Raw genomic sequence first — 114,139 nt, 5'->3', positions numbered from 1 at the left:
TCTATTAATTTAGTAGAACCAGACGTATTAGCATTTGGAACAATTAATGTTGTAGATGTTTTATGTTACAAAGGAGCAACTGGAAGTATTTCAGTTGAAGCTAAAGGCGGAACAGCACCTTATACATATAGTTGGAAACATGGAGCAACAGGTTCAAGTATAAGTTCATTAACAGGAGGAGATTACACAGTAACGATTCGCGATAAGAATTTATGTGAGATAAGTAAATTAATAAAAGTAACAACTCCAGCTACTGGATTATCAATAAGTACAGAAGAGGAGAAAGATGTAACTGGATTTGGATTATCAAATGGATCAATAAAAATAACAGCGAATGGAGGAACTCCAGGTTATAGTTACCAATGGAAAGATTCAACAGGAAAAGTATTAGGAAGTACTACAAATGAGTTATTAAATATAAGTGGTGGAACGTATACGTTGCTTGTATCAGATAAAGGAAATTGTACGTCAACTAGCACTCATATAATCAAGGAACCATTATTATTAGAGGCAAAAGTAGAGGAAGTATCTATTTTATGTAATGGAGGAACAGGCCAGTTACGCTCAAAAGTAACTGGAGGAGTTTTACCATATGCTTATAAATGGACAGATTCAACAGGAAAGGTAATTTCAACTTCAACGTTTATAGAAGAGGTATCTGGAGTTTATAATTTAGAAGTTACGGATAAGAATAATAACAAATCCAAAGTATCTTCTATTAATTTAAGTGAACCATTAAAGCTTGAATTTTCAAAATTAGAAGTTGTTGATATTAATTGTTACGGAGGTTCTACAGGAAGTATTTTAGTTGAAGCCAAAGGAGGAACAGCACCTTATACATATAGTTGGAAACATTCAACAGATACTAATAAATTAATAAGTGGATTAAAACAAGGTGTTTACTCAGTTACGATTACTGATAAAAATGGTTGTTCTATAACTAATGATTCAATAAAAGTTAATGAACCTGAATTGTATGAAATTTCAGAAACCAATTTATTTAGACCAACATCAGATTTAATTAATGACGGAAGGATTAGTATTAAAATAGTTGGTGGAGTTAGCCCGTATAATTATTTATGGAAAAATGAAAAAGGTGATATTATAAAAGATGCTAATTCAAGTTTAAAAGACGATGAGATCAATTTACTAGGTGAAGGTACATATACTATTCGAGTTACAGACTCTAAAGGATGTATTGTTGAAGAAACATATAATTTAGCTAATCCAGGTGAATTATTAGTATCTGTTGAACAGTTGCAAGAGATAACTTGTTATAATGGTAAAAGTGCAATTTTAGATGTTATAACTATCGGAGGAGCTGGAGGTAATAAATATACTTGGTACAATGCATCAGATGATTCAATTGTTGGCAATAAAAAACAATTAACAAACATCGTAGCTGGTACCTATTATGTAATTGTAGATAATGCAGCAGGAATTAAAGAAAAAAGTCCTCTTTATGAAGTTAAAGAGCCTACAAAGATTGAGTTAGACTTTTTAAGTGAAAACGTGTCATGTAATAAAGCTGACAATGGAAGTTTTACATTTAATGTTAAAGGAGGTAATAATATATATAAATATAGATATGCTTTTGAAGGAACAGGGTATTCAAGTTGGATAATAGTAAATTCAAATACTGCTGAAGTTAAAAATTTAAAGCCAGGAAATCATAAAATCCAATTGAAGGATGGTAATAATTGTTTTGCTTTAAATTCTGAAGGAAAAGATGAATTTGTTATTAAAATTACTGAGCCTTTACAATTAGAGATAACTGAGTTGTCATTAGCAAATCCAACAGGTTTTGGATTATCGAATGGTCATATTGAAACTTCAATAAAAGGAGGAACAGCGCCTTATACGTATTCTTGGGAAGCTAGTAATGGAGTAAGTTTATCATCTAGTTTACGTATAGAAAACTTACAAAAAGGTACATATACATTAAAGGTTAAAGATTCAAAAGGATGTAAAACAGAAAAGACTTTTGAATTAACAGAGCCGGTAAAACTAGAAGTTAGTATAAACCGTAACTCAATAATAAGTTGTAATGGATCTTCAAATGGAGAAATCGAAGCAGTAGTAAAAGGAGGAGTTAAAAATTATACTTATAAATGGCATAAAGAAGGAAATACTTCAGTTCTAGGAACTAAATCAGTTTTAAGTAATTTATCAGCAGGTATTTATTATGTTATTATAATAGATGCTAATAATAATACTGTTACAAGTTCAAAGTATGAATTAACAGAACCATTGGTATTGGTACTAAAATTGACTTCAGATTATACTAGTTGTGGAACAGGAAATGATTGGGAAATTAAAAGTACAGTAACAGGAGGAACTGCACCATATACTTATTTGTGGAATACTGGTGATAATACATCAGATTTAACGAATTTTAAAGCAGGAGTATATACGTTAACAGTAGTAGATGTAAATGGATGTAAAATAACAAAAGAAGTAGAGTTAGTAGCTCCATTGAATTTAGAGATAACAGAATTATCATTAGCAAATCCAACAGGTTTTGGATTATCGAATGGTCATATTGAAACTTCAATAAAAGGAGGAACAGCGCCTTATACGTATTCTTGGGAAGCTAGTAATGGAGTAAGCTTATCATCTAGTTTACGTATAGAAAACTTAAAGAAAGGTACGTATACATTAAAGGTTAAAGACTCAAAAGGATGTAGTACAGAAAAGACTTATAAATTAATAGAGCCAGAAAAACTAGAAGTAAGTTTAAAACGTAACTCAATAATAAGCTGTAATGGATCTTCAAATGGAGAAATCGAAGCAGTAGTAAAAGGAGGAGTTAAAGGTTATACTTATAAATGGCATAAAGAAGGAAGTCCTTCTGTTGTAGGAACGAAAGCTGTTTTAGGTAATTTATCAGGAGGTATTTATTATGTTATTATAATTGATGCTAATAACAATACTGTTACTAGTTCTAAGTATGAATTAACAGAACCATCAATATTAACTCTAGGGTTAGCTTCAGGTTATGTTAGCTGTGGAACAGGTAATGATTGGGAAGTTAAAAGTACAGTAACAGGAGGAACCGCACCATATATTTATTTGTGGAATACAGGTGATAATTCATCTAATTTAACGAACGTTAAAGCAGGATCATATACGTTAACAGTAGTAGATGTAAATGGATGTAAAATAACAAAAGAGGTAGAGTTAGTCGCTCCATTGAGCTTAGAGATAATCGAGTTATCATTAGCAAACCCAACAGGTTTTGGATTATCAAATGGTCATATTGAAACTTCAATAAAAGGAGGAACCGCACCGTATACGTATTCGTGGATAACTAGTTCTGGCGTAAGTTTACCATCTAATTTACGAATAGAAAACTTACAGAAAGGTAGGTATACATTAAAGGTTAAAGATTCAAAAGGGTGTAGTACAGAAAAGACTTTTAAATTAACAGAACCAGAAAAACTAGAAGTTAGTATAAAACGTAATTCAGTTATAAGTTGCAATGGTTCTTCAAATGGAGAATTACAGGCTATTGTAAATGGAGGGGTTCAAGGTTATACTTATGAATGGTATAAAGAAGTGACTCCTTTATTACAAGGAACAACTTCAACTTTAAGTAATTTATCAGGAGGTACTTATTATGTTATTATAACAGACGCTAATAACAATACTGTTACAAGTTCGAAATACGAGTTAATTGAACCGTCAATTTTAATACTAGCCTTAAATGCTGACTATGTAAATTGTGGAACAGGTAATGATTGGGAAATTAAAACTACAGTATTGGGAGGAACTGCACCATATACTTATTTGTGGAATGCAGGTGATAATTCATCAAATTTAACGAATGTTAAAGCAGGATCATATGCGTTAACAGTAGTAGATGTAAATGGATGTAAAATTACAAAAGAGGTAGAGTTAATAGCTCCATTGAGCTTAAAGATAACTGAATTATCATTAGCAAATCCAACAGGTTTTGGATTATCAAATGGTCATATTGAAACTTCAATAAAAGGAGGAACAGCGCCTTATACGTATACTTGGGTAGCTAGTAATGGAATAAGCTTACCATCTAATTTACATTTAGAAAACTTACAGAAAGGTACGTATGAATTAAAGGTTAAAGATTCAAAGGGATGTAGTACAGAAAAGACTTTTGAATTATCTGAGCCTGAAAAACTAGAAGTTAGTATAAAACGTAATTCAATAATAAGCTGTAATGGATCTTCAAATGGAGAAATAGAGGCAGTAGTAAATGGAGGAGTCAAAAATTATACTTATCAATGGTATAAAGATGGAAATGCTACTGTAATAGGAACAACTTCTACTTTAAGTAATTTATCGGGAGGTACTTATTATGTTATTATAACAGATGCGAATAATAATATAGTTACTAGTTCGAAGTATGAATTAAAAGAACCATCAATACTTGAATTAAAATTAACTTCTGATTATGTAAACTGTGGAATAGGAAATGATTGGGAAGTTAAAAGTACAATAAGTGGAGGAACCGCACCCTACACTTATTTATGGAGTACTGGTGATAATACATCAAATTTAAAAGATATAAAAACTGGATCATATAAATTAACAGTAGTTGATCTTAATGGATGTAAAGTTTCAAATAATATAACTATAGTTTTACCTGAACCTTTAAAATTAGATGATTACAGTTTAATTAACCCAACTTGTTATCAAGGTAATGATGGGGAAATTAAACTTGAAGTAGCTGGAGGAGCTATGCCTTATAGTTATAAATGGAGTAATGGAAGTGTTTCTAATACATTAAATAACTTAATTGAAGGAACCTACAGTGTTATAATAACCGATAATAAGGGATGTAGTATTACTGAATCTTTTAAAATAACAAGTCCAGAGAAAATTAAATTAGATTTAGGAAAGGATGTTACTTTATGTAAAGGACAAAAAATTATTTTAGATGGAAGTATTAAAGATGGTGTAAATTATTCATGGACTTCAAGTAATGGGTTTACAAGTACAGATTCAATGGTTGAAGTAAATGAATCGGGAACCTATAAAGTAATTTCAACAGATAAGAAAGGTTGTTCAGTAACTGATGAAATAATTGTAAAAACTACAAGTACAGAAATTTCAGCTAACTTTATTGTTTCTACACAGGTTTTTGTTAATGAAAGCTTTATTGCTGTTAATGTAAGCTCTCCTGAGCCTGAAGAGTCTGTTTGGATTGTACCTAACGAAGGACAAATTATAAACGAATCAGGTAGTTATGTAGAAGTTCTTTTTGATAAGGTTGGTGAGTACGAAATAACACTTGTAACAAGGATAGGAGAATGTGAAGAATATATTACAAAAACTATTTATGTTATAGAAAACGATACGGATAAAGATGTAAAAGATAGTACAGGAAGTCAACCTATGATAAAAGACTTTGTAGTTTATCCTAATCCATCAAATGGAAAGTTTAAGTTAGATGTAAAACTTAAAAAAGAAAATAAAGTTAATGTAAGGATTTTCGGTATGTATAAGAATAATCTAATCAGTGCTAAAAAGCTTGATGGTAAGTCTGAATATACAATTGATTATGATTTAACTTTAGTAACTGGAATATATGTAGTTTTAATAGAATCTGATAAAGAAAGGTTAGTAAAGAAAATAATAATTAAATAATAACCTAGTTATATTTTATTCATAATTAAAAACCCCTTTTGAGATTTTTCAAAAGGGGTTTTTAATTAGATTTATTTTTTTACTTAAACAGACTATTTCTTTTCTAGTAAAGCCATATAGAAACCATCAAAACCAGAAAGATGAGCCAATACTTTATTATCCTTAACAAAAGAAAATTCTGCTCCTGCTTCAGAAGCTAAAAAAGTGTTAACCTGTTCTTGGTTTTCAGAAGGTAGTATAGAACATGTTGCATAAACAAGTTTACCTCCAGGTTTTACCATTTTAGAGTATTGCTGTAATACTTCTTGTTGTGTTTTTCTTATTTTAGTTAAAAACTCAGGTTGTAATTTCCACTTACTATCAGGGTTTCTTCTTATCACACCAAGTCCAGAGCATGGAGCATCAATTAATACTCTATCTGCTTTATTGTGTAATTTTTTTATAACCTTAGTAGAATCAATAACTTTAGTATCAATATTATGAACACCATTTCTTCGAGAACGAACTTTTAATTTTTTTAGTTTACTCTCATAAATATCCATAGCTATAATTTGCCCTTTATTTTCCATTAAAGAAGCTAAATGAAGTGTTTTACCACCTGCACCAGCACAAGTATCAACTACTTTCATACCTGGCTTAACATCTAAATAAGCAGCTACAAGTTGTGAAGAAGCATCTTGTACTTCAAAATAACCTTTTTTGAAAGCTTCAGTTTTAAAAACATTAGCACGTTCTACTAACTTTAAAGCATCATCATGTCCTTTTATAAATTCAGTGTCAATATCTTCTGAAGCTAATTCTTTTTGTAATTTTTCTTTAGAAATGTTTAATGTATTAGTACGTAAAATAACTTGGGCTTGTTTATTTAAAGCAGCAATCTCTTTCGTCCAAAGTTCTTCACCTAATTCTTGTACACAAACTTCATCAATCCAATCAGGAATAGCTTCTCTAAATTTTCTAATTTTTGAAAGCTCATCAAATTTACCTTTAATTCTTCTATTTGGTGTAGGTTCTATTTGATTCCAATCAGGTAATTTAATTCCTTTTAATACACACCAAACTGCAAAAATTCTCCATAATTCAGGTCGTGAAAAAGGAGTTTTAACATTTGCAATTTCAGCATATAATCGTTTCCATCGTACAATTTCATAAATGGTTTCAGCAACGAATTTTCTATCACGAGCCCCCCAACGCTTATCTCTTTTCAAAGCTTTTTCAACAGCTTTATCGGCATAAACCTCTTCATTAAAAATGTCACGTAAGCTATCAATAACCGTGTACACTAAGTTTCTATGTAATCTCATTTGATGAATTTAAGACTGCAAAGATAGTTGAATTTACTGGTTTTTTGTATTTTCGTTAAGAGTAAAAAAAGCTAAAGAATCGATGCATGAAGTTATTTAATTTAATACTATTATTTTTTTTTAGTGTTGTTTTTCAAATGGTTGCTCAAGAGGTATATATTACACCGACTAAAGAGTTTGAACCCAATCAAAAAGTATATTTATTTGGGAATGATGTTAAGTTACGTGAAGAACCCAATACTAGCTCTAAAGTAATTTCATTATTAAAAATAAGTACAGAGGTATTTGTTATAGAAAAGACTAATAAAATAAAATTATATAATGGAATTGATTGGCCTTGGTATAAGATAAAAACCAGTAATGGAGAAGAAGGTTTTTTATTAGGAGGATTGATATCAAAAGACATTAAAAAAATAAAAAATTCTATATATTTAATTTCTTTAAAAAAGATAAACGATGACTATTTTGTACTTACAAGAGTTGTTAATGGAAATGAAGATTATATAGAAAATAGCACAAGAATAGCTACAACTACTTTTTCAATAAGTGTATCAGATAATAAAGGAGTAGAATCAATAAAAAACATGATTTATATTGATTATTTAGCAGAAGCTTGTGGTGTTGATGGAGGAGGTTATTATTTATTTAATACAGGAAGTTCCTTAATAAAAGCCATTGAATTGTCTTCAGTAGCAGATGGTGGTTTATATTGGTTAAAGGAAGATGTTGTTTTTCCTTCTGATTTTGGTGGTAAAAAAGATAAAATTATTTTAAAAAGTGAACGTGGAGAAATGATAGATGAAGTTACAGAACATAAAAAAATAACAATAGAAACTAAACAATTTGTTTGGCAAGGAAAAGAATTAATTATTGATACTAATAAAAAATAGTCGTTATTAAATTCTATGAATTTAAATCATCCTACTACATATATAAAAGGAGTTAGTGTTGCAAGAGCAGAATTATTATATTCTGAATTAGGGATAAAAACGTGTAGAGATTTACTGCATTTATTTCCATTTCGTTATGTAGATAAAACTCAGTTTTATACAATTAATCAACTACAACAAAATTCTTCTGAAGTACAAATTGTAGGTAAAATAACAGGTATTAAAAATGTAAAACAAAAAAGAGGAAGTAGGTTAGTAGCTACATTTACTGATGCTACAGGTTCTATGGAGTTAGTTTGGTTTAAAGGAGCGAAATGGATTAAAGATAATTTAAAAGTAAATGTACCTTATGTTATTTATGGTAAGCTAAATTGGTATAATAGAACTGCTAGCATGCCACACCCGGAAATGGAAACAGTTCAAGTGTATAAAAGCAAATTACAAATGGCTATGCAGCCAGTGTATCCTTCAACTGAAAAATTAACTAATAAAGGGATAAGTAATAAGGTAATTGGAAATATGATCCAATACCTATTTAAGCAAGTATTTGGATCAATTGAAGAAACATTACCTACTTATTTATTAAATGAGCACCAACTAATAGCAAAACGAGAAGCTTTATTAAATATCCACTTTCCTAAAAATCAAGAGCTATTAACTAAAGCTCAATTTAGGTTAAAGTTTGAAGAACTATTTTTTATTCAATTACAATTATTACAAAAAAAATTGATTAGAAAATCAAAAATAAAAGGATTTGTTTTTGAAAAAGTTGGAGAGAATTTTACGAATTTCTATAATAATAATTTACCTTTTGATTTAACAAATGCACAAAAAAAAGTATTAAAAGAAATACGAAAAGATTTAGGTTCAGGTGCACACATGAATAGGTTACTTCAAGGTGATGTAGGGTCAGGAAAAACTATTGTAGCTTTATTAACAATGTTGTTAGCTATTGATAATGGTTTTCAAGCTACTATAATGGCCCCTACTGAAATTTTAGCTATACAGCATTATAATGGTATTGTTGAGCTTTTAGAGAATACAACAATAAAAGTTGATTTATTAACAGGTTCTTCAAAAGTTAAAAAAAGAAGAGAGATTCATGCAGGATTAGAAGATGGAAGTTTACATATTTTAATAGGAACCCATGCTATATTAGAAGATAAAGTACAGTTTAAAAATTTAGGAATAGCTATTATAGATGAGCAACATCGTTTCGGAGTTGCTCAGCGTTCTAAGCTATGGAATAAAGGAAGAAAAGAAGAAAATGAAGAAATAGTACCTCCTCACATTTTAGTAATGACAGCAACTCCAATACCTCGAACCTTGGCAATGTCTGTATATGGTGATTTAGATATTTCAGTTATTGATGAGTTACCTCCTGGGCGTAAAGAAATAAAAACAATACATAGGTATGATAGCAATCGTTTAGGAGTTTTTAAGTTTTTAAAAGATGAGATTACTAAAGGAAGGCAGGTATATGTAGTTTATCCGTTAATTCAAGAATCTGAAGCTATGGATTATAAAGATTTAATGGATGGATATGAGAGTATTTCACGAGAGTTCCCTTCACCTAAATATCAAATTAGTATTGTTCACGGACAAATGAAGCCTGCTGATAAAGATTATGAAATGAATCGTTTTGTAAATGGTGAAACACAAATTATGGTAGCTACTACTGTAATTGAAGTAGGTGTTAACGTACCTAATGCATCAGTTATGGTAATTGAGAGCGCTGAACGATTTGGATTAAGTCAGTTACATCAATTAAGAGGAAGAGTAGGTAGGGGAGCTGATCAAAGCTATTGTATATTATTGTCTAGTTATAAGTTATCTTCTGACGGGAAAACACGTTTAAAAACAATGGTAGATACTACTGATGGGTTTAAAATAGCAGAAGTAGATTTAAAACTTCGAGGTCCTGGAAATATAATGGGAACTCAACAAAGTGGTGTGTTAAACCTTAAAATAGCAGACGTGATAAAAGATTCTCCTATACTATATAAAGCTCGTCAAACAGCTATTAATTTATTACAAGAAGACCCAGCTTTGTCTCAACCTAAGAATTCTGGTTTATTAAAAATTTACACACAATTACAAAAGAAAACAGGTATTTGGAGTAATATTAGTTAGCTATTATATGAACATAAAACAATAAACTAATTAAAAGAGTCAGTTTACTAATAAAAAGTTATAGTTTACTCATAGCTGTTTTTTTACGATAATTAATACAAATACTTTTAGTGTAAATAAAATGAAGCACTATGAGTAAACAATTATTATACGTATTTTTATTACTAACTTCAGTAATACTTCAAGCACAGGAAATTCCAAAAATTAAAATAGGAAAAAAGCATATTTCTGTAAAAAAACTACATGTAAGAACTATCATTACAGGAGATATTGCAACAACTACTTTTGATATGCATTTTTACAATCCTAATAATAGAGTTTTAGAGGGAGAGTTTGTATTTCCTTTAGGCGAAAATCAATCAGTTACTAGTTTTTCCCTTGAAATAAATGACAAACTAAGAAAGGCAGTAATTGTTGAAAAAGAAAAAGCAAGAGTAGCATTTGAAACTACAGTCAGAACTAAAATAGATCCTGCACTATTAGAACAAACTAAAGGAAACAATTATAAAGCAAGAATTTACCCAATACCGGCTAAAGGATATAAAAGAGTAGTTGTTGAATTTCAGCAAAAACTTATAGTTAACTCTGGTTCTTATTATTATAAATTACCATTTAATTTTAAAAATAAATTAGAGGAGTTTTCATTATCAATAAAAGTTTTAAATCAAAAAAATAAACCAATTTTAAAAAAGGGGTTTAATAAAGAATTTGTTTTTGATTCAGATAAAAACACGTTCTTTTTAAAAATAAATAGAAATAAACAAAGGGTATCAAAACCTGTATTAATAGAGATACCATTAAATCATAACAAAGAAAAAATACTTACTTATAAAAACTATTTATATTTTACTAAAAGTTTGAATATTGAAAAAGTAAGTAGGAAGTTAAAAAAGAAGATTACCATTTTATGGGATAAATCATTGTCTCAAAAAAATAAAAATGTAAAAAGAGAATTAGCATTGCTAAACTTGTATTTTAAAGAAGTAAAAAATTGTAAGGTAGATTTATTATTATTTAATACAGAAATCAGGGCTAAAGAAAGGTTTTCGGTAGTTAATGGAAATTGGAATAAGTTAAAAACGAAACTTGAAAATACAGTTTATGATGGAGCATCATCATTTAATTTTTTATCAAAGCATAAAAGTACTAGTGCTATAAACATGGTATTCACTGATGGTTTAAATACATTAAGTACTTTAAAATTCAATTTTAATAAAAATTCATATATCATAAACAGTAGTGAATCAGCTAATCATATTTTATTGAAAGATAAGGCAGAAAAAAGTGGAGGAGCTTATTTAAATTTATCTCAAACATCTATAAAACAAGCATTCAATAAGTTTTTAGAAAAAAAAATACAAATATTAGGAACTAACTTAGCAGGTGAAGAGATTGAATTTTATCCTAAAAAAGGAAGTGTTGTTGATAATCAATTTTTTATATCAGGCAAAGGAAACTTCATTAATAAAAAAATACAAATTTATTTAGGTAATGGATTTGATACTGTAAAAACAATATCATTTAAAATCAAAAAAAGGAAAAATAGAAATAAATTAGTGTCAAAAATATGGGCTCAAAATAAGATGAATGATTTAGTATTAGAGTCAGAAAAAAATAAAGAAGAAATTCTTAAACTAAGTAAGAAGTATGATATAATAAGTCCATTTACTTCTATGCTTATTTTAGATAGAGTAGAAGATTATGTGACTCATAATATAAAACCACCTAGTGAACTACAAGAAAAATATGAAGAATTATTAGCACAAAAAGTGAACAATAAAAAACAGCTATTAAATAATTTAAAAGGTGATTTATTTAGAGAGTATAATACACTTTTTAGATGGTATGATAAAGATTTTAAACCAATTAAAATAATTAAAACAGTAGCAATAAAAAAAAATAAGAATCCTATCATTACTCCTCGTACTTTTCAAATAATTAGTGATACGATTTTACAAAGAGGAGAGTTCTTTGCAAGAGGTGTTGTAAGAGATGAATCTGGGCTTTTACCGGGTGTTACTGTATTAGTTAAAGGAACAACTACGGGAACCGAAACTGATTTTGATGGGAAGTATTCCATAAAGGTTAGAACAGGAGATGAACTTGTTTTTAGCTTTGTAGGGATGAAAACTATTCAAAAAGTAATAGGAGTATCTAATAGAGTAAATATATTAATGGAGAATGATAATGTTTTAGATGAAGTTGTGGTAACTGCTTATGGAGCTAGACGAGAGGTAAAAGCATTAGGGGCTTCAGTAAGTGTTATTAGAGCAGAAAGTGTTGTTGATCAAGGTTTAGATGGAGTTACGCCAGGAGTTAATATAAATAAAAGTGGTAGAATAAATACTAGAGGTGTCAATTCTTTAAATATAGAAAATAAAGAGCCTTTGTATATAGTTGATGGTATACAAGTTATTAAAAAGCCTAGTATAAATGCAGATAATATTCACTCTTTATATAGTTTAACATCGGATCAAGGGATAAGTATTTATGGACAGAAAGGAAAAAATGGAATTCTAGTATATATTACAAAGAAGGGACATGAAGACGATTCAGATGATATTCTTGATTTTGAAGAATTAGTAAAAGAAAAAATTGAGTTAAAAGGATGGAATCCTAAAACGCCTTATTTAAAATTGTTAGATGAGTGCAAAAATATAGAAGAAGCATATACTAAATATTTAGAGTTAAGAGAAAATTATGGAAAATCTCCTTCTTTTTATATAGATGTTGCGGATTTTTTTAAAAAGAGTAAGAATTTGAAATTAGCTATTCAAGTTTTAACAAACGTAGCAGAAATTGATTTAGATAATTATGAGTTATTAAAAGCTTTAGCTTATAAATTTGAAGAATATAAGTTATATGAGTATGCAGCTTTTATTTATAAAGAAATTTTAAAGTTAAGACCAGAAGATATTCAATCGTATAGAGATTTAGCATTAGTATATGAATATGTTGGAGAGTATCAAAAATCTGTTGATTTATTATATAAAATAGTTAATGGAGAATTGTTAAGTAAGGATGAAAATAGACGCTTTTCAGGAATTGAAACGATAACTTTAAATGAGTTAAATAGAATGATTAACTTGTATAATGATAAATTAGTAACATCTCATTTAGATAAAAGAGTTTTAAAAAAAATAAATACAGACATAAGAGTATTAATTGATTGGAATCATAATGATACAGATATTGATTTATGGGTTATTGATCCAAATGGAGAAAAGTGCTATTATAAACATAAAAAAACGAAAATAGGAGGATTAATGTCAAATGATATGACTGATGGTTTTGGACCAGAACAATTCATATTAAAAAAAGGGCTAAAGGGGAAATATAAAATTAAAATTAAGTATTATTCAACTGGTCAAGAAAAAATATCTGGACCTACTTTTCTTAAAATAACAATGTATAAGTTTTATGGAAGTAAAAATGAAGTAAAAAAACAACGTTTAGTAAGGCTTACAAATGTTAAAGAAATTTTAGATTTAGGAGAAGTGATTTTTAACTAAATAAATTTAGAAAATATTAAAGAAGCTTTAATTTAATATAATAAACAAAAGCCTCTCAAATACACGAGAGGCTTAACCAAACAATTTAAGCATTTAAATATTTTCTGACCCCTTCATTTTTCAGAGAATATTATTTTGCAGCTATAAAACAATCAAATAATAAAATACCCTAATAAAAATTTGAAGTTTAATTTATTTTTTTGCGCGTTCAACTAATTCTAATTGGCTAATAGTGGCCTTAGTGGTAAAAATTCCATAATTAATAAAAACAGTATTTTTTTCAATTTTATCAATACTACCAACAGAATTTCCATCAATTAATCGAACTCTATCATTAATTTTAAAAACGTAAGCAGCTCTTTCTTTGGCAATTTTCTCTGCTTCTTTTTTCTTTTCTTCTCTAACTTTAACTACTTTTTGTAAAACTTCTTGCTCTACTTTTTTTATAATCTCTTTCTGTTCTTTTTCAATAATTTTCTCTTGGTTTTTTTCAGTCTTTGTTTTTTTCTTAGGTGGATTTTTTTTAGTGTATTTAGTTTTTTCAGCCATTACCCACTTAAAAAAATTTGTAGAAAGCTCTTTTTTATTATTTGTTTGAAAATATTTATTAAAAAGCTCATTAACAGAACGACCTAAAGATAACATACGTTGATTATTATCATATAGCTCTTGAAAACCTTCTAATTTTTTACGAACTTTTTGGTCTTTTTCTTTTAAATTTTCAAGATGTTCTAACTCTTTAGTTTTTTGTTTTTCAAGGTTATCTGAGGTCTTTTGAAGCCTATTTCTTTCTTTTTGAAGTTTAGAAATTGTTTTGTCTAAACGAACTTTTTCAGTTTCAACACGTTTTTTAGCTCTATTTATTAAACTATAAGGAATACCATTTTTTTGAGCTACTTCAAAGGTAAAAGAACTTCCAGCTTGACCTATAAATAATTTATAAAGAGGCTCTAAAGTACGTTCATCAAATTGCATGTTAGCATTGGTTACATTATCTAATTCATTAGCTAATACTTTTAGGTTTGCATAATGTGTTGTTATAATACCATATGCTTTTTTCTCATAAAATTCCTCTAAAAATATTTCAGCTAAAGCACCACCTAACTCTGGGTCAGATCCAGTACCAAATTCGTCAATCAAAAACAATGTGTTTTCATTACATTTTCGTAAGAAATAGCGCATGTTTTTTAATCGATAGCTATAAGTACTTAGTTGGTTTTCTATAGATTGATTATCTCCTATGTCGGTTAATATTGTACTGAAAATACAAGTTTCACTCCGCTCATGAACAGGAATTAATAATCCACTTTGAAGCATTAATTGTAATAATCCAATGGTTTTAAGAGTAATACTTTTTCCTCCTGCATTTGGTCCAGAAATAACAATTATTTGTTGCTTCTCATTTAATTCAATTGTTTGAGGAATAGTCTCTATTTCTTTCTCTTTATTTTTTCTCCATAAAATAGGATGATAGGCATTCTTAAAAAATACCTTTTTAGTTTTTCCTATTTTAGGTAAAATGGCATTAATTTCTTTAGCATATTTTGCTTTTGCACCAATAACATCTATGTGTGTTAAAAATGAAATATATTGCTCTAATAGAGGTGTGTAAGGTCTAATTTCTTCAGCTAGAGCGCGTAAAATTTTTACAACCTCTTGTTTCTCTTCGTATATTAAATTTTGTAGTTCTCTACTATATGCTAAAGTTGCTTGCGGAGCTATATATACAATACTACCTGATTTTGAAGCTCCTAATAAACTTCCTTTAACTTTTCGCCTATACATAGCTAAAACAGCTAAAACACGTTGGTTATCTACTATTGTTTCTTTAATATCATCTAAATAACCACTTGCGATATTTTTACTTAATGCTCGTGAGAAACTTTCTGATATTTTACTTCTAACATTATTTATATCTTTTCGAATTTGTTTTAATGCAGGTGAGGCATTATCAGCTACTTCGCCATAAGAAGTAATTATTTTTGTAATAGCATCAGAAACAAAAGTTGTGTATTCAACAGTATCACTTAACTGAGCTAATTTAGGATAGTAGTCGGTGAATTTTTTTAAAAACTTTTTTAATTCATTTACAGTTTCTGTAGTAGTTGCTAATTTTAAAAAAAACTCAGTTTCTAAAAAACTATTTTCAATAGCTAATCGTTTAATATGTTCGGTAATATTTTCAAAACTATGATTAGGTATTCGGTTCTCGTTTTCAAATGAACTTACATACTCATTTACCATGTTTAACTCAAAAAAAAGTTTTTTTACATGAGAAAATGGTTTTGATATTAAAACGTTTTCTTTTCCTAAATCAGAAATACAAAACTCACTCACTTGTTCTAGAACAGAATTGAATTCTAAATCTTGTAGTGTTTTGTCAGTTATTGCGGTTTTCAATGTTTATTTTTGATTAAATTTAATTACAAAAATCCAAAAAATAGATAATTCAGATTTTTAGGTGAACAAAAATAAGAAACAATGGAAGTAAAAATAGCTGATAGTTGGAAAAATGTTTTGAAAGAAGAGTTTGATAAAGAATATTTTAAGAAGTTAATTTCATTTGTAAAAAATGAATACAATACTTTTACCTGCTACCCTGAAAATTCAACTATTTTAAAAGCTTTTGAAGCATGTTCTTTTGAAGATGTTAAAGTGGTAATTTTAGGGCAAGATCCTTATCATGGAGAAGGCCAAGCGAATGGTTTGTGTTTTTCAGTTCATGAAAATATAAAACATCCACCATCATTAATTAATATTTTTAAAGAAATTGAATCAGATATAAACATCCCATATCCAGAATCTGGTGATTTGTCAAGATGGGCAAAACAAGGAGTGCTTTTATTGAATGCAACATTAACCGTAAGAGAAGGAGAAGCGGGAAGTCATCAAAAACAAGGTTGGGAGCTTTTTACCGACGCGGTTATTTCTGCAATATCTGAACATAGAGAGGATGTGGTTTTTTTATTATGGGGAGGTTATGCAAAAAAGAAAGGAGCAAAAATAGATGTTTCCAAGCATTGTGTATTAACCTCAGGGCACCCATCACCTTTAAGTGCCAACAGAGGTTATTGGTTTGGAAATAAACATTTTTCCAAGACAAACATATTTTTAGAAAATAAAAATATGTTAACTATACAATGGTAGGAAGTATAGATTGATTGTAAAAAGGTAAGGTTATTGCATCTAAAATATCCTCAGTAATATCTGGGTAACTTACTTCAATAATTTTTGCTGATTTTACCCATTTTGCAATTTTTGAATATTGATTTTTATTAAATTTTTTAAGTACCGTAACACCTATTTCTTGTAAACTTAGAGCGTTGCATTGCTGTTCATATTGATTTTTCATAGGTATTACCAAAAGTTTTTTTCTTAAATATAAAGCTTCTGCTGGTGTTTCAAAACCAGCTCCACATAATACTCCTGCAGAAGATGCTATACTTTTTATAAAGTCATTACCATTAATAGGTTTAATTGCTATATTGTTTTTGTATTTATGGGTATCAGTATGTTTAGAGAATACTTCCCATTTAACATTTTTAAATTCAGATAAAACTTTAATTATTTTCTTGTCACTATATGCGGGTAAGTATACAGTATAATGTCCTTTATTTGTACTATTTCTATATCTAATATCTTTTCTAATGATAGGAGAGAAGGTGGCAGAAGAATATGGTTTAAAATGAAACCCGAATTTTACGTTAGCTGGAGCATAATATTTTAAAATTAAACGCTCAAACTTATAAGTTCCGTATTTTGGGGCTTTGTCATCTAAAACAGCGTTTTGGTGACTTAAAGAAATAATAGGAACATTTTTTAATTTTGCAGCCCATGCAGTTATAGGTTCAAAGTCGTTTATTATAAGATCATAATTTTGAACAGGAATTGATTGTATTTCATTATATAGCTTTTTAAGCTTTATTTTTTGTAGTGTTTTCCAAACATCTATTCCTCCTTTTTTTCCAAAAATGAAACTTAACCCATATAATTTATATTTTATATCAAAAGGGAATTTTAATTCACATTGATACCCACTTATTAAAACATCAACAGTTGCTTTTCGTTGTAAAAATGGAATAATTTCAATAGCTCTGCTTGCATGACCGTTTCCTGTTCCTTGTATTGCGTATAATATTCTCATATGGTATTTATTTTACGTTTTTATTAAGGTTAAATTCAATTAAAAGCTCTTCAAAGAGTTTTGTATTATCATTTTCAGTTTCAATTAACTCAAGGTCTTTTATTTTATAATTAAGATGAATACTTTTGGCTGTTTCATCTTTTTCATATTCATATAAATTCCATTTTTTATCATGGTATTCTAAAGCAGTTAAATTTTCTATCCAATCACCAGAATTTAAGTATAATGTTTTACCATTATTATTCTCAATCTCTTTTATTTCTGGTTGATGGATATGTCCACAAACTACATAGTCATAGCTTTCTTCAATAGCAATATCAGAGGCAATAGTTTCAAAATTATTAATAAACTTTACAGCACTTTTTACACTATTTTTAATTTTTTTGGAAAAAGAAAGTTTTCCGTAACCAAGTTTTTCACTAATCCAGTTCACAGCAGTGTTTATCATTATTAGTGTATCGTATCCAATTCCTCCTAATTTAGCAAGCCATTTAGAATGCTGCATTGTTACATCAAATACATCTCCATGAAAAAACCACCCTTTTTTACCATCTATATCTAATATTACTTTATTTACGATTTCGAAACTACCTAGACGAAAACCTTTAAATTTTCGTAACATTTCATCATGGTTACCTGTTATGTAATACACTTTAGTACCTGAGGTAATAAAAGACATTAATTGTTTAATAACCTTCATATGAGGTTTAGGAAAATAACGTTTGTTAAATTGCCAGATATCAATAATATCCCCATTTAAAATAATTGTTTTAGGGTTTATTGTTTTAAGGTAGTTATTTAATTCAGTAGCTCTACAACCAAAAGTACCTAAATGAACATCAGAAATAACTACAATATCTAGTTTACGTTTTTTATTTTTCTTCATATTAAAAGTATATTGAACGTATAAAGCAATTATTAATAATACTTTATCTTAATTCAAAACTACTTTTTCTATGTTTTCTTACTGATAGTAAATTGTGAAGTGTTGGTAATTAAAAGATTACTTTTTTGTAAGTAGATTGTTAGGAAAAAGTAAAAGCTCGGTATAACCGAGCTTTTACTTGTGAATATTTTAATAAGTATTATTTATTATACAATACCCAAGTTCCTTGATCTAATAAAGGAATAGCTTGTTTAAATTTTACCTCTTTCTCTTCACCTGTCATTACATTTTTGATAATAACACGTTCGTTACGTCCAATTTTAGGCTGATCTCTTACAATTGTTTCAACAACTTGTTGTTCTTGAGTTTGATTGTTACGAGCATTACTAATTTCTTGTTGTGTTGAATTTTGTACTTCGTCTTTACGTAAATCTAGTTTTTCACGTTGTTGTTCACGTGCTTCTGAAATTTGAGATTCATTTTCAGAAGGAAGTCTTCCTTTAAATAAGAACGATAATACTTCTTTGTTTACTTTGTCTATAGTAACTTGGAAAAGTTCAAAAGCTTCAAACTTATAAATTAATAAAGGATCTTTTTGCTCATAAGTTGCATTTTGAACTGTATGCTTTAATTCATCCATTTTACGTAAATGATCTTTCCAGTTCTCATCAATAATAGCAAGGGTAATATTTTTTTCAAAATCATTAACTAATGATTTCCCTTCTGACTCATAAGCTTCTTTCAAGTTAGTTACTACCTGTAATGTTTTACTTCCGTCTGTAAAAGGAACAACAATACGTTCATAACGATCACCCTCATTTTCAAAAACATTCTTAATTACTGGGAATGCTTGTGATGCGTTTCTTTGAGTATCATTTTTATAATTTTCTGAAACTATTTTATATAACTTATCAGTTAATTCTTCTTCAGATAAAGTATTAAACTCTTCTTCTGAAACAGGAGAAGTCATTGAAGAAAAACGAATTAATTCAAATTCAAAGTTTTGGAAATTTTTAGTAGGTTTATTTTGCTTAACAACAGAATCACAAGTGTCATATAACATGTTTGCTATATCAATTTGTAAACGTTGTCCATCTAGGGCATGACGACGACGTTTGTAAATAAATTCACGTTGTGCATTCATAACATCATCATATTCTAATAATCGTTTACGAACCCCAAAATTATTTTCTTCAACTTTTTTCTGAGCGCGCTCAATCGATTTTGAAATCATAGAATGCTGAATTACTTCACCTTCTTTTAATCCCATTCTATCCATCATTTTAGCAATTCTTTCAGAACCAAACTTACGCATTAAGTTATCATCTAAGGCTACAAAAAACTGAGAAGACCCAACATCTCCTTGACGACCAGCACGTCCACGTAACTGACGGTCAACACGACGAGAATCATGACGCTCAGTACCTACGATAGCTAAACCTCCTGAAGCTTTAACTTCATCAGATAATTTAATATCGGTACCACGCCCTGCCATATTTGTAGCTATAGTTACCACTCCAGGATTCCCTGCTTCGGCAACAACATCAGCTTCCTTTTTATGTAGTTTTGCATTTAATATGTTATGAGGAATTTTACGCATTTGTAACATTCTTCCTAATAACTCTGAAATTTCTACAGAAGTAGTACCTACTAAAACAGGCCTTCCTTGATTTACTAATTCAACAACTTCATCAATAACAGCATTATATTTTTCACGAGTAGTTTTATAAACTAAATCTTGTCTGTCATCTCTTTGAATTGGTCTATTTGTAGGGATTTCTACAACATCTAATTTATAAATTTCCCAAAATTCACCAGCCTCAGTAACAGCAGTACCTGTCATTCCAGATAACTTACGATACATTCTAAAGTAGTTTTGTAAAGTTACTGTAGCAAAGGTTTGAGTCGCGTCTTCAATTTTTACACTTTCTTTAGCTTCTATAGCTTGGTGTAGTCCATCAGAGTATCTACGACCATCCATGATACGTCCAGTTTGCTCATCAACAATCATTACTTTATTATCCATAACAACATACTCAACATCTTTTTCAAAAACAGTATATGCTTTTAAAAGTTGATTCATCGTATGAATACGCTCACTTTTGATACTAAAGTCTCTATATAATTCTTCTTTTTGATCTGCTTTTTCTTCAGGAGTAGCGTCATTATTATTAATTTCTCCTACTTTAACGCTAATATCTGGTAAAACAAAGAAAGTATCATTTTTTGTAACATCTGATAAATGAGCAATACCTTTATCTGTTAAATCTATTTGGTTATTTTTTTCTTCAATAGTAAACCACAATTCAGCATCAACCTCAGGCATTAGCTTATTGTTGTCTTGCATATAAAAGTTTTCCGTTTTCTGAAGAATTTGTTTAACTCCTTCTTGTGATAAAAACTTGATTAATGCTTTGTTTTTTGGTAAACCTCTATAAACTCTTAATAAAAGAAAACCACCTTCTTTGGTATCGCCTTCTTTAATTAATTTTTTTGCTTCTGCTAAAACACCTACTAAATGTTTATTTTGTAAAGAAACAATATCAGAAACTAATGGTTTTAATTCATTAAATTCATGACGATCTCCTTGTGGAACTGCTCCTGAAATAATTAAAGGTGTACGAGCATCATCAATCAATACTGAATCTACTTCATCAATAATAGCATAGTTTGGAGCTCGTTGAACTAAATCTTCTTTAGAACTAGCCATGTTATCACGTAAGTAGTCAAAACCAAACTCATTATTGGTTCCATAAGTAATATCTGCATTATAAGCCTTTCTACGTGCTTCCGAATTAGGTTGATGAAAATCAATACAATCAGTACTTAAACCATGAAACTCAAAAATTGGAGCCATCCAAGCACGGTCACGTTTTGCTAAATAGTCATTAACTGTTACAACATGTACACCATTTCCAGTTAATGCATTTAAGTAAACAGGTAAGGTAGAAACTAATGTTTTTCCTTCTCCTGTCATCATTTCAGCAATCTTTCCTTTATGTAATACTGAACCACCAATTAACTGTACGTCATAGTGAATCATATCCCATGTAACATCTTTACCAGCAGCATCCCAAGAGTTTGCCCAAAAAGCTTTGTCATTTTCTAAAGCGATATGATCTCTGGTAGCTGATAACTCACGATCAAAAGGAGTTGCAGTTACTTCAAGTTCAGAATTAGTTGTAAAACGCTTCGCTGTTTCTTTAATTAAAGCAAAAGCTTCAGGCATTATTTTTTCTAAAACTACTTCAGAAGCTTCATAGGCTTCATCCTTTAATTTATCAATTTCTGTGTAAATTTCTTCTTGTCTATCAATATCAGCAGTTAAAACTTCTTCTTCTAAAGTAGCAATTTGCTTGTTAAAAGATTGAGTAGCTTCTTTTATAGCTTCTTTAAATTCGATAGTTTTTGCTCTAAGCTCGTCATTAGATAAGTTACTTAGAGAGCTTTCAAAAGCTCTTACATTTTCAACGATGGGTTGTAGTGATTTTAGATCTTTTTGTTGTTTGTCTCCAACAAAAGCTTTTATAATCGAATTTAAAATACTCATTTTTAAAATATTGTTTTACAGTTAATTAAAAAATTTAATTAACATGTTTATATAGTTATTAAGTTTGTGCTTAAAAGTAAGCAAAAAAAAAGCCTCTAAAAAGAGACTTTTTTGTTATTTTTTTAATATTCATCTTCATTCCAAAGATAATCCTCTTCAGTGGGATAATCTGGCCAAATTTCAATAATAGAATCGTATGCTTCGCCTTCATCTTCAATGTCTTGTAGGTTTTCCACTACTTCTAAAGGGGCTCCTGTACGAATAGCATAATCAATTAATTCGTCTTTGGTTGCAGGCCATGGTGCATCTGCTAAATATGATGCTAATTCAAGTGTCCAATACATTTCTTTATCGGTTTGTTTTTTGATTCTCGCAAAAATAAATTTTTTTTTTAAAAAGTCAAGTTTTTTTTATAAAATGTGCAAAAATAAATTAAAGAACTTAGTTTACAGTTTTTCAGGAATCCATTTAACTTCCTCTGCTTGTAATTCATGTGACAACTTCCGTGCCAACACAAAAAGGTAGTCAGAAAGTCGGTTTAAATACATTAAAATAGTATCACTAATTGTATCTTCTTCGTTTAAAGCAACAGATAGGCGCTCTGACCTTCTACATACACAACGAGCAATGTGACAAAATGACACAGTTTGATGACCACCTGGCAAAATGAAATGAGTCATTTGAGGAAGTGAATCATTCATTATATCTATTTCATTTTCTAAAAATTCAATTGATGTAGTATCGATTTTTGGAATATTTAATCTTTCCTTACCATTTTTTAGTGTTTCTTTTTCAGGTGGAGTTGCTAACATTGCTCCTAAAGTAAATAGGTCGTGCTGAATTTTATTTAAACTCTGTTTTAAATGATCACTGATTTCCTGATCTCTAATAAGACCTATATATGAATTAAGTTCATCAATGGTTCCATAACTTTCTATTCTTATATGGTGTTTAGGTACTCTACTACCGCCAAACAATGCGGTAGTTCCTTTATCTCCTGTTTTTGTATATATTTTCATAAATTAATAATGTTCTTAGTTTAGCTGTTTAATTTGTTAAGTAAATATTCAGGGCAGCGAATAGGTCTTTTTGTTTCACTATTAATAAAAGCAAGTGAAGTACTTCCAGTACATAGTATATCGTTATCCTGATTAACTATTTCATAGTTAAATTCAATTTTAACTGTTGGTGTTTTTTTAAGGTACGTTTTAATAGTAATAAAATCATCATAAAAAGCAGATTTTTTAAAATTACAGTTTAATGAAATAACGGGAAGCATTACCCCTGTTTTTTCCATATATTTGTAGGTAACACCAAGAGTTCGTAACCATTCGGTACGACCAATTTCAAAAAACTGTGCATAATTACCATGGTATACTACTCCCATTTGGTCTGTTTCTGAATATCGAATTCGTATTGTTGAAAAATGTTCGTGCAAAAGTATTTTTTTAAATGTAGCTAACGATACGTAAAAAATAAATAATAATCAATAGTGATTTGGTTTTTTTATACTAAAATTTATTCACACTTTTGTTCATCCAAATATGTAAGTTTAGAATCCCCTATAATCTAAATAATTTTAACAAAAAAATCGTTTTTTAACCAGTATGACTAAAACAGCTGATTCAGTTTGGATGGAATGTTTGTCTTTTATTAAAGATAATATTAAACCTCAAGCGTATAAAACTTGGTTTGAACCTATAAAGCCCATAAAATTATCAGGGGAGGCTTTGACTATTCAGGTTCCTAGTAAGTTTTTTTACGAATGGTTAGAAGAACACTATATTAAATTGTTAAGAGTTGCTTTGGTTAGGCAATTGGGTAATGATGCAAAGTTGGTATATGATGTACGTATGGAAAATACGTATAGTAGTAATAGTCCGCAAACTGTAAAAATACCTAGCTCTAATAGAAATCCTTTAAAACCGCAAAAGGTAACGGTTCCTTTAGAATCTAAACGTGAACTTAAAAATCCTTTTGTAATACCTGGTTTACAGAAAGTTAAAATAGAGTCTCAATTAAACCCAAATTATAATTTTGTAAACTTTATTGAAGGTGACTCAAATCGTTTAGCTCGTTCAGCAGGTATGGCTGTGGCTAACAAGCCTGGGGGTACTTCTTTTAATCCATTATTAATCTATGGTGGAGTTGGTTTAGGAAAAACTCATTTAGCTCATGCTATAGGAGTAGAGATAAAAGATAAATATCCTGATAAAACAGTTTTATATATTTCATCTGAAAAATTTACACAACAATTTATTGATTCTGTAAAATCAAATACTAGAAATGATTTTATTCATTTTTACCAAATGATTGATATATTAATAATTGATGATGTTCAGTTTTTATCTGGTAAGTCAGGTACACAAGATGTATTCTTTCATATTTTTAATCATTTGCACCAAAATGGGAAGCAAGTTATTTTAACTTCTGATAAGGCTCCTGTTGATATGCAAGATATTGAACAACGATTATTATCTCGTTTTAAATGGGGATTGTCAGCAGAACTACAATCACCTGATTATGAAACGCGTATTTCAATACTTCAAAATAAACTATATAGAGATGGTGTTGAAATGCCTGAAGAAATAGTTGAATATATAGCAAAGAATATTAAATCGAACGTTAGAGAGTTAGAAGGGGTTATTATATCAATGATTGCTCAAGCTTCTTTTAATAGAAAAGAATTTACAATTGAATTGGCTAAGCAAATAGTTGATAAGTTTGTAAAGAACACCAAAAAGGAACTTTCTATAGATTATATTCAAAAGGTAGTATCTAAATATTTTGATATGGATGTTGCTACTCTACAATCAAAAACTAGAAAACGTCATATTGTCCAAGCGCGTCAATTAGCTATGTACTTTGCTAAGCGTATGACAAAATCTTCTTTAGCTAGTATTGGAAGTCAAATAGGTCAAAGAGATCATGCTACAGTATTACATGCATGTAAAACAGTAGATAATCTGACAGAAACTGACAAGCAATTTAAGAAGTATGTAGAAGATCTTACTAAGAAATTAACATTATAAAGATAGATATAAAATGAAAATACTAATGGTTTGCTTGGGGAATATTTGTCGTTCTCCATTAGCCGAAGGTATTTTAAAATCTAAAGTTTCTTCAGACTATGTGCAAGTAGATTCTGCTGGAACAGCTGGATACCATGAAGGTGAATTACCTGATAAAAGGTCTATTGCAGTAGCAAAAAAATATGGTATTAATATAACAGATCAGCGATCTAGGAAATTTTCAGTAACAGATTTTGATAGCTTTGATGTAATTTATGCAATGGATGAAAGTAACTATGATAATATAGTTGCTTTATCTAGAAGTTATGAAGATAAAAGTAAGGTAAAAATGATTCTACAAGAATTAGATCCTGATCAAAAATTGAATGTGCCAGATCCATATTATGGAGGTGAATTAGGTTTTGAAAATGTATATCAAATGCTTAATAATGCTTGTGAAGAAATTAGCTCTAAAATAAACAAATAATGAAAGGTAAACTGTATTTAATACCAACTACTTTAGGAGATACTGAGCCTTTAGAAGTAATGCCTATATCTGTAAAAAAAGTTATAGAGCACTTAGATTTTTTTATTGTTGAAAACGAAAAATCTGCTAGAAGATTTATAAAAAAAATAACACCAACTAAAGCTCAACCATCATTACAATTAATGTTGTTAGATAAATATTCAGATGAGTTGGAAACTAGAAATTATTTAGATGCTTGTGAAGAGGGTAAATCAGTTGGTTTATTGTCTGAAGCTGGGGTTCCTGCAGTAGCTGATCCTGGTGCTACTATTGTAAAACTAGCACATCAAAAAGGAATTCAAGTGGTTCCATTAGTGGGGCCGTCATCAATATTAATGGCAATGATGGCTTCTGGTATGAATGGACAGAGCTTTACCTTTAATGGATATTTGCCGATTGATAAATCTGATAGAAAAAAAGCTATAAAGGATTTAGAGAAACTTTCTAGAGATAAAAATCAATCACAAATTTTTATAGAAACACCTTATAGGAATGAAAAAATGTTAGAAGATTTACGTGCTGTATTATCTCCAGAAACTAGAGTTTGTGTGGCTTGTGATATTACATTACCAACTGAGTACATAAAAACATTGACAGTAAGAGAGTGGAAAAATGTAAAAACCGATTTACATAAACGTCCAGCTATTTTCATAGTGCACAAGTAAACCGGCTTTCTGCTAAATAATCGGGGATTTATTAGGCGATATGTTGGATACATTGTATCCGCCAAATTTCTTTAAATATTGCTCTATAGATGTTCCAAAAGCATCGTTAAATTTTATTTTACCATTTGATCGTAAGAACTTTTTAACGTTACCAGCACCACTAAGATGGGCTGCAGCTAAAATACCTGATTCTGTAATTTTAATACCGTTAATTCTTTTTCCTACACTTCTTCTAATATCTTTTCTTAAAATCCATTTATTAACTTTACAAAGTGCTATAAATGCTTTTTCTTGTAATTCAGGATCTTTTAAAAATTTATGAGTGTTATATATTCTAAACCTTTTTAAGGTTGATTTTCCAAATTGATATTTTCCAAGATAACCAAGCTTATTAACAACAGTATATCTACCTTGTGACTCTTTGAATGCTAAGGCTTCACGAAAACCAATAAAATTTTTCTGTAAAAAAGGAAAGTTAAAATCCCTTTTATTTGTAACCTCTATTAAAGGTTTTATAGTAATTTTTTCTTTCTTAGTTGGATTTGCAGTAAAGCTAGTTAGTAAAACAAATCCTAAAAATATAAAAACTAAATGTCTGATAATTAGTTACTTTCTGTTTAGCGGGGGCAAAGATATAACAAAAAACACAAATAACTGGGTATTAATTATTTGTGTTTTTAGGAAGGTTGTATTTTGTTTAGTAATTCGTTGAATGTTTTATGAAAAAAAAACATAAATGCCTCTTTTTTTATTTAAAACAAAATGAAATGAGTTAATTTTTATAAATAAAATTTTGTTAAAATTTATCGGTTAATACCTCTGTTGCTAATCCATCGTTGATATTTTGCAGCATTTCTATTATGTTGTGCCAATGAATTTGCAAACTCATGAAAACCAATCTTTTCTACACTGGCACACATATAATAATAGCTGTGTTTTTTATAATTTAATACTGCATCGATAGCAGAAATATCTGGCATTGCAATTAAAGTAGGAGGCAAGCCAGTATTTTTATAGGTATTGTAAGGTGATATTATTTCAAGATCTTTAGTTAATACTCTTTTTACTATAAAATCTTGTCCGTTTACCTCTTTTACGCAATAAATTATGGTAGGATCAGCTTGTAAAGGCCAATTGTTTTTTAAACGATTTAAATATAAACCAGCAACAATAGGACGTTCAACTTTTTGTGCTGTTTCTTTTTGTACTATAGAAGCTAAAGTGATAACTTGATCTTGAGTTAGGTTTAAGTTTTTAGCTTTTTTTATTCTTGATTCATTCCAAAAGCGCTTATACTCTCGTAACATTTTAGCACGAAATTTTTTAGCAGAAGTATTCCAATAAAATTCATAGCTGTTAGGAATGTACATACCTAAAGCGGATTTCTTCGTAAAACCATTAGTCTTTAAAAATGTATCATCAAGCATTGTTTGAAGCAATGAAACTGAATCAGTTTCTATTTGTTCAGAAATTCTACCGGCAAGTTTCTCTAAAGTGTCTTGATTGTTGAAAGAAATTTTAATGGGAGTTTGATTTCCACTTCTTAAAAGGTTAACAAGATCATTCATGCTCATTCCTTCTTTAAGAATATATTTCCCTCCTTTTGGAGTTGTAAATTTCTTTCGATTGGCTACCCAAATGAAATTTTCAGGACTTTCAATACTTGTACTAAGTTGTTTTTTTACATCATCCAAAGAGTGTTTTGAGCCTATGTATAATATTGTTTCTTTAGTTACTGCTTTACCAAAAATTTTTTGATAATAATTAAATCCAATTATTGCTCCAACAATAAAAAGAGTAATAATGCTTCCGTATATATTTTTTTTATTCATTAATTAATTGAAATAGAATTTCGTCTTTAAATTTACCTTGGCTATATATCCAATCTTTCTTTAATCCAATTTTTGAAAAATGTTTTTTCTGAAACAAAGTTAAACTATTTATATTATCAGCAGTAATATTAGCATACAATTGATGCAGTTGTAGGTGTGAAAAACAATATTTAATTAATAAATCTAAAGCTTCAGAAGCATGTCCGTTTTTTTGAAAAAGAGGATCAATAAGTATACCGATGCCTGCTCTTTTATGTTGTGGGTTAAAATCAAATATATCTATAGTACCAATTGATTGATTAGTGTTATTTAGTTGAATAACTAATCGTAATTGTTTAGCTTCGTATATATCTAGATGAGCATTTTCTAAATACTGTTTTAGTAAATACTTAGAAAAAGGTGCTTGTGTATGACTTATTTCCCAAAATGCTTCATTGTTTTCTATAGAAAAAAGAAAAGATAAATCTTCAGGTTCTAAGGCACGTAAACTTATATGTTGCCCTTTTAAAGTTTGCATTAAATAGTTATTTGTCCTTTAAAAACAAAGGTAGCTGGTCCTGTTAAAAAAACATCGGTATATGTTCCATTATTTTCATTAAAACTAACTTCCAATTCTCCTCCTTTTACAGGAAGATTAATAGTTGCACTGTTTGTTTTGTTTGTTTTATGCATTGCAACTGCTACTGCAGTAACACCAGTACCACATGCTAAAGTTTCATTTTCAACTCCACGTTCATAAGTTCTAACTTTAAAAGTAGTATTGTTAATTTGTTCTACAAAGTTTACATTACTACCTTCCTTTCCATAAATATCATTTCGTATACTTTTCCCCGAATTATATACATCATAATTATCTAGGTTATCAACTAACTGAACATGATGTGGAGATCCGGTATTAGCAAAACAATAATTATCATACAAATCAATAGTATTTACATCTATCATTTGTAATGATACTATATTATTTTTAATGGATGCATGATGTAAACCATCAATTGCAGTAAAAGTTGTTTTAGTTTTAAAGATACCTAATTTATGAGCAAAAGCAACAATACATCTACCTCCATTACCACACATAGTACTTTCATTACCATCAGCATTAAAATAGATCATTTTAAAATCAGTACTTTCATCTTCTTCTAGTAGAATTAAACCATCAGCACCAACGCCAAAGTTACGGTCACATAAAAACGAAATTGTATTAGTTTGTTCTTTTGGAAATGTATTTAATCTGTTATCTATTATAACAAAATCATTTCCTGTTCCTTGATATTTATAAAAAATTACTTCCATAGATAGGCAAAGATACATATTTCATAGAGTAAAAAAGAGTGTTAAATGGTGGTTAAAAATCGTTAAAACCAAGTTAAACACATTTTGTTAAAATGTTAAAATTGTATATTTGAGTAATTAAAACATTTATAAGCATATGAAGAAAATATTAGGAATTCTAGGAGTAGCGTTTATAGGTGGTGCAGTTGCGCTTACAGGCTACAAAGTATTAATTGAAAAACCTCAAGTTGTAATTCAAAAATCTAATGAGCCAACTTTACAAACAGTAAAGGCAAGTTATACAACACCAGTAATGAATACATCATCTGTACCTACAAATTTTACGGATGCAGCAGAAAGTACTGTAAATGCGGTTGTACACGTAAAAAATACTGCAATACGGACAAAGCAAGATCCTATGAGTTTTTTCTTTGGAGGAAGTGGTTCTAGAAAATATGAACAAGTAGGTACAGGAAGTGGTGTTATTATTTCTCCTGATGGCTATATTGTAACTAATAATCATGTAATTGAAGGAGCATCGGAGATTGAGATTACACTTAATAATCGTAAAAAGTTAAAAGCTAAATTAATAGGAGCAGATAAAGAAAGAGATATTGCTTTATTAAAAGTAGAATCTGACATTGTTTTGCCTACAGTTTCATTTGGAAATTCTGATAATGTAAAAATTGGAGAATGGGTATTAGCAGTAGGAAATCCTTACAATTTAACCTCTACAGTTACTGCTGGGATAGTCAGCGCTAAAGGACGAGATTTAGAAGGGAATAGAAATATAGAGTCTTTTATTCAAACAGATGCAGCAGTAAACCCAGGAAATAGTGGAGGAGCATTGGTGAATACTAGAGGAGAGTTGATAGGTATTAATACAGCTATTTCATCAAGAACTGGTTCGTTTATTGGGTATTCTTTTGCAGTGCCATCTAATATTGCTAAAAAAATTATTGATGATTTATTAGAGTATGGAGATGTTCAAGAGGCTTTAATAGGCTTTGAGCCTTATAATGATACTGAAGGAGCTATTGAAGGAGTGAAAATTAAAAGAATAGAAAAAGAAAGTGAAGCCTTAAAGTCAGGTTTAAGAGAAGGAGATGTAATAACTAAATTAAATAGTGTAAAAATCACCAAATTTTCAGAGTTAAAAGGTCAGTTAACGGCTAAACGACCAGGAGAAAAGGTTGTAGTTACAGTTTTAAGAGATGGCGAAAAGGTAGAAAAAGTTGTTACTTTAAGTAAGAAAGATTTTGTAGAAGTAAGAAGTTTAGGGTTAGTTCTGAAAGATATTTCTGAAAATGAAATTAAAAAAAACAAGATAAGTTCTGGAGCTAAAGTAATTTCAAATGTGAACAGGGTTCTTAATCGATTAGGAATAAAAGAAGGTTTTATTATTACCAAAATAAACAATCAAGAAGTTTTAAATTCAGTTGATGCAAGACAGAAATTATTAAACTTAGGAAATAACAATTCATTTGTTATTGAAGTAATTAATTTAAAAGGAGAAACAGTGAGGTACGGTTTTTAAATTATTCAGGATAAATAAAGAACTTAAGAAAACGTTTTTAATATTTTGTTAAAAGCGTTTTTTCTTTTTAAAATAATTCTAAAATTAATTGAAAACAATTACTTTTGCACCAAATTTTTTAAATCTTAGTTAACACACAACTATGTCAACAATAACAAATTACGAAAACGAGGTAGTAAATCAAGCTCAAACAAGAAGAGCTACCGTTGAATTTATTAACATTGTTAATGATTTATGGTACGATAAATCTATTGAATTAGTATTATTTAGAAACCCATTAGTAGATAAAAGAGCTAGTGAAGTTTTAAATTTAATAGATTATGCAAAAGAGTTTGTAGCTAAACCAATCTCTATTCAAGATGCGTTAGATATTGCTAAAGCAATACAGTCAATTGAATTACCTGCTTCTAAATTAGATATCGGTAAATTAGCCTATGAGTTTCATTTATCTGAAAACGAAAATATAGATAAAGTTGATTTTGTAAAAAAACAATTAGAAGGAGCAACAGAAGCTAATGGAATTAAACCTAAAGACGTAGTTTTATATGGTTTTGGACGTATTGGTCGTTTATTAGCTCGTGAGTTAAGTAGTAAAATGGGTAAAGGTTCTCAATTACGTTTAAGAGCTGTTGTTACTCGTGGAAAAATAGATGAGTCTGTTTTAGAAAAAAGAGCTTCATTATTAAGTATCGATTCTGTACATGGAGACTTCTTAGGAACTGTTCAGGTAGATGCTGAAAATAATGCATTAATAATTAATGGTACAACTGTATATATGATATCTGCCGCTAAACCTGAAGATATTGATTATACTGAGTATGGAATTAATGATGCTTTAATTATTGATAATACCGGAGCTTTTAGAGATAAAGAGGCTTTAAATCGTCATTTAGTGCCAAAAGGTGCTAGTAAAGTTTTATTAACTGCACCAGGTAAAGGAATACCAAATATTGTACATGGAGTTAATCATATAGAAAATAACCCTGATACTGTTGATGTTTTTTCAGCTGCATCATGTACAACAAATGCAATAACGCCAGTTTTAAAGGTTTTAGAAGATAATTTCGGAATTAAAAAAGGGCATTTAGAAACTATTCATGCATATACTAATGATCAAAATTTAGTAGATAATATGCATAACAAATACCGTAGAGGTAGAGCTGCTGCATTAAATATGGTAATTACTGAAACAGGAGCAGGTAAAGCAGTATCAAAAGCGTTACCAGCTTTAGAAGGTAAATTAACATCAAATGCTATTCGTGTTCCTGTACCAAATGGATCATTAGCAATTTTAAATTTACAATTAAATTCAACTACTACGGCAGAAGCAGTTAATGCTATCATGAAACAATATGCTTTAGAAGGAGATTTAGTAGAGCAAATACAATATTCAATGAGTAATGAGTTAGTTTCTTCTGATATTGTAGGAACTACAGCACCATCAATTTTTGATAGTAAAGCTACTATTGCTGATGGAGATACGATTGTTATTTATGTGTGGTATGATAATGAATATGGATATTCTCATCAAGTAATGCGTTTAGCAAAACACATAGCAAAAGTACGTCGTTATACATATTATTAACAGACCGTTAATTTCATATTATAAAAAACCGAAACATTTTTAATGTTTCGGTTTTTTTGTTATATTTGATTTAAAGTAACCCTAATTCCCCTTAAATAATGAAAAAAGCAATACTCTTAATTGCATTTTTATTGAGCTTTTCTGCTCTAATGTATTCTCAAGAAACAAAAAAATCAGCATGTTTAACTTCAGGAAAATGGCGTATAGAATCGCTTAAAATTGGAGAAGAAAAAGAAGATCTTTCAAATTGTAAAAACAGTTGGATGGTTTTTGAAAAAGATGGTAACTATCAACTAGTGATAAGGAAAACTGAAAAAAAAGGACAATGGAAATTATTGGAAGATAAAAAAACAATAAAATTTGAAAACGAAGGTGATGATACTAATGGTTTTCAAATACTTAAATTAAATGATAAAGAATTGTTGTTTTCAACAAAAGAAAATGATGTGGTTTATACAATGACATTAAAAAAGTAAAAACTTTCCGCATATAAACAAAAAACCGAAGCCTTTGCTTCGGTTTTTTGTTTATAACCAAATCAAAAGATGGTAATAATCTCAAAAACTTTTCTGTAAATTAGCATCAAAATATTTAGATGAAATCAATTGTAACTTTTTTAATTTTATTAATAACATTTAGCATGAATTCACAAAATTTACCATACTATGAATTAGAGGAAGTACCTAAAGAATATACAGCGGGGACAGTAGCAAGTAGAATGGTAGATGGACTAGGTTTTCGTTACTATTGGGCAACGGAAGGGTTAACAGTTAAAGACTTAAAATATAAACCTACAAAAGAAGCAAGAACAACCTTAGAAACGATAGATCATATATTAGTACTATCTGTAATGACATTAAGCGCGTTAGAGGGTAAAGAAGTAGATTTTTCTAAAGACGAAACATTATCATTTGAAGATATTCGTAAAATGACATTAGAGAATTTTAAGAAGTCGAGCGAGATTTTAAAGAACGCCAAAGATTTGTCATCTTTTAAAATGAAAATAAAAAGAAGAAATGGAAGTGTTGAAGAATATCCATTTTGGAATCAATTAAACGGACCAATAGCTGATGCAATTTGGCATGTTGGTCAAGTAGTTACTTTTAGACGCTCAGCTGGAAATCCGCTTCCTAAAGGTGTTAGTTTACTAACGGGAAAAGTAAGGAAATAATAAATGAAAAAAAATGGAATGTTAGTTGCTTTGATGGAAGAATATGAAAGGGCGATAATGGACTATAAATTAATTTTAAAAAGTATTTCAGAAGAAGATTTTACAATTATTAGAGATAGAGTAGCAGAAGACCCAGACTGTAAATCATTACAAACAGTAACTTTTCACGTTATTCAGTCAGGTTATACATATGCTAACTATATTCAATCAATAAGCACAAAAGATTGGTTAGAATACAATACAGAAGTTATTACAACTAATAAAGCTATTCAAGAAATAGAAGGAATGATAGCATATACCAAAAAATCATTTCATAATAATTGGTATAAAGCAACAAAAGAGTTAGAAGAGTATTCATTTAAAACACGTTGGAATGTTACTTATGATTTAGAACAATTACTAGAACATGCCATTGTACACATTCTAAGACATAGAAGACAGATAGAAAATTTTTTGAAGAAAAATTAAATGACCACGGAACAAAAAATACAACAGCTTAGAGAAGAGTTACGTCAGCATAATCATAATTATTATGTATTAGACAATGCTACTATTTCTGATTACGATTTTGATATTAAACTAAAAGAGTTAGAAAAACTTGAAGAAGAAAATCCAGATTTCTTTGATTCTAATTCACCAACTCAGCGAGTAGGAGGAGATGTTACTAAAAATTTTGAAACGATTACTCATAAAAATAGAATGTACTCGTTAGATAACTCATACTCCAAAGATGATTTATTAGATTGGGAAAAACGAGTTCAAAAAAACTTAGGAACTGATGCTATTGAATATACTTGTGAGTTAAAATATGATGGGGCTTCTATTAATTTAACCTATGAGAATGGGCAATTTGTAAGAGCAGTAACTCGTGGTGATGGTTTTCAAGGAGATGAAGTAACTACTAATATTAGAACGATAAAATCTATTCCTTTAGTTCCTAATGGAGATTATGTTTCAAGTTTTGAAATGCGTGGTGAAATAATTTTACCGTTGCAAGGTTTCAATAAAATGAATGAAGAACGTATAGCTAATGGAGAAGAAACTTATAGGAATCCTCGTAACACTGCTAGTGGAAGCTTAAAACTTCAAGATAGTTCAGAGGTTGCTAAACGTCCTTTGGATTGCTTGTTGTATCAAGTGGTAACAAATGAACGTAAATACAAAACACATTTTGAAAGTTTAGAAGCTGCTAGAAAAGTTGGTTTTAAAGTTCCTGATACTATCGTTTTAGCAAAATCAATAGATGAAGTATTTGATTTTGTCAGCGCATGGGATGTGAAGCGTCATGAGTTACCATATGAAACCGATGGAGTTGTTGTAAAAGTTAATAATTTACAACAACAAGAAGAATTGGGATATACGGCAAAAGCACCTCGTTGGGCAATTGCATATAAGTTTAAAGCAGAGCAAGTATCAACAGTTTTAAATGAAATAACATATCAAGTAGGAAGAACTGGGGCAATTACTCCGGTTGCAAATTTAGAGCCAGTACAATTAGCAGGAACTATAGTAAAAAGAGCGTCTTTACATAATGCTGATCAAATTGAAAAGTTAGATATTCGTGTTGATGATACTGTTTTTGTTGAAAAAGGAGGTGAGATTATTCCTAAAATTATAAAAGTTGATTTAACAAAACGACCTGAATATTCTAAGCCTACTGAATATGCTACTAATTGCCCTGAATGTGGTACAGAATTGATTAGAACTGAAGGAGATGCTAAGCATTATTGCCCGAATGAATTTGGTTGTGCCCCACAAATAACTGGAAGAATTCAACATTACATTAGTAGAAAAGCAATGGATATTGATGGTTTAGGTGGAGAAACGGTAGATTTACTTCGTAAAGAAGGGTTGATAAAGAATTATGCAGATTTATATGATTTGAAAGTAGAGCAAGTTATTCCTTTAGAAAGAATGGCTGAGAAATCTGCTCAAAATATGATTGAAGGAATTGAAAAATCAAAAGAAATTCCGTTTGAGAAAGTATTATTTGCACTAGGAATTCGATTTGTTGGTGAAACTGTAGCTAAAAAGTTAGCAAAGCATTTTAAGTCAATAGATAATTTAATGCAAGCCGATTTTGATACTTTAATTGGGGTTGATGAAATAGGAGATAGAATTGCACAAAGTATTCTTGATTTTTCTGTTGATGAAGGTAATAAAGAGCTAATACAACGATTAAAATTGTATGGAGTACAATTAGAAGTTTCAGCAGAAAGTTTGGAAGGACAAACTGATAAACTTGCTGGAAAAGTATTTGTAGTTTCTGGTGTTTTTCATCAAATGAGTAGAAATGAACTTAAAAAAGCAATTGAAGATAATGGAGGTAAAGTAAGTTCTTCAATTTCTAAGAAAACAACATATATTGTAGCGGGTGATAATATGGGGCCAAGTAAATTAACAAAAGCAGAAAGTTTAAGTATTCCTATTATATCTGAGCAGGATTTTATTGATATGGTAAACTAAAAAATGAAATTAAAGAGGAAAAGAAAAATAACATTAGCAATAAGTTTATTGCTTTATATTGTAGGAGGTATTGTTAGATCATATGGATTTGAATTAGACATTGAAGATATAGAAAAATGGGTTTTTATAAGTAAAATAGGGTCTTATATTCAAATGATTGGCTTCGTTCTATTTTTCTTGAGTTTATTTATGATTTCTAAAGATTTGAATAGTGAAAAAATATCTAAATAATTTAAATTAATATTAAAAATGACCAAACAAACTAAAATAACAATAGCCTCAGTATTATTTTTACTAGTAGCTATTGCTGATATTTATGCAGTAATAACTCAAAATAAAGTCATCGAAATGATTTTTAAGCCATTATTAATGACAACATTGGTTATGGTGTATTTGTTATCTGTAAAAAAGCCTAACTTCTGGTTTGTAAGTGGTTTGTTTTTTTCATTTTGGGGTGATGTTTTTCTTTTAGATAAAGAAGCTTTTTTTGTATTCGGATTGGGGTCATTTTTATTAGCTCATGTAATATATATAAAAATAACAACTGGTTTTTTACAAAAAGATTTAACGGCTAAAATGATAACATCTGCAATACCATTTGTTTTGTTGTTTGGAGGCTTGTTATATTTAATTTATGACAACTTAGAAGAAATGCTTATTCCTGTTATTGTTTATGGGGTAACAATAGCAACTTTTGGAGCTTCAGCATTGTTGAATTATCGTCAAGAAAAATCAATGGCTAATTCATGGTTGCTTTTAGGGGCTATTATTTTTATTGCATCTGATAGTTTAATAGCCTTGAATAATTTTTATGCAGCTAAACATCTTTTTGATATTGCAATTATAGTGTTGTATATAATTTCTCAGTACTTAATTTGTAAAGCCATGATAGCTAAAAATGAATAAGTATGGAAAAGCCAAGAATTACCAGGTTAACTCAAATACTTACACAACTTCAGTCAAAAAGAATTGTCATTGCCCGTGAATTAGCAGAAAAATATAATGTAAGCGTACGCACGATATACAGAGATATTAAAACATTAGAAAATTCAGGTATTCCTATTTTTACAGAAGAAGGTAAAGGATATTCAATGCAAGAAGGATTTCATTTACCTCCGGTAATGTTTTCTGAAAATGAAGCAAATGCCCTAATAACTGCTGAACAGTTAATACTTAAAAATAAAGATACTTCATTTGTTGAAAATTATACAAATGCGATTACTAAAATTAAAGCTGTACTTCAATATTCACAAAAAGATAAAGTAAACTTATTATCGCAAAGAATTATCTTTAGGGTTAATAAAGAACAAGAAAAAACAAGTAATCATTTAATGCAAATACAATCGGCAATAACTAGATTTCAATTATTAACGATAGAGTATTTGTCATTAGAAAGTAAATTTACAAAAAGAGTAGTAGAACCTTTTGCATTGTATAGTACTAACGAAAATTGGTTACTAATAGGATATTGCAGACTTCGTAAAGAATTTAGAGCGTTTAGAATAGATTGCATTCAGAGTATAATGAATTTAAAAGACACTTTTGAGCCTCATAAAATGAGCTTAGAAGAATATTTTGAAATATGCAAAGAAAAATATTTGAATACCCTTGACAAACCCTTGTCATAAGCCTCATTTATTTTTGTATCAACATTAAAAAATAATACAATGGAAGTAGTACAAAAAAATGAGTTTTATGTAATTGGAATTTCAGTTAGAACAACTAATGAAAACCAAGAAGCAAAAGAAGACATAGGTAAGTTATGGGAGCAATTTATGAATAAAGATATGTTTGGTATAATACACAATAGAATGAGTGATGCTATTTGTACGGTTTATACCAATTATGAATCAGATCACACTAAACCTTATGATACAATTCTTGGGTTTCAAGTAACCGACTTAAAAAGTATCCCTGAAGGAATGGTTGGTGTAACCATACTGAAATCCAATTACCAGAGGTTTGTGGCTAAAGGAGATTTAACTAAAAACGCAGTAATTGATAAATGGATGGATATTTGGAAGATGGATTTAAATAGAACGTATACTGCCGATTTTGAGTTATATGGTAAAAAAGCTGAAGACCCTACAAATGGTGAAGTAGATATTTATATAGCTGTAAAGTAAATATGATAAATATTAATACGTTTTATATAGAAAAAGAAGAACCAATTAAAAGTTGTTTACTAGCATTGAGGAAAATTATTTTAGATATTGATGCTATAACTGAAACTCAAAAATGGGGAATGCCTTGTTTTTTGTATAAGAAACAACTTTTTTGTTATTTATGGATAGATAAAAAAACGTTAGAGCCTTATATTTTAATGGTGAAAGGAGAGGATCTTAATTTTCCTGGTTTAGAAAAAGGAAATCGTTCAAAAATGAAAATATTTAGAATAGATGCAAATCAAGATATTCCAATTGATACTATTCAATCACTTTTAAAAGAAGCTTTAAAATTATATTAATTAGGTTTATGACTGATATTGATCACTTTTATTTTGATAAAGAAGAGCCAGTAAAAGGGTGTTTGTTAGCTTTAAAAAACATTATACAAACTTATAATAAACAGTTTATTTCAAAATGGTATTACAAACTCCCATGCTTTATGTATGAAAATAAATTGTTTTGTTATTTATGGGTTGATAAAAAAACACAATTCCCATATATAGCTATAGGAAGGGGTGTAGAAATAGAGCATCCTGATTTAGTACAAGGCAATCGAACATTTGTAAAGTTGTTGTATATAAACCCAAATGAAGATATTCCCATAAACAAAATTTATCAAATTTTTGATATGGCTTTAAAACTATATAAATAAAAAGTACTTCATTGATTTAGTTTTTCTAAACTCAATGAAGTACTGTATTAAACAAACAATAATTACAAATTCTTATTTTAAATAGGGTATATCTTTTTTATGTATATATAGTAATACTATTGCTGAAAGTAATGTAAATATGGAAAGTGAAAATAAAAGACCACCATCACCATTATTTTCAATACCTATTTTGGTAAGATGTCCCATGATGGCTCCACTCATTAATCCAATAGTTAAGAAACAACCTATCCAAGTTTTTTTTGGTGTAAATAATAAAATTGAAGCTATTAGTTCTAAAATTCCTGTTCCGATTCTTACGATAGCTTCATGTTCTTCAGCAACTTTGGTGAATAAATTAATACTTTGTTGAGCTCCAGTAAATTTAAAAAATAACGTTTGTAGCATAATTACTGCAATTATTAATTTTAAAATAAAGGGGAAGTATTTATTCATGATAATTGTTTTTTTGATTTAGACGATTAAAACTTTAATTCTTACAAGTATAAAATAGTATTTTTGTGTTTTTAAGAAAACAATCCTTTTTTATATAGTTTTTGTATGCGTTATAACCTATTAATTATATTTTTATTAATCTTTTCGAGTTGTAAAAAAAAATCTATTAAATTAAATTATTTAGATGAGCACGTAGTTGGTGATTCTATACTATTTAAAAATAATATGGTTGGAGGCCTTTCTGGTATAGATTATTCAAATAATAAATACTACATGGTAGTTGATGATTCTTCTAATCCAAGAATTTTAGTTAGTAAAATAGCTATTGAGCAAAATAAAATTTCAACTATTAATTTTATAGATGTTATATCAGTAAAAGATACTACTAGTCATTTTTTAAAAAACAATGCGTTAGATTTAGAATCTATTTTTATTGATAATGAGAATAATATAAATTTAACTAGTGAAGGGAATATAAATGGAGGAAAAAGGCCTTCAGTTTTTGTAATTGACTCATTAGGAAAGTTTAAAAAAGAAGTAAAAATACCTAGCTATTTTAAAAATATAGATTTAGGAAAGCCAAAACATAATGCAGCTTTTGAAAGTTCGACTAAGAGTATAGACAAAAGCGGTTTTTGGGTTGCTATGGAAGGGCCTTTAGGGGTAGATGGAGAAGAACCTACTTTTGAAGTAACCAATTCACCAATTAGAATTAGTTATTTTGATAGTACTTCAAACAAAGCAACAAAACAATATGCTTATCAATTAGAAAAAATTGACAAACCAGCAAAAGGAAATATAAACCTTAATGGTGTAACAGCTATTTTACAATATACTAATGATAGTTTTTTTGTTGTTGAAAGAATATATCAAAGTGGTTACGGGAGTCATGGTAATACTGTAAGAATTTTTAAAGCAACGGTTCAAAGTAATACTACAAATACTTTAGAAATTCAATCATTGAAAAAAGAAAAATTTATTTCTTTAAAGAAAGAATTATTATTTGATTTTACATCGGTGAAAGAAAAATTAACAGGTGGTATTATAGACAATATAGAGGGAATAACTTTTGGACCAACTTTACCAAATGGAAATCAATCTTTACTGTTAGTTTCTGATGATAATTTTCAAAAATATGGTAAGCAACTTAATCAGTTTATATTATTAGAAATTGTAAATAAATAAATTATTTTAGCAGAAGAAATAAAGTGAAATGATAGGTAAACTTAAGCAGAAGTCAATAGAAAAGTACTATAATAAATTAATAGAAAGAAAACCTATAGTTAAAAGTAAGAATGGAAAAGTAAAATCAATAGCTGTAATTCTTGATAATGAATCATTAGTCAACGTAATTCAAGCTAACTTAACAAATAAATTGCCTTTTAAAAAGGAAGATATAACTTTTTTAGTGCAGAGAGAGTTTTCAAAAAAACAAGAAATAACACCAATGTTTTTTACTGAAGAAGAATTAGGGTATAAAGCTAGTTTAAAATCAGACAATTTAAAAAACTTTGTTAAAAAAGAGTATGACTTGCTTATAAATTATACAAAATCATCAAATTTATACACTAATGTAATAACTTTGCAATCGCAAGCAAAACTAAAAGTAGGGTTTGCTGAAGTTGATGATAGATTATATGATTTAGTTGTAGCAGATACTACATTTAATGAAGCAATTTTAAATCAAGAATTAAAAAAATATTTAACGATTTTAAATAAAATATAATGCAAAAGTTTATAGGTACAGGAGTAGCTTTAGTAACTCCTTTTAAAGAGGATTTAACAGTAGATTATAATGCACTTATAAAGTTAGTGAATTATAATATTGATAACGGAATAAATTATTTAGTTATTAATGGTACAACAGCTGAAAGTGCAACTATAACAAAAGAGGAAAAGAAAGAAATAATAAAAGTAATTGCAGAAACAAACAAAGGTCGTTTACCTTTAGTATTAGGAGTTGGAGGAAATAATACTCAAACAGTTGTTGAAGAACTTCAAACTTTAGATTTATCTAATATTGATGCAATATTATCAGTAGCTCCATATTATAGTAAGCCAACACAAGAAGGTTTTTACCAACATTTTAAGGCAGTTGCATTAGCTAGCCCTAAGCCAATAATATTATATAATGTACCTGGAAGAACAGCTAAAAATATGCTGCCAGAAACTACATTACGTTTAGCAAATGATTTTGATAATGTTATTGGGGTAAAAGAAGCAGCAAATATTCAGCAGCAATATTATTCTTTACTTAAAGACAAACCAGAAGACTTTTTAGTTATATCAGGTGATGATGATTTAACTTTAGGAGTTGTTTTAGCTGGTGGAGCAGGAGTTATATCAGTAATTGGTCAAGGTTTACCAAAAGAGTTTTCTACAATGATTCAATTGGGGTTAGCTGGTAAAAATAAAGAAGCATTTGATATTCATTATAAATTAATGGATATTGTTGATTATATTTTTGAAGAAAATAACCCAGCAGGAATTAAGGCAGTATTAATGAAAAAAGGTATTTGTTTAGATGAAGTTCGCTTACCATTAGTAAAGGCTTCAGAAGAATTACAAACTAAAATATCTGACTTTATAGATAATCTATAATTTGTCTAAACAAAAATTATATATAGAAAAGGCTACAATAACTTAATTGTAGTCTTTTTTTAGCATCTTTGTATAAGAAATAAATCACACCCAAGTATGTTATCAAAAAAAATAGAAGAAGTACTAAATACACAAATAAAAATAGAAGCAGAATCGTCTCAGGTATATTTATCAATGGCATGTTGGGCAGAAATTCAAGGTTTTGAAGGAGTTGCTCAGTTTATGTACGCACATTCAGATGAAGAACGCATGCACATGTTAAAGTTGGTAAAGTTTGTTAATGAACGTGGTGGTCATGCACAAATTTCTGAACTAGCGGCACCTCCAACTGAGTTTGGTTCATTTAAAGATATGTTTCAAACATTATTTGATCATGAGGTTATGGTTTCTAAATCTATTAATGATTTAGTTCACATTACATTAGAAGAAAGAGATTATGCAACTCATAACTTTTTACAATGGTATGTATCAGAACAAATAGAAGAGGAAGCTTTAGCAAGAAACATTTTAGATAAAATTAATTTAATTGGTGATGATAAAGGAGGCTTATATTTATTTGATAATGATGTAAAGCAGTTAGTAGGGCAAGCACCTGATGCGCCTCAATAAGATTAACAAAGATTTAGGAGTTGTTTACGATTTTTATAGCAGATTTTATGGTTTATTGCAATACTTTACATTGAGTAAAAAAATCGTTTTAATAATCCATAATTAATCATTAATTTTGCCAGATGCAAAAAAATAAAAATTTAGCGTATATAATTGTAATGTTATTGGTATTAACATCATGTGGCCAATATCAAAAAGTATTAAATAGAGGTACAGTAGAAGAGCAGTATAAAATGGCTGTAAAAATGTATGAATCTCAAAAATACAGTAAGGCTTTACGTTTATTTGAAAAAATAACACCTTCTTATAGAGGTAAACCACAAATGGAACGTATCCAATTTATGGTTTCTCAATCAAACTTTAATGAAAAAAATTATAGTTTAGCAGGGTATTATTTTAATAGGTTTACAAGAAATTATCCTAAGAGTTCTAAAAAAGAAGAAGCTGCTTTTTTATCAGCTTTAAGTTATTATAAGGCAGCACCAAGGTTTAGTTTAGATCCTACAGATACCGACAAAGCGTTGGAGTCTTTTCAAGGATTTATAGATAACTATCCTAATTCAGATAAATTACCAGAAGCAAACAAGTATTATGCTGAATTACGTTATAAATTAGAAAAGAAGGCATTTGAAATAGCAAAAACATATTATAGAACTGCTGATTATGATACTAGAAATTATAGAGCAGCTATAGTAGCTTTTGATAATTTGTTATCTGATTATTTAGGTACAAGTTTTAAAGAAGAAGCATTGTTTTACCGTTTAAAAGCGGCTCATGACTTTGCAATGAAAAGTACTGCTAGAAGAAAAGCAGAAAGAATAAAAAGTGCTGTAAAAGCATATGATAAATTAAAAAGAAACTTTCCTGAATCAAAATTCATGACAGATTCTAATGATATGCTATCAGCATTACAAAAGGCACAAGAACAATTAGTTAAAAGTTAAAAAATGGATTATAAAGAAACGAAAGCACCTGTAAGTACAATAACTTATGATAAAGAAGCTATCGAAGCTTCTACAGATAATATCTATGAGGCAATTTCTGTAATAGCAAAAAGAGCTACACAAATTAACTCTGATTTAAAAAAGGAGTTAGTTGATAAGTTAGATGAGTTTGCTACTTACAATGATAGTTTAGAGGAAGTTTTTGAAAATAAAGAACAGATAGAAGTTTCTAAATTCTACGAACGTTTACCAAAACCACATGCTATTGCAGTTGATGAGTGGTTAGATGGTAAAGTATATTACAGAACACCAGACGCAGAATAATATGTCTGTATTAAGCGGTAAAAAAGTATTACTAGGCGTAACAGCTGGAATTGCCGCATACAAAACGGCGAACTTAGTTCGTTTATTTATAAAATCAGGCGCAGAAGTCAAAGTAATTATGACTCCTGCGTCTAAAGATTTTATAACCCCTCTTACCTTATCAACCTTATCTAAAAATCCTGTTCATTCTACTTTTTATGATAAAGAAGAAGAAGAAAATGAACTATGGAACAACCATGTAGATTTAGGTCTTTGGGCTGATATAATGATTATAGCTCCTGCTACAGCAAACACATTGTCTAAAATGACTAATGGAACTTGCGACAATTTATTATTAGCAACTTATTTGTCAGCTAAATGTCCAGTATATTTTGCTCCAGCAATGGATTTAGATATGTACAAGCACCCGTCAACTAAAAACAGTTTGGATAAACTACAATCCTACGGAAATGTTATGATACCAGCTACTTCAGGTGAATTAGCTAGTGGATTGGTAGGAGAGGGAAGAATGGCAGAACCTGAAGATATTGTATCGTTTATTACAAATGATATTTTATCAACACTTCCATTAAAAGGAAAGAAAATTTTAATAACTGCTGGACCTACATATGAAGCAATTGATCCAGTTCGATTTATAGGTAATCATTCTTCAGGAAAGATGGGGTTTGAAATAGCAAAGACAGCAGCTAATTTAGGTGCTGAAGTATTTTTAGTTTCAGGTCCATCATTTCAAAAAGTAAACCACTCACTGATTCATAGAATAGACGTAAAGTCTGCTGAAGATATGTATATCGCTTGTCACAAGTACTATGCTGACGTTGATGTTGCTATTTTGGCAGCAGCTGTTGCTGATTACAAACCAAAAAATATTGCTACTCAGAAAATAAAAAAGAAGGATGCAGCGTTAACTATTGAATTAGAACCTACTAAAGATATATTAAAATCATTAGGAGAAATAAAAAAGCATCAGTTATTAATAGGGTTTGCATTAGAAACGAATAACGAAGTAGAAAATGCAAAAAGCAAAATAGAGCGAAAAAAATTAGATTTGATTGTATTAAATTCTTTAAGAGATGAAGGAGCCGGATTTGCAACTGATACTAATAAAATTAATATTATTGATGTTGATTTTAATCAAAATGTATTTGAATTAAAATCTAAAAAAGAAGTTTCTAAAGACATTATTAACGAAATAATAAACAAATTATATGCGTAAGTTTTTCATTTTTGCTTTAACATTATTCGTTACTACAGCTGTTAGTTCACAAGAATTAAATGCTCTAGTAACTATTAATTCTGATAAAATTCAAAGTTCTAATAAGCAGGTTTATGAAACTTTACAAAGTTCTTTAACAGAGTTTATAAATCAAAAGCAATGGACCAATAAAACGTTTAAAATTCAAGAACGTATAAATTGTGCTTTTACTATTATCATAAACGAACAAAACGGCAATAATTTTTCAGCAAGTTTACAAGTTCAAGCTACTAGACCAGTATATAAATCTTCATATACTACTCCTATATTGAATATTAATGATATTAATTTTAACTTTAAGTATAATGAATTTGATCCATTAATTTACAATCCAAATTCATACGACTCTAATTTAGTTTCTGTAATAGCATTTTATGCGTATGTAATTGTAGGAGTTGATGCAGATACATTTGCTAAAAAAGGTGGTGAAAAGTATTTAAAACAAGCTGAAAATGCTATGTTACAAGCACAATCTAATGGAGAAAGTGGATGGCAAAATAATATAGGTAAACAGAATAGGTTTAGTTTAATAGATAATTTATTATCACAAAAGTTTACTGTACTTAGAAATATATATTATAATTACCATAGAAATGGTTTTGATAGCTTTGCTGAAAATAAAGATAAAGCAAAAGAAACAATTGAAACTAATGTAATTCAACTAGATAGACTTCATAATATTACGGTTGGTAATTACATGATTCGAATTTTTTTAGATGCCAAAGGAGATGAAATAGTAAATGTTTTTTCTGACGGTAAGCCTACTAGAAATCAGCAAAAAATGATTCAAGTATTACAAAAGATAGCTCCAACTTATGAAGATAAATGGAAAAAAATTAACTAGTATTTAGTTATATTTTTTAGAATTTATTTGTTAAAAGTAGTTTCTACCTCTCTAGCATCTACGATTATTTCTTTAGGGTACTTGTATAAATCTAAAATTTTAATTGCGTTTCTAGTTTTCAATTTTCCATTTTTTATTTTATGATCAAAAACTAATTTTTCATTTTCTATTTGTTCACTAAAATGAAATAAATTATAGTTTTCTTCTACTAATAATTCAGTGAGTTCAATATCATGGGTAGAAACCAAAACTGTGTGTTGTAATTTATTTAAATACTTAAGAATAGCTTTTCCACCAGATATTCTTTCAACTGTATTGGTTCCTTTAAAAATTTCATCTAAAACAAATAGACAAGGATGTTTATCTTCAGAAGCTTTAATTAAATCTTTGATAGTTAAAACTTCTTGTAAATAGTAACTCGTATTATCTAGTAAATCATCAGTTATTCTAATTGATGAAAATACTTTATAAAAGGGTGCAGAATATTCTTTAGCAAAGCAAAGATGTAATGTTTGTGCCAAAATACTATTTATAGCTATTGTTCTAATAAATGTAGTTTTTCCTGACATGTTAGAGCCTGTTAACAACATACTTTTATTAGTTAAGTTAACTGTGTTAGCAACACAATTATCTATAAGTGGATGATAGATATCTAAAGCTTTTAAAACATTATTTTTATTAAATTCTGGAGTACAGGTTTTAAGATTTCCTGACTTTAAAGAAGCGGTTGATATAGCAGCATCTATTTTACCTATAAAAACAAACATATCATCAATACTTTCTTTTTCTTTCTCTATGGCTCCAACAAAGCTATAGAAAGCTAGGTATTCAATATTAAATAAAATCTTAAAAATTTCAGCAACAAACCAAAAAGTAAATAAAAATTCATTATCAATATTTTTTTCAAAAGCAATAAATTCTGTTTTGAATTTTATTGAATTTATTTTCTTTATAAATGAAAAGTTCTCAAAATGATATGATATTTCATTTATTTTACTTAATGATTTACTTACTTTTAAAGCCCTTGAAAGCTGATAAGCACCATTTAAATAATATCCTATATTATTTTTGTTTTTATAATGTAAAACCATGTTAACAGCTAAAACAGGTACTAATAATAGAGCTACAATAGGATAGAAGAACATTACAACAAATGAAGTAATAGATATTAGAGTTGATAATTTAACTAACCATAAAAATTTGGGTTTTGTAAGTTGTTTTCCATTAATTAATTCTTCTAAGTAATATGAATTATTACTATTTAGTTTAGAAAGTTCTAATTGACATGAAATACTAAGGTCTTTGTTTTTTTGAAACAATGAAGTTAAATCTTCAAATTTTAATAAGTTATCTATTGAATCAATGGTTCTTAATTTAAAGTATAAATATTGCTGTCCAACTTTTGAAACTGTCCTATCTATAAATTTAAATACATCATCAATATCAATATCTATTTTACTTTTTTCAGTAATTATATGATACGCTTTGTTTTTATGAGGATTGTTTTTAAAATACTTTTCTATTACATAAAAATTGTAGTATTCGTTTTCTTTTTTCTTACCCCAATTATTATAAAGATGTTTTCTGAATTTAATTAATTGCCTTTTTTTTACGAAGTTTTTAATTAAAAAAAGTAGAATTAATATAAAAGCAACACCTAAAATATAATTCATAGTATTTTAATTTTTAAAGTAATTTAATAGTATAAATTATTAGTATCACAAAAAGTTGTTTTGTTACTAAAAAAAATTAAACATCTAAACCAAAAGTACTTTTCAATTTTTCTAGAAGAGGGTTCTTTTCTTTTAATTTTAAGTATTTCTCTTGCGGAGTATAAGCAAATTTCTTTTCTACAGTTTCATTAACTGTTATAACAATTTGAACACCATAATTATTAAGTTTTTCACGTAAAAAAGTTAATAATTTACGTTTACCTTTTTCTAACTGAGATTTCATTAAATCATTAGGTAAAGATATTGCAACTTGAAACTTTTCTCTTAATTGGGGTTCGTCAGAAGCAATAATTGCAGCAATACTACGCTCACCCATATCTTGTAGCTTAAAATAATACTTTTTCCATGCATCTTTTAGCTCTTCTTGAGTAAAAGGTGTTCTAGGGTGATTATCATAGTTTTCTTCTTCCTGAGTACTTTTATACTCCTTTTTTTGATGTATACTTTTTAGAGATAGGGCAGAGGTACGTCTCTTTATATTTTTAAGTAGGGGTTTAGTTGATTCCTCTTTAGGTTTAATTTCCTTTGGTTTAGGAGAAACAGGTTTAGCGTTTGAAACAGCTTCCTTTACAATTGTATCAACTTGTTGTTTAACCACTTTAGGCTTGGCTGGAGATAATGATGTAAAAAAAGTAGCTGGAATTATGTAGTTGCTAGATTTTTTTTTTGCTCCATCAAAAGTGATAGAGGCTATTTGCATTAATGTTAGTTCAACCAGCAAACGTTGGTTTTTACTAGCCCTATATTTTAAATCACAATCATTAGCTTTATCAATTGCAGGTATTAAAAACTGCATATTAGCTTTGGTTGCTTGGTCTAAATATTTCTTTTTAGTTGAGTCGCCTACCTCAAGAAGTGCTATTGTTGCAGTGTCTTTAGCAACTAATAAATCTCTAAAATGGCTAGCTAAACCGTTAATAAAATGATGTCCTTCAAAGCCTTTTCCTAAAACTGTATTATAGGCCATCAAAACTTCAGGAATTTTATTCTCTAATAATAAATCAGTTATTTGAAAATAAACATCATAATCTAAAACATTTAAGTTTTGAGTAACCGCTTCACGAGTTAAATTAGTACCTGAAAAACTTACTACTCTATCAAAAATAGACAATGCATCACGCATAGCACCATCTGCTTTTTGTGCTATAATGTGTAAAGCATCATCATCTGCTGTTATACTTTCTTTAGCACAAATAGTTTTTAAATACTCCTTAGCATCTAAAACACCAATACGTTTAAAATCAAAAATTTGACAACGTGATAAAATAGTAGGTATAATTTTATGCTTTTCAGTAGTTGCTAATATAAAAATAGCATGTGCTGGTGGCTCTTCTAATGTTTTTAAAAAAGCATTAAAAGCCGCTTGAGACAGCATATGAACCTCATCAATAATATACACTTTGTATTTACCTGTTTGAGGAGGAATGCGAACTTGGTCTGTTAAACTACGAATATCATCTACAGAGTTATTGGAAGCAGCATCTAATTCAAAAATATTAAAAGCAAAATCTTCATCATCTGTAGTAGCATCTTCTTGATTAATTCGTTTTGCTAAAATACGAGCACAAGAAGTTTTACCAACTCCACGAGGACCCGTAAATAATAAAGCTTGCGCTAAATGATTATTTTTTATAGCATTCTCTAACGTATTAGTAATGGCTTGTTGCCCTACTACATCTTCAAAATTTTGAGGACGATACTTACGTGCTGATACTATAAAATGCTCCATTAACTCTTATTGTTTACTTGAACAAAAATAGAAAACCCAGCAACAACACACAAACAAATTTATAAAGTGAAAATGAAAGTTGTGAACAATGTTTAAATCATTATAACTAAATCGTCTTTGTAAGGTTATAAAGGTTTGAAGTAATCTGTTTACAGTTAGACTATATCATTCTTCTTAGTGGCATTTTTAATTGCTATAAGCTAGAACTATATGAAAAGCTTATTGGTGAAATTATGTTAGATTTAATACTAGATAATTAAAACACGTATCTTTGATATAAAAGAAATTAATGGATTTGTTTTCACAATTTGAAGAACAGCCTAAAAACTTATTACCTAAAGAGGGAACAGTTTTGTATTATGGATTAGTTATCTCTAAAGCCAAAGCGGATTGGTATTATAAACATTTGTTAGAAGCTATTGAATGGCGAAATGATGAAGCTATAATTTTTGGAAAGCGTGTTGTAACCAAACGCAAGGTTGCTTGGTATGGAACAGAACCTTTTGAGTATTCTTATTCTAATACGACTAAAGTAGCATTAACTTTTACTAAAGAGTTATTAGAGCTCAAGAAACTTATTGAAGAAGAAACGAATGAAACCTATAATTCATGCTTACTAAATTTATACCATGATGGTTCAGAAGGAATGGCTTGGCATGCTGATGGCGAAAAAGATTTAAAGAAAAATGGAGCTATTGCCTCATTAACTTTTGGAGCTGAGCGAAAATTTGGATTTAAACATAAAAAAACAAAAGAAGTGGTGTCATTAATACTACAACATGGTTCTTTATTAGTAATGAAAGATGAAACTCAAAGTAATTGGCTGCATAGATTACCTCCTACAAAAAAAGTTCATAGACCTCGAGTAAACTTAACATTTAGAACAATTGTTAAGTAATAGCTAATAACTAAATTTTACTTTTATTTCATAATTCATTTTTTATTGTATTTTTGATTCTATAGACAAACCAAACAATATAAAAATTATGGGAAACCAAATTACTACGAGTGGGATTACTTTAACATTAAAGGATTTTAAAGAATTTGATACTAACATTCCAGCAGCAAATAAGCCTAAAGGTCCTTTAGTAAATATTTCAGCAATTGAAAATGGAGATAATAAGCCATATACCGTAACAGTTTTAGCGTATTTGCCAGGCAATCAGGTTTTAAATCCATTACCAGCGGGTAGTAGAACAGATTTGAAAATGCCAAATAAAGAAATTTATTTAAATTATTATGGACCAGTTACAATGAATCTTGTAGGAAGAGATGGAGAGCCAGTTTCAACGTTATGTAGAGACTTTAGAGTAGAATTTAATTGTGATGATAAAGATGTTCAAGTATATGATTTATATTATATTCAGTTTACTTATCAATTAGATGAAGGAACTCCGTCTGTAGATGCAATTTGTGTAAGAGATCAAGATGATGATCCTGAAACAGATAGGGGAACAGTAACAGGTCCAATAGATGACGAAGATTAAATATTTTTTATTTCTTGTTTTAATATATACTAATACTTTTTCTCAAAAAAATGATAGAGAAGTTTTAGAGGAAAATGCTATAAAAATTTCTTTGAATAAAGAAAAAAAAGCATTTATAAAAGCATATTTTTATTTTAAAAATAAAAATTATGATTCCTGTTATGTATATAGTGCGAAAGCATTAGGTAGAGTTACTAGTCAAAATGAGTCAGATATTTTGAATTATTTCCAAGGAGTAAGCGCTATAAGAAAGAGATTACTTAAAAAAGGAATTTTAAATATTAGTTCTATTTCGGATAATGGAAGTTATACTAGCTTAAAGAGATTAAAACTTGGTAGAATATATTTAAGCTTAGAGAAGTACGATAACTCGTTAAAAGAATATTTAGATTGGGAAAAATCAAATATTACCACTAAAGAAAGCCATAAAAAAAATGCATATCATAATATTGGCTTATGTTATATTCATAAAAAAGAGTATGTTAAAGCAAAAATATATTTTAAAAAAGCATTAACTTTAATAAAACCAGATGATACACTTAGAGTTATTCGTGCAAAAATGGATTTAGCAAATGTTTATTATAATCAGTATCTAGATAGTGAGGCAATTCCTTTATTTCAAGAAGCATATATTTTGTCAAAATCTTTTTCAGATATCGAATCAAAACAGTTGACATCTAAAAATATGGCTGTTGTTGAGCGCAATCGAAAGCGTTATAAAGAAAGTGTTAAATATTATAGAGAGTTTATAAAATGGAAAGACTCTATTGATAATAGAGATCGTATTTGGGAGCTTACGGAACGTGATAAAAAATTAGCAGTTGCCCAAAAGCAACAGGAAATAGCAATACAAGATGAAAAATTAAAGCGTCAAAAAGTACAAAGAGATGGCTTGATTATTGGTTCTTCTGGGTTATTATTATTTATTGGATTCTTAGGCCTTTTTTATAGAAAACTTAAAAAGAAAAATAAGTTAATTACGCAACAGAAAGAAGATTTAAATGTAGCTAATAAAACCAAAGATTATTTATTTTCTGTCGTTTCACATGATTTACGTTCACCTATTAATACTATTCGGTATCAGCATGAAGAACTAAAAACACATATTGATAATAAAGATTTAGTAGCTATAAAAGAAGCCACTAATGCTGCAATTGCTGTAACTAATAGTACAAGTCATTTATTAAATAATGTATTACATTGGTCATTAGAACAAAGTAATCAGTTAGTATTTGACCAAAAAGAGTATGCATTACGTCCTATGGTGCAACATGTATTGCATGATTATACTATTTTAGTAGAAGCTAAAAGTATTCGTATTGAAAGTAATTTAAAAAATGCTTTAGTAAAAGCAGATAAAGAGTCGCTGAAAATAGTACTGAGAAACTTGCTTGACAATGCTGTAAAGTATATGAATGGAGCAGGAGAAATAAAGGTTACTACTGGTGTTAAATCAGAAACACAAGCATTTATATCAATAGAAGATACTGGTGTTGGAATACCTAAAGATAGATTAGTGAAAATTAATGCACTTAAAGATTTAAGTATTGATAAAATAGATCGCTCTGAAGGTGTTGGACTAGGATTAATACTTTGTCAAACATTAATTAAGAAAAATAACGGAACACTTACTTTTGACAGTGAAGTTGGTAAAGGAACAAAAATTACTATTCTACTGCCAAGTATACCAGTTTAAATAAAAAAAGAGATTGTAATTTGCAATCTCTTTTTTTTATGTCTTTGCGAAATAGTTGTAATGATTGAAGTAATCTTTTAGTTAGTAACACGCAATACAAAGACAACTTCGTGCCTCGTTGTGACGTTATACTTGTGTCATTACGAACGAAACGAAGTGGAGTGAAGTAATCTTTGCATTTGAAGTGCATTATATAAAGATAACTTCGTGCCTCGTTGTGACGTTTTTATAGTGTCATTACGAACTAAATACAGTGGAGTGAAGTAATCTTTTAGTTAGGAACACGTAATACAAAGACAACTTCGTGCCTCGTTGTAACGTTTTGATAGTGTCATTACGAACGAAATACAGTGGAGTGAAGTAATCTTTGTATTTGAAGTGCATTATATAAAGACAACTTCGTACCTCGTTGTGACGTTAATAATTTGTCATTAGGGTTAAAGTACTAAAGCAATAACCTTTCTAACTTTTACATTTAAATCATTTAGGGTAAAAATCAGAAAAACAAACGTATAGATTAAAACTTGTTATAAAGAAGTAGAAAAATTGGTTTTGTTAACAAATTAGCTATATTTTTATACTATGAACACACTAAGACTATTACTACTAGAAGATTTAGATAAAGAAGCTAATGCGCTTATTTCTTTTTTAGAAACAAATGACTATGAGGTTGTTAGAGTGGCAAATGCAGAAGAGGCAGAGAAGGAGATTAAAAACCGATTTTTTGATGTGATTATTTTAGACATCATGATTGATGGTAGGCCAGAAGGAATAGAGTTGGCTCAACGTTTGAATCAACGTGATATGAATGTTCCGTTTTTATTTTTAACAAGTATGCAAAGTAAAACTGTTTTTGATGAAGCTAAGCTTACTAATCCTATGGTTTATCTATTGAAGCCATATAATGAATTAGAGCTTTTATATTCATTAGAGTTAGCTATTGAATCGTGTTATCAGCAATCTAATAGTATCAGTTTTAATGAGCAAAATGCAGTATTAAGTCCTTCTTTTTTATTTATAAAAAAGAAAAGGAGTGTTGTTAAAGTAGATGTTAGTTCTATAAACTATATAGAAGTTAAAGAGAAGTATTGTAGTTTACTTTGTGATGAAGGGAATTATTTAATAAAACTATCATTAACAAAATTAAAAGAGATGTTATCAAATCCTGACTTTAAGCAGGTACATCGTAATTATTTGGTAAACATTAAAAAAATAAAAGAGATTTACTTTGAAGATAACTTAATTATTCTTCAGAACAAAGGGCAAATACCTTTTAGTGAGCGTTACAAAAATGCATTTATAAAAGATAATACTATTTTTAGATAAATCAGTTTGTAGTTTAGCTCTCGCTATGACGTTTTATATTGTCATTAAGAAAGAGTGATAACGATTGAAGTATTCTTTCAGTTTGTAGTTTAGAATTTTATGAAAGCTTCGTTGTTCTTGCTATGACGTTACAATTTGTCATTACGAAAGAGTGATAACGACTGAAGTAATCTTTCAGTTTGTAGTTTAGAATTTTATGAAAGCTTCGTTGTTCTCGCTATGACGTTTTATACTTTCATTACGAAAGAATGATAACGACTGAAGTAATTTTTCAGTTTGTACTTTAGAATTTTAAGATAGCTTCGTTGTTCTTACTATGAAGTTACAATTTGTCATTACATTTATTTCTACTAAAATTAAACATTCCTAATATCAAAAATAGCTCCGTTTACCAATCTGTCTTCTATATCAATTGTATAAATAGTATTAGCTACAAATTCAGGGGTATATAGTTCATTGTTTTCTTTTAAATCAATGAAACGTTGTAGGTTTTTAAAATCATTTTCACTTGTGTTTCTTATTTGTGATTGCATATTAGTGTCAACTACACCTGGATATAGAGCAATACATTTCACCCCATTTTTAATCGATGCTTGTTCAGAAGCAGTTGTTTTGGTAAGCATATCAATAGCAGCTTTAGATGTACAATAAACACTCCAACCTTCATAAGGCTTAGTAGCAGCTCCTGATGAGATATTTATTATTTGCTTTTTACAAGTAATACTTTGTGTTAATTTGATAAATAAACTAGTTAAAATAATTGGAGTAGTTATGTTTAATTGAATAGTAGTATTAATATCATTAGATGTTAAATTTTCAATTGTTGTTATTTTACCTAATCTACCTGCATTATTTACTAATGTGATAGAGGTAATTTCAAGTTGTTTAATTTCTTCTAGAAGATTTTTAAAACAAGTTTCAGTATCTTTTAAATTACTTAAATCAACAGTAATTTGAGTAATATTTTTTAAATCTGAAGTACTTCTAGCTAAAGAATATACTTTATAGTTTTCAATCGCATATTTCTTAGCTATTGCTTTTCCAATACCTTTACTTCCTCCTGTAATAATAATAACATCCATAGTGTAAATATAAATAAAGTGTATTTATAGATAAAATGCTTCTGAATAATTGTTTACTTTTTAAGTTAAAAAAACAATTTAGATATAAGCATTTGTTTAATAGTTTTATAAAAAGAGAGAAATTCGTTTATCTATACTTTTCTATCATTTTATCGTAGCTTATAAGTAAGTAAACTTAATTTATAAGAATGAAGGTAGCCTCTGTTGTATTTTTATAAAAAGTTATTTCATTAATAGATTTTTTAAGTTAGTTTTTAGTTTGAGCTCTCTTCGGAGAGCTTTTTTATTGTTAACTAATGGTTAGTGTGTAGTAAATTAAGGGTAAACCCTTAGCTTACTTATAGGGATAACCCTTAGTGTTTGTTGTTTTTATTTTGTATAAATTGCACTGTGTTTGTCTAAGAGTTTCAAACACAATACATTCTGCTAATATTTAAGGGATATCTCCTTTCAGAAATGAAGGGAGATTTTTTGTTGTATAAAATTAAGTAAACATCTAAAAAGGAATTGGAATTGTTAATTTCATCTCTTTTTTAGTATCAGGGTGAATAAAAGAAATGCTTTCTGCATGTAAATGAAGACGATTTGATTTTGTACCATACAAGTCATCACCAACAATAGGAGAGTTTAGGCCTAAATGATGAGCCATGTGTACTCTCAATTGATGTGTTCTACCAGTTATAGGGTATAAATAAATTTTAGTCCTTCCTTTGTTAGCACTAACTGTTTCCCAATGAGTGAGAGCTTCCTTTCCATATTCGTAACATACTAATTGTTTTGGACGATCTTCTAAGTCTACACGTAACGGAAGATTGATGGTACCTTTTTGATTTGGTAGAATACCATTTACTATAGCTACGTACCGTTTTTGAATAGTTTTATTAATAAATTGAGCTTGTAGCTCTTTATGAGTTTCTTTTGTTTTTGCAATAAGTAATATACCAGATGTTGACATATCCAATCGGTGTACAACTAAAGGCCCAGTAGCGTTTGGATATTTTTCACGGACTAAGCTTTCAATTGTATAGGAGATTTCTTTTCCAGCTACGGTTAAAAACTCAGCAGGTTTATTAATAGCTAACATATATTTATCTTCATAAATAATATCTAACTCTTGTGGTTTATTTAATTTTTTTATCAATGGGTTTTCTTCAACTATTAATCCTTGTAACATATGATTTAGAATAGGTTTACATTTACCAGAACACGCTACATAGTAGTGTAAATGTTTCCTTATAGAAGTAGTTAACGGTTTACCCCACCAAAATTCAGCTAAAGCAATAGGAGTTAGTTGATGTTTAAAAGCGTATTGAAAAAGTTTTGGAGCACAGCAGTCACCGCTTCCTGCTGGAATATTTTGAGTATTATTAAAAATATCTAATAAATTTTTAGATTGCAGGTTTGCATTTGTAAATAGATAATGTTTAAATATTTTTTGTTGAATATTTGCTGAAGTTTCCGCTCGTTGTTTTTTTAATAACTCAATTTTATTTTCATAATTCAAAAAAGTTTGTCTTAATGAGTTTATCTTATCATTTAAATAAACCTCGTATTCGCGTAAGTAAAACTCTTCATTAATATTTAGTTGGTTGTTAACTAACTGTTGTTCTTTTCTAAGTTTACGATTTCTTTTAACTTTAGAATGCTCTTGATTTAATAGCTCTTCATGATTTTTTTTTTGTGTATAGTATTGCTTCTTTAATTCTAAGTATTCTTTTTTATTAGTTAATAAATGTATTTGTTCATTTATAATATTCAATTTGTTTTCTATTTGTATATAAAAACCATTAGGAGCCAGGATATCAAAAACAGGAGGGACAAAAAAAATATGCTGTGTTTTATTAGCCATCTTACCTGAAAAAGCAGCTATATAACCTATTTTACCTGTAGGGTGCTTAACAACTAAAACTCCAAACATTTTACCTAAAGCTTTAGTACTATTATTAGATAAACCAAAATCATGTTTAAAATCTGATTGTGTTAATAGATATTCTTGTAGTTCTTCTGCAGCTATTTTTGCTATTGAATGAGGTGTGTAATTATGAGGGTATCCTATTTTTTTAGGTAACTGAATATTTGTTGTATCAGATTTAAAATAATGTAGCTTGTTCATAGAGTTTCGCAAAAAAAATCACTGTATGTTTGTCGTTACAAATATACAGTGATAGTATGTGTTAGTATTCTAATAAATTAACACCTATAAATTTTATCATATAAATCTGAATAGATTTGCTTGATTATTTTACGTTTCATTTTCATAGTTGGAGTTAAATGTCCTCCATCTATAGACCATTCTTCAGGGGTAAGTTCAAAACGCTTGATTTGCTCCCATTTACCAAATTTAGCATTACAAGCATCAACTTCTTCTTGAATACGTTCAATTACTTTATGATTTGCTATAAGGTCTTTATTGTCATCTAAATTAATATTATGACGATTAGCCCATTCACGAACAAATGCAAAATTTGGTTGAATAAATGCAGCAGGCATTTTTTCACCTTCACCAATAACCATTATTTGTTCTATAAAACGAGATTGCTTTAATTCACCTTCTAATAATGGTGGAATAACATATTTACCGCCAGATGTTTTAAACATCTCTTTGGTTCTACCTGTAATTTTAAGAAAACCTTCTTCACAAACTTCACCTTTATCACCTGTATGAAAATAACCATCTTTAAGTACCTCAGCTGATTTTTCAGGATCTTTATAATATCCCATCATTATATTAGGTCCTTTTGCTAAAATTTCTCCATTCTCAGCAATCTTTACTTCAACACCATTAATTATTCTTCCTACTGTTCCAACTCTAAATCCGCCATTTCTAACATCATTTACAGAAATTACAGGAGAAGTTTCAGTAAGTCCATAACCTTCCATTACTGGCATTCCAGCAGCAGCAAAAACTCTTGTTAATCTTGATTGTAATGCAGCAGAACCAGATACCATTAGTTTTAACTCGCCTCCTAAGGCAACTTGCCATTTAGAAAAGATTAATTTACGAGCAATACCTAATTGTTTTTCATACCACCATCCATTGGCTCCATATGGTTCATATTTTAAACCTAAATCAATAGCCCAAAAGAAAAGTTTCTTTTTTATGCCAGATAATTCAGCTCCTTTCGCGTAAATTTTATCATAAATTTTTTCATATAAACGAGGAACGGCAGTCATAACATTAGGTTTGACTTCTTGTGCATTTTCGCTTAATTTTTCTATAGATTCAGCAAAGTACACAGAAACACCACAGTATTGATATAAATACAATATCATACGTTCAAAAATATGGCAAACAGGTAAAAAGCTTAACCCTTTTTCTTTACCATAGGTTAAGGGGACTCGTTGTTCACTACTTAATACATTTGATACAATATTACCATGAGAAAGCATAACTCCTTTAGGTCTACCTGTAGTACCTGAAGTATATATTAAGGTAGCTAAAGTTTCTGAGGTAACTGCTTCTTTTCTTTCTTCAACTTCAGGTTGATTACTTTCATCTTTACCAAGTTTTAAAATTTCAGTCCAACTTTCTTCTCCAGGAATATCATCAAAAGTAAAAATTTTCTTAAGTTTTGTGTTTGATTTTATTTGGTTAAGTTTTGCTAGAATAGTGGTATCTGAAACAAAACAATAAGTAGCTTCAGAATGATTTAACACATATTCATAGTCTTCTTTAGAAATTGTTGGATAAATAGGAACGTTTTGTGCTCCAGTTTGTAAAATACCAATGTCACAAATGTTCCATTCAGTTCTATTATTGGTAGATATAACAGCTATTTTATCGTTTGGTTGAACACCTAAACGAATTAAACCACGACTTAAAGTGTTGGCTTGGGCTATATATTCTTTCGTTGATATAGATTCCCATTTACCATTATATTTTGTGGTAAATGCTTTTGGTAAGTTATATTTTTCTAATTGGTAATAAGGGAAGTCAAAAAGACGTGTAATTTCAATCGGCATAAATTCATATTTAGGGCTCTGCAAATTATAAAAATTAAGTCGATTGCACAAATAAAGCTTTAATGTTTGATTTATTGTTGATTATATATTTTTTTATACAAATAGTTGTATTTTTCTAAGATAATTTTCCTTCTCATTTTGAGTGTTGGTGTTAAATGACCTTCTTCGATGCTCCATTCATCTGGAGTAATTTCAAAACGTTTTATTTGTTCCCATTTTCCAAATTTTTTATTATAAAAATTAACTTCTTTTGATATTCTTTCAATAAGTTTTTCATTAGTAGTAAAACTAGAAATTTGATAGTTATGTCTTTTAGCCCATTTCTGAACAAATTCTTGAGAAATTTGAATCAGTGCAGCAGGCATTTTCTCACTTTCACCAATAACCATTATTTGTTCTATGAAGCGAGATTTTTTAAATTCACTTTCAAGCACTGCTGGGGCAATATATTTTCCTCCAGATGTTTTAAAAATTTCTTTTTTTCTATCAGTAATTTTTAAGAAACCATTACTATCTAATTCTCCAATATCACCAGTATGGAAGAAATTGTTTTTTATTACACTATTGGTTAATTCAATGTTTTTATAATAACCAAGCATTACATTTGGGCCTTTTACCAATATTTCACCATCTTGAGCTATCTTAACTGTAACGTCATTAAGTACTTTACCCACTGTGCCTATTTTAAAGCCATTATTTCGTATATCTGTTACAGATACGGCTGGTGAAGTTTCCGTTAAGCCATAGCCTTCTAAAACAGGTATTCCAGCTGCGGTAAATACCTTTATTAATCTTGATTGCATAGGAGCGCTTCCTGCAATCATAAATTCTAAATAGCCTCCTAATGCATTTTTCCATTTTGAAAAAATAATTTTCTGAGCTATTTTTAATTTACTTTCATACCACCAGCCATTTTGTTTATAAGGTTGGTAAGCTTCTCCTAATTTTAAAGCCCAAAAGAAGAGTTGTTTTTTTAACCCATTTAAATTACTTCCTTTATCTACAATTTTATCAAAAACCTTTTCTAGTAATCGAGGAACAACAGCCATAAAATGGGGTTGAACTTCTTTTAAATTATCTCCAATTTTATCAATACTTTCTGCGAAATAAATTTCGAAGCCCATGTATTGACAATAATAGGAAGATGCTCTTTCGAATATATGACAAACAGGAAGATAACTAATAGCTCTTTTTTTATTATCGTGTAAATTTAAAGTATTACCAACAGCAAAAACATTGCTTACAATGTTGTTATGTGAAAGCATAACACCTTTAGGGGTTCCTGTAGTTCCTGATGTATAAATGATAGTTGCTAAATCATTAGGTTTAACTTCTTTTTTAAGACACTCAACTTGTGGCTGAAGTTCATTATTCGTTCCTAATTCTAAAAAGGATCTCCAACCATTTTCAGTACCGAGTTCTTCAAAAGAGTATATCTTTTTTAAATTTGTGTTGTTTTGTACGCTTTTTACTTTTTTATATAATTCGTTATCAGAAACAAAACAAAAAAGGCTATCGGAATGTTGTAAGATATACCCGTAATCGTTTTCAGAAAAAGTAGGGTATAATGGAACATTAACAGCTCCTATTTGTAATATACCAATATCTAAAATATGCCATTTAGGTTGATTTGTTGCTGTAATTACAGCTACTTTATCACCTGGTTTTATACCTAGTTTAAGTAATGAACGACTCACTTTATTAGCTTGCTCAATATATTCATGTGTTGAAATACTTTTCCATGAATCAAGATTTTTATAAACAAAACATTTTTTTTGAGGGTATTTATCTAGTTGATAATATGGGAAATCAAAAAGTCGTTTAACTGAAGTAGATTTTTGCATATAGGGTTGTTTGCTATAAATCTACTAAAAAAAATAATTATTTGTTTAATACATTTAATAGGATGTTACATCCTTCATGTATTTCTTCATCGCTTATGGTTAATGGTGGGGTAATTCGAATAGCCTTTCCTTCAAAAAGTAACCAAAATAAAATTAATCCTTTATCAAGGCAATTTAAAATAATTTCGGAAGCTAATTCAGGGCTCTCTACAATTAAAGCTAGCATTAAACCACGCCCTCTAATTTTTTTCACTTTAGGGTGTTTTTCTAAAATACTACGAATTAATTGTTCTTTCCTTAAAGTTTCTTTTATAAGGTTTGTTTCAGAAATTTCCTTGATAGTAGCAAGGCTAGCAGCTGCAATAACAGGATGACCACCAAAAGTAGTAATATGTCCTAATTTAGGATTGTTATTAAGACAGCTCATTATCTCATTTGAAGAAATAAAAGCACCAACAGGCATTCCTCCTCCAAGTCCTTTACCTGCAATAATAATATCAGGAATTACATTATAATTTTCAAAGCCCCAAAAGGTTCCAGTTCTACCAACTCCAGTTTGAATTTCATCTAAAATTAATAAAGCTCCAACTTCTTTACAACGGTTTTTTACTTTGGTTAAATAATTGTTTTTAGGTTCAATAAATCCAGCACCTCCTTGAATAGTTTCTAAAATTACTCCAGCTGTATTTTTTGTTATTTTATGTAAATCAATTTCATTATTAAATTCAATAAATTTAACTCCAGGTAGTAATGGCCTATAGGCTTGATTTTGTTGCTCAGCACCACAAACACTCATAGCTCCTTGTGTATTTCCATGGTAGGCATTTTTAGCAGCTATAATTTCACTTCTACCAGTAAATTTTTTGGCAAGTTTTAAAGCGCCTTCAGTTGCTTCAGTTCCTGAATTAACTAAATAAACAGAAGAAAGGTTTTTTGGTAATGTTTTAGCTAAAGCTTTACAAAGTTCTAGTTGTGGTTTTTGAATGAATTCACCATATACCATTACATGGGTATATTGTGTTAATTGATATTGAATAGCTTCGTTTACTTTTGGATGATTGTGCCCTAGACTATTCGCAGAAACACCAGCTACAAAATCTAAAAGTTTTTTACCTGAGCTATCATAAATATAATTTCCTTTAGCGTGTGAAATTTCAATTGCTAATGGGTGAGGCGTTGTTTGTGCTTGATACTTTAAAAAATCATTTTTCATTAAAAAAAACTATTCTCGTTTAAAATCATATTTTGGTAAAGTTCTTCTTTTCTCGTTTTCCTTTTTTAGTTTTTTCTTAGCTTTTATAACAGCTTTATTATTTCTTTTAGGTTTAAGAAAAATTGAAGCTTTATCTTTAATAAAAATATCTTCCATAACCAAGGGTTGTTCATCTCCACGCCATACAAAGCCTCTAAATTTCTTTTCTCCTTTAGGAAATTCAGAAGGAGGAAATGTTTTTCCTTCTGATTTTTTAAAATATTTTGTTTCTACAACTTCGTTATTTTCTAGTTTAAACTCAATATCACTAGCAATTTCTTTTGTTATAGTTTCTAATTTTTGAGTTTCATCATTTCTATTGTAATATAAAGATTCTGCATTTCCTTTTACAAGCATAGTTCTTAAATCATTCTCAATAAATTTACCGTAGATGTTTCTTCCTTTTATTTGATTATAGTTATCGTCGGATAACGAGTCTTTTTGAATAATAAAAGCATTTTGTAATACACGTAGAGAGTCCAACTCATTTGTTTTTTTATCTGACACTAGATGAATGCTATCTCCAGTAATCTGACTTTTTCCTGACCATAAAATGGGAGATCTGAACATTCTTGTTAAACCTGTTATTTGACTAGTATGTATAGAGTCACACTTTCCTTGTAAATTGGATTTAAAAATTTTTACATTATTAAAAATTCTAACTATTCGTTTTTCAGGCTTACCAGTAATTAATATTTTATCACCATGAACATACATAGAATCTTTTTCTTGCTCAGTAATTGCTACAGCTCTATCAATAATAAACAAAGAGTCTTTTTGTTCATACAATTCAGCATAATTTCCTTTGGTAACAGTGTTTTGTAAAGTGTCTATTATTTTTATCCTGTTAGTAGCAGAAGCAAATCCTTTTCTTTTATCATAATACAAACTATCAGCTTCTATGGTTCTGTTTTTTAAGAATAGTTTAGCTCTTTTAACAAAATAAGAAATCTCAGTATTGGTATCATAAAACCCTCTTTCTGAATATACCTTAGTACTATCTTTTAAATTGGTAATAGTACTAGGTCCATATAAATAAGCTAGACTTGTATTGGTGTAATAATCAAGATGATTAGATTCTAAATGATTTTCAGGATTAACAACAGTTACTTTTGATTTAGCAATAAACTTTTTTTCTTTTAAAAAATAAGTTCCTTTTAAACTTTTTAAAGTGTTTTTCTTATCTTTTATAGTACCACCAGTTTGGTAAAATAACACTTGTTCTTTTCTATCAAAATGAAGTGTATCTGTATTCATTTTCATTTCTTTGTCGTTAATTTCTACATTACCCCAAGAAACAGCTTTTTTGGTATTTCCATTATAAATTGCAAAATCGCTATATTGTATAATACTATCACCTTGTTCAATAACCACTTCACCTGCAGCTTTAAATAAGTTTTCTTTTTTGTATAATAAAGCTTGTTTACAGTCTAGAGTTGCACCTTCATGGGCAATTTTAACATTTCCAATTAAAATGGTTGCTCCTGGGTATTTTTTTTCATCAGCTTCAGAAAATTCACTAGAAATAATTCTAATTTTTTTTGTTTGAGAAAAACTATTAAAGGCTAATAGTAAAAGTGATAAAATAAATAGTTTTTTCAAAATAATATTGTTTTCAGCAAAAATAAGGAAAACTTCATTGAATGAAGTTGTTTGAAAAGTGAAAGTTTTTATAATAAAAAATCACCCGTTATGGGTGATTTCCTGTTTTAATATCCTACTAATTTTGCTGAAAATATATGTATTCAGTAATCTATTAATAATTCTAAAAATGTATTTCGAAAAACTATTTAAAAGTAAACTTGTTAGTTCTTATAAGCAATTAAATTTATTTCAAATAGGAGAGGAGGACCTTACTAATTTTTCTGATTTTGTTTTTAAAATGTATTCTTATCATTATTATAAAAAATATTCATGGATTCCTATGGATAATGAACAGAATGATATGAGAAATCAAGATATTAAACAATTTGAAAACTCAATTTATTTTGGATTTAAAAATTTAGAAAATATTTTAATAGGTACTATTAAAGCAACCTTAAAAACTGGTAGGACACTTTTTGCTGTAGAATATGAATTTAACATTAATGTTTTTGAAGTAATTAAAGAAAAACAATTAGAGGTTAATCAAATTTGGCACTTAGGAAGGTTAGCAATAAATTCTAAAAAACTTAAAGAACATGATTCGTCACTTACATCAAAGAGGTTAATTCATAATTTACTAGTTCAAATTTTTGGCGTAATTAATAAGCAACCTAATAGCTTAATTATAGCTGAATCTGATGTTTTAATATATCATGTTTTTAGAGATTTAGGAGTGAATATGCAAATAATAGGTGAGTGTCAGGAATGTTTGGGAAGTCCTACTTATCCTGTAATTATTACAGATGTTGAGAATTGGCTGACTAGAAATCAGATAGAAGAATTAGAATTAGTGTCATAATAATTTTTAGAAAAGAATTTTAATAAAAAATTAGAATATAAAATGATGAAAGCTTTAAAAGTTATACCAGAAATGCATGAAAATGAAAGGTATCATAAAAATGTGTTATATATTTCTCCAAAAGAGCAAAACAATATAAGAGATATTAAAATTGTTTTTGCAGGAGTAGGGTTAGGTAGTGTAATAGCAGAAGCAGCCTTAAGGTTAGGTTTTGAGAATTTTGTATTAATAGATGGTGATACTATAGAGTTATCTAATTTAAATAGGCAGAATTATGATAATGAATCTGTAAATAAATCTAAAGTTAAAGAAATAACTAAACGATTAAAGGCTATTAACCCTGATGTTAGTATTGAATATCATCACCTTTTTTTAGAGCCAACTACAATATCAAAATATTTAGAAGGGTGTGATGTTGCAATAAATGCTATTGATTTTGATACAGAACATACTCCTTTTGCATTTGATGAAATATGTAAAGAAAAAGGTATACCTGTAATACACCCTTTAAATTTTGGTTGGGGTGCTGCAGCTTATCTGGTAACGCCAACAAGTAAACAAATTTATAATGTAGAAAGAAATGACGGAAGGTTTGAATTGGTGCTAATTGAAAATATGTTGACATATTTAAAAAACAGGAAGGATATTAACTTGGATTGGTTTTATAGTTTTTTTGAATTGTATAAGTTAAATTCAGAAAAAATAACACCCCCACAATTAGTTGTTGGATCTCATTTATCAGCAGCTTTAGTTTGTAATATATTATTTAGCATAGTAAATAATTTAGAGGTTAAAACTTTCCCTGAACCTTATTTTTTATCAACTAGATAGTATTTTCTGTATTGATGTTTTATGCAAAAATTATCTTATTAATTTTAAAAATTAAGAGTGATTAAGGATTTCAAATGTTTTAATTTTGCAATAAATTAAAAATATATAAAGATATGAGTGCTCATTTTGATTTATCAAAAGAAGAAATGAAGTCTTATGGATATAAAATAGTTGACTTAATTACTGAACATTGGGATATGCTTGAAAGCAAAAAACCTGTAGTTAGTGCTTCAAGAAAAGAAATGGATACTGTTTTCTTACAAGAAGCCCCAGGAGAGGGTATGCCAGCTGAAGATGTTTTAGATTTTGTAATGGATAATGTGATACCTAATAGTATTTTAACATCACACCCAAAGTCGTATTCATTTGTACCTGGTCCTAGTAATTTTATTAGTACTATGGCAGACAGTTTAGCAACTGGATTTAATATTTTTTCAGGAGGTTGGATGGTTTCTCCAGCTGCAGCTGAACTAGAAATAGTAACTATGAACTGGTTACTTAAAATGTACGATTTTCCCGTAGAAAAAGGAGGTGGTATTTTTACTAGTGGTGGTTCTATGGCTAATTTAACTGCTTTAGTAACTGCAAGACGTTTAAAATGTGGAGATAATTTTTCTAAAGCTGTTATTTATTTATCAGATCAAGCTCATTCTTCTAATATAAAAGCTATTCGTGTTTTAGGGTTTAAGAAAGAACAGATTAGAATTTTACCTACAGATTTAGAATTTAGAATAAGCATTAATAAATTAAAAAATGCAATAGCTAAAGATCGATTAGAAGGTTTACAGCCATTTTGTTACATTGCTTCTGCAGGAACAACCAATACAGGAACTGTTGACCCTTTAAACGATATAGCTGATATATGCGAAGAAGAAGATTTATGGATGCATGTTGATGGTGCTTATGGTGGCGCTGCCATTTTAGCTGAAAAGGGAGCAAAAGCTTTACGAGGGATAGAGAGAGCAGATTCACTTACTGTTGATCCACATAAATGGTTTTATCAGCCTTATGAAATAGGGTGTTTGTTAGTAAAAGATGCTTCATGGTTGAGTAATACATTTAGTGAAAAACCTGAGTATTTACGTGATATTGAAGGAAATGAATCTGAAATTAATTTCTATGATTATGGAATTCAATTAACAAGACGTTTTAGAGCATTAAAATTTTACATGTCTATTAAAACTTATGGATTAGATACGTTTAAAAAAGCAGTTACTTATAATATCCAATTAACTGATGACGTTGAAAAGATGTTGCGTAAAAGTAGAAATTGGGAAATTATATCACCAGCAACTTTAGCTGTTATTAATTTTAGATACAATCCACTTGGATTAAATTTATCTGAACAAGAATTAGATGAATTAAATCAAAAAATTTCTAAAAAGGTGATGGAATCTAGGGAAGCATTGTTAGTAACTACAGTTTTAAATAAGCAGGTAGTTTTACGAATGTGTTTAATAAACCCTAAAACTACATTTAAAGATGTTGAGGATACCTTTTTATTGTGTAATTCTTTTGCAGATGAAATTTTAAGTGAAAAGTAAAAAAAAAGAGCTCTTTTAAGAGCTCTTTTTTTTTATCTAACAATTGTTTGTTTTCTGTCTGGACCTACAGATACTATTTTAATAGGTACTTCAGTCTCTTTTTCAATAAAAGAGATATAATCTAATAAATTTTTAGGTAACTCTTCTTTTGTAGTCATTCCTGTTAAATCATTATCCCAACCTTTAAATTCAGTATAAATTGGTTCGATGTTTTCAGGTTCAATATTATATGGTAAATGAGAAATTTCTTCACCTTTATATTTGTAAGAAGTACATACTTTTAAAGTGTCAAAACCTGAAAGTACATCGCCTTTCATCATCATTAACTGTGTAACACCGTTAACTTGAACTGCATATTTTAAAGCAACTAAATCTAACCACCCACATCTACGAGGACGACCAGTTACAGCACCAAATTCACGACCAATTTTAGCCATTTCACTTCCAACTTCATCAAATAATTCAGTAGGGAATGGTCCAGAACCTACACGTGTAGTATATGCTTTGAAAATACCAAAAACTTCTTTAATTTTGTTAGGAGCAATTCCTAAACCAGTACAGGCACCAGAAGCTGTAGTGTTAGAAGAAGTTACAAAAGGATAAGTTCCAAAATCAATGTCTAATAATGAACCTTGGGCTCCTTCTGCTAAGATGGTTTTACCTTCTTTTAAACCTTTGTTTAAATATTCCTCACTATCAATAAATTGTAATTCTTTTAAACGCTCAACAGCAGCAAAGAATTCAATTTCCATTTCTTTTAAATCGTATTGAACATCAACATTATAAAAGCTAATCATAGCTTCATGTTTATTAGCAAGACTTCTGTATTTTTCTTTCCAATTATCTAGTTCTAAATCACCAATTCTAATCCCGTTTCTACCAGTTTTGTCCATATATGTTGGACCAATACCTTTTAATGTAGAACCAATTTTAGCTTTCCCTTTAGAAGCTTCAGAAGCAGCATCTAACAAACGGTGTGTTGGTAAAATTACGTGTGCTTTTCTAGAGATAATTAATTTTGATTTATAATCAAGATCAAATTTATTTAATCCGTCTAATTCTTGTACAAAAACTACAGGATCGATAACCACTCCGTTACCAATTACGTTAATTGATTTGTCATGAAAAATTCCTGAAGGAATAGTTCTTAAAACATGCTTAATACCATCAAACTCTAAAGTGTGTCCAGCATTTGGCCCCCCTTGAAAACGTGCAATAATATCGTAGTTCTTTGTAAGTACATCTACAATTTTACCTTTTCCCTCGTCTCCCCATTGTAATCCGAGTAATAAATCTACTGCCATCTAATTGTGTATTGTTAATAAGTTATTTTGTTGTTGTTAATTTTGTTTCTTTTTTGTTCCGTAGAAGTATAATGAATGGTTATGAATATCAATATCAAAAACTTCTTCAATTGTTTTTTTGATAATTTGTATTCTTGGGTCACAAAACTCTTTTACTTCACCAGTATCGGTTAAAATTACGTGGTCATGATTCTTGTCAAAATAGCTCTTTTCATATCTAGCCATAGATTGTCCATCAAATTGATGTTTTCTCACCAAACCACAATCTAATAGTAAGTCTATTGTATTGTATAGCGTAGCTCTACTAACTCGATAGTTTTTATTTTTCATTTTGATGTATAATGATTCAATATCAAAATGTTCTTCAGCATCATAAATTTCTTGTAAAATGGCGTAACGCTCAGGCGTTTTACGATGTTTATTTTCTTCTAAGTAAGAAGTAAATACTTTTTTTACAATTTCTTGATTTTCTGCAGAGTTATTCATTAATTAGAATTTTACGAAAGGGCAAATTTACGTTTATTTATTGATAAAAAAAGGATGATATTAAAATGATATTTACAAAGTATTAACACGTTCTACTTTTTGTACACCATCAATTCTTTTTATACTGTCAATTAATTTATTTAATTGAGATTTATTTTTTACTCCTAATGTTAAGTTTCCTTCAAATACTCCATCGTCACCAGCAATGTTTATTCCGTATATATAAACATCAGTACTATTAGAAATAATGCGAGTAATATTATTGGCGATGCCTTTTTTATCTATACCAGAAAACTCTAAAGAAGCCTTAAATTCTTGTTGAGTTGAATCTATCCATTTAGCAGGCATTATTCTATAAGCATAATTTGATTGCAATGAAATAGCATTAGGACAATCGTTTTTATGAACTTTAATACCTTCATTTATTGTTACAAATCCAAATACCTTATCACCAGGTATAGGAGTACAGCATTTAGATAAAGTATAATCTAATACTTGTTCATCTTTACCAAAAACTAAAGAGTCAAAGTTGCTAGTTACTTCTTCTTTATCTGTAACGTTTTTACTAGGACTTCTTTTAAAGGTACTTCTAATAAAGCTCATTAAAGGACCACTTCTTTGAGCTAAAAATTCTTTTAGTTTGGTATTATCTATAGCTCCATTACCAACCCTATAAAATAAATCGAAACTTGTTTTTAAGCCAAAGTAATTAGCAATTTCATGAATTGTTTTTTCGCTAGTATTGATTTTTAAGTGTCGAAGTTTACGCATTAATATAGCTTTTCCTTCTTCAGCTATTTTCTTTTCTTCTGCTTTTAAGGCAGATTTTATTTTTGTTCTAGCACGTGCTGTTAAAACAAAATCGAGCCATCTTACATTAGGTTTGTTAATTGCAGCTGTAAGAACTTTAACTTGATCTCCGCTTTTTAATTCGTGACTTAAAGGAACTAGTTTACCATTTACTTTTGCACCACGACATTTAAGACCTACATCTGTATGAACTGAAAAAGCAAAATCTAAAGCAGAAGCACCTTTGGGTAATGATTTTAAGTCTCCATTAGGAGTAAAAACATATATTTCTTTAGCATATAGGTTTAATTTAAAATCTTCAACAAAATCAACTGCATTTATACTTTGGTTTTCTAAAGTTTCTTTTAAACGGTTTAACCAACCATCTAATCCGTTTTCACTAACATTACCTTGTTTATATTTAAAATGAGCAGCATACCCTTTTTCAGCTATTTCATCCATTCTTTGCGAACGAATTTGTACTTCAACCCATTTGGCTTGAGGGCCAATAACAGTTATATGTAATGCTTCATACCCAGTAGATTTTGGTTGTGAAATCCAATCACGTAAACGGGCTGGATTAGGTTTAAAGAAATCTGTTACAATAGAATATATTTTCCAAGCATCAAATTTTTCATCTTTAGATTTTGGTTTGTATATAATTCTAATGGCAAACTTGTCGTATACTTCATCAAAAGTTACATTTTGTTTGCGCATTTTTCTTCTAATAGAGAAAATAGATTTAAAACGACCTTTTATTTCATAAGAAAAAGCTTCTTTATTTAAAGCTTCTTTTAAAACACTTGTAAAGCTGTCAATATATTTTTGTTGATCTTCTTTACTATGTTCAATTTTACTAAGTATATCATTATATACATCAGGTTCAGTATATTTTAAACCTAAATCTTCAAGTTCAGTTTTTATGTTGTATAACCCAAGTCTATGAGCTAAAGGAGCATATATATATAAAGTTTCGGAAGCTATTTTTACCTGTTTATGAGGTGGCATAGAATCCATTGTTTGCATGTTGTGAAGTCTATCAGCAATTTTAATTAAAATTACACGTACATCATCATGGAGTGTAAGTAGCATTTTACGAAAATTCTCAGCTTGAATAGAATAGTCTTGTTCTTTTCTTAAGCTAGAAATTTTAGTTAATCCACTAACAATACGAGCAATGTTTTCACCAAACAAACGCTCCATATCATCAAGAGTATAATGTGTGTCTTCTACAACATCATGGAGTAGTGCAGCAGCAATAGAAGTTGCTCCAAGGCCTATTTCATAAGCAACTATTTTAGCAACAGCAATTGGATGATAAATATAAGGTTCTCCAGTTTTTCTTCGTTGTTCAGAGTGTGCTTCTACAGCAATTTCAAAGGCCTTACGTATAAGCTTTTTATCATCTTCTGAAAGTGTTTGATAAGTTCCTTTAAGTAAATCTTTATATCTATTGGCTATTTCTTTATTTTCCTCTTCTATCGTTGCATTATAACTCATACACGTAAACTTTAATGTTTATAAGGTTTCAAAATGAAAAATAGTATAAAGAATTTTATTGAGCAAGGATTAATTGAAAATGTTCTTTTAACTTGAAATTTTAACTAGTAATACAAGGGAATGTTTAAAATAAACGTACACTGAACATCGTATGACTAATTAAAATATTTTTTAATAAAATTAGTTACTCATTATTTTTGTTGTAAAATAGCTTTAATGAAATTATCAGGAGTGTTTTTAGGTGTTTTGGGAATTGTAATGTTTTCTTCAAAAGCAGTTATGGTTAAAATGGCGTATCAATATAATGTAAGTTCAATTCACTTGTTATTATTTAGAATGTTGTTTTCATTACCTTTTTATATAATCATTTTATTACTAGATAATAGAAAGAGGGAAGTTAAAGTAATTCTAAAAAATAAAGATTATTTATGGTTGTTTTTTTTCGGTTTTATAGGCTATTATTTAGCTAGTTATTTTGATTTTTTAGGGTTACAATATATTGAAGCTAGTTTAGAGAGAATTATCTTATTTGTATATCCAACCTTAGTATTGCTAATTAATAGGTTGTTTTTTAAAGAAAAAGTTACAAAGCATCAAGTTTGGGCAATTCTATTAACATATATCGGAGTTGTTTTAGCCTTTGGTAGTGGAAGTCAAGTTTTTGATTACACCATACTATTAGGAGGAGTATTGGTGTTTTTAAGTGCTTTAACTTATGCTTCTTATTTGGTAGGAAGTGGTTGGTTAATTCCTAGGTTTGGAGTAAAAACATTTACTTCTTATGCAATGATAGTTTCTACAATTTGTGTAGTTATACATTATTTACTAGTAGATAGAACATCTATTTTTATATACCCTAAAGAAGTTTATTATTTAGGATTTCTAATGGCTATTATTGCAACTTTGATTCCTTCTTTTTTAGTGTCATATGCTATTCAAAAAATAGGAGCTTCTAATTTTTCCATTTTAGGAAGTATTGGACCTTTTTCTACTATAGTATTAGCTATAATATTTTTAAATGAATCAATGAGTTTTTGGCAATTTATAGGAGCAATTATTGTTGTTGTAGGAGTTAGGATAGTAGTTAAAAAAAATAAGGGCAATAGTTAAAACTATTACCCTTGAAAATTATTTAATTATAATTGTTATTTTTTTATGAATTTTTTAATGATAGATTTATTTCCATCATTTATATCAAGGATATAAATTCCCTTGTTAAGTTCTGAAACATTAATAGAATTAGAAACACGTCCTTTTTTAATTATTTGACCCAGAGTATTTGATATTCTGTAGTTAGCTTTTCTAAAATCATTTATTTTAATAGAAATAGAATTAGAAGCAGGGTTAGGGTAAATGTCAGCATTAAATAAAGGAGCTTCATTACCTAATTTAGCGTAATTTTTAGTAGTTAAGTTTTTATCATTTCTAGCTGAAGAACTTCCAATGTTAACAGAGTAGTCTTCTACTTCTCCATAAGAGAAAGTTTCACAAGAAGATTGTGCTGCATTCCACTTCATAGAAACTCTCATTCTAGTTTTACCAGCAATAGCTGAAGAAGGAACAGAAAAAGTACTTGTTAAGTTTGCAGAACTAGAAGATGAGCCACTAACAACTTCTTCGTTAGTTTCAAAAGTTCCATTTTGATTAAAATCAATCCAAACTTTCCAGAATTCAGTATATGAAGAACTAGAAAAACCAGCGCTTACAATAATTGTATTATTTCCATAGGTAAGATTACCAGTTTGAGCTGTAAAATCTGCATACCCATTATTATTTCCTGTAACATTTGAAATACCTCCAATGGCTACGTTGTCAATATATTCATAACTAGCATTATTTCCTTTTGAAGAACAATAAGTAACAGTATTTGCTAAAGTTATAATTGTAATGGTGTTGCTTGAAGAAGAAACATTGTTAGCGGCATCTTTAGCTCTTACATAGAAGTTATAACTTGTAGCAGCTGATAAGCCAGTAACATTGAAGTTTGTAGTTGTAACTGTAGTTATTTTTGTTGATCCTTTATATACATCATATCCTGTAACAGCAGTATTATCAGTTGAAGCATTCCAAGATAAATTAACAGATGTTTTTGTAATAGTAGAACCAGTTAAGTTTGATGGAGTAGTAGGTGCTTGAGTATCAGCAGGTGTTCCTCCATCAATAGAATGCAAACCCAAACCATTGAATGTGTCTTTAGAAAGGCTGTTCCATTCTGAAGTTGTATAGTTTGAATTAGGTGATTTGATAGATGATTTTCTTTGTAAAGTTTTATCCTTAGCAAATGTTGAAGAACTAGTTGGATTACCTATTACATCAATTAAAACATTATTTTTAAACAAGCCAACAGCGTCGTTACCATTAAATGATAATACACTAGTATCAGTTTTTTGAGCTTTATTTTTTACAGTTGCAGAAGCGCTTGAATGGGCAATTACATATGTCTTACCATTTGTTAATTGTCCACTTAATGTAAGAGTACTAGTCCATCCACCACCATTAGACGCTTTTTTAAGAGTGTAATTACTTAAATTGATAGTGTTTCCTGTAAAATTCGCAAGCTCAATTGCTTTATTATAAGAAGAACCTTCAATATATTCAGAAATTAATAAATCAGTTGCAGTTCCAGAAGTAGGAGCAGATGTGGTTGTAATATTTACAGTATTACTAGCTATTGATATATTGTTAGCAGCATCTTTAGCTTTAATATAAAAGTTATAACTAGTAGAAGCGTTTAATCCAGTTACCTGATAATTTGTTGAAGTAACTGTAGTTAATTTATTTGAGTTTCTATAAACATCATAGCCAGTAACTCCAGTATTATCAGTTGCTGCATTCCATGATAGGTTTACAGTTGTTTCAGTAATATTTGAAGTAGTTAAATTTGTAGGAGCTGTAGGAGCTTGAGTATCATTTGAGTTTCCATTTCCAAATAAATCTTCTGCTTGTGGACCTCCCCAAATTTTAGTTGCAAAGGCTGGGTTATCAATAAAAGGATTCCTGTTTCCTTGTAAATTTTGAATAATTGGGTTTCGTTGCTTCTCAAAATTAGAAACAGGGTCTTCTGCATTCCATTGTAATAATAAGCTAATCATGTTTGCGTCTGAAGCAGCAGCAGTACCTATAGCAACATTTTTTGGTAAACATTGACTACCGTATCTTAAATACATATACATCATCATACGAGCAACATCACCTTTCCATTCATCTCCAGGATACCATCCTCCAGAAGAATCTCCTGCGTTACCTGAACCTTGAGCAAATTTCTTACTACTTCTTTGTGAGTTGAAAGAAATATCTGCTGGTCTTAAATGATGAACATCAGCACCAGCCCCCGAAGTACCTAAGTTTGGATTTCCTAATGATTTTGGATATACATGTTCTCTGTTCCATTGAGATCCTGCACTACCACCATTATCATCTTTACTTCTAGTTCTGTCAGTAACATAATTACCATCAGAATCACTATAACCATAAATTAAGACAACTTTAGAGTTATTGGTTAAATCAAGGTCTGTTTGTTTTAAAGCATCCCAAACACCTGGAGTGTAAGTTAAGTTTGTAGCGTGTGTGCTAATAATTTTTGTAGCCAAAGCATCTTTTAAAGATGTTCCGGTTTGGTTCAAATTCACATCATTATAATAAGAAGGAATTTGAGAGAAAACTGCAAATGACATTAAGAGCAGTGTGTAGAAGGGTAATAATTTTTTCATGTGAAAATCTATTTGTTAAATTTTTTAAAAATGCTCACAAAGTAAAGAAAAAGAAAGCTGTCTAATGTTATTAAAAGGTTAATAACGAGACAAGTATAAACATAGGTTTAAGTGAATGGTTTTTTGTTTTAATTTATGTAAATTTGCAGGCTAAATCCGAGATTTAAAAGATGAAGATATCATATAATTGGTTACGACAATTTTTACAAGTAGAAAAAGAAGCTGAAAGTACGGGAGAACTATTAACAGATTTAGGCCTTGAAGTTGAAGGAATAGAGATAGTTGAAAGTATAAAAGGAAGCTTAAAAGGTGTTGTTGTAGGTAAGGTTTTAACTTGTGAAAAGCATCCGAATGCCGATAAGTTAAATGTAACAACTGTTGATTTAGGAGGTGATGCACCTCTTCAAATTGTATGTGGTGCTCCAAATGTGGCAGTAGGACAAAAAGTTCCTGTAGCTACTATTGGAACTATGTTGTATAATGATAATGGAGAAGGGTTTAAGATTAAAAAAGGAAAAATAAGAGGAGAAGAGAGTCATGGAATGATATGTGCCGAAGACGAATTAGGTTTAGGTAAAGGACATGATGGTATAATGGTTTTAGCAGAAAACTTAGAAGTAGGTACTCCTTGTGCTGAAGTTTTTGAAATTGAAACTGATTATGTTTTTGAAATAGGTTTAACACCAAACCGAGCAGATGCCATGAGTCATTATGGAGTAGCAAGAGACTTGCGTGCTGGTTTAATTCAACAAGGAACAAGTTTAGAGTTAATATCGCCTTCTGTTTCAGATTTTCATGTAGATGAGCGTACTTTAAAAATAGATATTGAAGTTGAAAATAAAGAGTTAGTTCCTCGTTATTGTGGTATTACAATTACTGATGTAGAAGTAAAAGAATCACCTGAGTGGATTAAAAACAAATTAAAAGCAATTGGATTATCACCTAAAAACAATATAGTAGATATTACAAATTATGTTTTACATGAATTAGGACAACCATTACACGCTTTTGATACTTCAAAAATTAAAGGGAATAAAGTTGTTGTTAAAAATTTAGAAGAAGGAACTAAGTTTGTAACTTTAGACGAAGTTGAAAGAGAGTTGTCTTCTGAAGATATTATGATTTGTGATATTGATAATAATCCTTTATGTATTGGAGGAGTATTTGGAGGTATTAAATCTGGTGTTACTGAGCATACTACTAGTATTTTCTTAGAAAGCGCATATTTTAACCCTGTTTCTATTCGTAAGACAGCTAAAAGACATGCTTTAAACACAGATGCTTCTTTTCGTTTCGAAAGAGGTATTGATATTAATATGACAGAGTATGCTTTAAAAAGAGCAGCGTTATTAATAGAGAAATATGCAGGAGGAAAATTATCTTCTGATGTTTTAGACTTTTATCCTGAAAAACTTGAAGATTTTCAAGTGTTTTTATCTTTTGAAAATACCTATAGGTTAATAGGACAAGAAATTCCTAAAGAATCAATAAAAAATATTTTAGCATCTTTAGATATTAAAATAAATAGTTCAACAGAGGCTGGTTTAGGATTAACTATTCCGTCTTACAGAGTTGATGTACAACGTGAAGCTGATATTATTGAAGAAATTTTAAGAGTTTATGGATATAATAATATTGAATTTTCACACAAGTTAAATACTTCAATTTCATTTGATAGTGATAAAGAAACTAAAATTGAAAATATCACAGCTAATCAATTAACAGCATTAGGGTTTAATGAAACTATGGCTAACTCTTTAACAAAGGAAGATTATGTTTCTTTATCTGAGAATTTAAACTCTGATAATAATGTAGAGATGTTAAATCCTTTGAGTAATGATTTGAAAGTAATGCGTCAGTCATTATTGTTTAGTGGTTTAGAAAGTGTAGCTTATAATATAAACAGAAAGCAAAATGCTTTAAAATTTTATGAATTCGGAAAAACATATCATAAATATGAAAGTGGTTACCAAGAAGATAAGCATTTAACCTTATTTATAACTGGAAATAGAACAAAAGATAGTTGGAAAACAACAAATCAGTTATCTGAATTCTTTTATTTAAAAGGAATAGTAACCTCTTTATTAGCCAGATTAGGAGTAACCGCTTTAAAAACTACACCCGTAAAAACTGATGTTTTTTCAGAAGGTATTGTATTAAGTGTAGGGAAAATAAAATTAGTAGAACTTGGAGTCGTAAAAAGAACTATTTTAAAAGAGTTTTCTATTAAACAAGAGGTGTTGTTTGCTGATTTTAATTGGCAGAATGTATTAAAGTTAGTAGGTAATAAAAAGCTTAAAGTTTCTGAATTACCTAAATTTCCATCTGTAAAGCGTGATTTAGCATTATTATTAGATAATAAAATTGAGTTTAAAGAAATTTATAACTTAGCATTTCAATCAGAAAGGAAACTATTAAAAGAAGTAGATTTGTTTGATGTGTATGAAGGTGATAAATTACCTGAAGGTAAAAAATCATATGCAGTTAGTTTTTTATTACAAGATGAGAGTAAAACATTAGCAGATAAACAAATTGATAAAATAATGCAGAAGTTACAGCAAACATTCGAGAAGAATTTAGATGCTGTATTAAGATAATTTAAAAACTCCATTGATTTGGAGTTTTTTTGTACCTAATTAAAAACAATCAGCAGGCTAATGCTAATTGGTTGTGTGTTAAATTAAAAATAAATGTATAAATTAATTATTCGTCCAGTTTTTTTTCTTTTTGATCCAGAAAAGATACACCACTTTACTTTTTCATTAGTAAGGTTTTTATCAAAAATACCATTAGTCTCTTCAGTTTTTAGAGGTTTATATCAAGTTAATGATAAAAAATTAGAAAGAAATTTATTTGGGTTAACATTTAAAAACCCAGTAGGTTTAGCAGCAGGATTTGATAAAAATGCAGTATTATACAATGAATTAGCTGATTTTGGATTTGGTTTTGTTGAAATTGGTACTGTTACACCAAAAGGACAAGTTGGGAATCCTAAAAAAAGATTATTTCGTTTAAAAGACGATCAAGGAATTATTAATCGAATGGGATTTAATAATGATGGTTTAGAGTCAGCAATTAAGCAATTAAAAAAGAATAAAGGTAAAATAATTATTGGTGGAAACATTGGTAAAAATACTGATACTGCTCCTGAGAATTATACAGAAGATTATATAACTTGTTTTAAAGAGTTACATCCTTATGTTAACTATTTTGTGTTGAATGTTAGTTGCCCTAATGTAGGAAGTCATGCAAAGTTAAACGACAAAGAGTATTTGTTAGAGTTGATTTCTGAAGTTCAAAAATTAAATAATAAAGAAAAAATACAAAGACCTATTCTATTAAAAATAGCGCCAGATTTAAATAATAATCAGCTAGATGAAATTGTAGATTTGGTTAATGAAACTAAAATAGATGGAGTAATAGCATCAAATACATCTATAGATAGAGAAGGGTTAAAAGCGTCAAAAGAAAGATTGGAAGAAATTGGTAATGGAGGAGTTAGTGGACAACCAGTTAAAAATAAAAGTACAAAAACAATTAAGTATTTGTCTGATAAATCAAATAAATCATTTCCAATTATTGGGGTTGGTGGTATTCATTCTGAAAAAGATGCTTTAGAAAAAATTGAAGCAGGAGCAGATTTAGTACAAATATATACTGGGTTTATTTATGAAGGTCCTAGTTTAGTTAAGCGAATAAATAAAGCTATTCTAAAAAAATCTTAAAAAAGAAAGTTTAGTTTCTTATTAAAAACCCCATAGTGTTAAGCTATGGGGTTTCTAATTTTAATAATATTGAAACACAAATGTTTTTATAAAGAAAATTAATAATACTATATTCATGTTTTAAAAAGTAAATCATCATTTATGAATTCAAAAAAAGAATACGATTTAATTTGTGTTGGAGGCGGAATTATGAGTGCTAATTTAGCATTATTAGCAAAATTATTAAACCCTGAAATCAAAATCTTAATTTTAGAAAAATTAAATGATGTAGCCCAAGAAAGTTCTGCTGCATGGAATAACGCAGGAACAGGTCATTCTGCTCTATGTGAGTTGAATTATTGCCCAGAAAATCAAGATGGAACTATATCTATTGAAAAAGCAATCAAAATTTGTAAAGAGTATGAAATATCTAAACAATTTTGGGCTTATTTAGTTGAAGAAAAATTGATAGATGTTCCTGAAAACTTTGTAAAACCAGTTAAGCACCATAGTTGGGTTTTGGGTAAAATGAATAGTGATTATTTAGAAAAACGATATAAAGTGTTTAAAGAACATTATATGTTTGATTCAATTGAGTTTACAAGAGATCCAGAAAAAATGAAGGAATGGTTTCCTTTAATTATTAAAAATAGAGAGGGAAATGAAGTAATGGCAGCTTCAAGGATAGATAGAGGTACCGAGGTGAATTATGGAGTGTTGACAAAAAAAATATTTAAAATATTAGAAGAAAAATATGATACACCAGTACATTGTAATTATGAGGTTTTAGATATTGATCCTGATCCAGAAATTGATTGGACAGTAGAAGTAAAAAATACTAAAACTGGAAAAATAAAAAATATAGATGCTGAACATGTATTTATAGGAGCTGGGGGAGGGAGTTTATTATTGTTACAAAAAGTAGAAATTGATGAAAAAGAAGGATATGGAGGTTTTCCTGTAAGTGGTGAATGGCTAGTTTGTAATAATGAAGAAATTATAAAACAGCACGAAGCTAAAGTGTATAGTAAAGCTGGTATTGGTGATCCACCTATGTCAACCCCACATTTAGATACTCGTTACATAGATGGGGAAAAACAATTGATGTTTGGTCCTTTTGCAGGGTTTAGCCCTAAGTTTTTAAAGAAAGGTTCTAATTTAGATTTATTTAAATCCATCCAGTTTGATAATATACCTTCAATGTTGGGTGCTTTTTGGCATAATTTACCTTTAACTAAATATTTGGTAGAACAAGTAATGATGGATAAAGAAGATAGAATGGAATCATTAAGAAAGTTTATAAAAAAAGCAAAAAGCGAAGATTGGGATGTTATGAAAGCAGGTCAACGTGTTCAAATTATAAAAAAAGACGAATATGAAGGTGGAAAATTACAGTTTGGAACAGAAGTAATAAGTAGTAAAAACGGAAGTATAACATGTTTGCTAGGAGCATCACCAGGAGCATCTACAGCAACTTCAATTATGTTGTCGGTATTAGAAAAAGCTTTCCCCGAAATATTAACTACTTCAAAAGTAAAAATAATGTTAGAAAAAATGGTGCCTTTTTATAAAACTGAAATTTCAGAAGAGAAATTTAAAAAACAACTAAAACAAGTTAAGCAAACATTAAAATTATAAAAAGAATCTTTTTAAATTAGCCAAAAAAATAAGAATAAAAAGAATGATTGAGATTCTAATATCTTTTGTGTTTGCAACAGCAACGCTTGCTTTTTCTCCAGGTCCTGATAATATTTTTGTTCTTACTCAAAGTATAGTGAATGGAAAAAAATATGGTTTAGCAACTGTAATTGGATTAATGACAGGATGTATTATTCATACAACTTTGGTTGCTTTTGGGGTTTCTGAAGTAATTAAAAGAAATGAAAATCTATTTTTTATAATAAAACTTTTCGGAGCGGCTTATTTATTATATTTAGCTTTTAAAGTATATAAAAGTGATGCTAAAATTGCATTTTCAACTGAAAACGTACAACAAAAAACAACTTTTCAATTATTTAAAACCGGCTTTTGGATGAATGTATTAAATCCTAAAGTAACGATTTTCTTTTTAGCCTTTTTTCCACAATTTTTGTTTTCTAAATCAATGTCAACAGTATTACAGTTTTATATACTAGGAGGAGTGTTTATTATTACTTCTTTTATTATTTTTTCAGGAATAGCAATTTTGGCAGGTTCAATATCTAGTTATTTAAAACAAAATGATAAAGTAGGAGTGTATTTAAAATGGGCACAGATTGTTGTTTTTATAGGTATTGCTGCTCTGATATTAATTTAGGAGAAAGATATTCATATACTGTTTCTAATCAAAAACAGTATCAAAAGCAATTTCAGATTGAATATATGGCTTTCTTATTAGCTGAGTAAAGACTTATTTATTTTTAGTAGTTAGTTGTTATTCTATTTAATTTTCTGCATTGATTTTTTTTAAGTAAATCTTTTAGTTATATAATTATAACTAATGCTATCCTATACCTAAAAACTAGCTACTTGTTTTATAGATATTAAGTTTAAGAGTATTAAAGTTTTTGTTTAAAAGTTTTATTGGTCTTTTTTGTAGGCTTATCGAAAAAAATCCAGTTTCATCGTTTTAGATAAAAATTCACTTCTATTCCTAAATAGTTTTGTCATGTAATTTAAAATTAAATAACAAATGAGATTATATTTAGGTGTGTTACTTGGCTTATTTACTTTGATAATCCATGCACAACAAAATAGTTATACCTTAAGTGGTTATGTTAAAGATAAAGCTTCAGGAGAAAACTTATGGGGTGTTAATATAGTATTGGGTGCTTCAAAAGGAACAACAACAAATGACTATGGTTTTTATTCTATAACTTTAAAAGAAGGAACCTATAAATTATTGGTTACTTATGTGGGTTTTGGTGCTATTGAAAAAACAATTGTTTTAGATAAAGATAAAAAAGTGGACCTCCAATTAGATGAAGATTCTTCTCAGCTTGAAGAAGTTGTTATTACATCCTCCCAGGCAACAAAAAATATTAAGTCAACAGAAATGAGTGTGGTATCACTAAAAACTTCTACCATAAAAAAGTTACCTACTGGTTTAGGAGAAGTAGATATTTTAAAATCTATACAGTTACTGCCAGGAGTGTCAAACGTAAGTGAAGGGTCTACAGGTTTTAATGTAAGAGGAGGTACTGCTGATCAAAATTTAATTCTATTAGATGAGGCTACCATTTTTAATGCATCACATTTACTAGGGTTATTTTCAGTTTTTAATGCTGATGTTATAAAAGATGTAAAACTATACAAAGGAGCTATACCTGCTACTTTTGGAGGTAGGTTATCATCTGTTTTGGATATTAAACAGCGTGAGGGAAATCTTAAAAAATTTAATGGAGAATTGGGAATAGGACTTATTTCTAGTCGAGGTTTAATACAGGGGCCTATTAATAAAGGAGATAAAGAAGAAGGTAGAGGAAGTTATATTCTTGCAGGTAGAACGTCATATATTGATTTATTTGCATCTTTATCTGAAGATTTAAAGGATACTAAAGTATCTTTTTATGATATTAATATGAAAGTGAATTATAATCTAAACAAAAAAAATAGATTATTTCTTTCTGGTTATTTTGGTAGAGATAATTTTGAAATTAAAAATGTTGTAGGAAATAATTATGGAAATACTTCATTAACATTACGTTGGACTAGCGAACTAAGTGAAAAGTTATTTTTTCAATCTTCTGCAGTATATAGTAAATATGATTATAAAATAGATGCTTTAACTTCAGGGGCTGAATATCGTTGGAAATCTAATATAACTAACTATAACTTTAAACCAAGGTTAAATTGGTTTATGGGGTCAGGAAATACATTGAAAACTGGTGTAGATTTTACGTACTATAATTTTAATCCAGGTGAAATTGAATCACTTAATAATTCATCTGTTACTTCTCAAAAATTTCAAGATAAATTTGCTTTAGAATTTGCTCCGTATGTTGATTTTAAAAATAAAATTTCAGATAATTTGAGTTTACAATATGGTTTAAGATGGTCAAATTTTAAACGTATTGGTAACGAAAAAATAGCTGTTTATGAAAATGGTAGCCCACTTTCATATAATACTACTTTAGATCTGTTTGATGAAAATAAGGTTATAAAAGAAATAAACTATGCATCTGGAGATGTTATTAAAAGCTTTAATAATTTTGAACCTCGAATTTCAGCTCGTTACTTATGGAATGGTAGTAATTCAATTAAAGTTAGTTATAATAAAAATTATCAATACCTACATTTAATATCTAATTCAGCATCGGCAACTCCATTAGATATATGGGCACCTAGTGGTCCTTTTTTGAAACCACAATCTTCTAACCAATTTGCTATTGGTTATTTTAAAACTTTAAAAAATAATGCATACGATTTTAGCATTGAGACTTATTATAAAGATTTAAATGATGTTACTGATTTTGTAGATGGTGCAGATTTACTTTTTGAAGATAATATAGAAACACAAGTTGTACAAGGAAATGGGCGTGCTTATGGTTTAGAGTTTTTATTGAATAAAAACAAAGGTCGATTAACAGGCTGGTTAAGTTATACATTAGCTAAAACAGAAAGAAAAATATTAGGTATTAATAACAATGCGTACTATCCTTCAAATAGTGATCAATTACATGAGTTAAATTTAGTAGGAATGTATAAACTAAATAAACGATGGGATTTCGGTGCTAATTTTGTTTTTGGCTCTGGAAAACCAATAACATATCCTACAGGGAAATTTGTACAAAATGGGTTGATCGTTGCTGATTATGATGGAAGAAATGGAAACCGATTACCAGCTTTTCATAAGCTAGATATTTCTGCTACGCTAAACCCTAAAAAGGGTAATAGAGGTAAATGGATTTTTAGCATTGCAAATCTTTACAATAGAAAGAATGCTTCAACTATTTACTTTAGAGAAAAGGTAGAAACAATTAATGATATTGATGTTAGTGCGGGTAGAACTGAAGCTAGTAAATTCTCATTTTTAGGGATAGTTCCTTCAGTAACATATGAATATAAATTTTAAAAAAACAATTATGAAATCAATACTAAAAATAGTATCATATTTAAGCTTAATATTAATAATAATTTCTTGTGAAACCGATGTGACAAATGATATTACTTTGGTTACTGGCCCTCCCAAATTAGTTATACAAGGAGGTTTGGAAAGAAACATAGTAAGATCTTTAAGTGTTCAGAAAATTAAATTAACAACTACAAATAACTTTTTGTTAGATGACCCGAATCCTATTATAGAAAACGCAAAGGTTTCTATAACTGATGGAACTGATACTTGGGTTTTTAGTTATCAGGGAGATGGAGTTTATAGCAATTCAGTTATCAAACCACAAATTGGAAATAGTTATACGATTACTATAATATGGAATGGGGATACTTATGTTGGAATCGATAGATTAAAAGAAGTGCCAAAAATTGAAAACTTTTATACAGTATTTGAAGAAGAGACTTTATTCTCTTCTGAAGGGTATTATTTAAGATATGATACTACAGACCCAGTAGGTGTAAAAAATTATTATTATAGAAGAGTTTTTAAGAATGATGAAGCTGTGCTATTACCAGATCCTGGTAATTCTTTCAACCTAATTTCATCAGATGAATTTTTTGATGGTCAAACCCTTAAAAATATTAATTTTAATGATGAAGTGAATTTTAAAATAGGGGAGAAGGGAACAGGTCAGCAACTAGGAATTACTAAAGAATATTTTGATTATCTTTTCGAACTGTTTACCCAAACTGGAAGTTCTGGTAGTGCTTTTAGCGGAAATCCCCCTCCAGCTACGATAAGAAGTAATGTAATTAATACCACTGAACCAAGTAGAAGGGCTTTAGGTTTTTTCTACACAGTTGATGTTGCTGAAGATTCATTGATTGTAACTGAATAATAAAAAACTAGAACTATTGAATAAGAGTCGATTTATATTTTATTTGTTAATTAGTTTCTTTTTAGGCTTGATTGAATTTTTGAATGATCTTGAAGATGAAAATGCTAGTGAAGCATTCGAATTTGTTCCTGTAATTATACCTTTTTCATTTGTTATTATTTTAACTATTTATTATTCGCGTTTCTATGTATTGAAACATCCATTGTTTACAAAATATATAAAGAATAAAAATCCTATCATTACCTGGGTATTCTATATTGTATTTATACTAATCGAAACTTTAATTTTAACCACGGTTATATCTGTATTAGGATATTTTTTTGGTGAAGATAAGATGGAAACTGGTGTTACTTCCTTGTTTTATTGGATCAGTTTTACTGTCATTATTAGTCTGATTTTATTTGTTTACATGATGGAGCTCTTTTTAGATACAGAGTCTAAAAAAAAAGAGATTGAGATTAAACTCAGTAAAATCGAAAATGAGAGTACAAGAGCTAAATATTTATCACTTAAAAAGCAGTTAAACCCTCATTTCTTGTTCAATAGTTTTAATAGTCTTTCAGCGTTAATAAATATAGATGTAAACAAGGCAGATCAATTTTTGTTAGAGCTTTCTAATGTGTATAGATATAATTTAGATCATAGTGAAGAACTTGTAGTACCTTTAAATAAAGAACTGGAACTCATTAAATCTTACATGGCTTTACAAACTATTCGTTTTAAAGAGAGTATACATATTAATTACTTAATAGATAAAAGTAAATTCAGTTATTTATTGCCTCCAATGACTTTAGAGTTGTTGATAGAAAATGCTATAAAACATAATATAATAGAAAAAAAGACACCCTTAAATATTACAATAGCCACAATTGATAATTATATTGTAGTTGAAAATAATTATCAACCTCGAGCTAACCCCGTAAATAAATATGAATCTCATGGTATAGGCTTGAAAAACTTAAAAAACCAGTATGAACTTATATATAATGAAATGCCTTCTTTTGAAGTTGTAGATAAAAAATATATTGCAAAAATACCTTTATTAACTCCTAATTTATGATTAATTCAATTATTATAGAAGACGAAGATATTGCAGCGATTAAATTGCAGAAAATGATTCAAGAATTAGATTCTGAAATATATATCACTAAAATTTTATCATCAGTTAAAGAATCTGTTGCCTATCTTAAAAAACATAAGCCAGATCTTATATTTTTAGACATAAACTTATCTGATGATAATTCTTTTGAAATTTTCAATTCTGTTACCAATATAAAATCAAAAATAATTTTTACAACTGCCTATTCTGAATATGCCATAAAAGCATTTGAGTTAAATAGTATTGATTATTTATTAAAACCAATAGCAAAAAAAGATTTACAACGTAGTTTAAAAAAAATTAAGCAGTTTAATGAGGAAAGTGTTCCTAATTATAATAATATTTTAAATAATAAAAAAGAGCTTTATAAAAAGCGTTTTTTAATCAAACAAAATAATAATTTGATATCGGTTAGTGTAGAAGAAATAGCTTATTTTTATTCTGAAGATAAATTAACATTTATCAAATTAAAAAACAATAAAAAACTACCATTAGACGAATCATTAAGAAAGCTAGAAGAGGTGTTAGACCCTTCAAAATTTTACCGTATTAATAGAAAATATATTATTAATATTACTTCTATTGTAAAAATGTATTACTCATCGAAATCTAGAATTATACTTCATTTAAACCCTTCTGTAGAAGAGCAACAAGTTACGGTAGCTATAGAAAAAGTAGGTAAGTTTAAAAACTGGTTAGTCATTTAATTAAAGCTTTTAAAAATTGGTGTAAATTATATTTTTATAGCAACCAGCATAAATATAAGTGCCACCTTTTTCAGTTAAAAGGTGTTTATGAGCATAATGATAATTACAATTCCATGCTTAAATGCCTGTATTTTCTTTTAAATAAAACTCTTCAAAGGTTTTAGTCTAAAATAATAACATTAGAAGTGATTTCAGTATAAATATTAGATTTTTCAATTAGAAATGTTCTATTATTTTTTAGTTAACTTTTTAAGATTTCTTTTTGAACTTCTGTTTTCAGGGTTTATAGCTAAAGCTTTTTTATAATTATCAATAGCATTCATCGTATCTTTCACTCTAACATATGCATCACCTAAACTATCAAAAGTATTTGAGCTATTTGGGTATAAAATGGTGTTTATTTTAAAAACATTAATAGCTTTATCAAAGTCATCGTTTCTTATGTATCTATATCCAAGTCTATTTAAATTTCTTTCTTTTATTACAGGATTTAAACTGTCAGTTTTTTTGATGTTTAAATACCCGTTTAAAGCCATTTCGTAATTATTTTGGGTTAAGTACTCACTTGGCGTTTTTTCTCCCTCTTTCATTTTGTTAAAAACATATTTTTTGCCTTTATGTTCTCTTTTGGTAGCTAGTTCAATGTTGTTTTTTACAGAGTTAAAAATTAATTTTTCATTCATTTCTCTAACATAAAAAGTAGAATCATTTAATTTTAAGGGGTTTAAATTTTGATTCCTCCAATTTAAAAGTAACTTAGCGTCAGTAAAGTGAACTTCAATAACTTCGTCAGCATTAAAATAGTAACGTCCAGTAGCTTTTTTAATGAATTCTGGGGAATTTTTTTTTGAGGTACAGCTAAAAGTTGAAAAAATAAAAATTGTAAGAATAAAAAAATATGAAGCCTTCATAGTTAAGTTGTTTGTGTAGCTATTTGACGTGATATTACAAAAATAGTTACAAAATAATTAAGTTTTGTAGGGGAGCTCTTGGCATAAGAATTGACCTATATAAGTGTCTTAAAAAAAGTTAATTGCGCTAATTACTTGTTTTTAAGAGTTTTATATTTTTAAAATGGCGTTTTATAATTGTTTTGTAAATAAACAAAATGCCAACATGACAGATAAAAAATTATGAGTAAATCAAAAATTATACATTTAGACAATTTGTCGCTTCAAGACGTATTTAACGAAAATTCTGAGTTGATTCCTTTATTAACTCCAGAAGATGAGGAAAATATGAATAATGAAGATGTTCCTAATGAACTACCTATATTACCTTTAAGAAATACAGTATTATTTCCAGGAGTTGTAATTCCAATTACGGCAGGTAGAGATAAATCAATTCAACTTATAAAAGACGCGAATAAAGGAGATAAAGTTGTAGGAGTTGTTGCTCAAAAGAATGGTGAAGTAGAAGACCCAACAGTTGATGATATACATAAAACTGGTGTAGTTGCTCAAATTTTAAGAGTGTTAAAAATGCCTGACGGTAATACAACAGTTATTATTCAAGGAAAGAAACGTTTTGAAATTACTGAAGTAACTCAACAAGAGCCTTATTTAAAAGCTAATGTTAAAGAAGCTATTGATGAAAGAGAAATAGATGATAAAAAAGAATTTAATGCTATAATTGATTCTATAAAAGAGTTAGCTCTTGAGGTAATAAAAGAGAATCCAATGTTACCTTCTGAAGCTTCTTTTGCAATTAAAAATATTCAATCTAATTCGTTTTTAGTAAACTTTATTTCATCTAATATGGAATTAAGTATTGCCCAAAAACAAGTTTTACTTGAAAAAGATAATTTAAAAGAACGTGCCCTTTTAACATTAAAGAATTTAAACAAAGAACTTCAGCGATTACAGTTACGTAATGATATTCAATCTAAAACTAGATCTGATTTAGATAAACAACAGCGTGAATATTATTTACATCAGCAACTAAAAACTATTCAAGATGAATTAGGTGGTGTTTCAAATGATCAAGAATTAGATGAAATGAGAATTAAATCTAAATCTAAAAAATGGGGAAAAGAAGTAGCTGAAACTTTTGAAAAGGAATTGAATCGTTTGAAGAGAATGAACCCTCAAATGGCTGAGTATGGTGTACAACGTAACTATTTAGAGTTAATGTTAGAATTACCTTGGGGAGAATATTCTAAAGATAAATTTGATTTAAAAAAGGCTCAAAAAATATTAGATAGAGATCATTTTGGGCTAGAAAAAGTTAAAGAACGTATTATTGAACATTTAGCTGTTTTAAAGTTACGAGGTGATATGAAATCGCCAATTATTTGTTTATACGGACCTCCAGGGGTAGGTAAAACATCATTAGGTAAATCTGTAGCTGAAGCTTTAGGACGTAAATATGTACGTATGTCTTTAGGAGGGTTACGTGATGAAGCAGAAATTAGAGGGCATAGAAAAACGTATATTGGAGCTATGCCAGGGCGTTTAATTCAAAATATTAAAAAATCAGGAACTTCTAACCCTGTATTTGTATTAGATGAAATTGATAAATTAAGCCAAAGTCATCAAGGTGATCCTTCTTCAGCAATGTTAGAAGTATTAGACCCTGAGCAAAATACTGAGTTTTATGATAATTATTTAGAAGTTGGTTATGATCTTTCTAAAGTGTTATTTATTGCTACAGCAAATAATTTAGGGCAAATTCCATGGGCATTACGTGACCGTATGGAAATTATAAATGTAACAGGGTATACTATTGAAGAAAAAATAGAAATCGCTAAAAAATATTTATTACCTAAACAATTAAAAGAACATGGATTAAATAATGAGCATTTAAAATTAGGAAAAGCTCAAATTGAAAAAATTGTAGAAGGGTATACTAGAGAATCTGGAGTTCGCGGATTAGAAAAGCAAGTAGCAAAAGTAGTTCGTTATGCTGCAAAATCTATAGCTATGGAAGAAGCGTATAATATTGCTTTAACAACTGAAGATATAGAAACTATTTTAGGAGCAGCACGTTTAGAAAGAGATAAGTATGAGAATAATGATACAGCTGGTGTTGTTACAGGTTTAGCTTGGACAAGTGTAGGAGGTGACATCTTATTTATCGAATCGATACTTTCTAAAGGAAAAGGGAATCTATCAATCACAGGTAATTTAGGAACAGTGATGAAAGAATCTTCTACTATTGCCATGAAATATATTAAGGCAAATGTTGAAGAATTTGGAATAGAGCCTGAAGTTATAGATAATTATGATGTACATATTCATGTTCCTGAAGGAGCAACTCCTAAAGATGGGCCAAGTGCTGGTATTACCATGTTAACATCTTTAGTATCTGTATTTACTCAACGTAAAGTTAAAAACAAATTAGCTATGACTGGAGAAATAACATTAAGAGGAAAAGTGTTACCAGTTGGAGGAATTAAAGAAAAAATATTAGCAGCTAAAAGAGCTAATATTAAAGAAATAATTTTATGTAAAGAAAATAAAAAGGATATTGAAGAAATTAAGCAAAGCTATTTAAAAGGATTGAAGTTTCATTTTGTAACTGAAATGAGTGAGGTAATTGATATTGCATTAACTAAGCAAAAGGTAAAAAATGCAAGAAAATTAGTAACTAAAAAAGAAAAGTAAAATATTTTAATCAATTATAGATAATTTTTTACACGAATAGAATTTGTAATTCTTTATAAAAAACAGTTAAAAGGATCCCTTTTTAACTGTTTTTTTGATTTATAACATTTTGATTATTAGTAATATGCTATTCTGTAGGAATTGGCAATTTGATTTTTTATTAAAATCATGTTAAATTTTTAAAAAAAAATGTTATTTTTGCCAACTTTAAAATTATAAAGATTTAGAATTATGAAAAAATTATTATTAGTTGCTATGATGGCATTTGGTTTAGCTGTTAACGCACAAGAAACATCTTTTGGTATTACTGGAGGTTTTAGTAATATGATAGTAAAAGCATCTGCAAATGGAATTTCTGCTTCTGAAGGAGCATCTGGGTTTTATGTAGGTTTTTTTGCAGACATTAAAGTTTCTGAAAAATTTAACATCCAACCAGAATTAGCATACACTGCGTCATTTAAAAATGATAATTCTATTAATGTTATTACTATGCCAATTTTAGCTAAATATTATGTAGCTGAAGACTTTTCAATTTTAGCAGGACCAATGTTAGATTTATTAGTTGATGAAGCTGCTGATAATACTAATACTTTCGGTTTAGGTTTAGCTGCTGGAGCTGGTTACGATTTTACTGATAACCTTTTTGCTACTGCTAGATATTCTTTTGGATTAACTAATAGAGTAGAAAATGCTGCAGTATCTACTAAAATAGATTATTTTCAAATTGGTTTAGGATACAGGTTCTAAATTAATACATATAATAAATTTAAAAAGGAGAATGTAATCATTCTCCTTTTTTTTGTGCTTATATTTTAAATAATGTTTTAAAAATTTGAGTGATTTTTATTTTGGCATCTCTTTTGATTAGAAAGAACGAAATAACTTAAAACATAAAAACTTAAATTATGAAAAAATTATTAGTAGTTGCTATGATGGCATTTGGTTTAGCGGTTAACGCACAAGATGGACAGTTTAATATTGGAGCTAACGTAGGAATTCCAACTGGAGATGCAAGTAATGCTACCTCTTTTACTCTTAGTGCAGAAGCAAATTACCTTTTTAATGTTTCAGATCAATTTAAAGTAGGTCCTTCAGTATCATTTGTAAATTATTTTGGAAAAACAATTGGTAATGTTGGTATTGGAGATTTTCAATTTTTGCCAGTATCTGCAGCAGCAAGGTTTAGTCCTTCTGATAAGTTTACTTTTGGTGGTGATTTAGGATATGCTGTAGGTATGAATACTGGAAATCAAGGAGGTTTTTATTACAGACCAATGATAGGATATAATGTTTCAGAAAAATTAATGGTACAAGCAACATATTCAGGTATTACAAATGATGGAGCAACTATGTCTAATTTTGGATTGGGTGTAATGTTTGCTTTGTAAAATATATTATTAGTACATATTGAGCGTAGAGCTAAGAGCCCTACCTATTAGTATGTTAAATAATGGTTAAAATAAAGATGGGTTTTATCTTAATTTTTAACAAAAAAACACAAAAAAAAGTAGGTGTTATTTAAAGTATAGGACTACATTTGTCCTTTCAAACATATAATTAAAAAATTATGAAAAAATTATTATTAGTAGCAATGATGGCTTTTGGATTAGCTGTTAACGCACAAGAAGGACAACTTAATGTTGGTGGAACTATTGGTTTACCAGTAGGAGATGCAAGTGATGCATTTGATGTTACAGGAGCTATTGAAGCAAACTATTTATTTAATGTTTCTGATAAGTTTCAAGTAGGACCATCTGTATCTTACATCCACTTTAATGGAGAAGGAGCTGATTTCGCTTTTTTACCATTATCTGCTGCTGCACGTTACGCTGTAGCTGAAAAAGTTACTATTGGTGCTGATTTAGGTTACGGTATTGGGATCAGACCTGATGCTAATGATGGAGGTTTTTATTACCGTGCTCTTGTAGGTTACAAAGTAACTGACAAAATTACGTTACACCTTGATTATTCTGCAGCTAGCGTAAGCCAAACTGTTGGAATTGGACCATTATCTATTGATGTAACTTCTACTGCTGCTACATTCGGAATTGGAGGAACTTACTCTTTTTCTTTATAGTAGTATAAACAGAACAAGTACAAAAAAAGGGAACTATTTTTAATAGTTCCCTTTTTTATTTTGTTTTATATTCAAAAGTAGATTATCAATCTTAAAAATTTTAAATTATGAAAAAATTATTAGTAATTGCTATGGTAGCTTTAGGTTTTACAGCTAAAGCACAAGATATTGATTTTGGTGTAAAGGCAGGAGTGAACTTTGCTAACTTAACAGGAGATATTCCAGATAACTCAAGTGTAAGAACTTCTTTCCATGTTGGTGGAGTTGTTGAGTTCAAAATAACTGATAAATTCTCTATTCAACCAGAATTATTATACTCTGCACAAGGTATGAAGTATGAAAGAGAGCAAGGAGGAGTAAATTTTGAATTTACTACAAAAGTAGATTACTTATACCTTCCTGTTATGGCTAAATATTATGTAATTGACAACTTTAGTATTGAAGCAGGACCTCAATTAGGATTTTTATTATCAGCTAAAACTAAAGCTGAAACTGCTAGTGTTTCAAATACTCAAGATTTTAAAGAAAACGCTGAGGACATGGATTTTGGTTTAAACTTTGGTTTAGGATATAAATTAAATAATGGCTTAAATTTTGGAGCTCGTTATAATTTAGGATTATCTAACTTAGCGAAAGAAAATGGTACAGATATTAAAAACGGAGTTTTTCAAGTTTCTGTAGGGTATAATTTCTAAGTAAAAAAGACATAAATATAAAAGGGAACTATTTTTTTATAGTTCCCTTTTTGTTTTTTTTGATATTAAATTTTATAAAAAACCTTTATCTCTTGCCACCAAAATTAGCTCTCTATCATCATTACCATCTACATCAAATACTTTAGCTAATTGTCTTTTTCTTTTTTGAATACCAGCAAAAGAAAGCGGAATAACCTCAGGTAATTTTTTCATTCTATTACCTATAGAAAGCTCATACAATATTTTTCTATCTATATCATCTAATACATAATCACTTGCAATTTGATTTCGTATTAACTTCATTACTGTTTTACTGTAGTATGGAGGGGCAGTAATAACTTCTTTTATAGCTGTAACTAGTTCTTGTGGTGTAATATCATTTTTTACTAAAAAACCATCAGGATTAATATTTCTTAAAATACTATGCACTCTAAAATTATCATTAAAGGTAGTAGAAACAATAATTTTTGAATCGGGTAATAGCTGGTTTATTTTTAAGCCTAAATCTTCACCTGAAAGTATAGTGCCATCTTTTGATGCAGGTAATCGCATATCTAAAAAAATAACATCAATTTTGTTTTTCAAGCTTGAGTATTCTTTAATAATAGCACAAGCATCATCACAATTGTGTTTTACATGAATTTCAAAACGATATTCATTTTCCTGACTTTCTATGTATTGAAAAGCACTTTTATAAGCTTCTGATATTAAAGGGTGATCATCAATTATTAACGCTGTTAATTGTTTTTTTTCCATCTTTTTGGATGTAAGGGGTGTTAATGAGTAGGGTAGTACCTACATTAATTTCGGATTTTATTTCAATGCTTCCTTTTAATTTTTCAATTCTCGTTTTTATATTTTTTAATCCTATTCCTTTTTTACCTTTTTTACTATTAAAACCAACTCCATTATCTTGAATTTTGATAACTAAATCTTGATTTTTTAAAGAAAAATCTAAGATAACATTTTTTGCTTTAGCATGCTTAATGATATTTTGTAAAGCTTCTTGAATAATTCTATAAATATTAGCTTTTGTAATTTCATTAATATCTTTCCATACTATATCAGGAGAAAATGTAATGTTGTGCGTAAAGTTACCAATAACGCCTTTATCTTCTAATAATTGTTTAATAATAGAGGTAAAGTTAATATCTGAGTTACTAAAATTATCACTTAATTTATGAGAAACATCTCTAATTTCTTTTTCAATATCTTGTAGCTCATTTAATAAACTTTGATGTTTTTCAAGTGTTTGTTCTTCTCCTTTTATTGGTAAAAACCCTAAGCCAAAACGAGTTCCAAATAGTTTTCCTAAAATGCCATCATGCAACTCTTCTGATATTCTATTACGCTCTTTAATACGTTCTTCCTCTAGTTTAGCTTGTTGTTGTAATGTTAAAACATATACTTCTTCATTTGCTTTTTGATGCTCAGCTTCAATACTTAATTTTTCATTTTGCACTTTTTGTACACGTAAAAAGTATAATAAACTTAAAATAAATACACCAGCAATACTAGTAACGATGATCCAAATACGTTGTTGAGATAGCCGTTCCGTTTCTTCAATATATTCATCAGTTTCAAACTCAATACGAGTAAATTTATTTTGAATTCTACGTTCAGCACTTATTAAGCTATCATTAAACTCAATATAACGATCTAAATATTTTTTAGAGTTTTCTGAGTCAAGATTTGCTAGTTGTTTTAAAGAGGTTAAATAATCGCCCCCATTTTTTATTTGCTTTGCTAAGATATTTGCTTCTTTAGCATATTGAAAAGCTTTGAGGGTATCTTTTACATATTTATAATAATCTGATATATATAATTTAGAAGCAAGAATATTTGTTTTATCTTTTAAACTATCCCTTATAAAAAAAGCTTTATATAAATCATTTCTTACACCTAGAGTATCGTTTAAAAATAATTTACAATAAGCACGATTACTTATTATTCTGGCAAAATTTTCTTTTTGATAATTATTAATTAAAGCTTTATTATAAAATTCTAAAGCTTTAGAATATTGTTTTTTTAAAAAATATGTTCTACCAATATTGTTTAATATTATTTCATATTTTTTTTTCTTAATTTTTGTTTTATTTAAAAAGTTAATAGACTTATTATAATAAAATAGAGCTCTATTATATTTTTTAATATCACTTTGTAAGTTAGCTAAATGATTATATACTCTATAAAGGTTTTTATTATCTCTTAATTCCTTAAAAATCTCTATTGATTTTACGTTCAGAATTTCACTACCTGTATAGTCTCTATACTTACCTTTTATTATAGCCATTCCATATAATAATTGAGCAGCTTCCTTTTTTTTATTTATTTTAAGAAAGCAATCATAGGCTTTGTTAAAATGAAAGTACGCTTTTTCATAGAATTCATTTCTTACAAAAAATGTAGCATAATTCCAATGAGCATCACCTATTACATTGTAATTATTAGTTTTTTTAGCTAATAATAAAGCATCTTTATTGATCTTAAAGAAATTGACTGTATCCTTAATTTTAAAAAACTCGTAAGCGATTGAGCTCAATTCTAATGGATAATCTTTGGAATTATTATTAACATAATTATAGGCTTTTAGTAGAAGTATTTTTTTATGCTTTCTATTGAGCTCTTTATTTTTGGACATTTTAATCCAAATATTTACACTATCATTTTGATACCCAAGAGAGGTTACTGTATAAAAGAGTAATAATATTGTTGCTGTTTTTAAATAATTTAAATTTAAGTACATGTTAGCAAAACTAAAAAAAAAGGCTTTAACATTTGTTAAAGCCTTTAAGTTTTATTAGATTAATTTCCTTTACCTCCATCTCCATCTTCACCATTATTACCACCAGTATCTTGATTAGAACCATTACCTGGCGTTCCACCAGTATCAGAAGGTAAAGTATCTGGTTTCATAGTGTTTGTAATATTGTCTTTCTTTATTTTGTCTTGTAGTGTTAAGTCTTCACTTAAATCAGTACAAGAAGTAGTTATTAATAGTATAGCAATTAGACCTAGAATAGTTTTTAAAGTTTTCATAATTTTCAATTTTAATAGTTGACATTAGTTTCCCATGCCGCATATGCAGCAATAGTTACATCGAATGTTTTTCGATAGTGTTAATGCGCTAATTTTAAATTAACGGCATAACCATACATCTCAGAATTTGAGAATGTTAGCAGAATTAATAGCAGGCGAATGCCAGCTTAATGAAGATGTATTACTTATAAGGCCTATTGAGTACAACAGACTTCATGTAAACTCTACTTTGTCGATAAATTAGGAAGCGTTTGTAATTTTGAAATGACGCTAGTTGATTTGAACCCTAAATTAGTGGGTTTTAATCTTACGGTGTTCGTAATTTTAGTAAGCGTTGCATTTGGATGAGTAAACGTCCTTTTTCATTTAGTATGTGCAATTTTAATGTTCTCATAGCATTTTTTAATTTTTCATATACCTAATATACATTTTTTTTATGATATAGGCAATAAATTCACGTATTTTAACATTTTTAAAATGGATTACTGTTTAGTTTGGATGTTTAGTTGTTTTTTCTGTAATAAAAAAGACATCTTTTGTTAAAAAGACGCCTTTGGTATATTGTGTATAGTATGTGAGTTTTGTTACCTCACTTTTCTATATTTTATTTTACAAATTGCATCCCTATTTATTACTACGCCAGAACCTGCTCCATTTAGCCAAACAAACTCATTACTTATCTTTCTGTGTAAATACATATGGTTATTATTTAATTATTCATTTTATTTGATGGTGCAAATATTATATTGTTTTTTGAAATACACAAACTTTATTTTATGTTAAGCTATTGTTTTTCAGTACTTTAGATGTGTTTTTTTAACGCAGTATTCCTTCTCAGAGAGTCTCTAAGTTATGGTTGAGTATGCAATGTTTTAATGTTCAATTGCTTAGTGTTCAAATTCAATTATATTTTATGTATTTAAATTTTCATCATTATGCTTAAAAAAAATATAAAAAAAAGCGTCCAAATTTACTTGGACGCTTATGTATAGTTAAATTTTTAGGGTTATTTCATCTTAAAATAATTACTAGAATATACATATAGCGCCTTTTTTAATACAATTACTTCATCAATTCCTTGAAATTGACGACTGTTAGTTAGTGCTTTTGCTGATATGTGAGTATTCATTTCTTTCATTTCGGTAGCAAATATATTGGTTTTTAAAAGATTAAAAAGTTCTTTTTAGTTAATAATGGTAAATAAGTATGTAAAAATGGTAAAAAGTAAGTCAATGACTTACTAAAAGTAAGTCATTGACTTACCACAATAAGAAAAAGTCTAAATATCTTTGTGTCATACTAAAAATCTTAATCAAACAAGGTTAAAATAAACAATGTAAAAAAATAATACTAGGAGTCGTCGGGGAAAATTTCTATGAAAAAGCTTTATAAAGAATCTGAATTTCTCATTGTTTAAATCGAAGCATTATTTGAATTATTTTTGCTTAAGTATTAGTGAGGATTCTTTATATTTTTCCATATTTATATGGGTATGAAAGGGTAAAAAACGTCAATTATTGACGTTTTTTTTTGTTTTAAAAGTATTCTTATTTATAGTAATTCTAGTTATTCATGTTTTAATAAAGTTGTTAACCTTTAGCTTATATGAATTTAAAGCTAAGATAAGGATAAGGTAATTTCATAGATGTTGATTTGTGGAATTATTAAAGCTAAACAAATAGAGAATAATGAAGAAATTAAATTTAAGTAAAATTGCATTAACTACTTTAACATGTATCATAGGGGGATTTATATCATGTAAAGACGGAATAGATGGTGTAAATGGAATTGACGGAAAAGATGGTAAGGATGGAAATAATGGAACAGATGGTTCAAATTCATCAGTATATTTAACAGCATCAAAAACACCTAACTTTTTAAAAGTAACAGGACAATTTTCTCATTTAAAAATTACTCCGATTTTATCATCGGAAGATGTAATACCAAATAGTCCTAATTTTGTATATGGTTCTATGGCTGATGGTGCTGGTTTATTAGCAGAGTCTGATGGAAGTTTTACATTAATTAATAATATTGAGGCAGATTATTCAATTGCAAGAATTAAGCTAAATGAAAAATTAAGACCAACTTCAGGAGATTATATTTTAAATGCTCAAGCTACAGGAAATACAGCACAATGTTCAGGTTCTTTAATAACACCACAAGAACACGGATTTGGTCCTTTGTATTTGTCTGGTGGAGAATGGGGAGGTTCTTCAAAAGGAATTTTTTCTACAGATCCAACAAAAAATGCAAGTGCAGCAGGAAGTGCTACTATGTTAACAGCTTTGGGACAATGGTCTACAGAAAATGCAGTAGCAATAGGAAAAGATGCTTATGCAGGTAAAACTGTTGTTTTCATAGGTGATGACCATAGTGATAATAATACACCTTCAGGTCAATTAGGTATGTATGTAGGAAATCAAGGAGACTTAAATGGTGGTAAGTTATATGGCTTAAAAGTAACATCTGCAGGAATTAATTATGAAGTAGATATGAATGAAGGTGTTGAATATAATGCTGAATTTGTTGAATTAGCTGAAAAGGAGATTAATGCTTTAGATACTGAGGCTAAAACTAAAGGTGTAATGGGATTCTCTAGATTAGAGGACATAGATTGGAGAAGAGGTTCTGCTAAAAATAATAGAGAAATTTATTTTTGTGTTACAGGAAGAAGAAAAGATGGTTTAAAAGATAAAGGTACTTATTATGGACGTATTTATAAAGTAGTATTAAATGAAAATGATCCTACAGGAGCAGCAAAAATTACGTGTATTTTAGATGGAGACAAATTAACTGGAAAGGCAAAAGATTTTCATAGTCCTGATAATATTTTAATTACTGAGAATTATGCATACATACAAGAAGATCCAAATGGATACTTTGATGTTGCTGAAAAAAATCATTATGCAAGATTATATCAGTATAACTTAACTACTGGAGAGTTAAAAGTAGTTTTAGAGTGTAATCAAGATTATGCAGCAACTAAAGGATATGGTAATACTGGAAAAGCATGGGAAATTACAGGAATGATAGATGTTACTGATGTTGTAAACACAGGGAAAAATACTTTTATGGTTATTACTCAAAATCATGGTTGGGATCCTGCAGATGGAACAGCATTTACTGATCCATTAGCAAACTCTGATGTAGCTAATAGTAGAAAAGAAGGATCTGTTTTACATATAATTACAGGATTAGATAGATAGTATATTTATGAAAAACAGTTTGTATCAAGCTAAGACATACCTTTGTGTATGTCTTTTGCTTTTAATTATTTCATGTGATGAAAAGAAAGATAATTACGAGTGTATTAATGTAATAAATAAGGAAATACAAAAACTTTATAAAAAGCATTTACTATCAACAGTTAATTATTTAGACAGTATAAATACACATGAAAATATAGAGGATAAAAAGAAGTACTATATAAATGCGAGAAAGAATTTTAAATTTCTTGAACCTATTTTAGCTTATTCTGATAAGAATAACTATAAATCATTAAATGCTCCTAATATTTTAATAGTAAAAGGTGAAGAGAGTTTAGATACTAGAGTAATGAATCCAATTGGTTTTCAAGTTATAGAGGAAACATTGTATGAAGATTCTTTAGATACTTTAGCATTAACAAATTTAGTAAATGTAACCAGCGCTAGGCTGAAGTTGATTAAAAATAACTTAAACTTACAATTAAAAGATTACCATATAATATGGTTATTACGTGAACATATTACACGAATAGCTACTACTGGTATTACAGGTTTTGATTCTCCAGTTTTAAATGAGTCGTTAAATGAATCAATATATACGAATAAAACTATTTTAGATATCCTTAAAATTAGTGAACCAAAATTCTCTTCTAAAGATATTTTAAAAAGATTTATAAAGTTGATGGATAAAGCTAACTTAGACTTGACACATGATTTTGATACTTTTGATAGGTTTAGTTTTATTAAAAATACCATTCCTAAGCAATTAAAGTTATTAGTGGAAATTCAAGAAGATTGGAAAGTTAAGTTTCCTTTTGAAATGGCATTATCTAATACGATGACTTCTCTTTTTTCAAAAGGAACATTAAATAAAACGTATTTTTCAGATTTAAAAAGCGATACTACTTTTTTAAATGAAAAAATAAAATTTGGTAAAAGCTTATTTAATGATGTTACTCTTTCTAAACAAACTAATATGTCTTGTGCTACTTGTCATGTAAAAGATTTAGGTTTTGCTGATGGAAAAAGAGTATTTAATAAAAATCAAACTCGAAATACTCCAACGATTACTTATGCTACCTATCAAAGAGGTTTTTTTATGGATTCTAGAGCGGGGAGTTTAGAAGGTCAGGTTGTAGGTGTTGTTAAAAATCATAACGAGTTTGATATGTCTATGGATTCAGTTGTAGCAAGAGTTATAAATAATGATTCTTATAAGTTGAAAATTAAAAAATTGTATAAGAATAAACGTATAGGATATAATATCAGACATGCGATTGCATCTTATGTAAGAACACTAAATACATTTAATTCTAAGTTTGATAAAAACATAAGAGGTGAAGATAATACCTTGACAGAAGAAGAGAAAAATGGGTTCAATTTATTTATGGGAAAAGCTTTGTGTGCAACTTGTCATTTTGCTCCTGTTTTTAACGGTACAGTGCCACCAAATTATAATGATACAGAATTAGAAGCCATAGGAACTCCAGATATTGATACTACTAAATTAAGTAAAGACTTAGGAAGGTTTTATTTATATAATACAGAGGAAAGAAAGCACTTTTTTAAAACCCCTACAATTAGAAATATAGCTAAAACTGCTCCTTATATGCATAATGGAGTATATAATACACTAGAAGAGGTTGTAGACTTTTATAACAAGGGAGGAGGAGTTGGTTTAGGTTTTAATTTACCAAACCAAACATTACCTTTTGATGAACTAAAGTTATCAAATAAAGAAATAAAAGAAATTGTAGCTTTTATGAAAACTCTAACAGATGAATAGTAACTAATAGCTGCCCTAAATGGGCAGTTTTTTATTAACAGAATTTTATGTTGTGTTAGGTAAACTTTCTTGTAATTTTGAATTATAACTACGACCAAACCAAACAAAACTTTATGAAATATTTTTCACTACTATTATTGTATGTATTTGTTGCCTGTAAACCAGAGTATACAGCACAACAAATTATTGATTTATCATTAGAAAAATCAGGGGTAAATAAAATTAAGAATGCAACACTTTCTTTTACATTTAGAGGAAAGCTATATGAAGGTAAAAGAAATAGCGGGAACTATGTATTTACGAAAATTGCTAAATCTGATACATTAACAGTTAAGGATGTATTATCTAATAACGGGTTTAAGCGTTATGAAAATAACGAGCCGGTGGTGTTATCAGATAAGGATGAAAATAGATTTAGTAATTCAGTAAATTCGGTACACTATTTTTCTGTGTTACCTTTAGGTTTAAATGATAAAGCAGTAAATAAAAAATTACTAGAACCAGTTTCAATTAAAGGCAAAGGTTATTATAAGATTCAGGTAACATTTAATAAAGAAGGAGGAGGAGATGATTTTGACGATGTGTTTTTATATTGGTTTAATAAAGAAACGTTTCATTTAGAGTATTTGGCTTATAAATATCATACGAATGAAGGAGGAGTTAGATTTAGAGATATTAAGAAAGAACATTTGGTAGAAGGAATTCGTTTATTAGATTATAACAATTATAAACCTTTAAAAAAAGAGATTGATTTTAAAACTATAGATAAACTTTACGAAGTGGATAAGTTGAAAAAGGTTTCAGAAATAGTATTAGAAAACATTAGAATAGAGTTATAGATTAAATAATACATACCATAGATTTTATTATAAAAATCTATGGTATTTTATTTTTTTCTTAATAAATTTTGTTCTTCTAAAGCAATCATTAATAAGTTTATATAGTCGTCAACTGTTTTATCTACTGATTTAGGGTCGATTATATCAATACTTCCTTTCCAAATTAACTCTCTATCTTTTGTAGGGCAAATACAATATAGCGACGTTTCTGCATTATAAATTTTATATTTTTCATAATACTTAGGGTTTTCAATTATCTCTTGATGGTTGTAGTAGTCTTCTTTAAACTTAATATCTAAAGATTCTTTACTTATATAGTTTTTAGAGTATATAACTCTGTTTTCAACTCCTTTTACTTTACTTAATAGTACAGCATCAAAATAGTTTGTAGTCAAAATATTTTCAATAACTTTTAATTCTTCTTTTGACTTTTTTTCAATTCTAAATGAAGGTTCAAATACATCTAGGCTTATAACAGCTTCTATTCCTCTTGATTCTAATTCTTTTTTTAATTGGTTTTCAAATTTTCTTCTAGTTTTAATGTTTGGAGTTAAACCTACAATTAATACTTTAGAAATTGATAGATTATCTATTTCTGGATTTTTCCATTGTTCTACAAGTTCTGTTGTATTACAACTATTAAGTGAGATTGCAATTAGTAGAAATAAGAAGAGGTTTTTAAAATGTTTCATTTTTAGAATTTAAATTAGATATCACTTTGGTGAATGATAAATTTATAAGTATTAAGAAATAATTACTATGATATTTATCATGATATTGTTTAGACTCTCATTTTAACTAATAAAATTAAATGAAACGATTAAAAAAAATAAACTCTATTTACTAAGAAGAACAGTTGTTTTATAGTATTTCTGAATAAGAAATAAAAGAAAGAGTATTGTAAATTTATAGAGTTAATTACAAGCATATATTATGAAAATAATTAGCATAAAAAAAGAAGTCATTTATAACTTCTTTTAAAACATTATACTATTTAAAATATAAATCATTAATTTGTTTTAATGGAGTTACTTGTAAAGTAAATACTTAGTTCTAATTTTTTTAAAACTGTTTAATTCTTTTTTCCAAGAATCTCTGATTTTTTCTTCATTCAAACCATCTTCTATTTGCTTTTGCAGTAATTCAGTGCCAGCAAGTTTTGTGAAAAATGGATTAAAGAATTTTTCTTTTTCACTAGTTTGTTTATAAGCTTTAAGCAGCCATTTTAATTGTAAACTAGATAAATATTCGGTTTCTTCTAGGTTTTCACCAAGGCATAATTTTTCTTTATGTTTTGGATACTTAGCACCTTCATTAGGTTGAGGTGTAAAACTAAAATTTAAATTTTTTAAATATGGAGACCCATAAATTTGAAATTGTTTATTAGTACCTCTACCTGCTGATACATTTGTACCTTCAAAAAAGCATAAACTAGGGTATAAGTTAATAGATTTTTGATTAGGTAAATTAGGTGATGGTTTTATAGGTAATTTATATTCAGTATTATGTGTGTAGTTTTCAAGAGGAATAACAGTTAAATCACATTTAATTCCATTTTTTAACCATTTCTCTCCATTAATCATTTTTCCGTACTCTCCAATAGTCATTCCATAAACAACAGGAACAGGATGCATTCCTACAAAGCTTTTATGTTTAGAACTTAAAACAGGTCCATCTATATAGTGAGCATTAGGATTGGGCCTGTCTAATATTATAACGGGAATATTTGCTTCAGTACACGCTTCCATTACGTAGTGTAATGTTGAAATATAGGTATAAAAACGAACACCAACATCTTGTATATCAAAAACAACATAATCAATGTTTTTTAATTGTTTGGAACTAGGCTTTTTATTTTTACCATATAAAGAAATTATAGGTAAATTAGTTTTAGTATCAATTCCATCAACAATAACTTCACCAGCATCTGCTTTACCTCTAAAACCATGTTCAGGAGCAAAAACTTTTTTAACGGTAATAGTATTATAACTATGTAAATAATCAACCAAGTGTTGCATTACGTTCTTTGATCCCATAACGTTTTTAGAAACTTCAGCACGCTGTAAAGTGGTAATTGTAGAAGTTTGGTTTGCAACAATAGCAATATTTTTGTTTTTTAAAATAGAAAGGTATAAATTAACTCTATCTGCTCCAATTTTTAAAGTTTCATCTTGTTTTTTTATTGGAGAATCTTTTTTCTGCTTTTGTTGGGCACAAGAAGTAAATTGTAAACAAAAAAATAAGAATAGGTAATTTATATAATGCTTCATTTAATGATATTTAAGAGTGAAATTAAAGCTTGTTTGTTATATTTTACAATATATTGTAGTTTCTTTTATTAATAATAAGACTTAGGCTTATTATTGAGTTTTTTTCAATTCTACTTAAGTTTCAAATATATGCGATTATTTCAATTTTTATTAATATAATAAAAGAAAGCTCTTCATTCAAGATAATTTTTATCAAAATCTTCAAAAATTATTAAGTACATTTGGTATACTTAAAAAAATCATAGCTTTTGAATTTCGAGTTGTTTATTGCTAAGCGTATTGTGGCTGGTAAAGAGTATAAAAATAGTATATCATCTCCAATTATAAAAATTGCAACTATAGCAATTACTTTAGGGATAGCTATTATGTTAATTGCAGTATCAATAGGCTCTGGATTTCAGAAAAAAATTAGAGATAAAATGTCTGGCTTTAAGGGGCATGTTCAAATAGTAAACTATGATAATAATACATCAGATGTTTCAATAGTTCCAATTGATAAAAACCAAGATTTTTACCCTAAGTTTAAAAGTATAGCGGGTATTAAAAATGTACAAACTTTCGCTAATAAGTTTGGAGTTATAAGAACTGCTAAAGATTTTGAAGGAGTAATTTTAAAAGGCGTTACAAATGATTATGATTTTACCTTTTTTAATGAATATTTAAAGGAAGGGCGTTTACCTAATTTTTTACTTGATAGAAATAGAGAGATTTTAATATCAGAGTCAATAGCAAAAAGACTGGAATTAACATTAAAAGATACTGTTCAAATGGTATTTAGTGTAGAAAATAGTAAAAGACCTTTTAAAATACGTAAGCCTGTAATTGTAGGTATTTATAATACAGGTTTTGAGCAATTTGATAAAACAATGCTTATTGGAGATATACGAGAAGTACAGAGGCTTAATAAATGGAAAAATAATGAAATAGGAGGTTTTGAAGTATTAATAGATGATTTTGATACCTTGAAAGAAAAAGGAAATGAAATTTATACATCAATAGGCTCAACTCTTAATAGTTCAACAATAGTAGATAGTTATCCTTTAATATTTAATTGGTTGAATATATTAGATAATAATGTTTGGGTAATTATTGGTATAATGATTTTAGTAGCTGGTATAAATATGGTTACTGCTCTTTTAGTATTAATATTAGAACAAGTACAAATGGTTGGTATATTAAAAGCTCTTGGTAGTTCTAATTGGAGTATTAGAAAGATATTTTTATATAATGCATCTTATTTAATATTAAAGGGGTTATTATACGGAAATATTATAGGATTAGTATTTTTGAGTATCCAAAAATACTTGAAAATAATAACACTCAATCCCGAAAATTATTATGTATCTACTGTACCTGTATCTATAGATTTTTGGTCTATTTTATTTTTAAACTTAGGAACATTGATTTTATGTTTTTTAATGTTAATAATACCATCATACATTATAACAAAAATTCAACCTTCAAAATCTATTAAGTTTGCCTAATTTGAGAAGAACTTTTTGTTTCTTTGCAATACAAAACTGATAACTTATAATGAATTACGCTAATAATATACTAGAAACCATAGGTAATACTCCTTTGGTTAAGTTAAATTCTGTTACCAAAGAAATAGATGCTTTGGTATTGGCTAAAGTAGAAACATTTAACCCAGGAAATTCTGTTAAAGATAGAATGGCGTTAAAAATGATTGAAGATGCTGAAGCAGATGGACGCTTAAAACCTGGAGGAACAATTATTGAAGGTACTTCTGGTAATACAGGAATGGGATTGGCATTGGCTGCTATTGTAAAAGGTTACAAATGTATTTTTGTAATATCAGATAAGCAATCAAAAGAGAAAATGGATATTTTACGTGCAGTTGGAGCTGAGGTAGTTGTATGCCCTACCAATGTTGAACCAGATGACCCTAGATCATATTATTCAGTATCTAAACGTTTAGGTGAAGAAACTCCAAATTCTTGGTATGTAAACCAATATGATAACCCTTCAAATGCAACAGCTCACTATGAGCAAACTGCTCCTGAAATATGGGAACAAACAGAAGGTAAGATAACTCATTTTGTAGTAGGAGTTGGAACTGGAGGTACAATTTCAGGAACCGCAAAATACTTAAAAGAAAAAAATCCTAATATTAAAATATGGGGAATTGACACTTATGGTTCTGTATTTAAAAAATATCATGAAACTGGAATTTTTGATGAGAATGAAATTTACCCATATATAACAGAAGGAATTGGAGAAGATATTTTACCTAAGAATGTTGATTTTAGCTTAATTGATGGGTTTACTAAAGTTACAGATAAAGATGCTGCTGTATATACTCGTAAGATAGCTAAAGAAGAAGGTATTTTCGTTGGTAACTCAGCAGGTTCAGCAATTAAAGGTTTATTACAATTAAAAGATGAATTTAAGCCAGATGATGTTGTAGTTGTATTATTTCATGATCATGGTAGCCGTTATGTAGGTAAAATGTTTAATGATGACTGGATGCGAAATAGAGGATTTTTAGAAGATGAAGTAACTACTGCTGAAGACTTGATTAAGTCTCATATAGATAAGCCTTTAGTAACAATTCAAACTGAAGAATTAGTTTCACATGCAATTGAAAGAATGCGTGCATTTAAAATATCACAAATTCCAGTAAAAGATGTTAATGGTTTTGTTGGTTCTGTTGATGAATCAGCTTTGTTACATAGTTATTTGGAAGATAAGAATATTGCAGATAAACCTATTAAAGAAGTAATGGGAGCTATGTATCCTGTAGTTGAAAAATCGGCTTCTATTGATGAGGTTTCTAAACTAATTACTAAAGAAAACCAAGCGGTATTAGTAGATTTAGAAAATGGAAAGCATCATATAGTTACAAAATATGATATTATTAGTGCTATTTAATTAATAATTAAAATATTAAAACAACGAAAAGCCCGCTCATTAGAGCGGGCTTTTGTTAATCAACTAATTCAAATAATTTACACAATGAAAACAAAATCTATTGTTTTACAAATATTGTTTTCCAAATTCTGTGCCAAAATTATAAATATTAAACTTAAAATTATTTGAAATTTATATATTTTACAATTAATTAACTTTTAAGTGTTAAAATGTTAAGAAATCTCTAATTTAATATTAGGTTTTAGCTTGCATGCTTATGAGCTTTATATGAAGAACGAACTAAAGCACCACTTTCAACATACATAAAGCCCATTTCTAAACCTAATGTTTCATATTTTTTAAATTGATCTGGAGTTATAAATTGTTTTACGGGTAAATGTTTTTTTGTAGGTTGTAAATATTGACCAATAGTGATAATATCTAAACCAACTCCACGTAAATCTTTCATTGTTTGAATAACTTCATCTTCAGTTTCACCTAAACCGAGCATAATACCAGATTTAGTTCTCATACCGCTATCTTTTAAATATTTTAAAACACCTAAACTTCTATCATATTTAGCTTGAATACGAACTTCACGTGTTAAACGACGTACAGTTTCCATATTATGAGAAACAACTTCTGGATGTACTTCAATAATTCTATCTATTAATTTTTCATCACCTTGAAAATCTGGTATTAATGTTTCCAATGTTGTGTTAGGATTTGCTCTTCTAATTGCGTCAACTGTTTCAGCCCAAATTATAGAACCACCATCTTTTAAATCATCTCTATCAACAGAAGTTATAACAGCATGTTTAATACTCATTAACTTAATTGAACGAGCTACTTTTTCAGGTTCATCCCATTCTACAGTTTCAGGTCTACCTGTTTTTACACCACAAAAACCACAAGAGCGTGTACATACATTACCTAATATCATAAATGTAGCAGTACCTTCTCCCCAACATTCTCCCATATTAGGACAGCTACCACTTGTACAAATAGTATTCAGTTTATATTTGTCAACCAGTCCACGTAATTCCGTATATTTTTTACCTACAGGTAGTTTTACACGTAACCATTTTGGTTTTTTTGGTCTTTCAGGAAGTATAACCGATTCGTTTGCCATTCTTTCTTAAAATAATTTGAAGTACAAATTTACGAAGAAAAGATTTAGAAACTAAGTAAAAACCAAATACTAAATACAATAAGAAATACAATACCTGTAATACTTAGTATTTTTAACTCTTTACTAGGTCTATATTTTTCTGGAGTGTGTTTTCCAGTAATTAGTATATAGTTTAAAATAGCATAAAAAGGAGCAGTTAAAAAAGAAAGAACGGTTGCTATTTTGATGAGAAAGCCCATGTCAGCTAAAAAAAAGCGTAAAATAATATAAGTTCCAAGAGCTAGTATTAACATCCAAAACCAATAAGATAATTTATTTTTCTTTTTAAATAGGAGAGAGGAGGCTTTCGTCATAGCCCTCGGTGATGCATCTAAAGTCGTTAGTGTAGTGCTAAACATAGTTGTAAATGCTGCTACACCAATAAAGATATGTGCATAATCTCCTAAGTTTTTAGTATATAAATTAATTAACTGTGAAGCAAATACAGTTCCTTTACTAGAAAAAGTTTGACCCGATTTATACATAACCATAGCTCCTAGTATTACAAAACAAATACCTAGAGAAAGTGTTCCTATATATCCTACATTAAAATCAAAAATAGCTTGTTTGGGTTTAATTTTTTGGTAAGTAGTTTTGTCTTTTTCAACCGACCAAAGAGAATGCCATATTGAAATATCTAGAGGAGCAGGCATCCATCCTAAAAATGCTATTAAAAAGGTAATTTGTGCAGTTCCTGAGGGAATAATTTGTGTAAAAGAAAAACCTTTATCTGTACTAAATATAGCAACAGTAACAGCTATTAAAGTACTAATGGTCAAGATAACAATGATATATTTCATTAAGTTATCTAAAACTTTATACCTACCAATTAGTAAAATAGAAAAACTGATACATGTTATTATTGCTGACCACTGAACTAAGTCATTTGTAAAACCAAATAGATGTGAAGCTAAACCAGCAGTTACAATTGTTACAGCAGCTTGAATGGTAAACATTGTAGCAAAATTTAAAATATAATAGCTGATTAAAACACCTTTTCCTAGCTTCCTGTAACCATCTAATAAAGTTTCTCCTGTTGCAGCAGCATACCTAGGACCATATTGAAAAAAAGGATATTTGAAAATATGCACTAACACTAATGCCCAAAGTAAGCCAAACCCGAATTCAGCTCCAGCTCTGGTAGATTGAACTAAATGTGAAACTCCAATTGCTGCACCAGCAAATAATAGACCTGGACCTAAAGAAGAAAATGTTTTTTTCATGATTTTCAGGGGGTTAAAATCACGATAAATGTAATTAAAAAATATTAAAACGTTATTTATGATTTTTTAATAATCTCTGCCAGTAATTTTTTAGCTCTAAGTAATTTAACTTTTACATTATTCATGGGCTCATCAATTTGTTCAGAAATCTCTTTATAACTTAGCTCTTGAAAATAACGTAAATTTATAACTTCTTGGTATTTAGGTTTTAACTGTTTGATATCTCTTAAAAGTTTTGCAAGGTTTTGCTCTGTAATAATTTTATCTTCTGGTGAAGGAGAATCATCAATTACATCAAAAGCTTCCGATTCTTTTTCAGTAGTTGTTTTTATTGAAATTGAAGCGTTTTTCTTTCTGATAAAATCAATAAAAACATTTTTAGAAATAGCTATTAACCACGTCTTAAACTGGTATTCTTCATTAAAAGAGGAGATTTTATCAAAAGCTTTTGAAAAAGTTTGAATAGTTATGTCTTCTGCATCATTGTCATTTTCAGTTTTTTTTAATTGAAAATAATAAACACTTCCCCAAAAACTATCTAATAAAAAATTAAATGAAATTTGACTTCCTTCTTTAGCATTTTTAATATGCTTTAAAATTATTTCTTTATCTATTTCCAAGGTGTAGGTTTAGATATTCTATTAGTAAAAAATATAAAAATTAATGATATAACATAACAAACATCTAATATAGGTAAAAAATAAAGTAAGTTTTGTTCTTTTAACTTATTTATAGCTTTACCTATTATTATATATTGAATTAAGAAATAGCAAATTATAAAAGGTATTGTTACTAGACATTTTTGAATTAAAAAGTATATAAAAAGGGAATAAAAAATAACCTTAGTGATATTAAAAAAAGATAATAAAAAACGATTTCTTAATGAATAATGAGAAAAGAGTACTGTTTGTTTTCTTTGTTCTACAAAATAATCTTTTAGTGTAATAATACTTTGTTCTTCAACAAAACTAGTATAAGATGTTGAAATATTAGTATTTATTGAATTAGAAATATCTTTTAGAAGTAAATCACTTTCACCTAAATGAATTTTTATATGGTTTATAAAGCCATTAACTTTAAAAAAATCATTTTTAGTGTAAGCAAAATTATTTTGATATGCTTTGAAAGGACTTCCAAATTTAGCATATGAAAACATTTTTAATGTTGTGAAAAAATTAGCATAACGAAAAAACATATTGCTAAATGAATATTTTTTAAAGGCTAATTTTTTATGACCAATAACAATTGTTTTATTAGAATGGAAACATTTACTCATTTCATGAATCCAATCATTAGAAACGGTTTTTCCATTTATATCAAAAAAAAGTAAATGATTATTACTTGCAGCTTTTATAGCTAATGTAATCGCATATTTTTTGTTTCCCCAAAAAGCTTCTTTGTTTTCAACATTAACAATTTTTATAGTATTGTTTTCTTGCTGAACTTTTTCCATAAAATCTAAACTATTATCAGAAGAAGCATGATTGATTAATACAATTTCAAAATCATCATAATTTTGATTAATTATAAAAGGTAAATTTTTTTTTAGTTCATCAGTATTATTCTTTGTATAAATAATAACTGAAACAGGTTTGTTGGTTGAAGTAGTTATTTTTTTTTGTTTGCTAAAAGCAAAAAAAGAAAAACATAAAAAATAAATAACCTGAACAACTGTAACCGCTACAAAAATGTAGAAAAGTACAGTAAATACCATGGAAAAAAGAGATGTTTAGTTATGTTCTGGCTCGCTACAAGTATCAAATTGATCTGGTGTTTTACCACAAAATCCACAAGCTTCACCACTTTCATTAAGCATCGGATTTTGACTTGCACAAGTACCAGCAAACTCTCCATCTTTTTTAGCCCATATTTTGATAGCAATTCCTGCAAAGGCAATTGCTAACAATCCGATTGTAACAAAAATTAACTTCATTCTAAAGAAATAATAGATTTAAAAATGCAAAGATACTAAAAGTACTAATCAAATTATCTTAAAACTTTTTTAAACTATTTTGTAAATTAAGGGTCATATAATAAAAGTAAAATTATGAAGTTAAAATTCCCCTTTATTTTTCTAACAGTATTAATAAGTTTTTTTGCTTGTAGTTCTGATCAAGTTATTGATTCTGGAGGACAAACAAATAATAATAATAGCCCTAACATCTTACTTATTATAGCTGATGATATGGGATTAGATGCTACACCAGGTTTTAATGTAGGAACAGTTAAGCCTAATATGCCAAACCTACAAAGCATGATTAATACCGGAATACGGTTTACAAACTTATGGTCATATCCAACCTGTACACCAACTAGGTCAAGTATCCTAACTGGTAAATATGGTTTTAGAACAGGAGTAATGAAAGTTGATGATGTATTACCCACCTCTGAAATTTCATTACAACAATATTTAAAAGATAAAAATAGTGGTCATAGTAATGCTGTTATTGGTAAGTGGCATTTATCTAAAGATGCCTCTCATCCAACTCAAATGGGTATAGATTATTATGCTGGTCTTTTAAATGGAGGAGTTCAATCATATACTAATTGGAATTTTACCAGTAATCAAAACACAAATGCTTCTACAGAGTATACAACAACTAAGTTTACTGATTTAGCAATTGATTGGGTAAAACAACAAAATCAGCCTTGGTTTTTATGGTTGGCCTATAATGCACCACATACTCCTTTTCATTTACCGCCAAATAATTTGCATTCTCAAGGGAATTTACCTTCTGATCAGGGAAGTATAGATGCTAATCCATTACCATATTATATGGCTATGATTGAAGCAATGGATAGCGAAATAGGAAGGTTATTGAATTCTATGACTCAAGACGAAAAAGATAATACAGTAATTATTTTTATAGGTGATAATGGTACTCCAGGAGCAGCAGCACAAGATTATAGAACACAAAGAGTAAAGGGAACTTTATATCAAGGAGGAGTGAATGTTCCAATGATTGTTTCTGGTAAAAATATAGGAAGATTTAATGAAGTAGATGAAAATTTATTAAACACTACTGATTTATTCGCTACTATAGCTGATATAGCAAATACTGGAACTAATGAATTAAATGATAGTAAAAGTTTTAAAGAGTTATTATCAAGTTCTTCAACTACTAATTTTAGAGGATTTACATATACTGAACATGGTAAAACTTCTGGAAATGATGAATATACTGTCAGGAATCTGACGCATAAATATATAAAGTTTACTAATGGTGATGAAGCTTTTTATAAGTTAAGTAATGATTTTTTTGAGAGAACAAATTTGTTAGATAGTAGTTTAAGTACAAATGATCAGAAAGAGTTAGATGAATTAAAAGAATTTTTAAATAATTTAAAATAATAAAATATGAAGAATTATAAAATAATGATGTTGCTTTTTGCTTTTTTAAGTTTTGGTTGTAGTTCAGACGAAGATAATTTAGATTCAGGAAATGACCAATCAACGAGTGATACAGTATATGATATTAGAAGTATAGTTAGTAAATTTGATAATATTGATGGTGTTACCTATAGTATAAATGGAGATTTTTTAGAAATTACAACGAATGGTTTACCAGATCATAAGAGCCCGTATTGGGAGCAAGGAAACGTTATGTATGAAGCATATAATGGTACCAATCCTAATTGGAATAAAAACCCAAATACTATTCAAGCTCAAAATATAACATTTAAAATTCCTTTGTATCCAAAAGAAGCAACTATAAAAGAAGCAACATCATTAGGACCAATAGGTATATCTTTAAATGGAGTAGCATTTTTTAATCAATATGCAGGTCCTAATAATCAGCCTTTAACCAATGAAATTAATTCATTTGATCAATATTTAGGACACCCTCAAAATAGTGGACAGTATCATTATCATATAGAGCCAGTATATCTAACAAGTAAGTTAGGGAAATCTAGTTTTTTAGGTTTATTAGCTGACGGTTTTCCAGTTTATGGGCCAGAAGAAAATGGTGGTACAATTACGAATTCAGATTTAGATGATTATCATGGACATGTTTCTGTAACCCCTGATTTTCCTAATGGAATTTATCATTATCATATAACTTCTGATGATCCTTATTTAAATGGTAGTGGCTATTATGGTACACCAGGAAATGTTTCTCAATAAATTAAAGTTTAATGAAAAAAAATATTTTCATATTTCTAGTGTTTATAGGTTTTATTTCTTGTAAAAATGTAAAGGTTAATAATGAAGTTATTTCATTTCAAAAAGAACTTTTTTCTATGAAGAATGGAGTGTTAAATTATAAAAACACTCCATTTACAGGAACTATGTTTTTTTACGATAAAATAAATAAAACAAACAATTTTACAACTTATGAAAATGGGAAAAAGCATGGAATTGAAATAAAAAAATATGAAAATAATGTATTAGCTGAACAACGTTTTTATACAAAAGGAAACAAATCAGGTATTCATAAATCATGGTGGAGTGAAAGTCAGTTAAAATTTGAATATCATTTTAATGATGTTGGAGAGTATAATGGAGAGGTAAACGAATGGTTTAAAAATGGTCAACAACTTAAGGCATTTAATTATAAAAATGGGAAAGAAGAAGGTTCACAAAAAATGTGGGAATTAAATGGAAAAATAAGAGCAAATTTTGTTACTAAAAATGGTGATAGGTTTGGTTTAATAGGATTGAAGAAATGTTACACTGTAAATACAACAAATGAAAATTTCAAATAAAAGAGTAAGACTAGAAAATTTAATAGGTGTGTTATTATTTATTGTTTTTATTTTAATGGTAATTTCTTGTAAAAAAGAAAAGAAAGTAAATAAAGAAATAACATTACCTTTTTTTAACTCATCATTATTTACACCTGAATGGATTTCTAAAGAGAGCGAGAGGTATAAAAGTATTCATAGCATTCCAAATTTTAATTTGATTAATCAAGATGGTCAAGATGTAACAAAACAAACCTATGAAGGCAAAATATATGTAGCAGACTTTTTTTTTGTTAGTTGCCCAGGAATATGCCCTGTTCTTGAAAAAAACATGAGCATTTTACAAGAAGAATTTAAAAATGACAAAGATGTTTTATTGTTATCACATACTGTAATGCCTTCAAAAGACTCTGTTAGTGTTTTGAAAAAATATGCTGAAGATAATAATGTTATATCTGGTAAATGGAATTTAGTTACAGGAAATAAAGATCAAATATATAATTTAGCAAGAAAAGCATATTTTGCTGATGAAGATTTTATTAAAACA

General features: G+C 28.6%; 95 protein-coding genes (1 of these 95 only partly in view). 59 read left to right on the top strand and 36 right to left on the bottom strand.

What is annotated here, in order from left to right; all coding sequences use genetic code 11:
* The coding region (locus DS884_RS14910; protein WP_113787299.1) for a T9SS type A sorting domain-containing protein at positions 1–5,628 on the top strand (5,628 nt) is incomplete at its 5' end.
* Between the two features lie 92 nt (positions 5,629–5,720).
* Here the strand turns inward: DS884_RS14910 and DS884_RS14905 are convergent.
* Positions 5,721–6,932, bottom strand: coding sequence for an RsmB/NOP family class I SAM-dependent RNA methyltransferase (locus DS884_RS14905; RefSeq protein ID WP_093871399.1), 1,212 nt, complete (start codon positions 6,930–6,932; stop codon positions 5,721–5,723).
* Positions 6,933–7,018: 86 nt separating this feature from the next.
* Between DS884_RS14905 and DS884_RS14900 the strand changes: the two genes are divergently transcribed.
* From DS884_RS14900 to DS884_RS14890, 3 genes are all read left to right on the top strand, one after another.
* Positions 7,019–7,822 (top strand): SH3 domain-containing protein, encoded by an 804-nt coding sequence (locus DS884_RS14900; protein WP_093871398.1) that lies wholly within the window; start codon positions 7,019–7,021, stop codon positions 7,820–7,822.
* Positions 7,823–7,837: 15 nt separating this feature from the next.
* Entirely contained in the window at positions 7,838–9,955 is a 2,118-nt protein-coding gene (gene recG, locus DS884_RS14895; RefSeq protein ID WP_113787298.1) for an ATP-dependent DNA helicase RecG, read from the top strand.
* A gap of 131 nt (positions 9,956–10,086) precedes the next feature.
* Complete coding sequence (locus tag DS884_RS14890) at positions 10,087–13,467, top strand: VIT domain-containing protein (RefSeq protein ID WP_113787297.1); 3,381 nt, start codon at positions 10,087–10,089, stop codon at positions 13,465–13,467.
* 192 nt (positions 13,468–13,659) lie between these two features.
* On the opposite strand, the gene DS884_RS14885 is transcribed toward DS884_RS14890, so the two are convergent.
* Positions 13,660–15,867: an endonuclease MutS2 gene (locus DS884_RS14885; RefSeq protein WP_113787296.1), complete on the bottom strand. Its 2,208-nt coding sequence runs from the start codon at positions 15,865–15,867 to the stop codon at positions 13,660–13,662.
* A gap of 81 nt (positions 15,868–15,948) precedes the next feature.
* Between DS884_RS14885 and ung the strand changes: the two genes are divergently transcribed.
* Entirely contained in the window at positions 15,949–16,614 is a 666-nt protein-coding gene (ung, locus tag DS884_RS14880; RefSeq protein ID WP_113787295.1) for a uracil-DNA glycosylase, read from the top strand.
* Here the strand turns inward: ung and DS884_RS14875 are convergent.
* The 6 genes from DS884_RS14875 to DS884_RS14850 all read right to left on the bottom strand — a co-directional run bounded on the left by DS884_RS14875 (position 16,601) and on the right by DS884_RS14850 (position 23,485).
* Positions 16,601–17,611 carry a glycosyltransferase family protein gene (locus tag DS884_RS14875; RefSeq protein ID WP_113787294.1) on the bottom strand — a complete coding sequence of 337 codons (1,011 nt, stop codon included), beginning with the start codon at positions 17,609–17,611 and terminating at the stop codon, positions 16,601–16,603. The genes ung and DS884_RS14875 overlap by 14 nt on opposite strands.
* Positions 17,612–17,618: 7 nt before the next feature.
* Positions 17,619–18,497 (bottom strand): UDP-2,3-diacylglucosamine diphosphatase, encoded by an 879-nt coding sequence (locus tag DS884_RS14870; protein ID WP_093871392.1) that lies wholly within the window; start codon positions 18,495–18,497, stop codon positions 17,619–17,621.
* Positions 18,498–18,696: 199 nt separating this feature from the next.
* Entirely contained in the window at positions 18,697–22,047 is a 3,351-nt protein-coding gene (secA, locus tag DS884_RS14865; protein WP_093871391.1) for a preprotein translocase subunit SecA, read from the bottom strand.
* A gap of 122 nt (positions 22,048–22,169) precedes the next feature.
* Positions 22,170–22,391, bottom strand: a complete 222-nt coding sequence (locus tag DS884_RS14860; protein ID WP_047789198.1) for a DUF2795 domain-containing protein — start codon at positions 22,389–22,391, stop codon at positions 22,170–22,172.
* Positions 22,392–22,493: 102 nt separating this feature from the next.
* Positions 22,494–23,066 carry a cob(I)yrinic acid a,c-diamide adenosyltransferase gene (locus DS884_RS14855; RefSeq protein WP_113787293.1) on the bottom strand — a complete coding sequence of 191 codons (573 nt, stop codon included), beginning with the start codon at positions 23,064–23,066 and terminating at the stop codon, positions 22,494–22,496.
* A gap of 20 nt (positions 23,067–23,086) precedes the next feature.
* A complete protein-coding gene (locus DS884_RS14850) occupies positions 23,087–23,485 on the bottom strand; it encodes an acyl-CoA thioesterase (RefSeq protein ID WP_113787292.1) in 399 nt (132 codons plus the stop codon).
* Positions 23,486–23,654: 169 nt separating this feature from the next.
* Between DS884_RS14850 and dnaA the strand changes: the two genes are divergently transcribed.
* The 4 genes from dnaA to DS884_RS18805 are packed head-to-tail and all read left to right on the top strand — an operon-like array spanning position 23,655 to position 26,571.
* On the top strand, positions 23,655–25,079 hold the full coding sequence (dnaA, locus tag DS884_RS14845) for a chromosomal replication initiator protein DnaA (RefSeq protein ID WP_093871388.1): 1,425 nt from the start codon (positions 23,655–23,657) through the stop codon (positions 25,077–25,079).
* A 13-nt stretch (positions 25,080–25,092) separates the two neighbouring features.
* Positions 25,093–25,545 (top strand): low molecular weight protein-tyrosine-phosphatase, encoded by a 453-nt coding sequence (locus tag DS884_RS14840; protein ID WP_233487164.1) that lies wholly within the window; start codon positions 25,093–25,095, stop codon positions 25,543–25,545.
* Positions 25,545–26,249, top strand: a complete 705-nt coding sequence (locus DS884_RS14835) for an SAM-dependent methyltransferase (RefSeq protein ID WP_093871387.1) — start codon at positions 25,545–25,547, stop codon at positions 26,247–26,249. The genes DS884_RS14840 and DS884_RS14835 overlap by 1 nt, the downstream gene beginning before the upstream one ends.
* 40 nt (positions 26,250–26,289) lie before the next feature.
* Positions 26,290–26,571, top strand: a complete 282-nt coding sequence (locus DS884_RS18805) for a hypothetical protein (protein ID WP_158530849.1) — start codon at positions 26,290–26,292, stop codon at positions 26,569–26,571.
* Positions 26,572–27,052: 481 nt separating this feature from the next.
* Here the strand turns inward: DS884_RS18805 and mltG are convergent, their stop codons facing one another.
* The 3 genes from mltG to dapF are packed head-to-tail and all read right to left on the bottom strand — an operon-like array spanning position 27,053 to position 29,374.
* Positions 27,053–28,081 (bottom strand): endolytic transglycosylase MltG, encoded by a 1,029-nt coding sequence (mltG, locus tag DS884_RS14825; RefSeq protein WP_113787291.1) that lies wholly within the window; start codon positions 28,079–28,081, stop codon positions 27,053–27,055.
* Positions 28,074–28,598: a GNAT family N-acetyltransferase gene (locus tag DS884_RS14820; protein WP_113787290.1), complete on the bottom strand. Its 525-nt coding sequence runs from the start codon at positions 28,596–28,598 to the stop codon at positions 28,074–28,076. Before DS884_RS14820 ends, mltG begins: the two co-directional genes overlap by 8 nt.
* Positions 28,598–29,374, bottom strand: coding sequence for a diaminopimelate epimerase (gene dapF, locus DS884_RS14815; protein WP_113787289.1), 777 nt, complete (start codon positions 29,372–29,374; stop codon positions 28,598–28,600). The genes DS884_RS14820 and dapF overlap by 1 nt, the downstream gene beginning before the upstream one ends.
* A 136-nt stretch (positions 29,375–29,510) precedes the next feature.
* Between dapF and DS884_RS14810 the strand changes: the two genes are divergently transcribed.
* The 12 genes from DS884_RS14810 to DS884_RS14755 all read left to right on the top strand — a co-directional run bounded on the left by DS884_RS14810 (position 29,511) and on the right by DS884_RS14755 (position 38,932).
* Positions 29,511–30,890, top strand: coding sequence for a trypsin-like peptidase domain-containing protein (locus tag DS884_RS14810; RefSeq protein ID WP_093871383.1), 1,380 nt, complete (start codon positions 29,511–29,513; stop codon positions 30,888–30,890).
* Positions 30,891–31,032: 142 nt separating this feature from the next.
* A complete protein-coding gene (locus DS884_RS14805; protein WP_093871382.1) occupies positions 31,033–32,475 on the top strand; it encodes a glyceraldehyde-3-phosphate dehydrogenase in 1,443 nt (480 codons plus the stop codon).
* A 98-nt stretch (positions 32,476–32,573) separates the two neighbouring features.
* Entirely contained in the window at positions 32,574–32,951 is a 378-nt protein-coding gene (locus DS884_RS14800) for a lipocalin family protein (RefSeq protein WP_093871381.1), read from the top strand.
* A 119-nt stretch (positions 32,952–33,070) separates the two neighbouring features.
* Positions 33,071–33,646: a DinB family protein gene (locus DS884_RS14795; RefSeq protein ID WP_113787288.1), complete on the top strand. Its 576-nt coding sequence runs from the start codon at positions 33,071–33,073 to the stop codon at positions 33,644–33,646.
* Between the two features lie 3 nt (positions 33,647–33,649).
* A complete protein-coding gene (locus DS884_RS14790) occupies positions 33,650–34,114 on the top strand; it encodes a DinB family protein (protein WP_113787287.1) in 465 nt (154 codons plus the stop codon).
* Complete coding sequence (ligA, locus tag DS884_RS14785) at positions 34,115–36,112, top strand: NAD-dependent DNA ligase LigA (RefSeq protein ID WP_113787286.1); 1,998 nt, start codon at positions 34,115–34,117, stop codon at positions 36,110–36,112. It begins immediately after the preceding gene.
* Between the two features lie 3 nt (positions 36,113–36,115).
* Positions 36,116–36,343, top strand: coding sequence for a hypothetical protein (locus tag DS884_RS14780; RefSeq protein ID WP_113787285.1), 228 nt, complete (start codon positions 36,116–36,118; stop codon positions 36,341–36,343).
* Positions 36,344–36,361: 18 nt separating this feature from the next.
* Positions 36,362–37,018, top strand: a complete 657-nt coding sequence (locus DS884_RS14775; RefSeq protein WP_113787284.1) for a lysoplasmalogenase — start codon at positions 36,362–36,364, stop codon at positions 37,016–37,018.
* Positions 37,015–37,740 carry a helix-turn-helix transcriptional regulator gene (locus DS884_RS14770; RefSeq protein WP_113787283.1) on the top strand — a complete coding sequence of 242 codons (726 nt, stop codon included), beginning with the start codon at positions 37,015–37,017 and terminating at the stop codon, positions 37,738–37,740. The genes DS884_RS14775 and DS884_RS14770 overlap by 4 nt, the downstream gene beginning before the upstream one ends.
* Positions 37,741–37,779: 39 nt before the next feature.
* Positions 37,780–38,238, top strand: coding sequence for a GyrI-like domain-containing protein (locus DS884_RS14765; RefSeq protein ID WP_113787282.1), 459 nt, complete (start codon positions 37,780–37,782; stop codon positions 38,236–38,238).
* Positions 38,239–38,240: 2 nt separating this feature from the next.
* On the top strand, positions 38,241–38,579 hold the full coding sequence (locus DS884_RS14760; RefSeq protein WP_093871375.1) for a DUF1801 domain-containing protein: 339 nt from the start codon (positions 38,241–38,243) through the stop codon (positions 38,577–38,579).
* Between the two features lie 8 nt (positions 38,580–38,587).
* Positions 38,588–38,932: a DUF1801 domain-containing protein gene (locus DS884_RS14755; RefSeq protein WP_113787281.1), complete on the top strand. Its 345-nt coding sequence runs from the start codon at positions 38,588–38,590 to the stop codon at positions 38,930–38,932.
* 72 nt (positions 38,933–39,004) lie between these two features.
* On the opposite strand, the gene DS884_RS14750 is transcribed toward DS884_RS14755, so the two are convergent.
* Positions 39,005–39,385, bottom strand: a complete 381-nt coding sequence (locus DS884_RS14750) for a DoxX family membrane protein (RefSeq protein ID WP_113787280.1) — start codon at positions 39,383–39,385, stop codon at positions 39,005–39,007.
* Positions 39,386–39,490: 105 nt separating this feature from the next.
* Between DS884_RS14750 and DS884_RS14745 the strand changes: the two genes are divergently transcribed.
* The 8 genes from DS884_RS14745 to DS884_RS14710 all read left to right on the top strand — a co-directional run bounded on the left by DS884_RS14745 (position 39,491) and on the right by DS884_RS14710 (position 45,962).
* Positions 39,491–40,570: an esterase-like activity of phytase family protein gene (locus tag DS884_RS14745; protein ID WP_113787279.1), complete on the top strand. Its 1,080-nt coding sequence runs from the start codon at positions 39,491–39,493 to the stop codon at positions 40,568–40,570.
* A 28-nt stretch (positions 40,571–40,598) separates the two neighbouring features.
* Complete coding sequence (locus DS884_RS14740; RefSeq protein WP_113787278.1) at positions 40,599–41,111, top strand: DUF6913 domain-containing protein; 513 nt, start codon at positions 40,599–40,601, stop codon at positions 41,109–41,111.
* Positions 41,111–41,986, top strand: coding sequence for a 4-hydroxy-tetrahydrodipicolinate synthase (dapA, locus tag DS884_RS14735; RefSeq protein ID WP_113787277.1), 876 nt, complete (start codon positions 41,111–41,113; stop codon positions 41,984–41,986). Before DS884_RS14740 ends, dapA begins: the two co-directional genes overlap by 1 nt.
* A gap of 96 nt (positions 41,987–42,082) precedes the next feature.
* Positions 42,083–42,595: a ferritin gene (locus tag DS884_RS14730; protein ID WP_093871369.1), complete on the top strand. Its 513-nt coding sequence runs from the start codon at positions 42,083–42,085 to the stop codon at positions 42,593–42,595.
* A 122-nt stretch (positions 42,596–42,717) separates the two neighbouring features.
* Entirely contained in the window at positions 42,718–43,539 is an 822-nt protein-coding gene (locus DS884_RS14725) for an outer membrane protein assembly factor BamD (protein WP_093871368.1), read from the top strand.
* Positions 43,540–43,542: 3 nt separating this feature from the next.
* Positions 43,543–43,863 carry a DNA-directed RNA polymerase subunit omega gene (locus DS884_RS14720; protein WP_093871367.1) on the top strand — a complete coding sequence of 107 codons (321 nt, stop codon included), beginning with the start codon at positions 43,543–43,545 and terminating at the stop codon, positions 43,861–43,863.
* Position 43,864: 1 nt separating this feature from the next.
* On the top strand, positions 43,865–45,079 hold the full coding sequence (gene coaBC / locus DS884_RS14715) for a bifunctional phosphopantothenoylcysteine decarboxylase/phosphopantothenate--cysteine ligase CoaBC (RefSeq protein WP_093871366.1): 1,215 nt from the start codon (positions 43,865–43,867) through the stop codon (positions 45,077–45,079).
* Entirely contained in the window at positions 45,072–45,962 is an 891-nt protein-coding gene (locus DS884_RS14710) for a DUF4835 family protein (protein WP_113787276.1), read from the top strand. Before coaBC ends, DS884_RS14710 begins: the two co-directional genes overlap by 8 nt.
* 23 nt (positions 45,963–45,985) lie before the next feature.
* Here DS884_RS14710 and DS884_RS14705 read toward each other — a convergent pair whose 3' ends face one another.
* Positions 45,986–47,635, bottom strand: a complete 1,650-nt coding sequence (locus tag DS884_RS14705; RefSeq protein ID WP_113787275.1) for a MutS-related protein — start codon at positions 47,633–47,635, stop codon at positions 45,986–45,988.
* A 76-nt stretch (positions 47,636–47,711) separates the two neighbouring features.
* Positions 47,712–49,424: a DNA polymerase III subunit gamma/tau gene (dnaX, locus tag DS884_RS14700; RefSeq protein ID WP_113787274.1), complete on the bottom strand. Its 1,713-nt coding sequence runs from the start codon at positions 49,422–49,424 to the stop codon at positions 47,712–47,714.
* 289 nt (positions 49,425–49,713) lie between these two features.
* On the opposite strand from dnaX, the gene DS884_RS14695 reads away from it, so the two are divergent.
* The 4 genes from DS884_RS14695 (at position 49,714) to DS884_RS14680 (ending at position 53,933) form a co-directional block, all read left to right on the top strand.
* Positions 49,714–50,322 carry an alpha-ketoglutarate-dependent dioxygenase AlkB family protein gene (locus tag DS884_RS14695; protein WP_113787273.1) on the top strand — a complete coding sequence of 203 codons (609 nt, stop codon included), beginning with the start codon at positions 49,714–49,716 and terminating at the stop codon, positions 50,320–50,322.
* A gap of 88 nt (positions 50,323–50,410) precedes the next feature.
* Complete coding sequence (locus DS884_RS14690) at positions 50,411–50,911, top strand: hypothetical protein (protein WP_113787272.1); 501 nt, start codon at positions 50,411–50,413, stop codon at positions 50,909–50,911.
* A complete protein-coding gene (locus tag DS884_RS14685) occupies positions 50,898–52,607 on the top strand; it encodes a tetratricopeptide repeat-containing sensor histidine kinase (protein WP_113787271.1) in 1,710 nt (569 codons plus the stop codon). Before DS884_RS14690 ends, DS884_RS14685 begins: the two co-directional genes overlap by 14 nt.
* A 582-nt stretch (positions 52,608–53,189) precedes the next feature.
* Positions 53,190–53,933 carry a LytR/AlgR family response regulator transcription factor gene (locus tag DS884_RS14680; RefSeq protein ID WP_093871359.1) on the top strand — a complete coding sequence of 248 codons (744 nt, stop codon included), beginning with the start codon at positions 53,190–53,192 and terminating at the stop codon, positions 53,931–53,933.
* Positions 53,934–54,289: 356 nt separating this feature from the next.
* Here the strand turns inward: DS884_RS14680 and DS884_RS14675 are convergent, their stop codons facing one another.
* The 6 genes from DS884_RS14675 to DS884_RS14650 all read right to left on the bottom strand — a co-directional run bounded on the left by DS884_RS14675 (position 54,290) and on the right by DS884_RS14650 (position 63,676).
* Positions 54,290–55,015: a (S)-benzoin forming benzil reductase gene (locus DS884_RS14675; protein WP_113787270.1), complete on the bottom strand. Its 726-nt coding sequence runs from the start codon at positions 55,013–55,015 to the stop codon at positions 54,290–54,292.
* Positions 55,016–55,511: 496 nt separating this feature from the next.
* On the bottom strand, positions 55,512–57,128 hold the full coding sequence (locus DS884_RS14670) for an RluA family pseudouridine synthase (RefSeq protein WP_113787269.1): 1,617 nt from the start codon (positions 57,126–57,128) through the stop codon (positions 55,512–55,514).
* Between the two features lie 77 nt (positions 57,129–57,205).
* Positions 57,206–58,978 carry an AMP-dependent synthetase/ligase gene (locus tag DS884_RS14665; RefSeq protein WP_113787268.1) on the bottom strand — a complete coding sequence of 591 codons (1,773 nt, stop codon included), beginning with the start codon at positions 58,976–58,978 and terminating at the stop codon, positions 57,206–57,208.
* 71 nt (positions 58,979–59,049) lie between these two features.
* The gene (locus DS884_RS14660; protein ID WP_113787267.1) at positions 59,050–60,822 is read right to left on the bottom strand and encodes an AMP-dependent synthetase/ligase; all 1,773 of its coding nucleotides are present in this window, start codon (positions 60,820–60,822) and stop codon (positions 59,050–59,052) included.
* Between the two features lie 37 nt (positions 60,823–60,859).
* Positions 60,860–62,035, bottom strand: coding sequence for an aspartate aminotransferase family protein (locus DS884_RS14655; protein ID WP_113787266.1), 1,176 nt, complete (start codon positions 62,033–62,035; stop codon positions 60,860–60,862).
* A gap of 9 nt (positions 62,036–62,044) precedes the next feature.
* Positions 62,045–63,676 (bottom strand): OstA-like protein, encoded by a 1,632-nt coding sequence (locus DS884_RS14650; protein ID WP_113787265.1) that lies wholly within the window; start codon positions 63,674–63,676, stop codon positions 62,045–62,047.
* Between the two features lie 169 nt (positions 63,677–63,845).
* Here DS884_RS14650 and DS884_RS14645 point away from each other — a divergent pair, with 169 nt between their 5' ends.
* The 3 genes from DS884_RS14645 to DS884_RS14635 all read left to right on the top strand — a co-directional run bounded on the left by DS884_RS14645 (position 63,846) and on the right by DS884_RS14635 (position 66,892).
* On the top strand, positions 63,846–64,517 hold the full coding sequence (locus DS884_RS14645; RefSeq protein WP_113787264.1) for a hypothetical protein: 672 nt from the start codon (positions 63,846–63,848) through the stop codon (positions 64,515–64,517).
* A 42-nt stretch (positions 64,518–64,559) separates the two neighbouring features.
* Positions 64,560–65,348 (top strand): HesA/MoeB/ThiF family protein, encoded by a 789-nt coding sequence (locus DS884_RS14640; protein WP_093871351.1) that lies wholly within the window; start codon positions 64,560–64,562, stop codon positions 65,346–65,348.
* Between the two features lie 113 nt (positions 65,349–65,461).
* Positions 65,462–66,892: a pyridoxal phosphate-dependent decarboxylase family protein gene (locus tag DS884_RS14635; protein WP_113787263.1), complete on the top strand. Its 1,431-nt coding sequence runs from the start codon at positions 65,462–65,464 to the stop codon at positions 66,890–66,892.
* 32 nt (positions 66,893–66,924) lie between these two features.
* Here DS884_RS14635 and DS884_RS14630 read toward each other — a convergent pair whose 3' ends face one another.
* The 3 genes from DS884_RS14630 to DS884_RS14620 form a co-directional block, all read right to left on the bottom strand.
* Positions 66,925–68,196 carry an adenylosuccinate synthase gene (locus DS884_RS14630; RefSeq protein WP_113787262.1) on the bottom strand — a complete coding sequence of 424 codons (1,272 nt, stop codon included), beginning with the start codon at positions 68,194–68,196 and terminating at the stop codon, positions 66,925–66,927.
* 36 nt (positions 68,197–68,232) lie between these two features.
* Positions 68,233–68,682, bottom strand: coding sequence for a Fur family transcriptional regulator (locus DS884_RS14625; protein ID WP_093871348.1), 450 nt, complete (start codon positions 68,680–68,682; stop codon positions 68,233–68,235).
* A gap of 72 nt (positions 68,683–68,754) precedes the next feature.
* Positions 68,755–70,971, bottom strand: a complete 2,217-nt coding sequence (locus DS884_RS14620) for a RelA/SpoT family protein (protein ID WP_093871347.1) — start codon at positions 70,969–70,971, stop codon at positions 68,755–68,757.
* Between the two features lie 216 nt (positions 70,972–71,187).
* Here DS884_RS14620 and DS884_RS14615 point away from each other — a divergent pair, with 216 nt between their 5' ends.
* Positions 71,188–72,081 (top strand): DMT family transporter, encoded by an 894-nt coding sequence (locus tag DS884_RS14615; RefSeq protein WP_113787261.1) that lies wholly within the window; start codon positions 71,188–71,190, stop codon positions 72,079–72,081.
* Between the two features lie 35 nt (positions 72,082–72,116).
* Here the strand turns inward: DS884_RS14615 and DS884_RS14610 are convergent, their stop codons facing one another.
* Positions 72,117–74,681, bottom strand: a complete 2,565-nt coding sequence (locus DS884_RS14610; RefSeq protein WP_113787260.1) for an endonuclease — start codon at positions 74,679–74,681, stop codon at positions 72,117–72,119.
* Between the two features lie 170 nt (positions 74,682–74,851).
* On the opposite strand from DS884_RS14610, the gene pheT reads away from it, so the two are divergent.
* From pheT to DS884_RS14570, 8 genes are all read left to right on the top strand, one after another.
* Entirely contained in the window at positions 74,852–77,278 is a 2,427-nt protein-coding gene (gene pheT / locus DS884_RS14605; RefSeq protein WP_113787259.1) for a phenylalanine--tRNA ligase subunit beta, read from the top strand.
* 93 nt (positions 77,279–77,371) lie between these two features.
* The gene (locus DS884_RS14600; RefSeq protein ID WP_093871343.1) at positions 77,372–78,406 is read left to right on the top strand and encodes a quinone-dependent dihydroorotate dehydrogenase; all 1,035 of its coding nucleotides are present in this window, start codon (positions 77,372–77,374) and stop codon (positions 78,404–78,406) included.
* Positions 78,407–78,547: 141 nt separating this feature from the next.
* A complete protein-coding gene (gene mqo / locus DS884_RS14595) occupies positions 78,548–80,023 on the top strand; it encodes a malate dehydrogenase (quinone) (RefSeq protein WP_113787258.1) in 1,476 nt (491 codons plus the stop codon).
* Positions 80,024–80,066: 43 nt separating this feature from the next.
* A complete protein-coding gene (locus tag DS884_RS14590; protein WP_113787257.1) occupies positions 80,067–80,681 on the top strand; it encodes a LysE family translocator in 615 nt (204 codons plus the stop codon).
* A gap of 375 nt (positions 80,682–81,056) precedes the next feature.
* Positions 81,057–83,438: a TonB-dependent receptor gene (locus DS884_RS14585; RefSeq protein ID WP_113787256.1), complete on the top strand. Its 2,382-nt coding sequence runs from the start codon at positions 81,057–81,059 to the stop codon at positions 83,436–83,438.
* Between the two features lie 10 nt (positions 83,439–83,448).
* Positions 83,449–84,315, top strand: coding sequence for a DUF4249 domain-containing protein (locus DS884_RS14580; protein WP_158530848.1), 867 nt, complete (start codon positions 83,449–83,451; stop codon positions 84,313–84,315).
* A 16-nt stretch (positions 84,316–84,331) separates the two neighbouring features.
* The gene (locus DS884_RS14575) at positions 84,332–85,375 is read left to right on the top strand and encodes a sensor histidine kinase (RefSeq protein ID WP_147239416.1); all 1,044 of its coding nucleotides are present in this window, start codon (positions 84,332–84,334) and stop codon (positions 85,373–85,375) included.
* Entirely contained in the window at positions 85,372–86,121 is a 750-nt protein-coding gene (locus tag DS884_RS14570) for a LytR/AlgR family response regulator transcription factor (RefSeq protein WP_233487163.1), read from the top strand. The genes DS884_RS14575 and DS884_RS14570 overlap by 4 nt, the downstream gene beginning before the upstream one ends.
* Before the next feature lie 230 nt (positions 86,122–86,351).
* On the opposite strand, the gene DS884_RS14565 is transcribed toward DS884_RS14570, so the two are convergent.
* The gene (locus DS884_RS14565; RefSeq protein WP_113787253.1) at positions 86,352–87,032 is read right to left on the bottom strand and encodes a tetratricopeptide repeat protein; all 681 of its coding nucleotides are present in this window, start codon (positions 87,030–87,032) and stop codon (positions 86,352–86,354) included.
* 222 nt (positions 87,033–87,254) lie between these two features.
* Here DS884_RS14565 and lon point away from each other — a divergent pair, with 222 nt between their 5' ends.
* From lon to DS884_RS14540, 5 genes are all read left to right on the top strand, one after another.
* Positions 87,255–89,726, top strand: coding sequence for an endopeptidase La (gene lon / locus DS884_RS14560; RefSeq protein WP_093871339.1), 2,472 nt, complete (start codon positions 87,255–87,257; stop codon positions 89,724–89,726).
* A 231-nt stretch (positions 89,727–89,957) separates the two neighbouring features.
* The gene (locus tag DS884_RS14555) at positions 89,958–90,473 is read left to right on the top strand and encodes a porin family protein (protein WP_113787252.1); all 516 of its coding nucleotides are present in this window, start codon (positions 89,958–89,960) and stop codon (positions 90,471–90,473) included.
* A 158-nt stretch (positions 90,474–90,631) separates the two neighbouring features.
* Positions 90,632–91,114, top strand: a complete 483-nt coding sequence (locus DS884_RS14550; RefSeq protein ID WP_113787251.1) for an outer membrane beta-barrel protein — start codon at positions 90,632–90,634, stop codon at positions 91,112–91,114.
* A 179-nt stretch (positions 91,115–91,293) separates the two neighbouring features.
* Positions 91,294–91,803 (top strand): hypothetical protein, encoded by a 510-nt coding sequence (locus DS884_RS14545; protein ID WP_093871336.1) that lies wholly within the window; start codon positions 91,294–91,296, stop codon positions 91,801–91,803.
* A 107-nt stretch (positions 91,804–91,910) separates the two neighbouring features.
* On the top strand, positions 91,911–92,498 hold the full coding sequence (locus tag DS884_RS14540; RefSeq protein WP_113787250.1) for a porin family protein: 588 nt from the start codon (positions 91,911–91,913) through the stop codon (positions 92,496–92,498).
* A gap of 72 nt (positions 92,499–92,570) precedes the next feature.
* Here DS884_RS14540 and DS884_RS14535 read toward each other — a convergent pair whose 3' ends face one another.
* The 4 genes from DS884_RS14535 to DS884_RS18750 all read right to left on the bottom strand — a co-directional run bounded on the left by DS884_RS14535 (position 92,571) and on the right by DS884_RS18750 (position 96,666).
* Positions 92,571–93,254, bottom strand: a complete 684-nt coding sequence (locus DS884_RS14535; RefSeq protein ID WP_093871334.1) for a response regulator — start codon at positions 93,252–93,254, stop codon at positions 92,571–92,573.
* The gene (locus DS884_RS14530; RefSeq protein WP_113787249.1) at positions 93,220–95,244 is read right to left on the bottom strand and encodes a tetratricopeptide repeat-containing sensor histidine kinase; all 2,025 of its coding nucleotides are present in this window, start codon (positions 95,242–95,244) and stop codon (positions 93,220–93,222) included. The genes DS884_RS14535 and DS884_RS14530 overlap by 35 nt, the downstream gene beginning before the upstream one ends.
* A 59-nt stretch (positions 95,245–95,303) precedes the next feature.
* A complete protein-coding gene (locus DS884_RS14525) occupies positions 95,304–95,537 on the bottom strand; it encodes a hypothetical protein (RefSeq protein ID WP_113787248.1) in 234 nt (77 codons plus the stop codon).
* A gap of 1,006 nt (positions 95,538–96,543) precedes the next feature.
* Entirely contained in the window at positions 96,544–96,666 is a 123-nt protein-coding gene (locus DS884_RS18750) for a hypothetical protein (protein ID WP_255414826.1), read from the bottom strand.
* Between the two features lie 559 nt (positions 96,667–97,225).
* Here DS884_RS18750 and DS884_RS14520 point away from each other — a divergent pair.
* The 3 genes from DS884_RS14520 (at position 97,226) to DS884_RS14510 (ending at position 101,371) form a co-directional block, all read left to right on the top strand.
* The gene (locus DS884_RS14520) at positions 97,226–98,746 is read left to right on the top strand and encodes a phosphatase (protein ID WP_199488219.1); all 1,521 of its coding nucleotides are present in this window, start codon (positions 97,226–97,228) and stop codon (positions 98,744–98,746) included.
* A 7-nt stretch (positions 98,747–98,753) separates the two neighbouring features.
* Positions 98,754–100,532, top strand: coding sequence for a cytochrome-c peroxidase (locus DS884_RS14515; protein ID WP_113787247.1), 1,779 nt, complete (start codon positions 98,754–98,756; stop codon positions 100,530–100,532).
* Positions 100,533–100,645: 113 nt separating this feature from the next.
* Entirely contained in the window at positions 100,646–101,371 is a 726-nt protein-coding gene (locus DS884_RS14510; RefSeq protein WP_113787246.1) for a DUF6503 family protein, read from the top strand.
* Positions 101,372–101,418: 47 nt separating this feature from the next.
* On the opposite strand, the gene DS884_RS14505 is transcribed toward DS884_RS14510, so the two are convergent.
* Both DS884_RS14505 and DS884_RS14500 read right to left on the bottom strand, forming a co-directional pair.
* Complete coding sequence (locus DS884_RS14505; RefSeq protein WP_113787245.1) at positions 101,419–102,063, bottom strand: hypothetical protein; 645 nt, start codon at positions 102,061–102,063, stop codon at positions 101,419–101,421.
* A 336-nt stretch (positions 102,064–102,399) separates the two neighbouring features.
* Positions 102,400–103,641 (bottom strand): exo-beta-N-acetylmuramidase NamZ domain-containing protein, encoded by a 1,242-nt coding sequence (locus tag DS884_RS14500; RefSeq protein WP_113787244.1) that lies wholly within the window; start codon positions 103,639–103,641, stop codon positions 102,400–102,402.
* Between the two features lie 248 nt (positions 103,642–103,889).
* Here DS884_RS14500 and DS884_RS14495 point away from each other — a divergent pair, with 248 nt between their 5' ends.
* Together DS884_RS14495 and DS884_RS14490 are read left to right on the top strand one after the other, a co-directional pair.
* Positions 103,890–105,125 (top strand): ABC transporter permease, encoded by a 1,236-nt coding sequence (locus DS884_RS14495; RefSeq protein ID WP_113787243.1) that lies wholly within the window; start codon positions 103,890–103,892, stop codon positions 105,123–105,125.
* A gap of 49 nt (positions 105,126–105,174) precedes the next feature.
* On the top strand, positions 105,175–106,533 hold the full coding sequence (locus tag DS884_RS14490) for a pyridoxal-phosphate dependent enzyme (RefSeq protein WP_093871326.1): 1,359 nt from the start codon (positions 105,175–105,177) through the stop codon (positions 106,531–106,533).
* A gap of 241 nt (positions 106,534–106,774) precedes the next feature.
* Here DS884_RS14490 and lipA read toward each other — a convergent pair whose 3' ends face one another.
* Genes lipA through DS884_RS14465 form a run of 5 tightly spaced genes read right to left on the bottom strand, consistent with a single transcriptional unit; the run spans position 106,775 to position 110,839 of the window.
* Positions 106,775–107,644: a lipoyl synthase gene (gene lipA, locus DS884_RS14485; protein WP_093871325.1), complete on the bottom strand. Its 870-nt coding sequence runs from the start codon at positions 107,642–107,644 to the stop codon at positions 106,775–106,777.
* Between the two features lie 44 nt (positions 107,645–107,688).
* Entirely contained in the window at positions 107,689–108,906 is a 1,218-nt protein-coding gene (locus DS884_RS14480) for an Nramp family divalent metal transporter (RefSeq protein WP_093871324.1), read from the bottom strand.
* A gap of 56 nt (positions 108,907–108,962) precedes the next feature.
* Positions 108,963–109,526, bottom strand: a complete 564-nt coding sequence (locus DS884_RS14475; protein ID WP_093871323.1) for an RNA polymerase sigma factor — start codon at positions 109,524–109,526, stop codon at positions 108,963–108,965.
* Positions 109,517–110,620, bottom strand: a complete 1,104-nt coding sequence (locus DS884_RS14470; protein ID WP_113787242.1) for a glycosyltransferase — start codon at positions 110,618–110,620, stop codon at positions 109,517–109,519. The genes DS884_RS14475 and DS884_RS14470 overlap by 10 nt, the downstream gene beginning before the upstream one ends.
* A gap of 15 nt (positions 110,621–110,635) precedes the next feature.
* Entirely contained in the window at positions 110,636–110,839 is a 204-nt protein-coding gene (locus tag DS884_RS14465; RefSeq protein WP_093871321.1) for a membrane or secreted protein, read from the bottom strand.
* Positions 110,840–110,953: 114 nt separating this feature from the next.
* Here DS884_RS14465 and DS884_RS14460 point away from each other — a divergent pair, with 114 nt between their 5' ends.
* The 4 genes in view from DS884_RS14460 to DS884_RS14445 are tightly spaced (at most 11 nt apart) and all read left to right on the top strand, a layout consistent with a single transcriptional unit that may run on beyond the window.
* A complete protein-coding gene (locus tag DS884_RS14460; protein WP_113787241.1) occupies positions 110,954–112,258 on the top strand; it encodes a sulfatase-like hydrolase/transferase in 1,305 nt (434 codons plus the stop codon).
* Between the two features lie 6 nt (positions 112,259–112,264).
* On the top strand, positions 112,265–113,032 hold the full coding sequence (locus tag DS884_RS14455; RefSeq protein ID WP_093871319.1) for a YHYH protein: 768 nt from the start codon (positions 112,265–112,267) through the stop codon (positions 113,030–113,032).
* A gap of 11 nt (positions 113,033–113,043) precedes the next feature.
* Complete coding sequence (locus DS884_RS14450) at positions 113,044–113,613, top strand: toxin-antitoxin system YwqK family antitoxin (protein WP_113787240.1); 570 nt, start codon at positions 113,044–113,046, stop codon at positions 113,611–113,613.
* A protein-coding gene (locus tag DS884_RS14445; RefSeq protein ID WP_199488218.1) for an SCO family protein crosses the window boundary here: on the top strand, positions 113,597–114,139 show its 5' portion. 144 nt of this gene lie beyond the right edge of the window; only the first 543 of its 687 coding nucleotides appear in the window; the start codon lies at positions 113,597–113,599; its stop codon lies beyond the right edge, outside the window. Before DS884_RS14450 ends, DS884_RS14445 begins: the two co-directional genes overlap by 17 nt.

The sequence above is a fragment of the Tenacibaculum sp. E3R01 genome (assembly GCF_003318185.1).
GTDB lineage: Bacteria > Bacteroidota > Bacteroidia > Flavobacteriales > Flavobacteriaceae > Polaribacter > Polaribacter halocynthiae.
This window is presented reverse-complemented; position numbering and strand designations above follow the sequence as displayed.

Bases quoted from the DNA above. Each gene is read 5' to 3' on its own strand.
- DS884_RS14530 (WP_113787249.1), bottom strand. From the start codon at position 95,244: ATGTACTTAAATTTAAATTATTTAAAAACAGCAACAATATTATTACTC.
- DS884_RS18750 (WP_255414826.1), bottom strand. From the start codon at position 96,666: ATGAATACTCACATATCAGCAAAAGCACTAACTAACAGTCGTCAATTT.
- DS884_RS14720 (WP_093871367.1), top strand. From the start codon at position 43,543: ATGGATTATAAAGAAACGAAAGCACCTGTAAGTACAATAACTTATGAT.
- DS884_RS18805 (WP_158530849.1), top strand. From the start codon at position 26,290: ATGTTGGATACATTGTATCCGCCAAATTTCTTTAAATATTGCTCTATA.
- DS884_RS14555 (WP_113787252.1), top strand. From the start codon at position 89,958: ATGAAAAAATTATTATTAGTTGCTATGATGGCATTTGGTTTAGCTGTT.
- DS884_RS14840 (WP_233487164.1), top strand. From the start codon at position 25,093: ATGAAAATACTAATGGTTTGCTTGGGGAATATTTGTCGTTCTCCATTA.
- lipA (WP_093871325.1), bottom strand. From the start codon at position 107,644: ATGGCAAACGAATCGGTTATACTTCCTGAAAGACCAAAAAAACCAAAA.
- DS884_RS14855 (WP_113787293.1), bottom strand. From the start codon at position 23,066: ATGAAAATATATACAAAAACAGGAGATAAAGGAACTACCGCATTGTTT.
- DS884_RS14875 (WP_113787294.1), bottom strand. From the start codon at position 17,611: ATGAGAATATTATACGCAATACAAGGAACAGGAAACGGTCATGCAAGC.
- DS884_RS14675 (WP_113787270.1), bottom strand. From the start codon at position 55,015: ATGGATGTTATTATTATTACAGGAGGAAGTAAAGGTATTGGAAAAGCA.
- dnaA (WP_093871388.1), top strand. From the start codon at position 23,655: ATGACTAAAACAGCTGATTCAGTTTGGATGGAATGTTTGTCTTTTATT.
- dnaX (WP_113787274.1), bottom strand. From the start codon at position 49,424: ATGGAGCATTTTATAGTATCAGCACGTAAGTATCGTCCTCAAAATTTT.
- DS884_RS14890 (WP_113787297.1), top strand. From the start codon at position 10,087: ATGAGTAAACAATTATTATACGTATTTTTATTACTAACTTCAGTAATA.
- dapA (WP_113787277.1), top strand. From the start codon at position 41,111: ATGCAAAAGTTTATAGGTACAGGAGTAGCTTTAGTAACTCCTTTTAAA.
- DS884_RS14655 (WP_113787266.1), bottom strand. From the start codon at position 62,035: ATGAAAAATGATTTTTTAAAGTATCAAGCACAAACAACGCCTCACCCA.
- DS884_RS14760 (WP_093871375.1), top strand. From the start codon at position 38,241: ATGATAAATATTAATACGTTTTATATAGAAAAAGAAGAACCAATTAAA.
- DS884_RS14745 (WP_113787279.1), top strand. From the start codon at position 39,491: ATGCGTTATAACCTATTAATTATATTTTTATTAATCTTTTCGAGTTGT.
- DS884_RS14490 (WP_093871326.1), top strand. From the start codon at position 105,175: ATGAATTACGCTAATAATATACTAGAAACCATAGGTAATACTCCTTTG.
- DS884_RS14455 (WP_093871319.1), top strand. From the start codon at position 112,265: ATGAAGAATTATAAAATAATGATGTTGCTTTTTGCTTTTTTAAGTTTT.
- DS884_RS14515 (WP_113787247.1), top strand. From the start codon at position 98,754: ATGAAAAACAGTTTGTATCAAGCTAAGACATACCTTTGTGTATGTCTT.
- DS884_RS14685 (WP_113787271.1), top strand. From the start codon at position 50,898: ATGACGAAGATTAAATATTTTTTATTTCTTGTTTTAATATATACTAAT.
- dapF (WP_113787289.1), bottom strand. From the start codon at position 29,374: ATGGAAGTAATTTTTTATAAATATCAAGGAACAGGAAATGATTTTGTT.
- DS884_RS14520 (WP_199488219.1), top strand. From the start codon at position 97,226: ATGAAGAAATTAAATTTAAGTAAAATTGCATTAACTACTTTAACATGT.
- DS884_RS14705 (WP_113787275.1), bottom strand. From the start codon at position 47,635: ATGAATTATATTTTAGGTGTTGCTTTTATATTAATTCTACTTTTTTTA.
- secA (WP_093871391.1), bottom strand. From the start codon at position 22,047: ATGAGTATTTTAAATTCGATTATAAAAGCTTTTGTTGGAGACAAACAA.
- DS884_RS14640 (WP_093871351.1), top strand. From the start codon at position 64,560: ATGATGAAAGCTTTAAAAGTTATACCAGAAATGCATGAAAATGAAAGG.
- DS884_RS14460 (WP_113787241.1), top strand. From the start codon at position 110,954: ATGAAGTTAAAATTCCCCTTTATTTTTCTAACAGTATTAATAAGTTTT.
- ligA (WP_113787286.1), top strand. From the start codon at position 34,115: ATGACCACGGAACAAAAAATACAACAGCTTAGAGAAGAGTTACGTCAG.
- DS884_RS14600 (WP_093871343.1), top strand. From the start codon at position 77,372: ATGTATAAATTAATTATTCGTCCAGTTTTTTTTCTTTTTGATCCAGAA.
- DS884_RS14730 (WP_093871369.1), top strand. From the start codon at position 42,083: ATGTTATCAAAAAAAATAGAAGAAGTACTAAATACACAAATAAAAATA.
- DS884_RS14870 (WP_093871392.1), bottom strand. From the start codon at position 18,497: ATGAAGAAAAATAAAAAACGTAAACTAGATATTGTAGTTATTTCTGAT.
- DS884_RS14480 (WP_093871324.1), bottom strand. From the start codon at position 108,906: ATGAAAAAAACATTTTCTTCTTTAGGTCCAGGTCTATTATTTGCTGGT.
- DS884_RS14615 (WP_113787261.1), top strand. From the start codon at position 71,188: ATGAAATTATCAGGAGTGTTTTTAGGTGTTTTGGGAATTGTAATGTTT.
- DS884_RS14800 (WP_093871381.1), top strand. From the start codon at position 32,574: ATGAAAAAAGCAATACTCTTAATTGCATTTTTATTGAGCTTTTCTGCT.
- DS884_RS14780 (WP_113787285.1), top strand. From the start codon at position 36,116: ATGAAATTAAAGAGGAAAAGAAAAATAACATTAGCAATAAGTTTATTG.
- DS884_RS14585 (WP_113787256.1), top strand. From the start codon at position 81,057: ATGAGATTATATTTAGGTGTGTTACTTGGCTTATTTACTTTGATAATC.
- DS884_RS14570 (WP_233487163.1), top strand. From the start codon at position 85,372: ATGATTAATTCAATTATTATAGAAGACGAAGATATTGCAGCGATTAAA.
- DS884_RS14710 (WP_113787276.1), top strand. From the start codon at position 45,072: ATGCGTAAGTTTTTCATTTTTGCTTTAACATTATTCGTTACTACAGCT.
- DS884_RS14580 (WP_158530848.1), top strand. From the start codon at position 83,449: ATGAAATCAATACTAAAAATAGTATCATATTTAAGCTTAATATTAATA.
- DS884_RS14525 (WP_113787248.1), bottom strand. From the start codon at position 95,537: ATGAAAACTTTAAAAACTATTCTAGGTCTAATTGCTATACTATTAATA.
- DS884_RS14810 (WP_093871383.1), top strand. From the start codon at position 29,511: ATGAAGAAAATATTAGGAATTCTAGGAGTAGCGTTTATAGGTGGTGCA.
- DS884_RS14620 (WP_093871347.1), bottom strand. From the start codon at position 70,971: ATGAGTTATAATGCAACGATAGAAGAGGAAAATAAAGAAATAGCCAAT.
- DS884_RS14665 (WP_113787268.1), bottom strand. From the start codon at position 58,978: ATGCCGATTGAAATTACACGTCTTTTTGACTTCCCTTATTACCAATTA.
- DS884_RS14645 (WP_113787264.1), top strand. From the start codon at position 63,846: ATGTATTTCGAAAAACTATTTAAAAGTAAACTTGTTAGTTCTTATAAG.
- recG (WP_113787298.1), top strand. From the start codon at position 7,838: ATGAATTTAAATCATCCTACTACATATATAAAAGGAGTTAGTGTTGCA.
- DS884_RS14505 (WP_113787245.1), bottom strand. From the start codon at position 102,063: ATGAAACATTTTAAAAACCTCTTCTTATTTCTACTAATTGCAATCTCA.
- DS884_RS14590 (WP_113787257.1), top strand. From the start codon at position 80,067: ATGATTGAGATTCTAATATCTTTTGTGTTTGCAACAGCAACGCTTGCT.
- DS884_RS14660 (WP_113787267.1), bottom strand. From the start codon at position 60,822: ATGCAAAAATCTACTTCAGTTAAACGACTTTTTGATTTCCCATATTAT.
- DS884_RS14500 (WP_113787244.1), bottom strand. From the start codon at position 103,641: ATGAAGCATTATATAAATTACCTATTCTTATTTTTTTGTTTACAATTT.
- DS884_RS14690 (WP_113787272.1), top strand. From the start codon at position 50,411: ATGGGAAACCAAATTACTACGAGTGGGATTACTTTAACATTAAAGGAT.
- DS884_RS14795 (WP_113787288.1), top strand. From the start codon at position 33,071: ATGAAATCAATTGTAACTTTTTTAATTTTATTAATAACATTTAGCATG.
- DS884_RS14510 (WP_113787246.1), top strand. From the start codon at position 100,646: ATGAAATATTTTTCACTACTATTATTGTATGTATTTGTTGCCTGTAAA.
- DS884_RS14905 (WP_093871399.1), bottom strand. From the start codon at position 6,932: ATGAGATTACATAGAAACTTAGTGTACACGGTTATTGATAGCTTACGT.
- DS884_RS14450 (WP_113787240.1), top strand. From the start codon at position 113,044: ATGAAAAAAAATATTTTCATATTTCTAGTGTTTATAGGTTTTATTTCT.
- mqo (WP_113787258.1), top strand. From the start codon at position 78,548: ATGAATTCAAAAAAAGAATACGATTTAATTTGTGTTGGAGGCGGAATT.
- DS884_RS14610 (WP_113787260.1), bottom strand. From the start codon at position 74,681: ATGAAAAAATTATTACCCTTCTACACACTGCTCTTAATGTCATTTGCA.
- DS884_RS14750 (WP_113787280.1), bottom strand. From the start codon at position 39,385: ATGAATAAATACTTCCCCTTTATTTTAAAATTAATAATTGCAGTAATT.
- DS884_RS14545 (WP_093871336.1), top strand. From the start codon at position 91,294: ATGAAAAAATTATTATTAGTAGCAATGATGGCTTTTGGATTAGCTGTT.
- DS884_RS14625 (WP_093871348.1), bottom strand. From the start codon at position 68,682: ATGAATAACTCTGCAGAAAATCAAGAAATTGTAAAAAAAGTATTTACT.
- DS884_RS14550 (WP_113787251.1), top strand. From the start codon at position 90,632: ATGAAAAAATTATTAGTAGTTGCTATGATGGCATTTGGTTTAGCGGTT.
- DS884_RS14740 (WP_113787278.1), top strand. From the start codon at position 40,599: ATGATAGGTAAACTTAAGCAGAAGTCAATAGAAAAGTACTATAATAAA.
- DS884_RS14820 (WP_113787290.1), bottom strand. From the start codon at position 28,598: ATGCAAACTTTAAAAGGGCAACATATAAGTTTACGTGCCTTAGAACCT.
- DS884_RS14860 (WP_047789198.1), bottom strand. From the start codon at position 22,391: ATGTATTGGACACTTGAATTAGCATCATATTTAGCAGATGCACCATGG.
- pheT (WP_113787259.1), top strand. From the start codon at position 74,852: ATGAAGATATCATATAATTGGTTACGACAATTTTTACAAGTAGAAAAA.
- DS884_RS14635 (WP_113787263.1), top strand. From the start codon at position 65,462: ATGAGTGCTCATTTTGATTTATCAAAAGAAGAAATGAAGTCTTATGGA.
- DS884_RS14775 (WP_113787284.1), top strand. From the start codon at position 36,362: ATGACCAAACAAACTAAAATAACAATAGCCTCAGTATTATTTTTACTA.
- DS884_RS14725 (WP_093871368.1), top strand. From the start codon at position 42,718: ATGCAAAAAAATAAAAATTTAGCGTATATAATTGTAATGTTATTGGTA.
- DS884_RS14790 (WP_113787287.1), top strand. From the start codon at position 33,650: ATGAAAAAAAATGGAATGTTAGTTGCTTTGATGGAAGAATATGAAAGG.
- ung (WP_113787295.1), top strand. From the start codon at position 15,949: ATGGAAGTAAAAATAGCTGATAGTTGGAAAAATGTTTTGAAAGAAGAG.
- DS884_RS14805 (WP_093871382.1), top strand. From the start codon at position 31,033: ATGTCAACAATAACAAATTACGAAAACGAGGTAGTAAATCAAGCTCAA.
- DS884_RS14535 (WP_093871334.1), bottom strand. From the start codon at position 93,254: ATGGAAAAAAAACAATTAACAGCGTTAATAATTGATGATCACCCTTTA.
- DS884_RS14835 (WP_093871387.1), top strand. From the start codon at position 25,545: ATGAAAGGTAAACTGTATTTAATACCAACTACTTTAGGAGATACTGAG.
- DS884_RS14680 (WP_093871359.1), top strand. From the start codon at position 53,190: ATGAACACACTAAGACTATTACTACTAGAAGATTTAGATAAAGAAGCT.
- DS884_RS14630 (WP_113787262.1), bottom strand. From the start codon at position 68,196: ATGGCAGTAGATTTATTACTCGGATTACAATGGGGAGACGAGGGAAAA.
- DS884_RS14465 (WP_093871321.1), bottom strand. From the start codon at position 110,839: ATGAAGTTAATTTTTGTTACAATCGGATTGTTAGCAATTGCCTTTGCA.
- DS884_RS14765 (WP_113787282.1), top strand. From the start codon at position 37,780: ATGGAAGTAGTACAAAAAAATGAGTTTTATGTAATTGGAATTTCAGTT.
- DS884_RS14670 (WP_113787269.1), bottom strand. From the start codon at position 57,128: ATGAACAAGCTACATTATTTTAAATCTGATACAACAAATATTCAGTTA.
- DS884_RS14900 (WP_093871398.1), top strand. From the start codon at position 7,019: ATGAAGTTATTTAATTTAATACTATTATTTTTTTTTAGTGTTGTTTTT.
- DS884_RS14695 (WP_113787273.1), top strand. From the start codon at position 49,714: ATGGATTTGTTTTCACAATTTGAAGAACAGCCTAAAAACTTATTACCT.
- mltG (WP_113787291.1), bottom strand. From the start codon at position 28,081: ATGAATAAAAAAAATATATACGGAAGCATTATTACTCTTTTTATTGTT.
- DS884_RS14470 (WP_113787242.1), bottom strand. From the start codon at position 110,620: ATGGTATTTACTGTACTTTTCTACATTTTTGTAGCGGTTACAGTTGTT.
- coaBC (WP_093871366.1), top strand. From the start codon at position 43,865: ATGTCTGTATTAAGCGGTAAAAAAGTATTACTAGGCGTAACAGCTGGA.
- DS884_RS14755 (WP_113787281.1), top strand. From the start codon at position 38,588: ATGACTGATATTGATCACTTTTATTTTGATAAAGAAGAGCCAGTAAAA.
- DS884_RS14565 (WP_113787253.1), bottom strand. From the start codon at position 87,032: ATGAAGGCTTCATATTTTTTTATTCTTACAATTTTTATTTTTTCAACT.
- lon (WP_093871339.1), top strand. From the start codon at position 87,255: ATGAGTAAATCAAAAATTATACATTTAGACAATTTGTCGCTTCAAGAC.
- DS884_RS14540 (WP_113787250.1), top strand. From the start codon at position 91,911: ATGAAAAAATTATTAGTAATTGCTATGGTAGCTTTAGGTTTTACAGCT.